The 115,343-nt window shown below is 67.8% G+C and carries 91 protein-coding genes, 1 tRNA gene and 1 pseudogene (1 of these 93 running past the window's edge); 51 read left to right on the top strand and 42 right to left on the bottom strand.

Annotated features, from left to right (window positions below; all coding sequences use genetic code 11):
- The 3 genes from ACTQ49_RS07290 to ACTQ49_RS07280 all read left to right on the top strand — a co-directional run.
- A protein-coding gene (locus ACTQ49_RS07290; protein WP_441827186.1) for a threonine/serine ThrE exporter family protein crosses the window boundary here: on the top strand, nucleotides 1-1,199 show its 3' portion. It extends 250 nt beyond the left edge of the window; 1,199 of the gene's 1,449 nt are visible here — the last part of the coding sequence; its start codon lies beyond the left edge, outside the window; its stop codon occupies nucleotides 1,197-1,199.
- Nucleotides 1,192-2,589, top strand: a complete 1,398-nt coding sequence (locus ACTQ49_RS07285) for a threonine/serine ThrE exporter family protein (protein WP_441827185.1) — start codon at nucleotides 1,192-1,194, stop codon at nucleotides 2,587-2,589. The genes ACTQ49_RS07290 and ACTQ49_RS07285 overlap by 8 nt, the downstream gene beginning before the upstream one ends.
- Nucleotides 2,590-2,709: 120 nt before the next feature.
- On the top strand, nucleotides 2,710-3,456 hold the full coding sequence (locus tag ACTQ49_RS07280; RefSeq protein ID WP_441827184.1) for a hypothetical protein: 747 nt from the start codon (nucleotides 2,710-2,712) through the stop codon (nucleotides 3,454-3,456).
- A 134-nt stretch (nucleotides 3,457-3,590) separates the two neighbouring features.
- On the opposite strand, the gene ACTQ49_RS07275 is transcribed toward ACTQ49_RS07280, so the two are convergent.
- Nucleotides 3,591-4,334 carry a YaaA family protein gene (locus tag ACTQ49_RS07275; RefSeq protein ID WP_441827183.1) on the bottom strand — a complete coding sequence of 248 codons (744 nt, stop codon included), beginning with the start codon at nucleotides 4,332-4,334 and terminating at the stop codon, nucleotides 3,591-3,593.
- 86 nt (nucleotides 4,335-4,420) lie between these two features.
- Here ACTQ49_RS07275 and ACTQ49_RS07270 point away from each other — a divergent pair, with 86 nt between their 5' ends.
- The 3 genes from ACTQ49_RS07270 to ACTQ49_RS07260 all read left to right on the top strand — a co-directional run bounded on the left by ACTQ49_RS07270 (nucleotide 4,421) and on the right by ACTQ49_RS07260 (nucleotide 7,198).
- Complete coding sequence (locus tag ACTQ49_RS07270; RefSeq protein ID WP_441827182.1) at nucleotides 4,421-4,876, top strand: DoxX family protein; 456 nt, start codon at nucleotides 4,421-4,423, stop codon at nucleotides 4,874-4,876.
- 110 nt (nucleotides 4,877-4,986) lie between these two features.
- Entirely contained in the window at nucleotides 4,987-5,724 is a 738-nt protein-coding gene (locus ACTQ49_RS07265; protein ID WP_441827181.1) for a response regulator transcription factor, read from the top strand.
- A gap of 7 nt (nucleotides 5,725-5,731) precedes the next feature.
- Nucleotides 5,732-7,198 carry a sensor histidine kinase gene (locus ACTQ49_RS07260; RefSeq protein ID WP_441827180.1) on the top strand — a complete coding sequence of 489 codons (1,467 nt, stop codon included), beginning with the start codon at nucleotides 5,732-5,734 and terminating at the stop codon, nucleotides 7,196-7,198.
- 117 nt (nucleotides 7,199-7,315) lie between these two features.
- Here ACTQ49_RS07260 and ACTQ49_RS07255 read toward each other — a convergent pair whose 3' ends face one another.
- Nucleotides 7,316-8,599, bottom strand: a complete 1,284-nt coding sequence (locus tag ACTQ49_RS07255; protein ID WP_441827179.1) for a hypothetical protein — start codon at nucleotides 8,597-8,599, stop codon at nucleotides 7,316-7,318.
- A 609-nt stretch (nucleotides 8,600-9,208) separates the two neighbouring features.
- On the opposite strand from ACTQ49_RS07255, the gene deoC reads away from it, so the two are divergent.
- Nucleotides 9,209-9,874 carry a deoxyribose-phosphate aldolase gene (gene deoC / locus ACTQ49_RS07250; protein WP_441827178.1) on the top strand — a complete coding sequence of 222 codons (666 nt, stop codon included), beginning with the start codon at nucleotides 9,209-9,211 and terminating at the stop codon, nucleotides 9,872-9,874.
- Between the two features lie 145 nt (nucleotides 9,875-10,019).
- Here deoC and ACTQ49_RS07245 read toward each other — a convergent pair whose 3' ends face one another.
- Nucleotides 10,020-10,187, bottom strand: a complete 168-nt coding sequence (locus ACTQ49_RS07245) for a hypothetical protein (protein ID WP_441827177.1) — start codon at nucleotides 10,185-10,187, stop codon at nucleotides 10,020-10,022.
- Nucleotides 10,188-10,483: 296 nt separating this feature from the next.
- Between ACTQ49_RS07245 and ACTQ49_RS07240 the strand changes: the two genes are divergently transcribed.
- Nucleotides 10,484-12,328 (top strand): glycoside hydrolase family 127 protein, encoded by a 1,845-nt coding sequence (locus ACTQ49_RS07240; RefSeq protein ID WP_441827176.1) that lies wholly within the window; start codon nucleotides 10,484-10,486, stop codon nucleotides 12,326-12,328.
- Between the two features lie 9 nt (nucleotides 12,329-12,337).
- Nucleotides 12,338-12,916 (top strand): dCTP deaminase, encoded by a 579-nt coding sequence (gene dcd / locus ACTQ49_RS07235; protein WP_441827175.1) that lies wholly within the window; start codon nucleotides 12,338-12,340, stop codon nucleotides 12,914-12,916.
- A 135-nt stretch (nucleotides 12,917-13,051) separates the two neighbouring features.
- Here dcd and ACTQ49_RS07230 read toward each other — a convergent pair whose 3' ends face one another.
- The 3 genes from ACTQ49_RS07230 to ACTQ49_RS07220 form a co-directional block, all read right to left on the bottom strand.
- Nucleotides 13,052-13,465: a citrate lyase holo-[acyl-carrier protein] synthase gene (locus ACTQ49_RS07230; RefSeq protein ID WP_441827174.1), complete on the bottom strand. Its 414-nt coding sequence runs from the start codon at nucleotides 13,463-13,465 to the stop codon at nucleotides 13,052-13,054.
- A gap of 186 nt (nucleotides 13,466-13,651) precedes the next feature.
- Complete coding sequence (gene ppdK / locus ACTQ49_RS07225; protein ID WP_441827173.1) at nucleotides 13,652-16,300, bottom strand: pyruvate, phosphate dikinase; 2,649 nt, start codon at nucleotides 16,298-16,300, stop codon at nucleotides 13,652-13,654.
- Nucleotides 16,301-16,440: 140 nt separating this feature from the next.
- Nucleotides 16,441-17,331 carry a pyruvate, water dikinase regulatory protein gene (locus ACTQ49_RS07220; protein WP_441827172.1) on the bottom strand — a complete coding sequence of 297 codons (891 nt, stop codon included), beginning with the start codon at nucleotides 17,329-17,331 and terminating at the stop codon, nucleotides 16,441-16,443.
- A 120-nt stretch (nucleotides 17,332-17,451) separates the two neighbouring features.
- On the opposite strand from ACTQ49_RS07220, the gene ACTQ49_RS07215 reads away from it, so the two are divergent.
- The 5 genes from ACTQ49_RS07215 (at nucleotide 17,452) to ACTQ49_RS07195 (ending at nucleotide 23,478) form a co-directional block, all read left to right on the top strand.
- Nucleotides 17,452-18,510, top strand: coding sequence for a class I SAM-dependent methyltransferase (locus ACTQ49_RS07215; protein WP_441827171.1), 1,059 nt, complete (start codon nucleotides 17,452-17,454; stop codon nucleotides 18,508-18,510).
- Nucleotides 18,511-18,555: 45 nt separating this feature from the next.
- On the top strand, nucleotides 18,556-19,371 hold the full coding sequence (locus ACTQ49_RS07210; protein ID WP_441827170.1) for a YwiC-like family protein: 816 nt from the start codon (nucleotides 18,556-18,558) through the stop codon (nucleotides 19,369-19,371).
- A gap of 142 nt (nucleotides 19,372-19,513) precedes the next feature.
- Complete coding sequence (gene serB / locus ACTQ49_RS07205) at nucleotides 19,514-20,389, top strand: phosphoserine phosphatase SerB (protein ID WP_441827169.1); 876 nt, start codon at nucleotides 19,514-19,516, stop codon at nucleotides 20,387-20,389.
- A gap of 177 nt (nucleotides 20,390-20,566) precedes the next feature.
- Nucleotides 20,567-21,646: a hypothetical protein gene (locus tag ACTQ49_RS07200; protein ID WP_441827168.1), complete on the top strand. Its 1,080-nt coding sequence runs from the start codon at nucleotides 20,567-20,569 to the stop codon at nucleotides 21,644-21,646.
- A 317-nt stretch (nucleotides 21,647-21,963) separates the two neighbouring features.
- Nucleotides 21,964-23,478 (top strand): acetyl-CoA hydrolase/transferase family protein, encoded by a 1,515-nt coding sequence (locus tag ACTQ49_RS07195; protein ID WP_441827167.1) that lies wholly within the window; start codon nucleotides 21,964-21,966, stop codon nucleotides 23,476-23,478.
- A gap of 178 nt (nucleotides 23,479-23,656) precedes the next feature.
- Here the strand turns inward: ACTQ49_RS07195 and ACTQ49_RS07190 are convergent, their stop codons facing one another.
- Nucleotides 23,657-24,310 carry an HAD family hydrolase gene (locus ACTQ49_RS07190; RefSeq protein ID WP_441827166.1) on the bottom strand — a complete coding sequence of 218 codons (654 nt, stop codon included), beginning with the start codon at nucleotides 24,308-24,310 and terminating at the stop codon, nucleotides 23,657-23,659.
- A gap of 54 nt (nucleotides 24,311-24,364) precedes the next feature.
- On the opposite strand from ACTQ49_RS07190, the gene ACTQ49_RS07185 reads away from it, so the two are divergent.
- From ACTQ49_RS07185 to ACTQ49_RS07170, 4 genes are all read left to right on the top strand, one after another.
- Nucleotides 24,365-24,913: an NUDIX hydrolase gene (locus tag ACTQ49_RS07185; protein ID WP_441827165.1), complete on the top strand. Its 549-nt coding sequence runs from the start codon at nucleotides 24,365-24,367 to the stop codon at nucleotides 24,911-24,913.
- An 83-nt stretch (nucleotides 24,914-24,996) separates the two neighbouring features.
- Entirely contained in the window at nucleotides 24,997-25,767 is a 771-nt protein-coding gene (locus ACTQ49_RS07180; RefSeq protein WP_441827164.1) for a TetR/AcrR family transcriptional regulator, read from the top strand.
- A 122-nt stretch (nucleotides 25,768-25,889) separates the two neighbouring features.
- On the top strand, nucleotides 25,890-26,480 hold the full coding sequence (locus tag ACTQ49_RS07175; RefSeq protein WP_441827163.1) for a hypothetical protein: 591 nt from the start codon (nucleotides 25,890-25,892) through the stop codon (nucleotides 26,478-26,480).
- A gap of 80 nt (nucleotides 26,481-26,560) precedes the next feature.
- Complete coding sequence (locus ACTQ49_RS07170) at nucleotides 26,561-27,142, top strand: type II toxin-antitoxin system PemK/MazF family toxin (RefSeq protein ID WP_441827162.1); 582 nt, start codon at nucleotides 26,561-26,563, stop codon at nucleotides 27,140-27,142.
- Nucleotides 27,143-27,147: 5 nt separating this feature from the next.
- Here ACTQ49_RS07170 and ACTQ49_RS07165 read toward each other — a convergent pair whose 3' ends face one another.
- A complete protein-coding gene (locus tag ACTQ49_RS07165) occupies nucleotides 27,148-27,993 on the bottom strand; it encodes a glycerophosphodiester phosphodiesterase (protein ID WP_441827161.1) in 846 nt (281 codons plus the stop codon).
- Nucleotides 27,994-28,138: 145 nt separating this feature from the next.
- Here ACTQ49_RS07165 and ACTQ49_RS07160 point away from each other — a divergent pair.
- The 6 genes and pseudogenes from ACTQ49_RS07160 to ACTQ49_RS07135 all read left to right on the top strand — a co-directional run bounded on the left by ACTQ49_RS07160 (nucleotide 28,139) and on the right by ACTQ49_RS07135 (nucleotide 32,168).
- Nucleotides 28,139-28,212 (top strand) — tRNA-Gly (locus ACTQ49_RS07160).
- A gap of 130 nt (nucleotides 28,213-28,342) precedes the next feature.
- Nucleotides 28,343-28,552, top strand: a pseudogene (locus tag ACTQ49_RS07155) (type II toxin-antitoxin system RelE/ParE family toxin); the annotation flags it as partial.
- 115 nt (nucleotides 28,553-28,667) lie between these two features.
- Nucleotides 28,668-28,964, top strand: a complete 297-nt coding sequence (locus ACTQ49_RS07150) for an addiction module antidote protein (RefSeq protein ID WP_441827160.1) — start codon at nucleotides 28,668-28,670, stop codon at nucleotides 28,962-28,964.
- A gap of 408 nt (nucleotides 28,965-29,372) precedes the next feature.
- Nucleotides 29,373-30,017, top strand: a complete 645-nt coding sequence (locus ACTQ49_RS07145; RefSeq protein ID WP_441827159.1) for a DUF1707 SHOCT-like domain-containing protein — start codon at nucleotides 29,373-29,375, stop codon at nucleotides 30,015-30,017.
- A 76-nt stretch (nucleotides 30,018-30,093) separates the two neighbouring features.
- On the top strand, nucleotides 30,094-30,579 hold the full coding sequence (locus tag ACTQ49_RS07140; RefSeq protein ID WP_441827158.1) for a PH domain-containing protein: 486 nt from the start codon (nucleotides 30,094-30,096) through the stop codon (nucleotides 30,577-30,579).
- Nucleotides 30,576-32,168 (top strand): PH domain-containing protein, encoded by a 1,593-nt coding sequence (locus ACTQ49_RS07135; RefSeq protein WP_441827157.1) that lies wholly within the window; start codon nucleotides 30,576-30,578, stop codon nucleotides 32,166-32,168. Before ACTQ49_RS07140 ends, ACTQ49_RS07135 begins: the two co-directional genes overlap by 4 nt.
- A gap of 20 nt (nucleotides 32,169-32,188) precedes the next feature.
- On the opposite strand, the gene ACTQ49_RS07130 is transcribed toward ACTQ49_RS07135, so the two are convergent.
- The gene (locus ACTQ49_RS07130) at nucleotides 32,189-33,295 is read right to left on the bottom strand and encodes a glycosyltransferase (protein ID WP_441827156.1); all 1,107 of its coding nucleotides are present in this window, start codon (nucleotides 33,293-33,295) and stop codon (nucleotides 32,189-32,191) included.
- A gap of 349 nt (nucleotides 33,296-33,644) precedes the next feature.
- Here ACTQ49_RS07130 and ACTQ49_RS07125 point away from each other — a divergent pair, with 349 nt between their 5' ends.
- The 3 genes from ACTQ49_RS07125 (at nucleotide 33,645) to ACTQ49_RS07115 (ending at nucleotide 37,200) form a co-directional block, all read left to right on the top strand.
- The gene (locus tag ACTQ49_RS07125) at nucleotides 33,645-34,664 is read left to right on the top strand and encodes a glycosyltransferase family 2 protein (RefSeq protein ID WP_441827155.1); all 1,020 of its coding nucleotides are present in this window, start codon (nucleotides 33,645-33,647) and stop codon (nucleotides 34,662-34,664) included.
- Nucleotide 34,665: 1 nt separating this feature from the next.
- The gene (locus tag ACTQ49_RS07120) at nucleotides 34,666-35,514 is read left to right on the top strand and encodes a glycosyltransferase (RefSeq protein WP_441827154.1); all 849 of its coding nucleotides are present in this window, start codon (nucleotides 34,666-34,668) and stop codon (nucleotides 35,512-35,514) included.
- 126 nt (nucleotides 35,515-35,640) lie between these two features.
- On the top strand, nucleotides 35,641-37,200 hold the full coding sequence (locus tag ACTQ49_RS07115) for a hypothetical protein (RefSeq protein WP_441827153.1): 1,560 nt from the start codon (nucleotides 35,641-35,643) through the stop codon (nucleotides 37,198-37,200).
- A gap of 120 nt (nucleotides 37,201-37,320) precedes the next feature.
- On the opposite strand, the gene ACTQ49_RS07110 is transcribed toward ACTQ49_RS07115, so the two are convergent.
- On the bottom strand, nucleotides 37,321-38,226 hold the full coding sequence (locus tag ACTQ49_RS07110) for a glycosyltransferase (RefSeq protein WP_441827152.1): 906 nt from the start codon (nucleotides 38,224-38,226) through the stop codon (nucleotides 37,321-37,323).
- A gap of 97 nt (nucleotides 38,227-38,323) precedes the next feature.
- Nucleotides 38,324-38,971, bottom strand: a complete 648-nt coding sequence (locus ACTQ49_RS07105; protein WP_441827151.1) for a hypothetical protein — start codon at nucleotides 38,969-38,971, stop codon at nucleotides 38,324-38,326.
- Between the two features lie 150 nt (nucleotides 38,972-39,121).
- On the opposite strand from ACTQ49_RS07105, the gene ACTQ49_RS07100 reads away from it, so the two are divergent.
- Together ACTQ49_RS07100 and ACTQ49_RS07095 are read left to right on the top strand one after the other, a co-directional pair.
- Nucleotides 39,122-39,859 (top strand): hypothetical protein, encoded by a 738-nt coding sequence (locus tag ACTQ49_RS07100; protein ID WP_441827150.1) that lies wholly within the window; start codon nucleotides 39,122-39,124, stop codon nucleotides 39,857-39,859.
- Nucleotides 39,856-41,199, top strand: a complete 1,344-nt coding sequence (locus ACTQ49_RS07095; protein ID WP_441827149.1) for an O-antigen ligase family protein — start codon at nucleotides 39,856-39,858, stop codon at nucleotides 41,197-41,199. Before ACTQ49_RS07100 ends, ACTQ49_RS07095 begins: the two co-directional genes overlap by 4 nt.
- Before the next feature lie 89 nt (nucleotides 41,200-41,288).
- Here the strand turns inward: ACTQ49_RS07095 and ACTQ49_RS07090 are convergent, their stop codons facing one another.
- The 7 genes from ACTQ49_RS07090 to ACTQ49_RS07060 all read right to left on the bottom strand — a co-directional run bounded on the left by ACTQ49_RS07090 (nucleotide 41,289) and on the right by ACTQ49_RS07060 (nucleotide 49,275).
- Nucleotides 41,289-42,380: a cellulase family glycosylhydrolase gene (locus ACTQ49_RS07090; protein WP_441827148.1), complete on the bottom strand. Its 1,092-nt coding sequence runs from the start codon at nucleotides 42,378-42,380 to the stop codon at nucleotides 41,289-41,291.
- 258 nt (nucleotides 42,381-42,638) lie between these two features.
- Complete coding sequence (locus ACTQ49_RS07085; RefSeq protein ID WP_441827147.1) at nucleotides 42,639-43,610, bottom strand: GDP-L-fucose synthase family protein; 972 nt, start codon at nucleotides 43,608-43,610, stop codon at nucleotides 42,639-42,641.
- Nucleotides 43,611-43,755: 145 nt separating this feature from the next.
- The gene (gmd, locus tag ACTQ49_RS07080; protein WP_441827146.1) at nucleotides 43,756-44,802 is read right to left on the bottom strand and encodes a GDP-mannose 4,6-dehydratase; all 1,047 of its coding nucleotides are present in this window, start codon (nucleotides 44,800-44,802) and stop codon (nucleotides 43,756-43,758) included.
- Nucleotides 44,803-44,805: 3 nt separating this feature from the next.
- Complete coding sequence (locus ACTQ49_RS07075; RefSeq protein ID WP_441827145.1) at nucleotides 44,806-46,068, bottom strand: glycosyltransferase family 4 protein; 1,263 nt, start codon at nucleotides 46,066-46,068, stop codon at nucleotides 44,806-44,808.
- A 193-nt stretch (nucleotides 46,069-46,261) separates the two neighbouring features.
- Complete coding sequence (locus tag ACTQ49_RS07070; protein WP_441827144.1) at nucleotides 46,262-47,551, bottom strand: glycosyltransferase 87 family protein; 1,290 nt, start codon at nucleotides 47,549-47,551, stop codon at nucleotides 46,262-46,264.
- Between the two features lie 48 nt (nucleotides 47,552-47,599).
- Nucleotides 47,600-48,715, bottom strand: a complete 1,116-nt coding sequence (locus ACTQ49_RS07065) for a glycosyltransferase (RefSeq protein WP_441827143.1) — start codon at nucleotides 48,713-48,715, stop codon at nucleotides 47,600-47,602.
- Nucleotides 48,712-49,275: a DapH/DapD/GlmU-related protein gene (locus ACTQ49_RS07060; RefSeq protein WP_441827142.1), complete on the bottom strand. Its 564-nt coding sequence runs from the start codon at nucleotides 49,273-49,275 to the stop codon at nucleotides 48,712-48,714. Before ACTQ49_RS07060 ends, ACTQ49_RS07065 begins: the two co-directional genes overlap by 4 nt.
- Nucleotides 49,276-49,582: 307 nt before the next feature.
- On the opposite strand from ACTQ49_RS07060, the gene ACTQ49_RS07055 reads away from it, so the two are divergent.
- The 3 genes from ACTQ49_RS07055 to ACTQ49_RS07045 are packed head-to-tail and all read left to right on the top strand — an operon-like array spanning nucleotide 49,583 to nucleotide 52,233.
- Complete coding sequence (locus tag ACTQ49_RS07055) at nucleotides 49,583-50,086, top strand: serine O-acetyltransferase (protein WP_441827141.1); 504 nt, start codon at nucleotides 49,583-49,585, stop codon at nucleotides 50,084-50,086.
- A 9-nt stretch (nucleotides 50,087-50,095) separates the two neighbouring features.
- Nucleotides 50,096-50,935: a glycosyltransferase gene (locus tag ACTQ49_RS07050; protein ID WP_441827140.1), complete on the top strand. Its 840-nt coding sequence runs from the start codon at nucleotides 50,096-50,098 to the stop codon at nucleotides 50,933-50,935.
- A 32-nt stretch (nucleotides 50,936-50,967) separates the two neighbouring features.
- Nucleotides 50,968-52,233 (top strand): lipopolysaccharide biosynthesis protein, encoded by a 1,266-nt coding sequence (locus ACTQ49_RS07045; RefSeq protein WP_441827139.1) that lies wholly within the window; start codon nucleotides 50,968-50,970, stop codon nucleotides 52,231-52,233.
- Between the two features lie 140 nt (nucleotides 52,234-52,373).
- Here ACTQ49_RS07045 and ACTQ49_RS07040 read toward each other — a convergent pair whose 3' ends face one another.
- Both ACTQ49_RS07040 and ACTQ49_RS07035 read right to left on the bottom strand, forming a co-directional pair.
- A complete protein-coding gene (locus ACTQ49_RS07040; RefSeq protein ID WP_441827138.1) occupies nucleotides 52,374-53,744 on the bottom strand; it encodes a hypothetical protein in 1,371 nt (456 codons plus the stop codon).
- A gap of 30 nt (nucleotides 53,745-53,774) precedes the next feature.
- On the bottom strand, nucleotides 53,775-55,079 hold the full coding sequence (locus tag ACTQ49_RS07035; RefSeq protein WP_441827137.1) for a hypothetical protein: 1,305 nt from the start codon (nucleotides 55,077-55,079) through the stop codon (nucleotides 53,775-53,777).
- A gap of 375 nt (nucleotides 55,080-55,454) precedes the next feature.
- On the opposite strand from ACTQ49_RS07035, the gene ACTQ49_RS07030 reads away from it, so the two are divergent.
- Nucleotides 55,455-56,501: a cellulase family glycosylhydrolase gene (locus ACTQ49_RS07030; RefSeq protein WP_441827136.1), complete on the top strand. Its 1,047-nt coding sequence runs from the start codon at nucleotides 55,455-55,457 to the stop codon at nucleotides 56,499-56,501.
- 105 nt (nucleotides 56,502-56,606) lie between these two features.
- Nucleotides 56,607-58,754 carry a cellulase family glycosylhydrolase gene (locus tag ACTQ49_RS07025; protein WP_441827135.1) on the top strand — a complete coding sequence of 716 codons (2,148 nt, stop codon included), beginning with the start codon at nucleotides 56,607-56,609 and terminating at the stop codon, nucleotides 58,752-58,754.
- A gap of 103 nt (nucleotides 58,755-58,857) precedes the next feature.
- Here the strand turns inward: ACTQ49_RS07025 and ACTQ49_RS07020 are convergent, their stop codons facing one another.
- Nucleotides 58,858-59,727 (bottom strand): glycosyltransferase family 2 protein, encoded by an 870-nt coding sequence (locus ACTQ49_RS07020; RefSeq protein ID WP_441827134.1) that lies wholly within the window; start codon nucleotides 59,725-59,727, stop codon nucleotides 58,858-58,860.
- A gap of 191 nt (nucleotides 59,728-59,918) precedes the next feature.
- On the opposite strand from ACTQ49_RS07020, the gene ACTQ49_RS07015 reads away from it, so the two are divergent.
- From ACTQ49_RS07015 to ppgK, 8 genes are all read left to right on the top strand, one after another.
- Nucleotides 59,919-61,235, top strand: a complete 1,317-nt coding sequence (locus tag ACTQ49_RS07015; protein ID WP_441827133.1) for an FAD-dependent oxidoreductase — start codon at nucleotides 59,919-59,921, stop codon at nucleotides 61,233-61,235.
- Nucleotides 61,236-61,991: 756 nt separating this feature from the next.
- Nucleotides 61,992-62,537 carry a hypothetical protein gene (locus ACTQ49_RS07010; RefSeq protein ID WP_441827132.1) on the top strand — a complete coding sequence of 182 codons (546 nt, stop codon included), beginning with the start codon at nucleotides 61,992-61,994 and terminating at the stop codon, nucleotides 62,535-62,537.
- A gap of 109 nt (nucleotides 62,538-62,646) precedes the next feature.
- The gene (locus ACTQ49_RS07005) at nucleotides 62,647-63,681 is read left to right on the top strand and encodes a polysaccharide deacetylase family protein (RefSeq protein ID WP_441827131.1); all 1,035 of its coding nucleotides are present in this window, start codon (nucleotides 62,647-62,649) and stop codon (nucleotides 63,679-63,681) included.
- On the top strand, nucleotides 63,678-64,790 hold the full coding sequence (gene wecB, locus ACTQ49_RS07000; protein ID WP_441827130.1) for a non-hydrolyzing UDP-N-acetylglucosamine 2-epimerase: 1,113 nt from the start codon (nucleotides 63,678-63,680) through the stop codon (nucleotides 64,788-64,790). Before ACTQ49_RS07005 ends, wecB begins: the two co-directional genes overlap by 4 nt.
- Nucleotides 64,787-65,596: a hypothetical protein gene (locus ACTQ49_RS06995; protein WP_441827129.1), complete on the top strand. Its 810-nt coding sequence runs from the start codon at nucleotides 64,787-64,789 to the stop codon at nucleotides 65,594-65,596. The genes wecB and ACTQ49_RS06995 overlap by 4 nt, the downstream gene beginning before the upstream one ends.
- A 154-nt stretch (nucleotides 65,597-65,750) precedes the next feature.
- Nucleotides 65,751-66,620: a class I SAM-dependent methyltransferase gene (locus tag ACTQ49_RS06990; protein ID WP_441827128.1), complete on the top strand. Its 870-nt coding sequence runs from the start codon at nucleotides 65,751-65,753 to the stop codon at nucleotides 66,618-66,620.
- Between the two features lie 132 nt (nucleotides 66,621-66,752).
- Complete coding sequence (locus tag ACTQ49_RS06985; protein ID WP_441827127.1) at nucleotides 66,753-67,865, top strand: glycosyltransferase family 2 protein; 1,113 nt, start codon at nucleotides 66,753-66,755, stop codon at nucleotides 67,863-67,865.
- A 187-nt stretch (nucleotides 67,866-68,052) separates the two neighbouring features.
- Nucleotides 68,053-68,808: a polyphosphate--glucose phosphotransferase gene (gene ppgK / locus ACTQ49_RS06980; RefSeq protein ID WP_441827126.1), complete on the top strand. Its 756-nt coding sequence runs from the start codon at nucleotides 68,053-68,055 to the stop codon at nucleotides 68,806-68,808.
- Nucleotides 68,809-68,879: 71 nt separating this feature from the next.
- Here ppgK and ACTQ49_RS06975 read toward each other — a convergent pair whose 3' ends face one another.
- Nucleotides 68,880-69,473 (bottom strand): YdcF family protein, encoded by a 594-nt coding sequence (locus tag ACTQ49_RS06975; RefSeq protein ID WP_441827125.1) that lies wholly within the window; start codon nucleotides 69,471-69,473, stop codon nucleotides 68,880-68,882.
- A gap of 227 nt (nucleotides 69,474-69,700) precedes the next feature.
- On the opposite strand from ACTQ49_RS06975, the gene ACTQ49_RS06970 reads away from it, so the two are divergent.
- Entirely contained in the window at nucleotides 69,701-71,047 is a 1,347-nt protein-coding gene (locus tag ACTQ49_RS06970; RefSeq protein WP_441827124.1) for a lipopolysaccharide biosynthesis protein, read from the top strand.
- Nucleotides 71,048-71,107: 60 nt separating this feature from the next.
- Here the strand turns inward: ACTQ49_RS06970 and ACTQ49_RS06965 are convergent, their stop codons facing one another.
- The 11 genes from ACTQ49_RS06965 to ACTQ49_RS06915 all read right to left on the bottom strand — a co-directional run bounded on the left by ACTQ49_RS06965 (nucleotide 71,108) and on the right by ACTQ49_RS06915 (nucleotide 89,411).
- Nucleotides 71,108-72,415 (bottom strand): hypothetical protein, encoded by a 1,308-nt coding sequence (locus ACTQ49_RS06965; protein ID WP_441827123.1) that lies wholly within the window; start codon nucleotides 72,413-72,415, stop codon nucleotides 71,108-71,110.
- A gap of 1 nt (nucleotide 72,416) precedes the next feature.
- The gene (locus ACTQ49_RS06960; protein ID WP_441827122.1) at nucleotides 72,417-73,760 is read right to left on the bottom strand and encodes a polysaccharide biosynthesis tyrosine autokinase; all 1,344 of its coding nucleotides are present in this window, start codon (nucleotides 73,758-73,760) and stop codon (nucleotides 72,417-72,419) included.
- A 171-nt stretch (nucleotides 73,761-73,931) separates the two neighbouring features.
- Nucleotides 73,932-74,906 (bottom strand): glycosyltransferase family 2 protein, encoded by a 975-nt coding sequence (locus ACTQ49_RS06955; RefSeq protein WP_441827121.1) that lies wholly within the window; start codon nucleotides 74,904-74,906, stop codon nucleotides 73,932-73,934.
- Nucleotides 74,903-75,631, bottom strand: a complete 729-nt coding sequence (locus ACTQ49_RS06950) for a hypothetical protein (protein ID WP_441827120.1) — start codon at nucleotides 75,629-75,631, stop codon at nucleotides 74,903-74,905. Before ACTQ49_RS06950 ends, ACTQ49_RS06955 begins: the two co-directional genes overlap by 4 nt.
- A 2-nt stretch (nucleotides 75,632-75,633) precedes the next feature.
- Nucleotides 75,634-80,586, bottom strand: a complete 4,953-nt coding sequence (locus ACTQ49_RS06945; protein ID WP_441827119.1) for a PKD domain-containing protein — start codon at nucleotides 80,584-80,586, stop codon at nucleotides 75,634-75,636.
- Between the two features lie 264 nt (nucleotides 80,587-80,850).
- Nucleotides 80,851-84,147 carry a PKD domain-containing protein gene (locus ACTQ49_RS06940; protein WP_441827118.1) on the bottom strand — a complete coding sequence of 1,099 codons (3,297 nt, stop codon included), beginning with the start codon at nucleotides 84,145-84,147 and terminating at the stop codon, nucleotides 80,851-80,853.
- Between the two features lie 304 nt (nucleotides 84,148-84,451).
- Entirely contained in the window at nucleotides 84,452-86,662 is a 2,211-nt protein-coding gene (locus tag ACTQ49_RS06935) for a glycosyltransferase (protein ID WP_441827117.1), read from the bottom strand.
- Complete coding sequence (locus ACTQ49_RS06930; RefSeq protein ID WP_441827116.1) at nucleotides 86,584-87,729, bottom strand: DUF1972 domain-containing protein; 1,146 nt, start codon at nucleotides 87,727-87,729, stop codon at nucleotides 86,584-86,586. The genes ACTQ49_RS06935 and ACTQ49_RS06930 overlap by 79 nt, the downstream gene beginning before the upstream one ends.
- A gap of 19 nt (nucleotides 87,730-87,748) precedes the next feature.
- Nucleotides 87,749-88,237, bottom strand: coding sequence for an adenylyltransferase/cytidyltransferase family protein (locus ACTQ49_RS06925; RefSeq protein ID WP_441827115.1), 489 nt, complete (start codon nucleotides 88,235-88,237; stop codon nucleotides 87,749-87,751).
- Nucleotides 88,237-89,031: a CDP-alcohol phosphatidyltransferase family protein gene (locus ACTQ49_RS06920; RefSeq protein ID WP_441827114.1), complete on the bottom strand. Its 795-nt coding sequence runs from the start codon at nucleotides 89,029-89,031 to the stop codon at nucleotides 88,237-88,239. Before ACTQ49_RS06920 ends, ACTQ49_RS06925 begins: the two co-directional genes overlap by 1 nt.
- Nucleotides 89,028-89,411, bottom strand: coding sequence for a hypothetical protein (locus tag ACTQ49_RS06915; RefSeq protein WP_441827113.1), 384 nt, complete (start codon nucleotides 89,409-89,411; stop codon nucleotides 89,028-89,030). The genes ACTQ49_RS06920 and ACTQ49_RS06915 overlap by 4 nt, the downstream gene beginning before the upstream one ends.
- 269 nt (nucleotides 89,412-89,680) lie before the next feature.
- Between ACTQ49_RS06915 and ACTQ49_RS06910 the strand changes: the two genes are divergently transcribed.
- Complete coding sequence (locus ACTQ49_RS06910; RefSeq protein WP_441827112.1) at nucleotides 89,681-92,263, top strand: right-handed parallel beta-helix repeat-containing protein; 2,583 nt, start codon at nucleotides 89,681-89,683, stop codon at nucleotides 92,261-92,263.
- A gap of 476 nt (nucleotides 92,264-92,739) precedes the next feature.
- On the opposite strand, the gene argS is transcribed toward ACTQ49_RS06910, so the two are convergent.
- Both argS and ACTQ49_RS06900 read right to left on the bottom strand, forming a co-directional pair.
- Complete coding sequence (gene argS, locus ACTQ49_RS06905; protein WP_441827111.1) at nucleotides 92,740-94,377, bottom strand: arginine--tRNA ligase; 1,638 nt, start codon at nucleotides 94,375-94,377, stop codon at nucleotides 92,740-92,742.
- A gap of 5 nt (nucleotides 94,378-94,382) precedes the next feature.
- Entirely contained in the window at nucleotides 94,383-96,188 is a 1,806-nt protein-coding gene (locus tag ACTQ49_RS06900) for a hypothetical protein (protein WP_441827110.1), read from the bottom strand.
- Between the two features lie 342 nt (nucleotides 96,189-96,530).
- Between ACTQ49_RS06900 and ACTQ49_RS06895 the strand changes: the two genes are divergently transcribed.
- From ACTQ49_RS06895 to ACTQ49_RS06875, 5 genes are all read left to right on the top strand, one after another.
- Nucleotides 96,531-97,376, top strand: a complete 846-nt coding sequence (locus ACTQ49_RS06895; RefSeq protein WP_441827109.1) for an ABC transporter ATP-binding protein — start codon at nucleotides 96,531-96,533, stop codon at nucleotides 97,374-97,376.
- Entirely contained in the window at nucleotides 97,373-98,032 is a 660-nt protein-coding gene (locus tag ACTQ49_RS06890; protein ID WP_441827108.1) for an ABC transporter permease, read from the top strand. The genes ACTQ49_RS06895 and ACTQ49_RS06890 overlap by 4 nt, the downstream gene beginning before the upstream one ends.
- Nucleotides 98,029-98,709 carry an ABC transporter permease gene (locus ACTQ49_RS06885; RefSeq protein ID WP_441827107.1) on the top strand — a complete coding sequence of 227 codons (681 nt, stop codon included), beginning with the start codon at nucleotides 98,029-98,031 and terminating at the stop codon, nucleotides 98,707-98,709. The genes ACTQ49_RS06890 and ACTQ49_RS06885 overlap by 4 nt, the downstream gene beginning before the upstream one ends.
- Nucleotides 98,706-99,611, top strand: a complete 906-nt coding sequence (locus tag ACTQ49_RS06880) for an ABC transporter substrate-binding protein (protein ID WP_441827106.1) — start codon at nucleotides 98,706-98,708, stop codon at nucleotides 99,609-99,611. Before ACTQ49_RS06885 ends, ACTQ49_RS06880 begins: the two co-directional genes overlap by 4 nt.
- A gap of 154 nt (nucleotides 99,612-99,765) precedes the next feature.
- Nucleotides 99,766-100,587, top strand: coding sequence for an aldo/keto reductase (locus tag ACTQ49_RS06875; protein WP_441827105.1), 822 nt, complete (start codon nucleotides 99,766-99,768; stop codon nucleotides 100,585-100,587).
- A 63-nt stretch (nucleotides 100,588-100,650) separates the two neighbouring features.
- On the opposite strand, the gene ACTQ49_RS06870 is transcribed toward ACTQ49_RS06875, so the two are convergent.
- Nucleotides 100,651-101,859, bottom strand: a complete 1,209-nt coding sequence (locus tag ACTQ49_RS06870; protein ID WP_441827104.1) for a hypothetical protein — start codon at nucleotides 101,857-101,859, stop codon at nucleotides 100,651-100,653.
- Nucleotides 101,852-102,514, bottom strand: coding sequence for a hypothetical protein (locus ACTQ49_RS06865; protein ID WP_441827103.1), 663 nt, complete (start codon nucleotides 102,512-102,514; stop codon nucleotides 101,852-101,854). The genes ACTQ49_RS06870 and ACTQ49_RS06865 overlap by 8 nt, the downstream gene beginning before the upstream one ends.
- A 171-nt stretch (nucleotides 102,515-102,685) precedes the next feature.
- Here ACTQ49_RS06865 and ACTQ49_RS06860 point away from each other — a divergent pair, with 171 nt between their 5' ends.
- Both ACTQ49_RS06860 and ACTQ49_RS06855 read left to right on the top strand, forming a co-directional pair.
- Entirely contained in the window at nucleotides 102,686-104,026 is a 1,341-nt protein-coding gene (locus ACTQ49_RS06860) for a UDP-glucose dehydrogenase family protein (protein WP_441827102.1), read from the top strand.
- Nucleotides 104,027-104,435: 409 nt separating this feature from the next.
- Nucleotides 104,436-105,842, top strand: a complete 1,407-nt coding sequence (locus ACTQ49_RS06855) for a sugar transferase (protein WP_441827101.1) — start codon at nucleotides 104,436-104,438, stop codon at nucleotides 105,840-105,842.
- A gap of 524 nt (nucleotides 105,843-106,366) precedes the next feature.
- Here the strand turns inward: ACTQ49_RS06855 and ACTQ49_RS06850 are convergent.
- From ACTQ49_RS06850 to ACTQ49_RS06830, 5 genes are all read right to left on the bottom strand, one after another.
- The gene (locus tag ACTQ49_RS06850; RefSeq protein ID WP_441827100.1) at nucleotides 106,367-107,302 is read right to left on the bottom strand and encodes a hypothetical protein; all 936 of its coding nucleotides are present in this window, start codon (nucleotides 107,300-107,302) and stop codon (nucleotides 106,367-106,369) included.
- Between the two features lie 814 nt (nucleotides 107,303-108,116).
- Nucleotides 108,117-108,791: a SanA/YdcF family protein gene (locus ACTQ49_RS06845; protein WP_441827201.1), complete on the bottom strand. Its 675-nt coding sequence runs from the start codon at nucleotides 108,789-108,791 to the stop codon at nucleotides 108,117-108,119.
- Nucleotides 108,792-108,811: 20 nt separating this feature from the next.
- On the bottom strand, nucleotides 108,812-111,418 hold the full coding sequence (locus tag ACTQ49_RS06840) for a sucrose phosphorylase (RefSeq protein ID WP_441827099.1): 2,607 nt from the start codon (nucleotides 111,416-111,418) through the stop codon (nucleotides 108,812-108,814).
- A 276-nt stretch (nucleotides 111,419-111,694) separates the two neighbouring features.
- Entirely contained in the window at nucleotides 111,695-113,368 is a 1,674-nt protein-coding gene (gene pgi / locus ACTQ49_RS06835; RefSeq protein ID WP_441827098.1) for a glucose-6-phosphate isomerase, read from the bottom strand.
- A 180-nt stretch (nucleotides 113,369-113,548) separates the two neighbouring features.
- The gene (locus ACTQ49_RS06830; protein WP_441827097.1) at nucleotides 113,549-115,015 is read right to left on the bottom strand and encodes an MFS transporter; all 1,467 of its coding nucleotides are present in this window, start codon (nucleotides 115,013-115,015) and stop codon (nucleotides 113,549-113,551) included.
- Nucleotides 115,016-115,343 lie beyond the last annotated feature (328 nt).

The following is a 115,343-nucleotide window of genomic DNA, read 5'->3' as shown; positions in this document are numbered from 1 at the left end:
CGCGCATCACCATCAGCTATGAACCGTCGTCCGCCAGCGATCCGATCACCGTGATGCGGATGGTCAAGCCCGGCTCGATCGACTACGACCAGCTGACCCGGGTGGAGAACCTGATCCAGACGATGACCCGGGAAGAGCTGGAGATCGAGGTGATGTACACGCGGCTGCACAACATCCGACGCGAACCGCGCACCTACCGCGGCTGGGTGATGCAGGCCGCCGCGGCCCTGATGGGTGGCGGGGTGGCGATGCTGCTGGGCGGCAACCAGTCCGATGTCATCATCGCCATGATCACCACCTTCCTGGTGGAGCTGGTGCGCAGCAACATGGACCGGCGCGGGATGAACACCTTCTTCACTCAGGCCAGCGCCGCCGCGATGGCCGCAATGGTGGGGCTCCTGGTCATGTACGGCCGCGCCTACCTGCCCGACGGGCTGCAGATGGCTTCGCCTGGTCTGGTGGTGGCCGCCGGCATGGTGCCGCTCCTGGCCGGGCTGGGCATCGTCACCGCTGCCGGAGATGCCATCGACGCCTACTACATGAGCGCTGGCAGCCGGGCCGTGGAGGTCTTCGTGCTGACCTCCGGCATCGTGCTGGGGCTGGTCGCCACCCTCTCCCTGGGGCTGTGGCTGGGCGTGCCCAGCTATCTGGCTCCGATTGGCGGGTTCAGTGCAACGCCCCTGGCGCAGCTGGTCTCCGCCGGCGTCATTGCCGCCAGCTTCGGGATCCTGTGCAACATGGGGCCGCGTTCGGCCCTGGCTGCGACGGCGATGGGGGTGGTGGCCCAGCTGGCCTACATGGGTGCAGCTGCCCTGACCACATCGGCCCCGGGCCGTGCGGGTCTGGCTGCCCTGATGATCGGACTGCTGGCCCGCCTGGTGACCACGCCGCTGCGCATCCCCTTGGTGGCGCTGGTCAGCACCGGCATCGCCCCGCTGATGCCCGGCCTGCTGCTGTACCGCGGCATCTTTGCCCTGGTCTCGGACATCCCCGAGGTTCCCGGCAGCATCCCCACACCTGGTGAGGACGCCCAGACGCTGCTGCTGAAGTGCCTCATGACCGGTGCCTGCCTGGCGGTGGGCACCAGCTTCGGTTCGGCATTGAGCAATACCGGCCTGCGTCTGGCCACCAAGGGAACGGTGCAGCGACCGATCAGGGCCAATGGCGACGGGTCGAATGTCAGGCGTCGACGTGGCTGACGGGACCGACGAGGTCCGTCCCGGGCCGGTGTCGAATCGCCTGGAGACCGCCTCCTCGGAGTTGGATCTCGTGGATGACGGCGAGGTCAACCCGCCCCGGGCCCGCGCCATCACGGAGCTGGCGGTGCGGGTGGGAGAGCTGGCCCTCTCATCAGGCTCCAGCGCTGCCCGGACGGAGTCCCTGGTGCGACGAGTGGCCTCCTCCTTCAGCTTGCCCGTGCACCTCGACGTCACCTATTCACGCATCCTGCTCAGCTATGAGCCGGCTGCCCTGACCACGCCCATCACGATCATCCGATCGGTGGCGCCGGACCAGACCGACTATGACCGTCTGGCACGGGTGGAGGGTCTGGTTCGGGAGGTCCAGGGCGGCAGCCTTGACCTTGAGACGGCCACAGCCCGGCTGAACCACATTGCCGCGGCCCCCTTCGAGCATCCGCGGTGGTTCCGACTGCTGGCGGCGGGCGTCCTGGGCGCAGCAATCGGCTTGCTGCTGGGTGGCAGCCCGATGGACCTGCTGGTCTCGGCGGGCTCCACCATCCTGGTGGACGTGGCCCGACGCCGGCTGGAGCAGTGGACGCTGGGGGTCTTCTTCACGACGGCGGTGTGTGCCGCGATCCCAACCACCCTGGCGCTGGTGGTGCTGGCGCTGCCGCACTGGGCGCCCTGGAATCTGCCGCCGATGGACCCGTCGCTGGTGATTGCCGCCGGGATGGTCTCCCTGCTGGCGGGCATGGGCACCGTGGCCGCCGCCGGTGACGCCATCGACGGGAGTTTCCTGGGCGCTGGTGCGCGGTCCGTGGAGGTGCTCGTGACCACCGGCGGGATCGTCCTGGGGCTGGTCACCACGCTGTGGCTGGGCCGCAGTCTGGGGGTGACGGCACAGCTGGAGCCGAGCGCCAGTCAGAACCCGAATGTCTGGGCGCAGCTGGTCTGTTCCGGTCTGGTCGCGCTGGCCTTCGGGGTGCGGTTCATGATGCGCGCCCGTGCCCTGGCCACCACCACGGCGCTGGGGGTGCTCCTGTGGGTCACCTACCTGGCGGCCGGCTGGATCACCCCGTCGCATCCGGCCAGGGTGGGCATCGCGGCCCTGGTGGTGGGGTTCACTGCCCGCATCCTGGTGCACTGGCTGCACCTGCCTCTGCTGGCGCTGACCACGACGGCCGTCGCTCCCCTGATGCCCGGCATGATGCTGTACCGCGGCGTCTTCGCCATCACGGAGGAGGATCCGACGAGTGCCACCTGGTTGCTGCTGGGTTCCGCCTATGTGGCGGTTGGCCTGGCGGCAGGCACCAGCTTTGGCGCGATGCTGGCGGCGCTGGCGCTGTATCGTCGCCGGGCCGGTGACTCGTCGCAGCGCTTTGCCCTGGTGGAGCAGGCGCACGGTTGAGGCCGGCTCGAAGCGAGATTCACAGGGTCCTGACAAGTTCGCGACAGCGATGCCCCAGACTGCGCGAGCAGAGTTCTTGGTGTCCGGTGGAGAGCCCACCGCAGACAACAGGAGGAACCAATGACTGACACGAAGAATGCCGTCCGGCTCGCCAGCGCCGCGGTCGCCGGCCTGGTGATCGGCGGTGGGGCCATGCTGGGCCTGAGCGCCAATGCCGACAGCACCACCGCGTCGCCCACCCCCAGCGCCAGCACCGGCAGCCAGGGCACCGACCAGGGCACGGATCGTGAGGGGTGCGAGCGCGGTGGCGGCCCGATGCGCGGCACCGAGGTGACCGGCGACGAGCTGACGAAGGTCAGCGAGGCCGTGACCGCCAAGGACGCCGACTTCACCGTCGAGCGCGTGATGAAGGATGACCAGGGCGCCTACCACGTGATGGGCACCAAGGACGGCGACCGTGCTGGCTATGAGGTGAGCAAGGACCTCAAGACCGTCACCGAGCACACCCCCGGCGACCGCGGTGGACGCGGCGGCAAGGGTGGCCCCGGCGGGCACGAGCACACCGATGCGACCGATGCCGAGACGACCCAGGTGACCGAGGCCGTCAAGGCCAAGGATTCGACCGTGACCGTGGAGAGCGTCCAGAAGGATCCCGACGGTTCCTTCGACGTCAGGGGCACCAAGGACGGCTCCCCCGTCATGGTCGAGGTCAGCAAGGATCTCAAGACCGTCGACGTGCGCACCGGCGGCGATCGCGGCATGGGAGGCCGGAACCAGCAGGGCAAGGGCCAGCAGAACCAGGGCCAGCAGGATCAGGGCTCCACGGACACGCAGCCCAGCGCCTCGTCCAGCGAGACGCCTGCCTGAGCCTTCGCCACGAGACACCACGGCATGCACCTCTCCCCTTTCGCGGCCGCGGTTGGCCGGCCGGGTTCCCCACCCGGCCGGCCCTTGTCACGAGCCGGTCAGGTGTCACGAGCCGGTCAGCTGTCACGAGCCGGTCAGCGGGCCGTGACCAGCGCCGTCCAGGGACGTCCGGCGCGTTCCGGCATGACCAGCTCCACGGCGAAGCCGCTGCCCAGCGCCTCGGGCAGCTGGCTGGGGCGCTTCACCACGTCGGTCTGGCAGAGACGACGGGCCACCAGTCCGCGGGTGTGCTTGGCCCAGTGGGAGGCGCCGGGAACATCCACCACCACCCAACGCTCGGCCAGCTCGGGGGTCGGCTTCCACGCGCTGCGATAACTGGCAGAGCGGCAGTCGACGACGATGCCGGCTCCGACCTCACCGGGCAGCGCCTGCGCCAGCAGGGGCGCCCAGAACCGGGCCAGCGGGCCCACACCCGGCAGGTCCACGTCCATCGCCAACCGGTAGGGGCTCACCCGATCATTGAGCCGCAGGGCACCGTGGGCAGCACTGACCACCAGCAGCCGGTGGGTGGCACGCCGCGAGTCCGCCGAGGAGAGGGAGGGAAGGTCCAGCGCGTCGTACAGCACGCCGGTGTACAGGTCGCGGGCGCGCAGGGCCGGCGCCGTCATCACCCGGGTGTTCGCCGCCACCTCCTCGGTCAGACTGGCCCCCACCTTCAGCACCTGCAGCGCGTCCTCACGTCCGCTCACGGCTGCCAGGGCCTGGAGTACCTGGTGCCGCGCCGGATTCAGCTGGGCAAGGCCCAACGCGTCGAGGTCCATTGGGCGGCCGCGACGTGCCGTCGCCTTGCCCTCGCTGGGTGGCAGGAGGATGAGCATGGGGTCCATCTCACCAGATCCGCGTCGGGGGCCGCAGGGCGAGCGCGCCGCGCCCGGATCGCAGCCGTCGGCCCTAGAGTTGCGACATGAGGTCGTTCATCAGTTTCCTGCAGTCGATGAGCCTGTTGGCCGTGCGGATCGGCTTCGGTCTGCTGCTCATCGCCCACGCCTGGCATCGCTGGCACACCGTGGGCATGCATGCGGAGATCGCGCACCTGCAGGCCTTCGACGTTCCCCAGCCATACCTGCTGGCCTGGGGCACCCTCGCGCTGGAGGCGCTGGGGGGCGTGATGCTGGTCTTCGGCCTGCTGGTGCCGCTGGTGGCGCTCACCCTGTTGGTGATGAACATCCTCATCATCGTCTGGATCAAGTGGGGCAATGGTCTCTACATCCACCACGACGGCTGGGAGTTCAACGCCGTCCAGGCCGGACTCGCCCTGCTGCTGACCACCTTCGGATCCGGCCGGGCCGGCCTCGATGCCCTGGTCTTCGGGCGTCACACCGAGGACAACGAGCGGATCGCGGTCCGCGACATCCCCTGACAGTCGCCCGTCGCCAGCAGCCGTGAGAACTCTCCACCGCTGACACACTTCACAGGTTCCACACAGTGAGCCCACAGGACAAACCACGGCGCCGATAGCAAGCTGTAGCCATGGCACGATTCGACGCACACGACGAGCAGCTCACCCGCCCCGACGGCTCCCCCATCCGCATCCTGAGCGTCGACGACGAGCCCAGCATCACCGAGTTGTTGGGCATGGCGATGCGCTACGAGGGCTGGGAGGTCAGCACCGCGGCCTCGGGCACCGAGGCGGTGCGCACGGCACGTGAGGTCCGCCCCGATGCCGTCGTCCTGGACATGATGCTGCCGGACTTCGACGGGCTGGAGGTGATGCGTCGCATCCGCGCCGAACAGCCTGACGTCCCGGTCATCTTCCTCACCGCCAAGGACGCCGTCGCAGACCGGATCCACGGCCTCACCGTGGGCGGCGACGACTATGTCACCAAGCCCTTCAGCCTGGAGGAACTGATTGCCCGGCTGCGCGCCCTGCTGCGGCGCAGCGGTGCCACTGCCCCGCAGAATGACTCCCTGCTCGTGGTGGGAGACCTCACCCTGGACGAGGACTCGCACGAGGTCACCCGAGGCGGCGACGAGATCATGCTGACGGCCACGGAGTTCGAGCTGCTGCGCTACCTGATGCGCAATCCCCGTCGGGTGCTGAGCAAGGCGCAGATCCTGGATCGAGTGTGGAACTACGACTTCGGCGGGCAGGCCAATGTGGTGGAGCTCTACATCAGTTACCTGCGCAAGAAGATCGACCATGGCCGCGCCCCGATGATCCACACGATGCGCGGGGCCGGCTATGTGCTGCGGCCCACGGCCGAGTGAGCCATCCGTGAGCACCGCCTGGCCGGAACCGACCGGAGACCCCGTGGCCCTGGCTCCCCTGCCACAGTTGGGACGGGGAACTCTCGCCCGAAAGCTCGTCGTGCGCGTGGCGGCGCTGGTGATGCTGCTCTCCCTGCTGTTGGGAGCGGCGTCGACGCTCGCCGTGCGCCACCAGCTGGTCGCCACCGTCGACCAGAAATTGGCGGTGGCGCTCCAGCGCCCCGAGCGCTTCTTCGACGATGACCGCAAGACCTTCGGCGGCCGCACCCCGCCCGGCACCGAGGTGGGGCAGATCGTCCTGATGGTCTCCTCCTCTGGCCGCGAGGGGCGAATCCTGGCCGAGGACTCCCAGGAGCTCGCCACGGCGATCGTCCAACAGCTGGGCGCGGTGCGCAGCGAGACGCCGGTGACGATGCACATCGACGAGCTGGGCCAGGACTATCGCGTCGCCAGCCGCGCGACGACCTATGGCACGCAGGTGGTCGCACTGCCGCTGGGCGTCGTGAACCGCTCGCTGCGGCAGCTGGTGGTGACCGAGCTGGCCCTGACGGCCGCCGCCCTGCTGGCCGCGGTGGTGCTGGCCAAGAAGCTGGTCACCAGCGCTCTGCGGCCGCTGAACCGGCTGGCAACGACAGCCACCGAGGTCTCCGGTCTGGCGCTGGATCGGGGCGAGGTCGCCCTGCCGGTGCGAGTCTCCCCCGCCGACGCCGACCCCACCCATGAGGTTGGCCGCGTGGGATTCGCCCTGAACCACATGCTGGAGAATGTCGAGGGTGCGCTGGCCAGCCGGCAACGGTCGGAGACGAAGGTGCGTCGCTTCGTCGCGGATGCCAGCCATGAGCTGCGCAACCCACTGGCGTCGATCCGTGGCTATTCCGAGCTGACCCGTCGAGGACGGGACGACTTGCCGCCCGACACGCGATTCGCGATGGGCCGGATCGAGGCGGAGAGCGAACGGATGAGCCGGCTCGTCGAGGACATGCTGCTCCTGGCCCGGCTGGACGATGACCCGACGCTGGAGCTGGCACCCGTCGACGTGGTGGACCTGGTGGTGAATGCCGTCAGCGACGCCCAGGTGTCCGGCCCGACGCACGAGTGGAGTGTCAGCCTGCCGGATGAGGCGGTGGTGGCACGCGCCGACCAGCAGAAGCTGCACCAGGTGGTGGCGAACCTGCTGGCCAATGCCCGCAAGCACACCCCGGCAGGAACCCACGTGGAAACGAGCGTCCGCATCGACGGGCAGGCCGCGCTGATCAGCGTGGTCGACGACGGCCCCGGCGTCGACGAGTCGGTGCGGGACGTGGTCTTCGAACGCTTCGCGCGCGCCGACACCGCGCGCGCCCACAGCATGGAGGGGTCAACCGGACTGGGCCTGGCGATCGTGGCCGCCGTGATGGAGGCCCACGGCGGATCGGTGACACTGGACTCGCGGCCCGGCCACACCGCCTTCATCCTCCGCCTGCCCCTGGCCTGACAGCGTCGAGGTGAGCACTCGGGTCGTCGCCGGGCCGGTGGCATCCCGGACAGCACGATGCCCGCCCCACGACTGTGGAGGCGGGCATCGTCGCGGAAGGCGTTCACGGATTGCCGGTCAGCACGACTCCACGGTGTCGGTCCAGCAGGACTGCCGCAGGTAGAAGACCGCCGCGGCCCCTCCCTGCGAGGAGCCCGGGTACCAGTCCAGGGCCATTCCGTCCTGGAATCCGGTGGCGCCGGCAGTGCTCTTCTCGTGGTTGTCCAGCCACTTCTGCAGGGCCTTGCCCTGCTGGAAGAGGCCGGTGACGGCCCTCACCTCACCGGCGGCGGCATTGACCACCGAGGCGCCGCTGTCGGAGGCGGTCTTGACCTTCAGGTAGGACACCTCGGTCCCCTCTGTGCGGTAGTCGACGGTGTAGGTGAAGCCCTTCTCGCTGCGTGTGCAGGTCACCTGGTCTCCGGGGTCTCCGCATTCGTAGCCGAGGTCCTTGAAGCCCTGCTCCAGCGGCTTGGCCGGCAGGAGGTAGACAGGGGCCGCCCGGTCCGGCACCCACCCGTTGACGAACAGCACCAAGGAGCCGTCGGCGCTGCCGCGGGCCACCACCGGGCCCTGCTGGGTTTCGGCATAACGTTCCTCATTGCCCTTGCGCACGGCGGCCAACAGGTCCTTCTGCTGGCCGTCCTTGGCCACCACCTGGGAGGCGAGCCATTCCTGCAGCGCCAGCGCCTTGGGATTACTGCCGCCCGGACCATCCTGGACATTGAGGCCGACGCGGCCAACCCGCTTGCCGTGGGCGCCGCCCACATAGGCCATCATCGCCGGGTTCCTGGTGTAATGGGTGCACAGCCAGGAGTCGATGCCGGGCTGCCCCTCGGATTCGCAGGTGAAACCCTCGTCCTGCAGGTGCTTGCGGACGGACTCGACCGTGCCGGGCCCGGGCACCTCCAGCACCGAGGGAACCTTCTCCTCCTTGGCCGCCTGCGAGGGCGAGGCCGAGGCAGAGCCAGTACCGGGCGCCATCGGAACAGCCGGCTCTTCGTCCCGTCCGGAGAGCCACCAGCCACCCCCGGCGAGTGCCAGCACCAGCAGGCCCACCAGCCAGGGCCAGCGGCGCGTGGCGCCCTTCGACTTCTCGTTGGGATCCCACGGACCACCCTCGTCGACGGTGGTGGCCTCGTCGAAATGGCTCGGGTCGCCGAAGACCTGCCGCAGCGACGGTGATCCCGCCGACGCGGAACGGCTGCGCGAGGCCGCGGCCGGCGGCACGGGCGTCGTCGGGGCAGGTGTCCGCGGGGCAGGCTCGTGCTCCCGGGCCTGCCGCGCTGCTGCTGCACCGGCAGCGGCGGCCGGTGCAATGTCCTCGGTCACCCCACGGGAGGGACGTCGGAAGAGGTCCATGCCGTCGCCCTGGGTCTCGCGCCGACCGCTCGTGGCACCGCCAGGAGCAGCCGAGGCACTGGGACTGGACGGCGAAACAGAGCTGTCCGCGCCGCGGGACGGGGCGGACAATTCGTCGCCTGAAACGTCCACACCTCGCGTCGGGCCAGCGGCCCGGCCCGCAGGATCATCCGCAGGGCGGGTGCGTTTGCTGGTGCCACGCCAGTCGCGGGCAGGAGGCAGGGAGATCCGGCCCGAGCGGTTCGGCGGGGAGACGGGATCGGCAGTGTCGCTGGGCGAGCTCCACGCGCCTGGCGGCGCGACGGGAGATTCCTCATTCGGGTCCAAGGCGGCGCGGCGCGGCCTCGCAGGACGCGCCTGCGCAGGCTCGGCCGGCTGGCCGTGGTCACTCAGCGTGTCATCGCCAGAACGTCCCCCCGGAACCCGCTCAGGATCGACGCCACGCGGGCGGCCGAACCTCTCATGAGCAGTACGTTCTTGGTCAGTCACGCTACCCAGACTAGTGGGCTCCCGGAGTACATGGTGGCAGGTCCCCGGTCCACCACAGCGCACGGTCAGGCAGAGGCAAGGCACGAGCCCGCTCCACCCGATGGCCCGTAGGCTGGACACATGACAGACCTGACCCGCGCCAGCATGGCGAAGATGATGGACCACACGCTGCTCAAGACGGACGCGACGGCCGAGGAGGTCAACGCCCTGGCTGCCGAGGCTCGCGAGCTCGGCACCTACTCCATCTGCATCTCGCCCAACATGGTTCCGACCGTGCAGGATCTCGGTGAGGTGAAGCTGGCGACGGTATGCGGTTTCCCGTCGGGCAAGCACAGCGCCGCCATCAAGGCCGCCGAGGCCCGCGAGGCCGTGGCCAGTGGCGCGGACGAGGTGGACATGGTGATTGACATCGGCCTGCTGAAGGCTGGCCTGGCAGACCAGGTCCGCGAGGAGATCGCGGCGGTCAAGGCCGAGGTGCCGAGCCCGCGGGTACTGAAGGTGATCATCGAGTCGGGCGCGCTCACCGACGACGAGATCGTCGCCGCATGCGAGGCCGCCGAGGCCGCCGGCGCCGACTATGTGAAGACGTCGACGGGATTCCACCCGACGGGCGGGGCCACCGTGCACGCCGTCGAGCTGATGGCCCGCACGGTGGGCGGCCGACTGGGCGTGAAGGCCTCTGGGGGCATCCGCGACTGGGAGACGGCGGTCGCCATGGTGGAGGCGGGAGCAACCCGCCTCGGTGTCTCGGCCAGTGCGGCGATCCTTGCGGGTGCGCCCGACTGATCTGCCCCTGCAACATGTTCAGCCTGCCACATGTCCAGCCGACCGAAGCCGGCGTGCACAGATGAGCAGGCGGGGTCGCGGCTGCTGCCGCGGCCCCGCCTGATTTCGGGCTGCTGTTCCGGGCGCTTGCCCGGTGTGGTCGGCCTCAGGCGACTGCCTGGGCGTCACGTGCCGCATCGCGCTGGGGCGTGCGGACGATCGTCTCGTCAGAGCTGAGCGCACGCGCGATGTCGGGCTTGGGCGCGTCCGCGCCGGCCACCACCACAAGTGCCGTCAACCACAGTGCGGCCAGGAGGGCCATCATCACCATCATCGGGGGTCTCCACTCGTTGTTCCCGTCGGCCACGGGGGAGTGTCCGACGGGACAATTGTTCGACCGTCCAACTCAGATTGCGACTCGAGTGGCACCTGCTCAGCCGGGCTTCAGGGCGCCACGCCTGTGGCGCGCGCACCGACAAAGCTCCCCTTCAGCTTCCGTCCAGACGATCAGCCGGAAGCATGGTCCAAGTGGCACGAGCCGCCAGCACACGCACCGCGCTTCTCATAGGCTGGGCCCTGACAGTTCGAATCCCAGCGATCAGGCGTCACCACGCCATGGAGGTAGCACCCATGCCGCACCAAGCAACCCCGGCCATGTTCAGTGGAGCCCAGACTCCCATCGCCCTCACGAGCGTTCACCCGAGCGAGACGGGCTGGTTGGGTCGCCTGCAGGCGCGCAACACCTCCGCCACCCTGCCCCACGTCATCGGCAAGCTGCAGGAGACGTCGGTGCAGAACCTGCGCAACCTCCGCGACGGCGTCGAGGCGCAGCACATCGGCAATCCCAACAGCGACGCCGAGATCCACATGACCCTGGAGGCGATCGCCTGGGAGATCGCCCGTACCGGGACGCAGGAATTCGACGGCTTCGTCGACGAGTGCATCGACCTCCTCGAGGCCGTCCAGGAGGAGGACGGCTACCTGAACTCCTGGGGTCAGCAGCTGGGCGGCTACGAGCACTTCAGCGATGCCGCCATGGGGATGGAACTGTTCACCGGCGGCCACCTGCTCAAGACCGCCGTCGCCTTCAACCGCATCGGCCGCGGCGAGCGCCTGATGGCCATCGCACGCAAGTGGGCAGACCTCGTGGTGCGGGAGTTCGGCCCCGACAAGGACGGCTACGACGGCCACGCCGGCGTCGAGGGCGCCCTGGTGGAGTTCTACCGCGAGACCGAGGAGAAGTCCTACCTGGAGACCGCCCGCGCACTGCTCGACCGCCGGGGCCAGAACACCATGCGCAGTGGCGTCCTGGGGCCGATCTTCTTCCAGGACCACGAGCCGGTCCGTGAGGCCGTGGAGGCCCTGGGCCACGCAGTGCGCCAGCAGTACCTGGACGCGTCGGTGGCCGACGTCGTGGCCCACACCCCGGAGGACGCCGAGCTGCGCAAGGCGCTCGTCGCCCGCTGGGAGAGCGCACACCTGACCAAGCTGTACGTCACAGGCGGCCTGGGTTCGCGTCACTTCGACGAGTCCTTCGGAGCCCCCTACGAACTGCCGGCCTCGCGCGCCTACGCCGAGACCTCCGCGAGCGTCGCCGACGTCTACGTCAACCAACGCCTGCTGCAGCTGACCGGCAATGTCCGCTACGCCGACGCGATCGAGAAGGTGCTGTACAACGCCCTGCCGGCCGCCGTCAGCACCGAGGGCACCAAGTTCTTCAGCTCCAACCCGCTGCAGGTCCGCTCGCGCCAGCGCGACGAGGACAACAACCGCATCGAGCGCGCCGAATGGCTGAACCACTCCACCGGCCCCACCAGCCTCACCCGCCTGATCGCCAGCATCGGCGCCTACGCCGCTACCGTCAGCGGCAAGACGCTGTCCATCCAGCAGTGGTTCGACGGCAGCATCGACCTCCCGTCCGAGATCGGTGAGGGCCGCCTGGTCATCGAGACCGACTACCCGAACAGCGGCCGGATCAAGATCCGCCTTGAGGGCACCCCGGTGCACGGGGCGCGGCTGCGCATGCGCGTCCCGTCGTGGTGCGAGAAGCACCAGTACAACGGTCGTTCGGCCCTGGTGGTCGACGGCTACTACGACCAGCCGCTGGTGGAGGGTTTCGACGTCACGATCGACTTCCAGATGCCGGCCCGCTTCGTCTACGCACACCCGCGTGTCGACGCCGTGCGTGGCTGCCGCGCCCTGCTGCGCGGCCCGGTGGTCTACTGCGCCGAGGGTGTCGACAACCCGCAGATCGAGAACCTGGTCTTCCAGACCGAGGCCGAGGTGCTGCCCGCAGAGGACGGCCAGCTGCCCGTGATCAAGGTGCCGGCCAACTTCCGCCGCAAGCCGCAGGCGTTGTACTCGCACACGATGATCGCCGTCGACGCCGAGGTCCGCGAGACCACCCTGGTTCCCTACAGCACCTGGGGCAATCGCGGCACCAGCCCGATGCGCGTCTGGCTGCCGACGATCTGACCAGCGCCCATGCTGCTGAGTGATCGCGACATCCGTTCCGGGGTCGAGTCGGGCCGCATCCGGCTCGACCCCTGGGACGGGGCGATGGTGCAACCGTCCAGCGTCGACGTGCGTCTGGACAAGGTCTTCCGAGTCTTCGAGAACCACCGCTACCCGGTGATCGATCCGGCGGCCGAGCAGGCTGAGCTCACCCGCGAGGTGGTCGTGGCGGGTGACGAACCCTTCGTCCTGCACCCCGGCGAGTTCGTCCTGGGCGCCACCTGGGAGCGCGTGGCGCTGGGTGATGACATCGCTGCAAGACTGGAGGGGAAGAGTTCTCTGGGGCGTCTGGGCCTGCTCACACATTCGACGGCGGGCTTCATTGACCCGGGTTTCGACGGCCATGTCACCCTGGAGCTGTCCAACATGGCGACGCTCCCGATCCTGCTGTATCCCGGGATGAAGATTGGCCAGCTGTGCTTCTTCCAGCTCAGTTCCCCGGCCGAACACCCCTATGGCTCATCCGCCGCCGGCTCCCACTACCAGGGCCAGCGGGGCCCGACGCCGTCCCGCTCCCACGAGCGCTTCCACCGCACGCCCCTGGACTGAGCAGCCCCCGCACACCCCTCGCCCAAGCTCCGTCCGCACACCCCGGGATTGATCTGGTCACTCGTCCTGGTCCGACTTTCGCTCGTCTCGCGACAACAAGTCGGACCAGGACGGGCGACCAGCCCGCGGAGACCGTCAGGAGTCGGTTTCCAGAGCGGCCAGCGCCTCTTGCAGCGCCTCTGGGGAGGGCGCCCTGCGCGGCTCCGGGCGCATCGGCGAACGGTGCCACTCCCCCACCTCGCCGTCGGGCAGCACGGTGACGAGGTCCAGATTCCACCACTGCCCCAAGGGGTGACTCTCCTCCAGATCCACCAGGGCCTGCTTGACCTCCATGGCCAGACCGTCCAGAACCACCACCGAGCCGTGCTCGTCCTGCTCCAACCACCAGACGGGCCACCCCTCGGACTCGGCCATCGCCTGCACTTCCTGGGTGGCCTCAGCCAGCAACCGCTGCAGATGCTCGGTTTCCAGTCCCCCTTCCACCAGCACCACCACGGCATGCATGCCGTGTTCCTCGGCCAGGTCCAGACCTGCTCGACGTACGTCCACGCCTCTGCCTCCTTGGGGTTGGGACTGCTGGTTTTGGGGACTGCTGGGGTTGGGGAACTGCGGGGTTGGGCTCGCCGCTTCCACCCTGCCACACGCCCTGCACCCGGACACGACGATGGCCCCGCCCTCCCAAGGGGAGAACGGGGCCATGCCGTCGGGCCCCTTCACAAGCTCAGGGGCCGGGAATCACTTCTGCTGCGCCATCGCTGCCTTGGCCGCGGCGAAGCGGGCGATCGGCACGCGGAAGGGCGAGCAGGAGACGTAGTTAAGGCCCACCGACTGGAAGAAGTCGATCGAGTCCGGGTCACCACCGTGCTCACCGCAGACGCCGCACTTCAGGTCGGCCTTGGCGGAACGGCCCTTCTCCACGCCCGTACGCACCACGGCGCCGACTCCGTCGACGTCGATGGACTCGAACGGATTCTTCGGCAGCACACCGTCCACCACGTAGTCGGTGAGGAAGCCGTTCTCGGCATCGTCACGGCTGATTCCGATGGTGGTCTGTGTGAGGTCATTGGTGCCGAAGGAGTAGAAGTCGGCATGCTCGGCGATCTGGTCGGCCACCATCGCGGCGCGCGGCAGCTCGATCATCGTGCCGATCGTGTACGGCAGATCCTTGCCGGCCTTCTCGAACTCCTCCTTGACCGCCGCGTCGACGATGGCGCGCTGCTTCTTGAGCTCGGCCGGCAGCGCAACCAGCGGGATCATGATCTCGATGCCGATGGTCTCGCCCTCACGTTCCAGGACGGCCAGGGCTGCGCGGATGATGGCGCGTGCCTGCATGTCCGGGATCTCCGGGTACAGCATGGCCAGACGGCAGCCACGGGTGCCCAGCATGGGGTTCTGCTCGTGCAGCTTCTTCACCTGGCCGAGCACCTTGCGGGCCTCCTCCAGCTCCGCAGCGGGTGCTCCGGTGAGCTCCAGCTTCTGCACCAGGAGGCTCTGCTCCACCAGGTTCGGCAGGAATTCGTGGAGCGGCGGGTCCAGCAGGCGGACGGTGACCGGCAGGCCCTTCATGGCCGTGAAGACCGCTTCGAAGTCCGCCTGCTGCATGGGCAGGATCTTCTCCAGGGCGGCGGCTCGCTGCTCGGAATTGTCGGCGGTGATCATCTCGCGCACCGCAGGCAGACGGTCGGCGCCGAAGAACATGTGCTCGGTGCGGCACAGCCCGATGCCCTCGGCGCCCAGCTCGCGGGCCTTGCTGGCGTCCTCGAAGGTCTCGGCGTTGGCGCGCACACCCATGGTGCGCACCTCGTCGGCCCACCCGACGACCTTCTGAAAGTCTTCGTTGATCTGCGGCGGGATCAGTTCGAGGGCCTCACCGAAGACCTCACCAGTGGAGCCATTGAGGGTGATCACGTCGCCCTCGTTGAAGACCGTCTCACCGATCGTGAGCGTCTTGGCGACGGGGTCGATCTTGATGCCCGCGGCGCCGGCGACGCAGGGCTTGCCCATGCCACGCGCCACGACCGCGGCGTGCGAGGTCATGCCACCGTGGGCCGTGAGGATGCCCTGGCAGACGATAACGCCGGCGATGTCATCCGGGGTGGTCTCGAACCGCACCAGGACGATGGGCTCGCCCCTGCCACCGCGCTCGGCGGCCACCTCGGCGTCGAAGACGATCTCACCGACCGCGGCGCCGGGGCTGGCGGGCAGGCCCTTCGCAATGGCCGTGCGGCCATGGTTCGGGTCGATGGCCGGGTGCAGCAACTGGTCGAGCTGGGCGGGTTCGATGCGGTTGAGCGCCTCGGTCTTGTCGATGACCCCCTCGTCGACGAGGTCACTGGCCACCTTCAGCGCGGCGGCGGCGGTGCGCTTGCCGTTGCGGGTCTGCAGCAGGTAGAGCTTGCCATTCTCGATGGTGAACTCCATGTCCTGCATGTCCCTGTAGTGCAGCTCCATCTTCTTCATCGTGTCGATGAGTTGCTGGTAGGCCTCGGGCAGGACTTCCTGCATTTCGGCCAGCGGGCGCGGAGTACGGATACCCGCGACCACGTCCTCGCCCTGGGCATTGACCAGGAACTCACCGTAGAGCTCATTGGCACCAGTGGACGGGTTGCGGGTGAAGCACACACCGGTGGCCGACGTCTCACCTCGGTTGCCGAAGACCATCTGCATCACATTGACGGCGGTGCCGTAGTCAGCCGAGATGCCGTTGGCCTTGCGGTAGACGTCGGCGCGCGGGTTGAGCCAGCTCTTGAAGACGGCATTGATGGCGCGGTTCAGCTGCTCGACGGGGTCGGTGGTCCACTCGCCGCCCAGGGCGTCATTGCTGATCTGCTTGAACTCCTCAACCAGCTCCTTGAGGTCGTCGGCGCTCAGCTCGGTGTCCTGCTGGACCCCCTTGCGGTCCTTCATGTTGGTCAGCGCGTCCTCGTAGGCGTGGGCATCGACGCCCTCCACCACCTCGCCGTACATCTGGATGAAGCGGCGGTAGCAGTCCCACGCGAAGCGCTCGTTGCCGGACTCCTCCACGATGGCCGGGACCGTCTCGTCGCTGATGCCCAGGTTGAGGATGGTGTCCATCATGCCGGGCATGGAGACCACGGCTCCCGAACGGACGCTCAGCAGCAGCGGCTTGTCCTTGCCGCCCAGCACGCGGCCCGTGCGCTCCTCGAGACGCTTGAGGGCCTCTGCCACCTGACCAGCCAGCTCCTCGGGCCACTGGCCGCCGCGCTTCATCGTCTCGACGCTGGCCGTGGTGGTCACGGTGAAGGCATCGGGGACGGGCACGCCAACCTTGGCCATCTCGGCCACGCCTGCACCCTTGCCGCCCAGCAGGTTGCGCATGGTGGCGTCGCCCTCGTGCAGGTCGTAGATGTACTTCTCGGTCACGTGGAATCTCCTTTGGTTCCGTGCTCCGGATGGCCCGCGGCCACCCTGTGGGTCATTACCCGAGGTCATGTTCAGTTGTGCCCCACCCACAGGCGGGGAGGTTCTTGCCGTCGCCCTGGCCGCTCGTCGACGACCCGGCCTCAGGGCCTCACCATCAGACTCCCTGCCGGGCGCCGCAGCGCGGAGCCTGCCTTGCGGGCACGATCGTCGACGATGTCGATCACCCGCACCGCGGCCTCCTCCAGCGCCAGGCCGGTGGTGTCGATCACAGGGCACCCCAGACGGCGCTGGATCCTGCCGACCTCGTCGAGCTCGTCGTAGATCTGCACCAGGTCTGCATACCCGTCCTTGGTACCAAAGCCGCCCAGACCCTTGACCCGTCGGTTGCGGATGGCGAGCAACCGTTCCGGGTCGATCGTGAGCCCGACGATCCGCCAGCGGGTGAGGCCGAAGAGTTCCTCGGGCGGCGCGATGCCCGGCACCAGGGGCACATTGACCGTCTTGTATCCCAAGTAGCCCAAGTAGATGCTCAGCGGGGTCTTGCCTGATCGGGAGGCGCCGACCAGGCAGATGTCACAGTCGCGCAGGGCTTCGGGGATGGCACCGTCATCATTGCGCACGGCGAACTCCATCGCCGAGATGCGCTCGAAGTAGTCGGCCTCCACACCAACGGGACGACGCGCCACCTCGTCGGCCTCGGCACCCGTGGCGGCCTCGAAGGCGGCAAGGGTGCCGCCCAGGATGTCTGCGCAGGGCAGCGACAGCTCCTGGCAGGCGGTGGTGACCAGCGTGCGCATGTGTTCATTGACCAGCGTGAACAGCACCACCCGGCGAATGTGGGGCTCATCAGTCTGGGACCCGCGCAGCCCGTCGAAGATGGCGAACAGTGCCTCCGGGGTGCTCACGCGAGGATGCCGGACGATGGTCGCGGAGATGTTGGTGAACTGCGCCTGGGCGGCGCGCGCCAGCCGTGCCGCCGTCTCCCCGGTGGAATCGGCGATCACGTGGATCTGCAGCGGCTCCATTGCCATGGCGACAACCTACAACGTCGCACTGACGAGGCTGCGCCGGGGCCCGCCCTGCAGCACCGCGCGCGGGCCCGCGGCGGCGTCGATGCGGGTTTTCCGCCGCTCGACTGGGAGACTGGGAGCGTGCTTGAGACTGACCCTGTTGACCTGCTGATCGCCGACGAATCCCTGGACATCACCGAGGGGGCCCGTGCCCGTCGCCTCGTCCTGCTCGACGCCCCTGCGCTGGTGGAGCGTGCCCGTGACGTGGCCGATGAGGTTCTGGTGTGGAGCGACGACCTGCGCGAGCGTCAGGAGCTCCCCCCGGAGCTGCTGGCCGAGTCCCTGGTCGACGCGCTGACGGGGGCAGATCTGGTCTGGATGCGGCTGCCCAAGAGCCTCGCGGGTCTGGACGAGTACGCGGAGCTGGTGGCCAATCTGGCCGATCCCGAGGTGCGTGTCGTGGCCGGCGGCCGGGTCAAGCACATGACCCTGAGCATGAATGAGGTGCTGCTGACCCACTTCGGCTCGGTCAATGCCTCACTGGGGCGGCAGAAGTCACGCGTGCTGCACGCGCGCCTGCCCTACCCGTCGGAGGCCACGTGGCCCCGTTCGAAGAAGCATGCCGACCTCGATCTGGAACTGTGGGCCCACGGCAACACCTTCGCCGGAGCCAAGGTGGATGCGGGCACCCGCCTGCTCACCGACAATCTGGGCAGGATCGGCAAGCAGGTGGGGGGCAGCCCGTCGCAGGCCGCAGGCAATGAGGGTGGCGCCTTGCAGGTGCTTGACCTGGGATGCGGAAACGGCGTGTTGGCCACGCTGCTCTCCCGCCGTTTCCGCACGGCCCACGTGATGGCCAGCGACGTGTCCTGGGCGGCCGTCGAGGCCACCCGGCTGACCGCCGAGGCGAATGATGTCCGCGTGGACGTGCTGTGGCGCGACGGCCTGGCGGACTTCGAGACCGATTCCCTGGACATCCTGGTGACCAATCCGCCCTTCCACATTGGCCACGCCAAGGAGTCCGGCCCGGCTCTGGAGATGTTCGCACAGGCCGCGCGGGTGCTTCGTCCCGGGGGCGAATTCTGGTGTGTGTACAACTCGCACCTGCCGTGGCGCGCCCGTCTCAACGAGGTGCTGGGGCGCACCGTCGTGGTGCAGCAGAACCCGAAGTACACGGTGACCCACACCGAGGTCCGCTGACCCACCCATCAATTACTCCGGATTGATCCGGGGTAATATGGCGCCATGCCAGCACGGGTCATGCCAGCACGGGTCACGCCAGCACGAGCCAAAGGGGCCTGGATCCCCCAGCAGCACGGGGCATGGGCCATGCTCTTCGTCCCACTCGTCGTCGGGCTGACGCTGCGCAGCCACGTCGGCCTGCCGGCCTGGGCCTGGCCCCTGGCTGCCACCTGGCTGGTGGGCTACTTCTGTTTCAATGCGACGGGCCTGTGGCTCAAGGCCGCCCCGCGCCGACGGGGGCAGTACCTTCCCGCGGTGCTCACCTACGGCTTGGTCTCGGCAGCGACGGGAGTCGCCACGCTGGCGCTGGGTGGATTGCCACTGCTGTGGTGGCTGCCGGTCTACCTGCCCCTGCTGGGCACGGCCCTGTGGCTGACGAGTCGGCGCCATGACCGGGCCCTGCTCTCGGGTCTGTGCACGGTGTTGGCCGCCAGCCTGCTGGCCTGGATCCTGCCCTTCACCACCCCGCAGGCCGTGGCCAGCCATGGCCTCGACGCCCGCACCTGGCTCGCCCCTGCACTGTTCGGCTACTTCTTCGGGACCGTCTTCGTCGTCAAGACCCTCATCCGGGAGCGCAACAAGCCTGGCTGGGTGTGGGCCTCGATGGCTTGGCACTTCGCGTGGACGTTGATCGCCACGACCATGGCCGTGCTGGATGTGACCAGCTGGGGCTGGGCGGCCTTCTTCGCGGTGGGGACGCTGCGCGCCTGGGCACTGCCCTGGTTCGGACCCCAACGCGGCCGGACCATCCGCCCAGCCCAGGTGGGGGCCCTCGAGGTCGTGCTGAGCCTGGTGGCCCTGGCCCTCTGCCTGACCTGAGCACCCAACGGCCCTGAACCCCCAACGGCCCTGAACCCCCAACGGCCCTGAACCCCCAACTGGCTTGAACGGTCCTGTTGCCCAACCCCCGCAGTGGACCACCAATTGCCCGGGCGCGTGCCGCATTGCCTAATCTGTTCCCGTGCCCCAGACCGTACGCATTGTCCTGACCTCAGCCTCCGAGGTGCCCGAGTCCTTGGCCACCCTCGCCCTGGAGCAGCTGTCCAGCCCTCGTGAGGAGCGCCGAGAGTGCACGCCTTGGGGCCATGTGGCCAGTGCACTGGGCGAGCTCGATGACCTGGTCCGCACCCGGTCCCTCATCCGGGGGGCTGCCGGACGCCTCGGCATCGATGCCGCCGTCGTCGAGGAGCCACTGGCCAGCATGCCGCCCCGCCTGCTGATGATGGACGTCGACTCCACCCTGATCACCTCCGAGGTGATCGACGAAGTGGCGCACCGCGCGGGGACGGGTGAGCAGGTGGCCGCCATCACGGAGAGCGCCATGCGGGGCGAGCTGGACTTCGCGGCCTCCCTGCGGGCGCGGGTGGCCACCCTGGCTGGTCTGGATGTCTCCGTCCTGGACGAGGTGCGTCGGGAGCTGGAGTTCAGCCCCGGGGCGCTGGAGCTGATCCGCTCGGTCAAGCAGGCAGGTGGTCAGGTCGGACTGGTCTCGGGCGGTTTCACAGAGGTGGTCGAGCCCCTCGTCGAGGGGCTGGGCATCGACCACATCACCGCCAATCGGTTCGAGGTGCGCGACGGCCGTCTCACCGGACTCACTCGCGGGGAGGTCGTCGACCGGGCCGCGAAGCGCCGTCACCTGTTGCGCTGCGCCGAGCTGGCAGGCTGCACGGCCGCCCAGACCGTCGCCGTCGGCGACGGTGCCAATGATCTGGACATGCTGGGCGAGGCCGGGCTCGGCGTTGCCTATTGCGCCAAGCCGGTTGCCGCCACCCAGGCGGATGCGACGATCAGCTTCCCCCGACTGGACGCAGTGCGCGCCTTCCTGCAACTGCCGTGACGTCAGGGCCGCACGAACAGGCCGGACGTCACGGTGGAACAAACCCAGACCTGCGGTGACATCGTCGAGGCTGTACGTTTCCTGAAGGCACCCGAGCCGCCTGACCACTCATTGGTCAAGGTTCTACGCTGAGTCCGATCGGGACAGATCCTGCACCGACTGAACGCAAGGGCACCCATGAAGAGAACAGTCGCCGGCGTCATGTGCGCCGCCGCCCTGACCGCGTCGTTCGCGGTCGCCAGTCCCGCCTCCGCTGCGGGCACCACCGTCACCTCGCCGAGCTGCGGCGTGCTCAAGGTGACCAACACCACCTCGTCGGCCTGGATCACGTTGGTGGACAGCGGCGACTACGTCGAGGTGCCCGCCGGGACCACCCGCACCCTGACCGGACTGCCCGGTGGCAGCTATGTGTGGCTGGGCGCCCCCGCCACGGCCGACTACCCCAGCACCAGCGGCAGCACCCTCGTGAAGCCCTGCACCGGCTCCCCGTCGCGCCCCGTCGACGGCGACCAGAACCGCGACGGAAAGGCCGACGTGCTGGGCATCCAGGCCGGCACCGGGGACTTGTACTACTACCGCATGACGGCCACCACCCTGGCCACCGGCATCAAGGCCGGCACTGGCTGGAACAGCATGGTCTTCATGCAGCAGGTCAATGAGATCGAGGGCGAGGGCACGGGCAACTACTTGCTCGCCGTCCGCAATGACGGCACGCTGTGGCGTTACGACAACAAGGGTGCCGGACGATTCTCCAATGGAACTCGGATCGCCAGCGGCCTCGACGGGTACACGAACTTCACCATCACGGGCACCAACTCGCCGTTGAGCTTCGGCTCCCATGCACTGATCGCCAGCAAGGGCGATGTCCTGTACATGTTCGACATCATGGTCGATGGTCTGGGCGACCCGATCGAGATCGCTACCGGCTGGGGCACGACGGTGAAGACCATTGCCACGCGTGACTTCAACAAGGACCAGCTGGGAGACCTGGTCACCATCCGCGAGGACGGGACCATGTGGGCCCACACGGTCTCCCTGAGCACCGACGAGACCTTCACGACCCCGCGCCGGGTGGGTCACGGCTGGGGTGCGATGCAGACCGTGAGCTCGCCCGGCTCGCTCAACGGCGACAGCCTCAGCGATCTGATCGCCCGCCGCAGCGACGGCAACCTGTACAAGTACATCAACCAGGGCGGTGTGTGGGCCCCGGCGCAGCAGATCGGCTGGAACTGGCAGGGCATTCGCCTGCTCGCCTGACCGCAGCCCCGGCTTCGTCCGATGGCGACAGGGGTCCGATGGCGATACGGCTCTGACGGCAACTGGTGGGCTCTACCCTGGATCAGGGTGGAGCCCACCGCCATGTCCACGGGAGATCAGGTTCACGCAGGCCGGCAGGGCTGGCGAATGACCAATCCCGACCGCACCCGACGCACGTCCGATCCGGTCCCTGACAGGGGCTCCCGCCACGGTGGCCGGACATGTAACCTTTGTCCCACCAGCCCGGTACCGCCAGCGACGGCGGAGCTCGTCGGTCACCCGACGGTACACAAGGGCCCATTCTTCAAGGAGGAAAGATGGCAGGACGGATTGCCAACGAGCAGTTCCGCAGCAAGGTCATGTCGGCCGCCGACGCCGCTGCCCTGATCGAGCCCGGCAGCAAGATCGGCTTCGCCGGCTTCACCGGCTCCGGCTACCCCAAGGAATTCCCGGTTGCGCTGGCCGCCCGCATCAAGGAGGAGCGCGCCAAGGGCAGCGACTTCCGCATCGACTCGTTCACCGGCGCCTCGACCGCTCCCGAGCTCGACGGTGAGCTGGCCGGCGTCGACGGCCTGAACTTCCGCACCCCCTACCAGTCCGACCCGGTGTTGCGGAACAAGATCAACGAGGGCTCCACCTACTACTCGGACATCCACCTGAGCCACCTGGCCAACCAGATGGCCTACGGCTTCTTCGGTGACCTGGACTACGCCGTCATCGAGGCCTCCTCGATCCTGGCCGACGGCTCGGTCGTCCCCTCCTCCTCGGTGGGCATGAACCGCACCTACCTGACGCTGGCCAAGAAGATCATCATCGAGGTCAACGAGTGGCAGTCCGAGGGCCTCTACGGCATGCACGACATCTACTACGACATCGCCGAGCTGCCGCCGAACCGCAAGCCGCTGCCCATCACCAAGCCGAGCGACCGCATCGGTGACAAGGTCTACACGATCGACCCGTCGAAGGTCGTCGCAGTCATCGAGACCAGCGGCCCTGACCGCAACTCGCCCTTCAAGCCCCTGGACGAGGACTCGAAGAAGATCGCCGGCTACCTGCTGGACTTCTTCGACCAGGAGGTCAAGGCCGGCCGTCTGAACGAGCACCTGAACCCGCTGCAGTCGGGCGTGGGCAACATCGCCAATGCCGTGCTCGCCGGCCTGCTCGAGAGCGACTACGAGAACCTGACCTCCTACACCGAGGTCATCCAGGACGGCATGGTCGACCTGCTCGACTCGGGCAAGCTGACCGTCGCCTCCGCCACGGCCTTCTCGCTGTCGCCGGAGTACGCCGAGAAGATGAACGACAACGCCTCGGAGTACGCCAAGAAGATCATCCTGCGCCCCCAGGACGTCTCGAACCACCCGGAGGCCATCCGCCGCATGGGTGTCATCGCCACCAACGGCATGATCGAGGCCGACATCTACGGCAACGTGAACTCCACCCACGTGATGGGCTCGCGGATGATGAACGGCATCGGCGGTTCGGGCGACTTCACGCGCAATGCCGCGTTCAGCGTCTTCGTCTCGCCGTCGACGGCCAAGGGTGGTGACATCTCGGCCATCGTCCCGATGGTCAACCACGTCGACCACACCGAGCACGACGTCTCGGTCATCATCACCGAGCAGGGTCTGGCCGACCTGCGTGGTCTGGCTCCCCGCCAGCGCGCGAAGAAGATCATCGAGAACTGCGCCCACCCGGACTACAAGGACGCACTGCTCGACTACTTCGAGCACGCGCAGAAGGTGGCCAACGGCCAGCACACCCCGCACGACCTCACCAAGTCGCTGTCGTGGCACTCGAAGTTCCTGGCCGAGGGAACCATGAAGCCCTGACCTCCAGCGGCACCCCCGTCCCCGTGAGCTGACGGCTCGACGGCGGCGGGCACGGGAGCCCCGGATCCACCAGGATCCGGGGCTCCCGTGCGTCTGTGGTCTGGTGCGGGCGCTCCAGAAGGACCGTTGTCTGGAAACGGTTGGCTGAACGCTGTGGCTGGGACGCCCGCGCGGGGTGTCAGTCGCTGGTGAGCAACCAGCGGGCCAGCTCGTCGACGCTGTCCACCACGGCGGTGGGATTCTCCAGCATCAGGTCCGTCCGGTCGCCGGCACCCCACGTGACGGCGATCTGCGCAAGTCCCGCGGCCCTGGCCGCCTGGACGTCCACCACGGCGTCGCCGACGTAGACCGCATCCTCCGGCACCCCACCCAGCACCTCGACGGCCCGGCGGATCGGTTCCGGGTCAGGCTTGTGTGCGGTGGTGTCCTCCATCCCGACGGCCAGCGGGATGATGCCCGTCAATCCGGCCGCCGCCAGACTGCGCTCGGCCGAGGAGCGACGCTTGCTGGTGGCCACTGCGATGGCCAGTCCCGCGTCCCGGAGGTCCTGCACCAGGCCAACGACGCCGTCGTAGCTGGTCTGCAGGGCTTCCAGATTGGCCAGGTTGAACTCCATGTAGGCGTCGTGGAGCATCTGGGCGCGCTCGCCGTACGGCTCGTAGATGTCAACCAGGGTCCGCCCGATCCAGGAACGCGCCTCCCCCTCGTCGAGCTCGACTCCCAGGACCGCGGTGTGTGCATGTCTGAAGGAGGCGAGGATCAGATCGATGGTGTTGCACAGGGTGCCGTCGAGGTCGAAGACCACGGTGTGCCAGCCTGGAACGGAGTTCATGCGGCCAGCCTAGCCATCTCCACTTGCTTCACCCTTTGGGGTAGATTTCTCGTCATGCTGGAGAGCCTGCACGCGAGTGCGCACCGGACCCTGCGGGAGTGGACTGCTCCCACCGCGGGGCAACGCGCCTTGCGCGAGGCGACGCTGGGCCTGCTCGACGCGCGCGAGGACGCCTGCGAGCGGTCCTGCCTGCCCGGCCACCTCACCGCGTCCGCTCTGGTCCTCACCCCCGACGGGTTGCAGACCTGCCTGGTCCACCACCGGATCGTGCAGGCCTGGCTCCAACCGGGCGGGCACCTGGAGGCGTCGGACAGCAGTCTGGCGGGGGCTGCGCTGCGTGAAGCCCGCGAGGAGACGGGCCTGCCGGACCTGCGGATCGATCCGGTGCCGCTGCACATCGACGTGCATCCCATCACCTGCCGGGGCTCGCGCCCCACGCGCCACTTCGACGTCCGCTTCCTCGCCCTGGCAAGCCCTACACTTCCATCAATTACTGAGGAATCGAGCGATGTGCGCTGGTGGTCAACCACGAACCTCCCAGAACTCTTCGACGAAGTGCGCGAACTGGTGTCACTCGGGACCTCGAGAACCCTTGGCCACTGAACGTCCGTCCATCCAGCCCCAGCCAACCAATCCACCGGTTCCCAGCACCCCGCAGTGGAACCCCTGAAGAAGACGCAGAACCCATGTTGAACAACTCCTCCACCGCCCAGCCGGACCCCGTGCCCGAGACACCGGTGCTCGACACGCCAGTCCCCGAACCTGCCCTCCCCGCCTCCGCGTTGAGCGCGGCCCACGATCCCGGCTTCGGGGCGACGGCCGAGACGCCCACGAGTCCGGACACACCGTCGCGCCGCCGTCGCGGCCGTCGCCCCGCTGGCGCGGACACCCGCACCCAGATCCTGAACAGCGCACGTCGCCTCTTCGCCGCGAACGGCTACACCAAGGTTTCCCTGCGCGCCATCGCCCGCGATGCCGACGTGGATCCCGCCCTGGTGCACCACTACTTCCACGGCAAGCCGGCGGTCTTCTTCGCCACCATCGCGGATTCGGGGGTCAACCCCGTGGAACGCCTCGGGGCCCTGGAACTGTGCCCCCGCTCCGAATTGGGCCGCGAACTGGTGCTCACCTTCCTGGGCATCTGGGATGACGCGGCCGCCCGCGGCTCCCTGCAAACCCTCCTGCACTCCGCCGAGGTTCCCGAACAGGCGGTTCGTCCCCTGCGCGAGTTCTTCACCCAGGAGGTGCTGGCCCGCATCCCGGCGCTCGACGCCGACGGGGAGCGCGACGAGCGCGGCGCGGAACTGGCCGCGAGCCAGATCCTGGGCATGGCCATGATGCGCTACGTCTTCCAGTTGGACCACTACACCAAGGCCTCCCCCGAGGAACTGGCCGACTGGATCGGCGCCTGCGTGCAGCAGTGCCTCGACGGTCTGGCTCCCGCGACGCTGTCCTGAGCACGCTCGGCCATCCACGCTGCGACGGGCGCGCGGGGCGCCCCGTCCAGACTGCACCTCGCAGGTAGGGTGGACGCCGACGACGGCCACCGTGGCCCGACCGGCCGAACCAGGAGGTGGACGTGGACAACGCAGCAACCGCGCAGGGCGATGAACCGATCGCGACGCTGCCCCCCAACCCCCTCGTGCACCCGGACCTGCCGATCAGCGCCAACACCGGTCAGCCCCGCAGGGCCAAGCTGATGGTGGCCGCCAATGTCCTCCTGCACGGAGCCTCACTCGTCTCGGCCGCTGCCCTGGCCTGGTCCTGGTGGCGGGCGATCCACATGCACACCTTTGCCCACTCGTCGACGCTGGTGGAGCTGTGGCAACCCCGGCCGGGCGGTTGGCGCTCCGTGGTGGCCGTCACATTGGTCTTCGCCATCGGGGGCATCACGACGGCTGCGCCGGCGATCGCGGCGTTCAACTCGTGGAATGGGCACCGCTGGTCCCGCATCGCGGCCATCGTCGCCGTTGTCGTGGGGTGTCTGGGTTGGCTCATCTCCCCGTGGGCGCTGCTGGCGCCAGCTCTGGCGGCGCTCGCCACCATCCTGCTGTGGCTGCCTCCGGTGACCCGCTACTTCGGGCACTGGGAGCGCTTCCGCGCGGGCACCCCGGCGCCCCTGGCCCCTGCGGAGCGCGTGGTCTACGGACCACTGCCCCGCTACCGATGACCACGTTCAGATGACCGGCACCGGCGACATGCGCCGTGGCCGGGGCCAGCCCACTGGCCACCCTTCGATCCCGTGAGGCGATGATGGCATTCAACTTTCGAGCCCTGCTGACCGATGTGGCCAGCGCCCTGGTCAAGGAGGGGCTGCGCTCGCTCGACCGCTCCGGCCGCAGCCGGCCCACCAGCAACCGGCCTGCCGACGGAGGCCAGCAGACCCGCAGTTCGCGAGGCTCCCGTGGCCAGAGCCAGCCCACGATCGCCTACCCCGGTGACTTCACCGGCGAGCCACCCATCAGCTACCACCCCGAGCCCGGCGACCATCCCGATCCCGGTGAGGTCGTCTGGGGCTGGGTTCCCTATGAGGAGGACCACTCGCAGGGCAAGGATCGTCCCGTGCTGTTGATCGGCGAGGCCGACGGATGGCTGCTGGCCCTGCCGCTCACCAGCCAGGACCATGACCGGGATGCGGCCCAGGAGGCCAGCCAGGGCAGGTTCTGGGTCGACATCGGCAGCGGTGCGTGGGACCGCAAGGGGCGTCCGAGCGAGGCGCGGGTGGATCGGGTGGTCCGCATCGCTCCCTCATCGGTGCGCCGGACCGGGGCCGCGCTGGGCGAGGAGATCTTCCGGCAGGTCGCCAACGAGGTTCGTCGGCACGCCCGCTGAAGCCGTCAGTCCGGCATCGGCGCCGCAACCAGGTCGCGCACATTCGACGCCATCAGACCGCGGCAGCCCAGGTGGAGGGCTCGATCCCGTTCGTCGAGGGTGTTCAGTGGCCACATGACGGTGCGGCTGCCGTAGGTGCCAGCGATCCCGACCACCTCGCGCACCCGCTCGTCGCTGGCCGAGGCCTGCACTCCCACCATGTCCATCCACTTCGACGGCGCGACGTCCTTGAGGTAACCGGTCTGCTGTTCGCCGTCGAGGACATAGCCGAAGGTTCCCCAGCCCTGCATCTTGGCCTCCTCGAAGCCGGGGGCATTGATCGGGCGTTTCCACACGACCCTCAGGTCCGGCAGTCGGGAAAGCGTCTGGAAGAGTGGATCGACGGCATCGAGGGCCTTGGGCTCGGCCCACATGGTCATCTGCTCGGGCCAGGCCTCCAACAGCTCCTCGAAGCGGGTGATCGGCTGGGTGGGCTGGTCCGGGTCGTCGGTCTCCCGGGGCGTGATCCGCACCTGACGCAGCTCATCCCAGGTGCTCTGGGCGATCACCAGGCGACGATCCCCCACCCGGGAGGTGTCGACGTCGTGATGGCAGACCAGCACGCCGTCTCGCGTGCGGTGCACCGAGACCTCCATGGCGGTCAGCCGTGGCAGCCGGGCCGCGTTCTGGTAGGCGAACAGCGTCATCTCCGGCCAGTTGCGCCCGCCACCGCGATGCGCGATGACCACCGCATCCGAGTAGGGGTCCACGGTTCCGTCGCGATCTGGTGTGCAACCCGGGAGCGCAGCGATCGCCCCCAGCCCCAGGGCGGAGGTGAGCAGTGTGCGACGGGACAGATGCGTGCAGGCCATGGTCTTCCCAGCATGCCGCGGGCAGGGGCGAGGTGCGAGCCGCAGCCAGCCGGGGTGGGGGTGCGTCGAAGTCCGTGTCCACTGGGAGCGCGACCCTCCACGGGTGCGCTACACTGGCGGATGCCTCAAGGGATTCCTCAGGCATGCGGGCGTAGCTCAATGGTAGAGCGCCAGCTTCCCAAGCTGGACACGCGGGTTCGATTCCCGTCGCCCGCTCCACACTGAAGGGCCTTGCCAACGAATTGGCGAGGCCCTTCAAACAACCCAGGACACAGAGCCCAAGCCACTTCGCGCTCAATCTCTCCCGAACCACCCTCCGTCAGCGGCTCACCCCCAAGGTTCGTATCCAGTGGGATACACTCCTCGCGTGGAGATCTTCACGACGGATGCCTACGACAAGTGGTTCCGCAAACTCAAGGACACCCAAGCGAGAGCGCGCATCAGCATCGCCCTGCGCCGTTGCCAGCTACTGGGTGAGATGGTGGGCGACCTCAAACCCGTCGGAGACCAGGTCCTCGAGATGCGCTTCCACTTCGGCCCCGGATATCGCGTCTACTACACCCCCACAGGGGCGACGCCATCGTCCTGCTGCTCATCGGCGGCGACAAGACCACCCAACAAGCCGACATCGACAAGGCCAAGACTCTGGCCACCCACCTGCGAAAGGACCAGCAATGACCATCACCGTCCGCCGCTGGGACGCCAGCGACTACCTCGAGACCACCGACGACATGCTCGCCTACCTCGACGAGGCCGCCCGCACCGGCGACCCCCAGCTCCTCCAGGCCGCCCTCGGCGACATCGCCAAGGCCAAAGGCATGACCGACATCGCACGCACCGCCGGCGTCGGCCGCGAGTCCCTTTACAAGTCCCTCAGCACCACCGGCAACCCGTCCTTCCAGACCATCGCCAAGGTCATCGAAGCCCTGGGCGGCCAGATCACCATCACGCCCAAACACCAAGCCGCCTGACCCGCTCCGCGGAGTTCTCACGAAATCGAACACCGGCCGCGCGGCCCTGCCCAATCGTGCCCAATCACTCGGCAACGAACGGTCATCCACGGTCACTATCGAGTCCGTCCCACGCCTGCCACGACGCCCAGAACGACCGCTCGCCCGGATTCCCAAGCTGGACACGCGGGTTCGATTCCCGTCGCCCGCTCCACAACGAAGGGCCTTGCCAACACACAGTTGGCGAGGCCCGTCGTCATTCCCAGATCGACTGCGCGGCTCGAGTGGGTCCCACGACGGAAAGGTGTCCTTCCCGAATCCCTGGCCGGCATGAACAGCCCCTGAACCGACCGGACCAACCCCTGAATCCCCCGGAGGGCACCCGGATTGCGGTTCACAAGACCCCCCGGCATGGCCTAGGTTCGTGGCATGAGCACTCCTTCTCCCGAGATCCGTTGCGCCGACGCCGACCGCAATCTGGTGGCCGAGCTGCTCAACACCGCCTATGCCGATGGCCGCATCACCCACGAGGAACTCGAGGAGCGGCTCGATGCCACCTGGCGGGCCCGAACCTTCGGTGACCTGACGCCCCTCACCGAGGACCTCATGCCCGCACCGGGGCAGACCCTCCGGCTGCCCGCCCCCGCCCCTATGGCGGCGGGAGCTGGCGGTGTGGTGGTCGATCCCTCCGGCGCGAGCGACCAGCCGGACAACCTGGTGGGCGTCCTCAGCACGGCCCGACGTGAGGGCTCCTGGCGCCTGCGGCGCCGCACCACCGGTTTCATCATGCTCGGTGACGCGAAGATCGATCTCACCCAGGCGGTCTTCGACGCCCACGAGTGCATCGTCACCGTCCCCGTCGTGATGGGTGACATCAAGATCAAGGTTCCCCAAGGTGTTCACGTGCGTGACGAGACCACCTGCGTCATGGGTGAGGTGACCATGAAGGGCATGGTGCCGACTCCACCCCACGCCCCCACCGTCGTGCTGCGTGGCCTGGTCCTGCTGGGCGAGATCAAGGTGCTGGGTCCCCAGCACCAAGGGCTCGGCCAGCGCCTCGGCCTGACCCGCTGATCCGCCCCCTCCCTCGGTCTGATGAATCCGACGACAGGGTGAGGACATCGGGCTGGGCGCCCCCTACATTTGGGGCGTGGAGACCTTCGACGCCCCCGTGGACAGCTGGCACCCTCTTTCACCGCGCTACCTGACCATGAAGCGGTTGATGATCCTCATCGTCTGGCCCATCCTGCTGCTGCCGGCCTGTGCAGCCCTGGGTTGGTTCCACGAGTGGTGGTCTGGTGCGGTTCTGGCGGCTCTCTGCGCCGGGTGGATCTTCTACCGTTGGCACCGGATGGGACGGGTGTACCGCCAGTGGGGCTATGCCGAGCGCGAGACGGACCTCTACATCCGTGAGGGCCTGATGTGGCGTCGCCTGACCGTCGTGCCGTACGGCCGGATGCAGGTGGTCACCGTGAACTCGGGGCCGATCGAGCGGCACTTCGGTCTGGCCACCGTGACCCTGGAGACCGCGTCCGCGGGTACCGACGCGACGATTCCGGGACTCCCCCAGGCTGACGCGGACATGCTGCGAGACCGCCTCAGCCAGCTCGGCGAGCAGCAGGCGGTGGGCCTGTGACCGAGCCCGAACGTCTGAGCCCCGTACCTGCCACCCCAGAGGCCACGGAAGCTGCCCCGCCCGACGCCATGGCGCCGCCTGCCGATCCCCCGGCCGCGCCGCTGATGGAACGTCCGCACCCGGCCACGCCGATCATCAAGGGTTGGATGGCGCTCGTGGGTCTGGCCTTCGTCGTCGGACAGGACGTGGTGGAGAACCTGGGCAAGAGCGGCGGCGCGCAGGCCTTGAGCCTGCGCGACCTGGGATTCCTGGGGGCTCTCCTGGCGGCCTACGTGGTGCTGACCGGCATCGTCGGCTATTTCAGCTGGCGTTTCACCCGATTCGTCGTCGATGACCACCAGCTTCGGATCGAGCACAACTTCATCCAGCACAATTCAGACCAGGTTCCCTTCACCAAGATCCAGTCGGTCGACGTCGTGCAGCCCCTGGCCGCCCGCCTGCTGGGCCTGGCGCAGCTGCGCATCGACGTCGGATCCGGCGCCGGCAAGACCATCGAGTACTTGGGCCGAGCCCGGGCCTACCAGATGCGGGACTACCTGGTGGCCCGAGCGCACGGCCACCAGGTGACGGTAGAACAGTCGGCCGCCAGCCGCGGCACCGCCGACATCCTGCACGATCTGGCGCCGGACGAGCGGGTCTTGCTCCGGGTGCCTCCGCAGCGGCTGGTGCTCGCTGCCGTCCTGTCGTCGGGCTTCCTCATCACCCTGGTGCTGAGCGCCGTGGCGATCGCCAGCATGGTCTGGTTCCGGCAGTTCGGCGCCCTGGTCGGCGTCATCCCGCTGGTCTCAGGGCTGGTCACCATCATTGGCAATGACGTCATCAAGCAGTGGAACTACTCCTTGGTCCGGTCCGGGCAGGCGCTCAAGGTGAGCCGGGGCATGACCAGCCTGGTCAGCCAGACGCTGCCGACCAGTCGCATCCAGGGCCTGCAGATCACCCAGCACCAGTTGTGGCGCCCCTTCGGCCTCTACCGCGTGAAGATGGACGTCCTGGGCTACGGCGGTGGGGATGCCGAGAAGGAGGCCAGCGACGTGCTGCTCCCGGCCGGCACCTGGCAGGAGGTGGAACTGGCCATCGACGCCGTCTGGCCCGGCTTCCGGCTCTCGTCGATCGAGATGCACGGTGTGGACCGGCGGGTGCGCACGATCCACCCCTTCATCTGGAAGAGCTTCCAGTGGGGCCTGGACGACGATGTGATCGTGGCCCGCAATGGTGGCCTGGTGCACGAGACGAAGATCGTCCACCACGCCCGAGTGCAGTCCGTCCACCTGAAAGCCGGTCCGGTCCAGCGCCGGATGGGTCTGGCCGACGTCCAGGTGGACACCACGGCCGGCATCTTCGGCACCTGCACACTGCAGGAACTGGATGCACCGCTGGCCCGCACCCTCGTCCTGGACGAGATGGACCGCTGCCGCGAAGCCCGGCGACGCGATGCTCAACGAGCAGCCCTGGATGCGCTGCCAGCACCGCAGCCGCCTGATCCGGCCGAGCAACCGACGTCCCCGGTGCCCGAGCCGGATGCCCTGCCACCGGCGGACCCCGGTCCGTACCCACCACCCGACTCCCCGTGGGCGAGGCCAAAGGTCTGATCACCCCTACGGGGGACGGGTCAGGAGGCTTCGACCTTCTCGATGGCGTCCAACAGGGTCTCCGCCCTGGCCCGCCAGGAGTGCTGGTCCGCGAAGTCCCGGCGGCGCAGCTCCAGCTGGGCGTCACGGGGCTCATCCACCCGCTGCAAGACCTTGGCCGCGAAGGCCTCGGGTCCGGCCGCCTCGTCCACCAGATCGGTGTCCAGCAGTCGGAGCGAGTCCAGTGGGGTCGAAACCACCGGCAATCCGATGGCCAGATATTCGAGCGTCTTCAGCGGGAAGCTCGCCCGGTTGAAGTCATTGGTGGCATAGGGCGTGATGCCCACGGAGGCGCTGGCCAGCAACCCGACCACCTCGTGGTGCGGAACCGGGCCACGCCAGTCGACGTCCGGGCGGGCCAGGAGGGCATCCAGTCGGCGCCCCACCTCCGGGTCACGATCGCTGCGCGGCCCGAGGATGCGGAGCGTGACGCCGGCATTGACGACGGCCTCGAGCAGGTTGATGTCCAGACGTTCGTTGAGCTGGCCCACGAGGACTGCGCAGCGGTCCCGATCCACCTCGGGAAGCACGTCCGGCACCGTCGCGGCATTGGGCACCAGCACCACCGAACGGCGCGGCGCGAGCGGGGTGAGCTGGTCCACCAGATCCGTGGAAACGGCGCTGACCACGTCGGCCACGGCGATGTTCTGGTTCAGCAGGCGCTCCATCCACGCGGCGTCGAGCCCCATCATGGGTGCACCCGCCACCCAGTCGTCGGTGACGTGCAGCACGCGGACCCCGCCCCAGTGCCGCGGCAGGCTCACCCTGGAGGAGGCGGACATCGTCGCCCAGACCGGGCCGAGCTTCTGGAGCATTGCCCTGACGGCCAGGTGCTGGTGCAGCTCGGCGATCTTTCGCAGGCCGGGGCGAGTCAGCCCTGGGACCGTGGAGACCTTGAGGACGCGGACGCCCTGCTCGACGTGCTCGATGGAGGGCACTGGCTGCCGCGAGCGGTGCACCGAGACAGTGGGATCCACCCAGCACACGTCCACATACTCGGCCAGGGCTCGTGCCAGGTGGTGGTCTGTGGCGGGCAACCCGTCCCAGAAGTTCCCGGACCAGAGCACCAACAGCTTTCGCTTGGACATCTTCCCCCTCGGTTGCTGCCGGTCCGTTCCCCGTATGGCTTCCCGGCCTTCTTCACACTAGACGGCACTTTTCGGCGAGGTGCATGTGGCTCGTACTACCAAGAATCACTTCAGCCCTAGTCAGCCCCCGCTCAAGGCCCTGGATTCGCTGGGAGCGAAATGTCGGATTTCCTTCCAGAGAAGACTTTCAGCCAGTCAGACGAGTTCTGGGCGGCGGCCCCAGAGCAGCTTGGGCGCTAGGCTGGGCGCGACCTATCGGGGAGGTCCGCGGCGGGGTGACGCAGGTCATCGCCGGCGCACGGGACCGCCCCCTTGAGACCGCCCGCCAGCTCCGGACCAGGATGGATCGATGGACACCTCGCAGCCCCAGTCAGCCGCCAGCCGCCGCCCCGTGGTGACCGCGGTGGTCGTCACCTACAACTCATCCGACGAGATCGAGAACCTGCTCGACTCCCTGCCGGCCGGGGCCACGGATGCCCTCGACCTGCGGGTCCTCGTGGTGGACAATTCCTCCAGCGATGACACGGTGGAGAAGGTCCGTCGGCGAGGCGATGCCAGGCTCGTCCCCTCCGGCGGAAATGTCGGCTACGCCGCAGGCATCAATGTGGCGCGCGAGCACCTCGACGACGAAGCTGACGCGATCGCAATCCTGAACCCTGACCTGGTGGTGGAGCCCGGGTCCCTGCTGGCCCTGGTGGAGCCGCTGCTGCAGGACGCCTCGATCGGCGTCACGGTGCCCTTCGTCTCCAATTCGGACGGCACCCCCTTCCACTCGCTGCGGCGCGATCCGTCGATCCTGTCCCAGGTGGGCGAAGCGGCCTTCGGCGCCCAGTGGGCCAGCCGGCCGGTGGTGCTCGGCGACACCCTGCGCACGGCCGAGCAGTACAGCTCGGAACGCGACGTCGACTGGGCCAGCGGCGCTGCCCTGATGATCAGCCGAGCCTGCAACCAGGCCGTCGGCGAATGGCGCGAGGACTTCTTCCTGTACTCCGAGGAGACGGACTTCGCCCGACGCGCCCGACGTCTCGGCTTCCGGATCCGTTACATCCCCAGCGCCCGCTGCGAGCACATCGGTGGCGCGTCGGGCTCCTCACCCCAGCTCGAAGCCCTGATGGAGGTCAACAAGCTGCGCGACTACGAGAGCAACCACGGGCCGCTCTCCAGCGCGCTCTTCCGGGCGGTGCTCACGGCGCAGCACGCCGTGCGGGCCCCTCGCAAGCCCGGCTCCCGGGCCGCCGTCGGATACCTGGCTCGACGAGGAACCTGGAACCAGCTGCCCAAGGGTGAGCCCCGCCCCGGCGGCAACCAGATTCGTCCCGCCGCCAGCGGTGCCGACCAGACTTCGCAGACCACCCGCACGGGGCGCTGACATGGCATCGATCGTCATCCCGGCCCACAACGAGGCCATGGTCATCGGCCGCACCCTCGAGTCCTTGGCTGACGGCAATCTGCACGAGGGCATCCGAGTCCTCGTCGCGTGCAATGGCTGCACCGATGACACCATCCAGATCGCCAACAGCTTCGCCGACCGCTTGCCGATCGAGGTGATCGACCTCCCGGTCGCCTCCAAGCAGGCCGCCCTGAACGGTGCCGACGAGCACCTGGGTGACTCGGAGGATGCCTTTCCCCGCATCTACCTGGACGCAGACATCGCAGCCCCGTCCAGCGCCATCAATGCCGTGGTGGACGCCCTCAGCGAAACGAACCTCTTGGCTGCGCGACCGCCGTTGGAGTACCGCACCGCCAGCGCCGACCGCCTGGTCCAAGCCTACTACCGCGCCCGCTCGCGCACACCCGGGGTCCTCCGCTCCCTGTGGGGGGCTGGTATCTATGCCGTCTCCCGAGCAGGCCGCTCCCGGTGGGGCGAGTTCCCGCTGCAGGCACCCGACGACCTGTTCGTGGACTCCCGCTTCACCGACGACGAGAAGGCCGTGCTGGACTGCGCCCCCGTTCCCGTTGAGGTGCCCCGCACGTCCAAGGCCCTGCTCAAGACCCTGCAGCGGGTGCACCGGCCGTCCCAGGACGTGGTGGAGGAGGCCCATGACGCTCCTTCATCGTCGGGCGGGACCCTGGTGCAGCTCCTCAAGGGCAATCGCCGCGCCCCGCTGGATGCCGCAACCTATGTGGGCTTCTCTGTGGGCGCTCGCGTGGCCAATCTGGTGCAGCAGCGCAAGGGACATTCCGGGGCCAGCTGGGAACGCGACGAGACCAGCCGGTGAACTCTTGAAGGCGACTGGGACGGATGTGCCGATCCATCCCTGAAGCAATTGTGAAGATTTACTGAGGATCGCTATGCTCCTCTCAGTTTGGGCTGATCCAGACCACTTTCCTGACACGGAGCACGCATGACCTCGAAATCTCGTCGGCCGCGCACTGGCGCTCTGGCACTCACTGCACTCGTCGCAACCACCCTCACGAGCGGCTGCTACCCGGTGGTGACCCCACCCCAGCCGATGGAGAGCCACTCGACGGCTCCCGAACCCGCCCCCAGCACCCTGCCGGAGGAGGAGACCGCCGCACGCCCCGTCGCTACCCCGTCGCAGACCGCCTCGACGTCCGCCAGCCCGAGCGTGACCCCCACGCCCAGCACGACGCCCACGCCCACCGCCTCCCCAAGCGCGAGCACCACTCCCACCGCCTCGGCGCTCCCCAGCTCGAGCCCGAGCCGCGCTCAGGAGATGGTCGCTGCAGACGCGGAGCCCGCCACCCCCAGCCGGCGTCCCGCAGCCACCGGCGCCATCGGGGACCTTGGGCTGCCCATGGTCCCGTGGGAGGGCGGCCCCCAGTACTGGGCCAAGTACCCGAATGCCAATGCATCCGGTTGGTCGAAGGACGACCACTTCCCGATCGCCATCTGGTGGGGCGGGGTCAGCACCGACGAGGAGGTGCAGCACGACAAGGCCCTGGGCATCAACACCTATGTGGAGATGGACCCCAGCACCAAGTACGAGCTCTTCGAGCGCAATGACGTGTACTGGATCGGACCCAAGCTGAACTCGAGCTTCACCGACCAGTCCACCCACTGGGTGGGCAACTTCATGGACGACGAGGTGGACGGCCGCTTCGAGCCCGCCGAGGGCCTCGCTCGCATGCGCGCCTCGCGCGAGGCCGGCAAGAAGACCCCGCGATTCAACTATGCCAACTTCACCGGCATGGTGGTCAGCAGTCACTTCGACTACGGCGACGACTACCTCGCCCTGACCGACGCGGCCAGCATGGACATGTACTGGTACACCGTGCCCTACTGCGACTGGGACAACCACCGCGAGGACTACTACATCTTCCCGGTGAAGAAGGCCCACTGCCGCACGTCGTCGAGCTACGGCCAGGTGATGAACGGCATGCGTGAGCAGGACGCGAAGGACGGCCATCTGCAGCCGCTGTGGAACTTCATCGAGATGGCTGACCCGACGCTTCCCGACACTGCCTCGCGCGGCCCAATCCGCCCCGAGCAGCTCAAGGGCGCGGCCATGAGTTCCGTGATCAACGAGGCCCGTGGCCTCATCTACTACAACCAGGACTACAAGGCCTGCCACAACGGCAACCTGATCCGACGTGCCCAGCTGGACCGGAACTTCTGCGCGAAGGAGCAGGTCAAGGCCATGGGCGAGGTGAACAACTTCATCCAGTCCCTGGCGCCGGTGCTGAACACCCAGTCGCACGAGTGGGACTTCGGCAAGGGTCTGGACACGATGCTGAAGACCAAGGACGGCTCCGCCTATGTCTTCGCCATGGTGGACGGCACCGACCATGCCGGCAGCCGCACCTTCACGCTGCCGGAGCAGCTGAAGGGCCACCGCATCGAGGTGGTTGGAGAGAACCGGACCATCACCCCGAATGCCGACGGCACCTTCACCGACCACTTCGCCGCCGAGTACACCTACCACGTGTACAAGATCGGCTGATCGCCGGACCGGTGGTCGCAGGTCATGAGCGAAGGGGTCCCTGCTCCCGTTGGGAGCAGGGACCCCTTCGCTTTTTCGACGGCCGAGCGTGTCGACGACCGTCTGGGGGCGGCCAGGCGGTCAGCCCCTGCCGACGCGCTGCGCGAGACGACGCGCTCCGGAGATCGTCCCACGCGCCAGACGCCCGCCGCGGTACTTGACCTCGTCGAAGCGTTCCTTGCCCAGGGCCCGGACCAGACCCGCCCGCACGCCGGAGCGGGCCGAGTCCCGCGCCCTGCGAAGCGGTGCCTCGACCAGGGTGTCGCGGGCGCGCTCGGCCATCGTCGGGGCCTGCACGCCGTCCAGGAGCCCGGGGAAGGTAGTCAGGAAGGGCCCCGGCTCCACCATCCGACCGCGGACCCGATTGCTGACATTCGCCCCGTGGATCACCTGGAGCCACCCTGGAGCACCCTCTACCTCCACCACCGGCATGTGCAGGTTCAATCTGTTGTGCCAGTCGACCCAACAGGTCACCAGGTCCGAGAGATCCTCCCGCACGGCGCAGAAGGCATTGACCCGGTCCTCGCGCGCGTAGATCCGACTGCCATTGGTGATCAAGCCGTTGACGAGGTAGATGGCTTGCCGCTCGGCCACCACATCGGCCGTGCGCAGGCGCAGCACGAAGTCATTGGACAGACCGTCGTCATTGTCGAGATTCGAGGTCACCACGGCCCCCGAGTCCCGGCCGACGACGCGGCGGATGTCGTCAGCCCTCTCCTGCCCCGAGACCGATTCCCGCAGGATCGGAGTGAGCAGCCCCTCGCGCTCCCAGACATCCATCCGGTCCAACAGCCACTGGGGGCTCTGGGTGTCCAGGTAGACGATCCAGTGCACGTCATCGGTCAGCTGGGAACGAACCGACGGCACGGTGTACTTGTCGAAGAGTTCGATGCGTTCGCGGAGCCATCCCTCACGAGCGCGGATGAGGCTCTCCACCCCTTCCGTGGGGAGGTTGAACCGAGTCAGGAAGACATGGGCGGTGGACATGGTGCTCCCAAGGTTTCGTGTCGGGTGGATGGTGTTCCGTGACCGATGCGTGGGGCGTCCCTGCCCCGCTGCAATGGTGAACGGGACAGGTGACACATCAGTGGCTGGCGGCGGATCGGCGGCTGCGCAGGGCGCGGTCAACGAGCACGACGCTGAGCAGCGTGAGGCCCACGCCGAACAGTCCGTAGCCCAGGATGGCACGCGGCTTGTGAGTACTGACCTTGACCACCGCAGGTTCCTCCGGCGTCAGGGTCAGTTCCATGTTCTGCCCCTTGGGAACCTTCAGCTCCGATTCGAACGTGGCCAGCTCGGAGTGCACCTCCGCGATCTGGACGTCCAGCTCCTTCGCGACCTGCTCGGGGTCCGAACCGACCGACTTGATGTCGATCACCGGCTCGTCGATCCGGCTCATCCACTGACTGCCCTCATTTCGCACTTGGGCATGGGTTCCCTCAAGAATTCCAATGGCCTGGAGAGAAACATCCGGATTGGCCGCGAGTGGGGTCTTGACTCCCCCATTCACCCTGGCGGCAAGAATGTTGGCAACGGCGATGGAATCAGGAGAATGGAAGCCAACAATTCTGGTCTTCCCGCCATCCGGATCGAGGATGTTGACGGTCGCCTGGGTGGCGTAGACCGTGGTGGGACCGGCGGCGAGCGCAGTCAGACCGAACGTGGCCAGAAGGCCCAGCAACAGCACATACCAGCGCCGGCCGCACAGCTTCAGAAATTCCACAGAAGTCATCTGGTCCCCAGTCCATCAGCTTTGGGTCAAGTACCCGAGTCCAAGGCTATTCACCGTTCCCTGAGAGAGCGCTTTGACCCAATTATGGCATGCCCCCACCCCCCTGCGATGATTGGAGCTCGGGGAAGAACACATCGGAAAGGCACGCACGTGGACCTGCGCGACTTCACATCCACTCTGGCTCGTTGGTGGTACCTGAGCCTTGCCACACTCCTGCTGGCGATCGGGGCGGGCTTCGGGCTCTACAAGTCCACCGGCCCCAGCTACACCGCAGAGAGCACCGTCCTACTGCTGCCCCCCAAGGCCGTGTTGCTGGACGCCCAGCGCGACAAGACCAACTACGCGCCGGACAACCCGCTGCTGTACCTCTCGTCGCTGACGGATGCGCGCGACGTCCTGATCCGCAACCTCGACGGCGCCGACGCGGCCAAGGAGCTGGACACGAAGGCACCCGGCGCCGATCTCACCGTGAAGGGTGACATCACCTCCGGCTCGCCGCTGATCCTGGTCACCTCCGACGCCGCGACCGAGGAGGCCGCGCTCAAGGGCACCAAGGCCGTCAACGAGATGGTTCCGGCCATCCTCGCCAAGATGCAGGACGACATCGACATCAAGCCCCTGCAGCGGATCAACTCGATCACGGTGACCTCGGACAGTGAGGCGACGCCCGACAACAAGAACCAGATCGTCATGGCCATCGCTGGTTTCGGTGGGACCCTGGCGCTCGGTCTGGCTGCCATCGCGCTGCTGGACCAGGCACGCACCCGTCGCCAGCGCAAGGACGAGAGTGCTGCGGTGACCACGGGCGCCAGGCAGGGAGCCGTGGCCGCTGACGCCGGGAAGACCACGCTGTCCGAAACCCCCGACGCCAAGGACGCCAAGGCGTGAGCACCGCCGTCGAGCCCCAGGAGCGCCTCGCGTCGCCGGAGCGCAAGGCCTCCGGCTGGGGCAGCCGCGCCGGACTCGACGTCACGGCCGTCTTCACCGGATATCTCGTCTTCCTCTTCGCGATCCCCTCGACGATGATCGTGGAGTCGCTGGGAACGCTCGGCCACCCGGCGACGATCCTGAGCCTGGTTTCGCTCCTGTGGTACGCGTGGTTCCACCTGCACCGCTCGGAGCACATCCAGGGCGGCCGCTCACCGGTGCGTGCGGCCGGCATCGCCTTCGCCCTGGTCATGTTCTTGGTCTACGGACATGCGATGACCACCTTCATCCCCAGCTCGGAGGTGACCAACGCGGACTCGTCGATGTTCCGGATGATCGGCCTGATCGGCGTCATGCTCATCCTCAACGACGGCATCAACAGCGTCGAACGGTGTCGCACCCTCCTGCGCCGGATGGTCATCGCCGGCATGCTGATCGCCATCCTGGCCATCGTCCAGTTCTTCACCGGCGACGTGTGGATCGACCGCATGTCGCTGCCCGGCCTCACCCCGCCAGACCTGCTGGGCATCGGCCAGCGCAACGGCTTCTTCCGCCCCAATGCGACGGCCACCAATGCCATCGAGTTCGGTGCAGTGATGGCCATGCTGCTGCCGATCGCCTTCACCAATGCGCAGACGGCCACCAAGCACAAGGTCCTGGTCTGGGTGCCGGTGGTCATCCTGGCCTTCGCCTCGCTGGTGGCACTGTCCCGCACGGCCATCCTGTGCGCCGGTATCGCCATGGCCATCCTCGTGCCGGCCTGGTCGCGCCGCGCCCAGATCCAGACCATGATCGCCGCCCCCTTCCTGCTGGTCGGGGCGGGCCTGGCGGTCCCGGGCCTGCTGGGCACCCTGAAGGGCATGTTCCTGGGGGCCGGCGAGGACTCGAGCGTGGCCTCCCGCACGGAGAGCTACGGAGTTGCCTGGGAGTACATCCAGCGCCACTGGCTGCTGGGCCGTGGCTACAACACCTTCCTGCCGCAGTACTGGATCCTGGACAATGCCTACCTGCAGTTCGTGATCGGCACCGGCATCGTCGGCACCACTGCGCTGCTCGCGCTGATCTGGAGTGCGGTGCGCAGCGCTGGCCAGGCCCAGCGGACCTTCACCCAGACGCGGGACCAGCTGATGGCCCGATCGCTGATGGCCGCCGTGGTGGCCGGTGCGGTCTCGCTGCTCTTCTTCGACGCCTTCAGCTTCCCGCAGTCCGCAGGGATGACCATGATGGTGCTCGGCCTGGCGGGGGCGTCGCTGCGGCTGGCACGCACGACCACAACGACCAGCCAGACACTCACCCGCTGACCCGTCAGCCCAGCCCAGCCCAGCCCAGCCCACAAGAATGATGGCCGCAGCCCCCAGGGGGCTGCGGCCATCGCCGTCCTGTGACAGGCTCAGCGCCTGATGGCGGCCTGCTTGCGGGCGACGGGATTGGTACTGATCCCTTGGAGGCTGCGGTAGGCCGGCTTCGCCTTCCCTGCGGCCGTGACCAGACCGAACGTGTTCTCCGCACCATCAGGGCGGTCACGCAGCATGTAGTAGAAGATCGGGCCGCGTCCCTTGACCTTCAACCAGTTGGTGTGGGCGAGCTTCACCGCATCCGACTGCTGCTTGGTGGTCAGGGCACCACTTCCGGTCGCTCCGCCCGTCTCCGTCAACCACAGCGGCTTGATGGCATCGCCATGCGCGTCGAGCACCGCACGGTACTGCTGGAAGATCGCCAGCTCGCCGGCGCTGCCGTCGCGCATGTTCGGGTATGCGTGGAAACCGACGGCGTCGAAGGCGGACCTACTGGTGTTCTGGTACATCCCCTTCAGCCAGGTCTGCGCGGGGATGTCGTGGGCAGCACCCGCTCCTCCGGTACCGCCCGTGACGATGGTCGCGCGCGGATCGGCCTGGCGGATCGCAGCGCTCGTCGCGGTCAACATCTGCGAGTAGTGGGACACATTGGGACGTGGGCTCCAGAAGGTCTGGAGATTGGACTCGTTCCAGATCTCATAGGCGGCAATGCGCCCTTGGTAGCGCTGGGCCACCGTCTTGCCAAAGCGCGCAAAGGCGGCGCGTTCGGCGCTGGTGGCAGGGCCGTGGTTGGCGGGCGTACCCGCCGGGCGCGCGTAGACGGGAACCTGGTGCAGGATTCCCAGGACCTGGATGTTGCGGGCCTCGGCCAGAGCCATCACATGGTCCAAGTGGGCCCAGTGGTACTGGGTCGGGTTGTCCCAGGTGAAGTGGGACGCGGCAATGTCGACGCGCAGCCAGCGGGCACCCGAGGCCGCCAGCAGGTCCATCTGGGCAATTCGGTCCTGACGGCTGGACCACAACAGGTCTGTGCCAGTGATGCACACGCCAATGTCCTTGCCCTGCGTGACCACGCGGGACTTGGGAGGACGACGGGTGGCTGCATCGGCATCCATGGCAGGAAGGATCATCTGGACCAGAGGGAGAAGGAACAGGAAGAGGCCAATGAGGCGCTTGCGGGGGAACATCTGGTGACTCCGGGGGTGGGGATCAGGGGGTGTTCGGCCCCCCGCCGCCGATGTGCATTCGTCATCCCCCCGCTTCCGAAGCAGTCCCCAACGCTACGGGCCAGCTGCTCAAGAAGAGTCACGACAGCGCCCCCGATGGCAAAGCCTTCAGGGATTCTTAAACTGGACGGTACATAAAGTGTGGGGGGGGGGGGGGCCCCCCCCCCCCACACCCAGGGGATCGGCCGGAGCTCCCTTCGAGCCCGGCCGAGCCCTGAATCACTCCCGAATGTCGTCCTTGTTCTCGTGGAACCACTGGATGGTGTGCTCCAGGCCGGAGCGCAGGTCGTACTGCGGCTCCCACCCCTCGCCCTTCAGCTTGCTGACGTCCAGCAGCTTCTGCGGGGTGCCGTCGGGCTTGCTGGTGTCCCACTCGACCGTGCCGGTGTAGCCCACGATCTCGGCGATCGTCTCGGCCACCTCCTTGATGGTGCAGTCGGTGCCCGTACCAACGTTCACCTGCTGCGGTCCGTCGTAGTGCTCCATCAGGTGCAGACAGGCCGAGGCCATGTCGTCCACGTGCAGGAATTCACGACGCGGGCTACCGGTGCCCCAGTTTGTGACGACCTCCGTGCCGTTCTGCACCGCCTCGTCATAGCGACGGATGAGAGCTGGAAGCACGTGCGAACCCTTCGGCGAGAAGTTGTCGCCCGGGCCGTAGAGGTTGGTCGGCATGGCGCTGATCCAGTGCACGCCGTGCTGACGACGCGCGGCCTGCACCTGCAGGATGCCCGCGATCTTGGCGATCGCGTACGCGTCATTGGTCTCCTCCAGGTAGCCGGTCAGCAGGGCATCTTCGGTGATCGGCTGATCGGCCAGCTTGGGGTAGATGCAGGAGCTGCCCAGGAAGAAGAGCCGGTCGACGCCCTGTTCCAGTGCAGCGTCCATCACGTTGACCTGGATCTGCAGGTTCTGGCTGATGAAGTCATACGGGTAGGTGTTGTTCGCCAGGATGCCGCCCACCTTCGCCGCCGCCAGGAAGACGTAGACCGGCTTGGTCTCGGCAAAGAAGTCCAGCACGGCCTGACGATCGGTCAGGTCCAGCTCGGCATGGGGGCGCGTGACGATGTCGGTGAAGCCCTCGGCCTGCAGCTTGCGCAGGATGGCGCCACCCACCAGGCCACGGTGACCCGCGACATAGACGGTTGCGCTGCGGTCGAGCGGAGTGGGGGTGTACGTGGTCTCGGTCATGGTGTGATCCCCTGGGTCAGAACGGTGATGGCTGGGTCAGAACGGTGATGGCTGGGTCGAACGGTGAGAGTCCGGTTCGAGGATGTCGGTACCCGATGGAACCAGAGACGGCGCCGGAGAATTCCGGCGCCGTCATCAGGTCAGATCAGTTCTTCTTGGACCAGTCGACGGCCCAGTCGGTCTTCGGCACGTCCACGTCATGCGCCCGGCCCTCGGCCAGCGCCTTCACGTCGGACTCCACCATGATCTTCGCCAGCTCGGGGGTGTGCACCTTGGCCTCCCACCCCAGCTTCTCCTTGGCCTTGCTCGGGTCACCGATCAGCGCGTCGACCTCGGTGGGACGCAGGTAGCGCTCGTCGAACTCGACGTACTTCTCCCACTCCAGGTTCACCGCCTCGAAGGCGAACTTCAAGAAGTCACGCACGGTGTAGTCCACGCCGGTGGCCAGCACGAAGTCCTCAGGCTCGTCCACCTGCAGCATCCGCCACATGCCCTCGACGTACTCCGGGGCGTAACCCCAGTCACGAATCGAGTCGATATTGCCCATGTACAGCTTGTCCTGCTGACCAGCGGCGATCGCGGCCACTGCACGGGTGATCTTGCGGGTCACGAAGGTCTCGCCGCGGCGCGGCGACTCGTGGTTGAACAGGATGCCGTTCACGGCGTGCAGGTCGTAGGCCTCGCGGTAGTTCTTGGTGATCCAGTACGAGTACATCTTCGCGGCGCCGTACGGCGAACGCGGGTACATCGGGGTCTCCTCATTCTGCGGCGGCGGGGTGGCGCCGAACAGCTCCGAGGTGGAGGCCTGGTAGAAACGCGGGCTGATGCCGGCCTGACGCACGGCCTCCAGCAGACGAACGGTACCGGTACCGGTGGTGTCGGCGGTGTGCTCCGGCTCGTCGAACGAGACGCGCACGTGCGACTGCGCGGCCAGGTTGTACACCTCGTCGGGACGGATCGTGTCCATCAAGGTCACCAGACGCGCGCCATCGGAGAGGTCACCGTAGTGCAGCGTCAGCTTGGTGTCCGTCTTGTCGTGCGGATCGACGTAGATGTGGTCGATGCGGTGCGTGTTGAAGGTGGACGCACGACGGATCAACCCGTGCACCTCATAGCCCTTGGACAGCAGCAGCTCGGCCAGGTAGGAACCGTCCTGCCCGGTGATACCGGTGATGAAGGCCTTCTTGGCCATGGATTACTCCGTTTCCTTGGTGTTGTCGCCTGAACGCAGCCCCCGACGGGTCCGCGGGGAGGTGGCCAGTTGGGTGAGCCAGGTCGAGACCCGCTCGACGGCCGATTCGGCAGCCAGGTTCTCCTCGGCGAAGCGCCGAGCACTGGCCCCGTACTGCTCGGCTCGGTCCGCGGACCGGGCCAGGTCTTCGACGGCATCCAGCAGGGCAGCCGGATCGCCGGGGGTGATCACGGGACCAGCACCGGCGGCACGCACCTCGTCGGAGGTGGCGCTGTCGGTCTCCGTGGCTGCGACGACGGGCTTGCCCTGGATGAAGTAGCTGGTCAACTTGCTCGGGACTGCAGATTCGCGCAGTCCGGGCTTCTCGTTCACCAGCAGCACGTCGGCGCACTGCAACATGGCGGCGTACTCCGCGTCATCGAGCGAGGGGACGAAGACCAGATTCTTCACACCCTGACCAAGCTCCTCCAGAGCCTCCCGACGGGAACCATTGCCAACCAGACCGAAGACGACGTCGGAACCGCGCTGCTCCGCCACGCGGGCCGCCTCCACGATGTTCTCGAGGTACTGCTTGGCCCCCATGTTGCCGGTGTGGATCGCGACCACTGGGGCATCACCGAAGTACTTCGCACGGACGGCGACGGGATCTGCCGCGAGGCTGATGTCGATGTGACTCCAGTTGCGCGAGACGCACACCTTCTCGGGATCCACGCCCAGGTCGTCGACCACATGCCGACGGAAACGGTCGTGGATGACGAGCACCCCGCTGGAAGCCTTCAGGATCGAACCCTCGATCCGCTGCAGGATCCGGCCCTTGACATTGCTGCCGCCGATCTCGCGCGCACCGTTGCTGTAGAGGTCCTGCACCCAGACCTGCACCGGCGGCTGCCCTGGGATGAGTCCGCGCAGGACCTGGATCCCAGTGCTGATCAGGGCCGGGCTCACACACAGGACGACGTCAGGCTTGTGCCAAGGGCTGACTGCAGCGCCAAGGCCAAAGGTGACTTCCTGCAGGATCCGGCTCAGCCCCATACCGCCGGAACCGATCAGATGACGCACGCGACGAACGCGAACGCCATTGATCACGTCGACGCGGGTGAGCCCCGAGAAGTTCGTGTAGTTGCTCCACTGCGGGTAGTGCGGAATGCCGGTGATCACGTTCACCTGGTGGCCCTGCGCCACGAGGCCCTCGGCCATCGCCGTGGTGTAGGGCGCGATGCCCGAGATCTCGGGTGCATAGTTCACCCCGATGATCAAGATCTTCATATGCAAAGACTCCTCATGGTCAGGATCGCGCAGATCCGACCATCCCCCGATGGCAGCGGCCCGAGTCTCCCCGGGCCACTCGTAAGGAACACACAGCGCCGCGACGATACTCGATTCCGTAGCAGCATAGACCCCGCCCCGTTGACCGATCGGCTCAACAGGATCCGATCCTCAGCCGCCGCACAGGGCATCGTCAGGATTCGGCGGCGCTTCGTCGCGCCCGGATGGCCCGCGGTACACCCAGGGCGGGTACGTGCCGGGAGAAGGCGCCCCGAACCAGGACTGCGATGCAGACCAGCACCACGACGCCTCCGAGGCGGCTGACGGGGAACTGCTCGGGAAGGAGATGGTCGGACGCCAGCCCCACTGGCACCAGCAGGACGGTCAGCCACAGACCGGGGTCGCGCACGATCCCACGGCCACGTGCCTGCCACGCCTCCCACAGGCACCATGGCACGAGCGGCGCCAGCATCGGGAGGTCGTAGTGCAGGTGCGGGAAGCCAACCATCAGCGCGCAGCTCACCAGCAGGATCGCGAGCGCGGGCCGGTCGATTACCTCGTAGCGGCTGCTCAGGAAGGCGGCGACACCCACCAGGACGGCCCCGAGCAGCATCGGGACCATGGAGCCGATGCCCAGCCCGACCGCTTCGAGCAGCCCGGCCAGGTCCACCCGGCCCATGAAGGGCTCCCCACCCTCACGCACACCAACCCAGGTGGTCGCCCGAATCACGCTGGCCACCAGCTCGGGAAAGCCACCGGCAATCTCGCTGAGCCGCACCACCATGGGAAGGCTGAGCACGGCCGCGAGCAGCGTCCCTGCGACAGCCTGGCGCCACCGCTTGCGCACCAGCAGGATGATGACCAGCGGAATACCGAACTGCGGCTTCACCCACGCGATGGCCAACCACAGCGAGGCCCAGCCCCACTGGCGGGTCAGCAGCGCCAGGAGCGCCGCCAGTGCGGCGAAGGCACCCACATTGCCCAGCCCCTGACCAATGCTGGTGGGCCGCCAAATCCATACCCAGACCACCATCGCGGCGGCCACCACCCACGGGGAGAGCGGGGTGGCGGTGGGCATGCTCTCGCGCAGTCGCCGAGCCACCAGCACACCCGCCACGGCCGCCAGCAGGCTGGTCCCGACGCCGAGCGCCACGGAGTAGACCAGCGTCGCGCGCTCCCAGCCAAGTGGTTCGAGGGGCCCGGTCAAACCGAGCCACCACGGCATGTAGGGATTGAACTCCTGCGAGTAGGTGAAGACCTTCACATAGGACTCGATGTCATACGGATTCATCCCCCGGGCGATGGCCTGCGCCGGCAGGATCACCGTGTCCCTGAAATCCGTCATCATCGAGTTGGCGTAGGGATAGGCAGCCATCTCGTCAGCCCTTCCCCGCCACGGTGTCAGGCAGTAGTGCACGGTGGCCAGGACGGCCAGCACCGCTGACAGCAGGCCCACCCCCCGTTGGACCACGGGTCGTGGCACGGGCAGATGGTCCTTCGTGGTCTCGGGAAGGGTCGACGACAAGTCAGATCAGCTCCCCTGGTAGGCGCGCAGCAACTGCTCGACGATGGGCCGCATGGAGAACTCCTCACGGATCAGGCGCTGGGCCCGCTCCGCCGTGGCACTGCGCAGCTGCTCGTCAGCCAGGTATGCACGGATCGCCGGGGCGATCTCCGCCGGGTCATTGGTGGTCACGGTGCCGGCACCGCCCCGTTCCACCGCGGGCGCCAGACCACAGGTGTCGGTCAGCACCACGGGCAGCCGGGCCGCGAGCGCCTCCAGCACGGACATCGGATACGGCTCGTCGACGGACGGGAGCACGTAGACATCGGCGGTGGCCATGGCATCCTGGCAACCGGCCCGGTCGGCGGGGCCGTCCCACACCAGACGGTCACCCAGACCTGACTCGGCAATGGCGCGTGCCACCTCATCGCCCTGACCCTCGTCGGGGCCCACCATGCGGAATCGGACATCGGGGAACTCGGGCGCGAGCTCACGGGCCGCCTGGACGAAGACCAGCGGCCGCTTGCGCGCCTGGAGCCGAGCCAGGTAGAGCACGGTGACATGGTCGTGGGGCCGTGGGCTCGGCATGGAGTCGGCGTCGAGGCCGTTGTGCAGCTCCTCGATGCGCAGGTCCTTGCCTGCCACCTCCAGCACACCCTGACGCTCCACCTCGGTGAGGTGGAAGACACGATGAGCCGCACGCAGCACGCGGCGGGTCAGGGCGGCGTCCAGGGGCTTGGCCAGCAGCTTGTCCGAAGGATCGATCATGCCGTGGGTCTGCACGCAGGTGAGCACTCCCAGGTTCTGGACCAGGGAGGCGGCCGGAAGCGTGACGAAGTCGCGGGCCAGGTGCACGTGCACCGCGTCGGCCGTGCGGGCGTTGTGCCACAGCCAGTTGAGCATGGCCGGGCAGGCCATCCCGGCGAAGCCTGCACCGGGCAAGGCCTGGACCACGGGGAAGAGCTTCACCGGGACGCCCTGGAAGGTCTCGGGCAGCGCACCCTCGAAGCCCTGCGCACCGGCGACGAGGGTCACGTCGTGCCCCGCGTCGATCAGGCCACGGCAGTGGTTGAGCGCCACGGTGGTGGGACCGCCATAGGCATTCTCCGGGGTGATGACGGTGGCAATCTGCAGGATCTTCACAGCGCTGGCTCCTTGGTCTGGGCGGCGGGGGCCAGGACACGCGCACCGGCCGGTACGTCGCGAGTGACCAGGGAAGTGGCCCCCACCACTGCGTCCCGGCCGATCGTCACGCCGCGCAGGACGGTGGCCCGCGCGGCAACCCAGGCGCCGTCCTCGACGACGATGGGCGCATTGTCGTACTCGAATGCCTGGTCATTGGCCTGATGGCTGCCAGTGCACAGGAAGGCCTGCTGCGAGACGCACACGTCGTCGCCGATCGTGATCGGCTCCAGGTTGAGCAGGTAGCTGCCCACCCCGATCCACGAGTTGTCGCCGACGGTCAGCTTCCACGGCCAGTGGATGCGCACGTCATTGCGAATGTTCACGTTCTCGCCGATCGTGGCCCCGAAAGCCCTGAGGACCTTGGCACGGACCGACGGCGGGCACAGGATCGAGCGGGTCAACGGCTCGGCCACCATGGCCCAGACCGCGCAGACCGCCAACGGGCGGCCCTTGTCATAGCCCGCGCCCGTGAACTTCGCCAGCCTCCTGAAATGAGCGCCCCCGAGCGCTTCGTTCATGAACGTCTCCTTGGTCTGATGGACTTGCCGGATCGACGTGCCAAGCCTACGCATGCCCGGCCCATGGCAACGGCGGATGCCCGGCCGATCCCCTTGAAGTCTGTCTGAAGACATTCCCGTCGACGCACCTGTGGAAACGCTTTCAGCGCCATGAGGGGCCGCATCCCCATGGGGTAGCCTGCAGACGTCCCGACGCGGCGCTGGAAGCAGCTGCCCCGCGGACTGTACGAACGGGGGAACGTGCAGTCGAGGGCCACCGGCCTGGCGCGGTGTCCGCCCCCCCCGTGACTTCGATCAGGGGATCCACATGTTGAAGCTAGTCAAGACGGCTGTCGACGGCTGCAGCCGCGACCAGCAGTTCCTTCGTCGCCAGGTGGGCGATCGATTCACCGCCCACTGGTCGCCCGCGGTGCTCGCCCGCAATGTGAACCTGCGAGCCGGCGCCTGGATGCGTATCGCCGCCCAGGGCGGCCCGGCCGGCATGGTCGCCCGCGAGATGCTCATCAAGGCCTACGGCTGCGACGTGACACCCGGCGTGGTCTTCGAGGGGGCCTTCCACCTGCCCCACCCCGTCGGCATCGTGATCGGCGAGGGTGCCGTGATCGGAGACGGGGTGACCATCTACCAGAACGTGACCATCGGGGCGAACCGCAAGGGCCAGTACCCGCGGCTGGGCCGAGACGTGACGATCTACCCGTCGAGCGTGGTCGTCGGCAACATCGAGGTGGGCGAAGGTTCCGTCATCGGCGCCGAGCTCTTCGTCGGCCGTTCCGTGCCCGCGGGCACCACCGTCACCGAGTCCCTTCGCTGAGGAGCTGAGATGCCTCTCCTGACCGTGATCATGTCGGGCTACCGCTCCGGCGACACGATCGCCGCGGCAACCCGATCCACCCTGCGGGCCATGCCCAAGGACTCCGAGCTGATCATCACCATCGACGGACCCGACGAACCCACCCTCGCCGGCCTGGACGGGATCGAGGACCGCCGGCTCAAGGTGCGCCCCGATCCCGTGAACAAGGGGCTCGCCCGGCAACTGATCAACATGACCGATACCACCGACAGCCGCTATCTGGCGCGGATGGACTCCGACGACATCTGCCTCCCGTGGCGCTTCGCTGTCTCACTGCCCAGCCTGCGTCGGGATGACTTCGTCTTCACCAGCGCCATCCGGTTTGGCGAGGGGATGAAGCCACGTGCGTCCTATCCCGGCCCGCTGAACGCCTACGAGACCGGGCTGTCGCTGCTCTTCTTCAACCCGCTCTTCCACCCGTCGATGGTCTGCCGCCGCGACGCCCTGGAGGAGGTTGGCGGCTACCGGCCCATCCGCTACGGCGAGGACAACGAGCTGTGGCTGCGTGCGGCCGCGGCTGGCAAGCGTCTGAGCAAGGTTCCCGTCCCGTCCATCTGCTACCGGCTCAGCCCTGGCCAGATGTCGGCCGCCGCCGGCGTCGACGAGCGCATGATGGCCGAGCCTGCCTTCCGTACCGGCTACCAGGGGCTCGCGGACCGCCTGGGCATGGGCGACCGGGTCCAGTCTGACTGCCGCCTCGCGCTGCGCCCGGGAGACCAGGAGCGACTCCTGGCGCCGGTGCGTCCCGCCAACAAGTCCTACCTGCGACGTCAGATGGACTGCTCAACCATGGTGCACCGCCAGGGCTGACCCCTTCTCTTTCCTTTCCTGGAGTACCAACAGTGCGAACACAGATCCCTGCCTTCCTCGAACGCATGCTGCCGAGGGCCTTCTCAGCCCTGCTCATGCTGATGCTCGCGGGGTACACCGGCACCGAGACCGTCGGCATCTACGCGATGGTCACGCTGATGTACACGGCGGTGATGGCGGGTACCGACTCTGCTGTTCGTCAGGTCATCATCCGGGCGGTGACGGAACCGGAAGGGCGTCGCTTCCTGCAGGTCTACCGCCTCGCTGCCCCACTGGTGGGCGTTGTCCTGATCGGGGGCCTGATTCTGGTCCTGCGCCTGAACGGCACGATCGGCAGCTGGACGATGGCGCTCGAACTCATGCCGATCGCACTGGCGCCGATCGCCAGCGCGGCGGGAATCGCGGCCGTTGGTCGCATGCAGCTCAATGGTCAGTGGCGCATGCTGGCGCGCGGCCAGTTCCTGGCATCGGCGATCAGCGTCGGTATCGCCATTCCACTGCTGATGGTGCAACGCTCCATCTTCGGCCCGGCGCTGCAGACCCTCCTGGCTGAGGGCATCATGGCGATCTTCTGCATCCGGATGGCCGGTGCGATGCCCCGTCGTGGCGACTATGAGGTTGCCGCCACCCCGGAACAGAAGTCGATCCGCTCCGACTGGACCAGCATGGCCGCCTACTCAGTGTTGGCCTGGTTGCAGGGACAGGCGGAAAGGGTACTGCTGGGCGGTTTCGCCGGCCCGTCGGTGCTGGGCACCTACAGCATGGCCAGCAATGTTGGCCGCTCGGCAGGCGACGCCCTGGCGGCCTCGACGGCCAATGTGACCCGCGCCGCCGTCGCTTCCCATGGCGATCCGAAGGAGATCCAGCGGGTCACCGAACACACCATGCGCCGCACGATCGCCCTGGCCCTCATGGCCTTCGCGGCGTCGGTGGTGCTGGCCGCCATCCTGCGCCCGATCCTGGGTGAGGACTGGAATGAAGCGCTCTCGATCGTGCCGGTCCTGGCCATCTCGGCGGTTCCGTCGGTTCTGGCCTGGACCGGATCCGTGCTGCAGTTGCGGGCGGGACGTGGGTGGACCACCCTCTATGCGCCGCTGGCTGGTGTGGCCCTGGCCATCATCATCGCTGTCGCTGCGAGCCACAGTCTGTTGCTGGCCGCCTACTTCGTCGTGCTGCGTGACCTCGTGGTGGTGACGATCGCCTTCCTGATGGTGAAGGACTACGCCCCGTGGAAGGCCTACGGCCTGTGCTGGGCGGCCGTTCTGGTCCTCTCCCCCATCGCCTACTGGCTGGCCTGAGCCCGACGGGCCGGCCCGGGACTGGCGCCGCTCGCCACTCACCCCAATCGTCGCCCGCCGCACTGTCCACGGCGCGGAGGGCCCATGACGGCAAGGATCCCCGCACCCAGTGGGTGCGGGGATCCTTGCCGTGGTGACTGTCAGTGGCCGCGCTGGAGAAGAGCAGCCTCCTCGGAACGGGGCGCCGAATCGCTCGCCAGGGTGCGGCGGGCCTCCCATCGCTCCCAGATGGCCAGCGCCACCAGCGGCAGGCCGTCCATGAACAGGGTGAGGAAGAAGGCCTCGGCGGCCGCGACGATGGTGGAGAAGCAGACCACCGTCGCGATGAAGACGATCAGTACCCGTTCCATCTCGAAGACCGAGTACCGGAAACGGTCGGCGAGCATGGCGGCCAGCCGGCCCAGGAGGTAGTAACCGACGAAGACGCCCACCAGCCCGAAGTTCAGGATCAACTCGGCGGTCAGCCCCGGAACGATGAAGATCATCTCGTTGGAGCCGCGCAGAGAGGCACCCGTGATCTCCACCATGCTGCGAATGTTCTCCAGCGGCAGGGCGATGCCGACGAAGTGGAGCAGGGCGTCGGGCAGTGCCAGCAGGGAGGAGAGGAAGGTCTCCCCCTGCACGGAACCGTGCTCCTCCACATAGCGCGCGGCCCATGCTCCCATGGAGAACCGACCCCACTGCCAGTCCACCAGACCCCACATGTCGGTCGAGCCGGCGGACTGCTCGGCCCGCTGCAGGGTCAGCAACCAGATGATCGCGCCCAGTGCGCCACCACCGATACCCAGCATGGGCCACTTCACCTTGCCGGTGAAGGGCAACACGATGGCAAGGAGGGGAAGCACTGCGAAGAGCAGGGTTGACCGGCCGCCGCTCCAGGCCTGGGTGATGACGATCAGCGCGAGAGAGAAGAGCATGACGAACGCATTCCAGATGTGGTTGCGCGTGGACTTCTGACGAGCCAGAAGGGTCAGCACCAACAACGTCACTGCCCACTGCAGCCAGCCGGCGAGAGTCACGAAGCGGGCATTGCCGCCCCCCACGGCGATGATGCGGCCATTGACGTCGGCCGTGACCGAGCGGACCTTTATCCAGGACAGGCCACAGACAGCCAGCATCAGCATCGAGAGTGCCAGCGCCGAACCACGGCGGTGGGAGGGCCACGACACGAGTTTCGACTCCGGGACCAGGTCACGCTGGACGCCCCGACGGTGGGCCAGGGTGCCCAGGAACAGACCCGTCAGGCCCAGCAGCGCAGCCCAGGAGGCCGTCATCAAGCCGCTGCCCGCGCCGGGTGGATTCCCCGACAGTGCCTCATAGAAGCCGCGATCCTCGGACAGGCCAAGGACGTGCACGAGCCCGGAGATCACGTTGTCAACCATGTAGTTGAGCAGGATGAGCAGACGGATCCGGAAGCCGTCGTCCCCGCGTCGGGCGATGTATCCGATGGCGAGCAGGTTGAAGGCCAGCGTGGAGACCAGCAGCAGGGTGGACTGGTGCACCAGGGTCATGACGCCTCCTCGGCAGCGGGGCTGCCCCGATCAGGCATCAGGCCTGCCGGCCCCATTGGCCAGCACGACGATGCCACTCGGATTCGCGGTCGCCATCCGGTTGACGGCAGACCGGACGTCGCTCGTCCGCAGCCGGCCGAGGTCGACCGACAGCACGACCCCGTCGCACAGCCGGGCGATCGCCTCTGCGTCGGCGCTGTCATCCATGACCGGAGTGTTCACGACCACGAGTTCGTAACCGTTCGAGAGCCGGTCCAGCAGGGTGGCGAAGTCACGCCCGCCAACGATCGCACCGGCATCTCGGCCCTCGGGATTGCCGGCCGGAAGAACCGTCAGGCCCGGCTGGGTGTTCTTCTGCAGGACCGTATCGACGGCAGCGCGGCCGGAGAGCACCTCGGCCAGCCCTCGCTGGCCGTCAGCGCTCGCGCGCAGATCGGCATCCACGTACAGCACATTGCGTCCGGTCTCCGCCAGGGCGCTGGCGATGCCGGCCGACATCCCGTGGGGTGCGCCTCCGCGCGGGGTGCTGACGGCAATCCGGAACTCGTGTCCGTCCTGGCCCAGGACGAGGGCGGGCCAGGCCGACTGGAGGGAGGAGCGCACCCGACGGAAGTCCTCGTCGATGGGCTGGGCGCCCGTCAGCAGGGCACGGGGCTCGCCCGTTCCGTGCATCTGCGAACGACCGGCGAGCACCGGAACGCGCTGCGCGATGCGACGCAGGTCCTCGCTGCGGTGCAGGCGACGGTCAAGGGCATGCAGCAGGGCGACGATGGCGGCCGAGAGGACGAGTCCCAGCAGGGTTCCCATCACGATCCGGGGCACGAGTCCCATGCCACCGGCCACTTCCGGAACCTCGGCAGGCGCGATGACCGTGGCCTTGACGCTCTCACCGGAATCCTTGGGCGCCGGGGAGAGGTCTCCGACGACGGTGGCGGTGCTGTTGGCGATCTCGTTGGCCAGCTGGGCGGCTCGCGCCGGGTCATCAGCCGTGACGGTCACATCGAGCAGGGTCGTGCTCGTGGGCACCTCGGTGTCCACCATCCCGGCCAGGGTGCTCGCATCGATCCCGCCGCCAAGCCGTTGGATGGCCGGATCGAGGACGACCGGCGTCTGCACCAGACGTGCGTAGGAGGTCATCTGGCGGTCCAGATAGGTGGATGCCTGATTCAGGTCCGTGGCCGAGTTTCCACCATTGACGGAGAACAGCAGTTCTGCCGTGGCCTGGTACTTCGGCTTGCCCACCTGGCCAAGCGCCACCGCGCCAGCGATGGACAGCAGCATGACCAAGATGATCGGCAGCCGGTAGCGCTTGGCCACCACAAGGTAGTCGTTCATGCGCATCTGGTGTGAGCCCTTCCCCCGTTACGCAACCCAAGCTGGGAAGCGATTTGAATGATACCCAGACCGGGTGGATGAAGGGCCTTGTCGGGAGCGGGCTCGTCCGCGGCCCACCGGGCTGGGGAGGACTCCCGAGGGGACGAGATCCCTGTCTGGCAAGCGTCATCCCGTACCTGAGAGGATCATGAGCACACTAAGTTGATCCACAGGCACCTGCTGGAAAGAGCGCGTGGGCGAGCTCGTCGACAGATCGTCCCCGCCCGGCCGTCCACCGTCGTCCTCATCCCGAAGTTGGAGCGAGGCCCTAGGATGACCGCGACCCACTGCCCGTCCACGGTGTGCGGCAGTGGCATGCTCAGGAAAGGCGGAACGATGCCCACTCGCCGGATGCTCCTCGGGCTGGGTGCCCTCACCCTTGCCGCCACCGCCTGCGGATCGAATTCGACGACCGACGAGCAGCCCCGAGCCGGCCGCGACGTCGTCGGGATGGCGCTTCCCGCCCACGAGCTCATGGCCGCGACGGATCGCGACCTGCGCGCGACCTTGGAGCTCGTCCGGGACATGGGGTGCGGCTGGGTGCGCTTCGACTTCTACTGGGACGGACTGGAGCCCGAACGCGACCGTTTCGACTGGAGCGCGAGCGACCGTTTGGTGAACATGTGCAGGAACCTTGGCCTGCGGGTGCTCGGACTTCTGCACACGACACCGGTCTGGCTGCGCCCGCCCGGTTCGAGCCACGTCTTCGCGCCCACCACCGACGAGGAATTGGCCCGGTGGACGAACTTCTGCCGGCGGACCGCCGAACACTTCCGTGGCCGAGTCGACGCCTGGGAAGTGTGGAATGAACCCAACCTGATCGCGTTCTGGGCCCCTCGGCCTGATCCAACGCAGTATGCGCGCCTGGTGATCGCCAGCTGGCCGGCCATCCGGGAGGCCGACCCCGATGCCCTGGTGGTGACCGGTGGTCCGGGCGGGCCAACCCAGCCAGGGGAGCTCGACCCCCTCAGCTTCCTGCGCGGGGTGCTGGACGCAGGCGCTGCTGGTCACTTCCACGCCATCGCCCTGCATCCCTACACGAACCTGACGGGCCAGCCGGACGGCGCCCTGGGACAAGCCCGGGAGGTGGCACAGCTGGCCAAGGAACGCGGCTTGGGCGAGATTCCACTGTGGGGAACCGAGACCGGGGCGCCAACCAAGGGCAATGACGGGCCGGTGATGAGCGAGGCCGAACAAGCAGAATTAGTTCGCATGACGTTCACCTATTGGCAAGAGGAAGTACCCGGTGCGGGGCCGCTGTTCTGGTACACCTTGAGGGACTCGGGAGCAGCCAGCCGCTACGAGACCTACGGCTTGGTTCGCGAGGATGGTGACCCAAAGCCGGGACTTGACATATTCCGAATTTCTGCCGGTGGGCAATAAGAGCTTCCTGATTTTTCTCTGAGGGTTTCTTCGCTTAACGTGTACCCGGCGCGTTCGTCACTGGCGAACACGCGGATGCTCACACCACCCCTTTTGGAGCTCTCGATGTCCGACCTGACCCCTGCGCGCCGCAAGAGTGCCCGCGCTCGTCTGATTCCTCTGGTTGGTGGCCTCGCCGCTGCCCTCTGCCTGCCCGCCGCCGTTGTGATGGCCCCGCAGGCCTCTGCCCAGACCGCACCCGCCAATCTTCCGCAGGCCGACGCCTCCACCCGCGACGCGTCCGTCGGCATCGCCATGACCGGCACCAGCCTCCTGTATGCGTCTCCCAGCGAGCGCGCCCGCAACTTCGACCGGATCGCCGAGTCCGGTGCCGGCTGGATCCGCGTCGACGTGGCCGCCAGCCAGATGACGTGGGCCCGTGGCCAGTACAACTGGCAGGCCCTGGACACCGTCGTCGCCGAGGCCCAGCGCCGCGGCATCAAGGTGCTCGGTGGACTCTCCGGTCTGCCCGTCTGGGCCCGTCCGCAGGGCTCGCCCGCCAGCCACGGCCCCAGCAATGACGCCGAGATCGAGGCCTTCGCCAGCTTCGCTCGCACCGTTGCCGAGCGCTACTCCGCAACCGTGGCCGCCTGGGAGATCTGGGGCGAGGCGAACCGCACCGACACCTGGCACCCCGCACCCGATGCCGGCAACTACGCCCGCACCGTCAAGGCCGCGCGCGCTGCGATCGACCAGGTTGCCCCGCACACCACCGTCATCCTGGGTGGCGCCGGCGGTGCCACCCAGCCCGGGGACATCTCCTCGAATGACTGGCTGTCCAAGCTCTACGCAGCCGGCGCCAAGGACGGTTTCGAAGCCATCGGTGCCCATGCCTGGCTGAGCTCGGAGAAGGACCCGGCCCTGAACCTCACCTCCCGTCTGCGCCAGGTGGCCCAGGCCAATGGTGACGGCTGGAAGCAGGTCTGGTGGACGCAGGTGGGCATCCCCTCCGGCGGCACCGGCACCGCCACCGAGGAGCAGGCGGCCATCGCCGTCACCACCACCACCGAGCGCACCACCGGAGCCGCCTTCGGCCCCACCTTCTTCCACACGCTCGACGACCTGCCGCAGGACACCCCGGGGGCCCGTCTGGGATTCTTCCGACACACGGGAACCCCGAAAGCCTCCTGGGGAAGCCTGAAGACCGTCACGGGCAGCACCGCCCAGACTCTCTCGGCTCCCGCTCCCGCTCCCGCTCCCGCCCCGGCCCCGGCTCCGGCACCCGCTCCCACCAGCAGTGCCCCGGCTCCCCAGAGCACCAGCACGACGTCCACTGCGGAGAAGACGGGTGTCTCGGTGACGGGCACCAGCCTGCTCTTTGCCCCCCAGTGGCAGCGTGACCGTGACCTGGACCGCATCGCCGCCGCTGGTGGCAAGTGGCTGCGTCTCGACTTCGCCGCCAGCCACATCACCTGGGTCAATGAGGGCCAGTACGACTGGAGCAAGATGGATGCGGTCATCGAGGGTGCGAACCGTCGCGGCCTGAAGGTGCTCGGCGTCGTGAGCGGCCTGCCGTCCTACGCCCGCCCGGCCGGCACCCCGCTGACCTACGCCCCGCAGAATGACAACGAGCGCGCTGCCTTTGCCCGCTTCGCCCAGCGTTCCGCCGAGCGCTACAAGGGCCGCGTGCAGGCCTGGGAGGTCTGGAACGAGCCCAACCTCACCAAGTACTGGACCCCGGCCCCCAATGCCGGCAGCTACATGGCCCTGATGCGCACCACGCGCAATGCCATCAAGTCGGTCGACTCGTCGGCGATCGTCGTGAGTGGTGGTACCGGTGGCGCCAGTGGCGGCACCGACGTCGACATGTTCGTCTGGCTGCAGCAGATGTACGACAACGGCCTGGCGGCCAACAGCGACGCCGTCGGCGTGCACCTGTACACCCACCCCTTCAACAAGAACCTGGGTGAGTTCCTGCGCCTGGACGCCTACCGCAATGTGCTCGATCGCAATGGCGACTCGGGCAAGCAGCTGTGGGCCACCGAGGCCGGCGGCAGCAATGGCGGCGCCTCGCCGATCGACGAGAACATGGGCGCCGATTTCCTGGAGCAGTCCCTGGAGCGCTGGAAGGCCATGCCGAACCACGGCCCGATGATGTACTACACGCTCTACGACGAGGGCGGCAGCAACTTCATGGGCTACCTGGGCCTGATGCGTCAGGACGGCAGCGCCAAGCCGATCTACCACCGCATGCAGCAGGTGACCTCCCGCTGAGGCACCGCACACGGCGAGGGCCGGTGACCAGTCTGACTGGTCACCGGCCCTCGCCGTGTCCCACCTCCTCGGTCCGGGCGGTGGATGCTCGCCCGCAGCGGGGTCAGAGGCTCTCGATGCGTTCCGGGGTCACGCGGCCACGCAGCACGTCGCCCGTGGCCATCGCCATGCCCGCGAGCCGCTCCCGCCGCTCGGGCTTCTCCCCACCCCGCACCGAGCCGAGCAGCGAGGCCAGGACCGGACGCCCGATCAGGCGGATCTCGTCGCGGACCGTGATCGATCCCTTGCGCCGCAGGTGGACCACATTGGAGACCTGACTGTAGCCAAGACGGCGGTGCTGCTTGCGGCCACCCGACGCGCTGCCCTGGTGCACGCACACCGCCTGTGGCACCTGCACCAAACGCCCCTCGCGAAGCAACTGCCGGGAGAAGTCCAGGTCCTCCAACCAGCTGTACAGCGCAAGGCGCTCGTCGAACCCGACCCGTTGTGCCGGTTCCGCGCGGACCACCATGTTGCAGCCGTAGAGCCCGGTGACGGTGCTCACCCCAGCGGTCGGACGGGTCCGACTGGCATTCAAGGCGGCGGTCATCTCGGCCGGCGACAGTTCTCTCTTCTCCTGCGCCCCGTCGCGAACCACCTCACCCGTCGCGCCGATGACACTCGCATCCTCGAAGACGAGCGACATCTTCTCGAGATAGTCAACCCGCGGCACCGCATCGTCATCGAAGAAGGCCACCAGGTCCAGCCCGTCCGGCAGGGCGGCCAGCGCCAGATTGCGTTGGGCCGAGGCGCCCCGAACGCCATCGACCACGGTCACGAAGTCGTCTGTCAGCACCTCGGCCGGAAGCTTGGTCCGGTCCGGTGGGCTCACCACGACGGCCTCGGGCTCCAGCGTCTGCCCCTTGAGCGCATCGAGCACCCTCATCAGCGCATCCGCACGGTCGACGGTGGGAACCACCACGCCGATCTTCATCACTCGTCCTCCTGCAAAGTCGTCTCCCCCGCGAAGCTCGCAGTGCCTCCAGCCTATTCATCCCCATGCCACCGGCGCCCGGCGACCGACCGCCGCGATCAGGCCCGTGGCCCATGCCTCAGCGACCCTCCCATGCACCCTGAGCCGGACTGGCATAGCATCCAAGGGCAGCCGAGACCGAGGGGACGGGCATGAGCACAGAACGTTGGATCGTCGTTGGAGGCGGGGCCACCGGGGCCCATCTGGCCCACCAGGGAGCAAAGGAGGGACACCAGGTGACCCTCCTGGACCGGGATCCGGGACTGGGCGGACTCACCGCCACGGAGACCTTCACGGTCAACGACCAGACCTTCGAGGTGGACCGCTTCTACCACGTGATCCTCGAGTCCGACGAGCGGGTGCTGGCCCTGCTGGAGGAACTCGATCTTCAGGACACCGTCCGCTGGACCAGCGCCCCGGCGGAGATCATCGAGGAGGGGCGGCAGTACCCCGCGAGCAGCCTGGGGCAGATGGCGACGCTGCCCATGCTCAAGCTCACCGACCGTGTCCGGATCGGCGCCTCCATTGCCGCATCACTGGCCCTGCCGATGAAGATCGCTGACCGCATGACGGCCGTTGACTGGCTGGGCCGGACAGCCGGCAAGAGCGCCCTCGACGCCTTCTGGTGGCCCATCCTGCGAGCCAAGCTGGGCACCCAGGCGGACAAGGTCTCCGCCAGTTTCATGGTCAGCACCTTCCGTCGGCTGGTGCAGGCCCGCCTGAAGGGAGCTGGCGACCGTTTCGGCGTCCTGCCAGAGGGCTACGGACCGGTCTTCGCCGCCCTGTTGGAGCGGATCGAGAAGCTGGGTGGCACCATCCGGACCGGCGCCGACGTCAGCCGCGTCGAGTCGGACGAGGCCGGTGTGCACGTCACGCTCGCGACCGGCGAGGAATTGGTGGCGGACCGTGTCTTCATCACCACCCCCGCACCGATTGCCTCACGACTGCTGCCGCAGCTGACCAGCGTCGAACGTCGTCGACTCACCGACGCCCCCTACCTGGGCGTGGTCTGTGGCACCTTCGTGCTGGACCATGCCCCGAATGACTCCTACATCACGTACCTGATCGATGACGTTGGCCTGACCGGCGTGATCGGCATGCACGCTCTGATGGCGCCGGATGCCCATGGCGGCGGCAAGCTGGTCTATCTGCCGCACTACTGCGCCAGCGACGACGAGTGGTTCGACGAGAGTGACGACCAGCTGCGCGAACGCCTGCTCTCCGGCCTGCAGCAGTGTTTCCCGCAGCAGACCTTCCAGGTGCTGGCCAGCAGCATCAACCGAGCACGACATGTTGTCCCGCTTCCCCTGCCCGGTGCCGATGACCCGTTGGGCTTCACGACCTCCATTCCGGGCGTGCACGTGGTGGGTACTGCCCAGAACACCACGGGCACCCTGAATGTCGAGTCCTCGCTGGAGTTGGTGGACCGGGCCCTGGCCGAAGTGAGAGCAGACTCATCAACTGAATGAAAGGACAGGATTGTCTCCCGTTCGGGTGACATTGCCACTCTTGCCACAGTTGCCGTGAATTAGCACGGTTAGCAATCATCGGTCGCTTGATCGATCGGGGGAATGCATCCATGCAAGGGAATCCTGGGCTCAGGGAACGAGATCTGGCCGTGATGGTGGGAGCGGGCCTGGTGGCCTTCGAACAGGGCTGCGGGAGCCTGCGTCGGCGAGATGTGCGGACCCTGTGGGTGGGCTATCCGTACTCACTGGTGCGCCGGCTTCGTACCCGGATCCTCACGCCGACGACCACCGCGGCGAACCCACAGCAATTGCGGGCAGTCCTCCTCACGGCAGCGCCCGAACGCCTGCTCGACGTGTGGGCCTCCGAATTCGTCCTCCCCGACGTGCTGGAGGCGATCGACCCCCTGCCGATCCACCCAACCCTGCGCCGGGTGCTCGACAACCGCCGCAAGTGGATGGACAAGCTCGTCGCCATGCGGACGCTGCACGCGGCAGGAGTGCGGGTGCCGCGGATGGTCGAGGGCACGGCCCAGGAGGCCGTCGCAGAACTGGGACTGCCCCTCGTGGTCAAGGGCCGCATCGCCAATGGCGGTGTCTCGGTGCGCATCTGCGAATCGGTGGCCGAAGCAGCCCAGGCGCTGGCGGAGTTCGACAAGGACGGCGGAAGTTACGCCGAGGAGTTCTGCCCGGGCGGCGAGAGCCTGTGCTACGTCGCCACTTTTGACGCCGAAGGCGGCATCGTCCAGGAGGGGGCCTATGCGGGCACCCGCAGCGCCGGCGACCTGGCAGAACTGGGCGAGCTCGGCCCCCCTGGACGCGCTGGAGACGCTGGACGAACCCACCGTCCTGCAGGTGGGACGGCAGGTGGTCGCCGCCATCGGTGGCCCCGGAACCATGAACATGGACCTGATGCGGACGCCCGATGGACTGGTGGTCGTCGACGTGAACCTGCGCCCCTGGGGTTCCTTCGTCGCCCTCCGACAGACCGGTGTCGACTTCGTCGGGGGCTGGCTCGACGTCCTGGAGGGCCGCGAACGCAGCTACGAGCTGGTGCCGGGCGGAAGGACCGTGGGCGTCTTCTCGACGACCGCCATCAACCGTGGCCTGATGGATCCATTCAGGGGCCTGACCTCCTTCATCTCCACCTCACGCACGTACCTGCCCTGGGTGGGGCCCCGCTACCTGGCGGCTGAATGGATCCGCGCGAGCGCTGTGGTCGGACGTCACTGGCTGCGGCGAGGTCTAGCAGAGCTGCAGCGCCGCCGAGCAGCTGCCTGGGCGCACGTCGAGGCCGAAGCCTGAGGATTGCCTGTCCCCCACCCGGCGTGTCGCTGCCCGCGCCGGGGCCGAGTCCTTCCCGGACCCCACCGGTGCATAGGCTGAGTGCCGATACAGGGGGAAGGGGATTTTCATGACCACTGCCGCGAACAAGCCGCTGGCAAGCGTCGGACTCGACGCGGACAACTTCTGGAGCTACAAGCGCACCCATGGCGATGCCGACTGGGTGGAACGGCCCAGCTATCTGCCGATCCTGACCGAGCGCATGATCGAGAGCTTCAGCAAGCACCAGGTGAAGCCGTCGGTCTTCGTCGTGGGCGCCGACGCGGCGGCAGCAGACGGCCCGGACTTCGTCCAGGCCCTCACGGAATACGGCTGCGAGATCGGCAGCCACTCCTACGAGCACGAGCCCTGGTTGCACCTCTACTCGCCGCAGCAGCTCCGCGACGAGCTCAAGCGCACCGAGGATGCCCTGCAGGCGGCGGGCGCCCCGAAGCCCCGTGGCTTCCGCGCGCCCGGCTTCGCGATGAGCCCCGATCTGATGCGCGCCCTCGTCGAGCTCGACTACGACTACGACTGCTCGGTGCTGGCCACCTGGATCGGCCCGCTGGCCCGCCAGTACTACCTGCGCACCAACAAGGACCTGTCCAAGAGCGAGCGCGAGGACCGCAAGGCCCTGTTCGGCTCCCTGTGGGATGCCGGGCTGCCCAACAAGCCCTTCACCTGGAAGGCCCCGTGCTGCGAGGTGGACGGCAAGACATCGCCGGCCGTGCAGCTCACCGAGGTCCCGGTGACCGTCTTCCCGATGGCTCGCGTGCCGATCCACGCCTCCTACGTCATCTATCTCTCGGGCTACTCCATGCCTGTCGCCAAGGCCTACATCAAGGCCGCGCTGGCCTTCTGCAAGGCAACCGGCACCCAGCCCTCGCTCCTGCTGCACCCCCTGGACCTCCTGGACGGCAAGGATGCGCCCGGCCTGGAATTCTTCCCCGGCATGAACATGCCGCTCGGCAAGAAGATGGAGATGCTGGACTTCATCATGGAGGCCTTCGGCAAGCAGTACCGCCTGGTCAACCTGGCCGAGCACGCGGAAAGCATCAAGGGCATCCCGGTGCAGGAACGCAGCATCGACCTGCTGACCCGCGGCCGCGAGGTGGACGGCAAGTGAACCACATCAGCGAGAAGGTGCTGGTGGTCCTGGGCACCCGCCCGGAGGCCATCAAGCTGGCCGGCATCATCCGAGCGCTCGGCGACGACGGCGCCGTGATCCACACGGGCCAGCACTACGACGAGAACATGTGGGGCCGGGTGCTCAATGACCTGGCGGGTGTGCGGGTCACGGACCACATCGCGATTGGCGGCCGCACCCGCGGCGAGCAGGTAGGCCTGGCCACCCAGGAGCTGACCCGCTACCTGGTGCAGCATCCGGCCCGCGCCGTCGTCGTGCAGGGCGACACCAACTCCACGCTGGCCGGCGCCCTGGCCGCCAACATGCTCGGCATCCCCGTGGTGCACGTCGAGGCCGGACTTCGCAGCCATGACCGCATCATGCCGGAGGAGATCAACCGCATCCTCGTCGACCAGGTGGCGGAACTGTGCTGTGCCCCGGTGGAGGCGAATGCCGCGCAGCTTCGCTCCGAGGGCGTCGAGGACGAGCGGATTGCCCTCACCGGCAACACGCTGGCCGATGCGCTGGCCGTGCTGCGCGTCGACGATGAGGAGCGTGCGCTGATCCTGCGCAAGTACGGGGTCGAGACCGACGGCTTCGTCCTGTCCACCATCCACCGTGCCGGCACCGTCGACGACCGGGAGAAGCTCACCCGACTGCTCAAGGGGCTGGCCGCCGTGGCCGAGCGCACCACGGTACTGCTCCCACTGCACCCCCACACCCGCAAGAACATCGCGAACTGGGGCATCGAGGAGGAGCTGGGCAGCATCCAGGTGATCGAGCCCCTGCCGCCGCGCGAGTTCATGGCACTGGAGGAGACCGCAGGTCTGATCATCAGCGATTCCGGCGGCGTGCAGGAAGAGGCCTGCCTCTTCCGTCGCCCGCTGCTGGTGGTGCGTGACTCCACCGAACGTCCCGAACTGTTGGACGGCTGGTGCCGCCTGCTCGGCGACGACGACCCGGTCACCACCATGGTGCAGGCCTGGGATGCCTCCGCCGGCTGGCGCGAGCAGCTCGCACACCGCGACTTCCCGTACCGCACGGACGAGGTGAGCGCGAGGATCGTCGAGGAGATCAACCGACGCTGGCCCATGCACGGGCACGCATGATCCTGCTCAGCATCGCCGCGCTGCTGCTCGGCGTCCTGGCCTACGGCTTCGCCGGGGCCCAACTGCACAGCGGATCACGTGCTGAGGGAGGTGCCCTGCGTTCCGCCGAATGGTGGACGGGCACCTTCCTCCAGGCCGTGGGCTTCCTCGCGACGCTGGCCGCCCGCCACAGCCTGCCCCTGCTGATCGTCCAGAGCACGGCAACCCTGGGGCTGGCCATCACGGCACTGCTGCAACACCTCAGTGGCGTGCGCCGGATGCATGCCCGCGACTGGACCGCCCTGGCGGCCCTGCTCGTGGGGCTTGGTCTGCTGGCCAGCGCCACCCTGCCGGGACACTCGGTGGCAACCAGCGCCACCCACCTGTGGCTGATGACGGGTCTGGCCGTGCTGGGACTCCTGGGTCTGGCCCTGCCCGTGAGGCCACTCGGATCAGGCCTGCTGGCAGGCATGTGCTTCTCCTTCGGAGCCATCGGCGCCCGACTGCTGATGGGGGACCCTGCCCATCCGCTCTGGATCTTCTGGCACCTGCCACTGACCAGTTGGATCACTGGGATCCTGACCGGCGTCGGAATCGTCCTGGGCCAGATCCACATGACTCGCGGGCTCGCCCGACACGGGGCCACCCAGGTCCTGGGGCCGATGTACGTGCTGGAGACGCTGCTGCCGGGAGCGGTGGGCCTCTGGCTGATGAACGAGCTGCCGCGCCCCGGCTATGCCGGCTTCGCCCTGGTGGGCCTCGCGCTGGCCCTGCTGGCCACCGCGCAGATGGTACGCAGTGCCGTGCCCGAGCCGGAAGTCACCTGAACCGGGTACTTGGGCACGCCTCGGATCGAGGATCGACTGGCCTTGGGCATTCCGCGGCGACCACCCGCCACCGGCATCTGTTTGCCCACCAGTGATCCCACCCCGGACCATCCCCCGCCTCCCAGCACGTCGTCAACGACAGTGAGGAAGCACGATGTCCGTCTGCCCATTCTGCTCCAATGACACTGCCCGCCGGGTCAGCCCAGCGGCCCACCCGAACCACTCCTACCTGGTGTGCCGCCGCTGCCGCGCCGGCCGGCTGGACCCCATGCCTCCGGAGCCGGAGACCTTCTACGACGCCGACTACTTCATCGACGGCGGCGCCAAGGCCGGCTACCCGGACTACGAGGCCGACGAACCGTGGCACCGCCGCACGGCCCGCGCTCGGCTTGCCCGCCTGGAGGCCACCGCCGGCCCCCAGGGGTGGCCCGAGGACCGAGTGCTGTGCGATGTGGGTGCCGCCACTGGCTTCCTGCTGGACGAAGCCCGGCTCGCGGGCTGGCGCGGAATCGGCGTCGAACCCTCATCCTGGGCCGCCGCGGCCTGCAGCCGCCGAGGTTTGCCCGTGGTGCCCAGCTTGGCGGAGGTGCCGGAGCCCGTCGACGCCATCACCTTCTTCCAGTCGCTCGAACACATGCCCGACCCGCTGGACGCGCTCGCCCAGGCCGCCCACCTCTTGCGCCCGGGTGGCTCACTGGTGTGCGAGACCTGGGATGCCAGTTCCGTGACGGCCAAGGCCTCCGGCAACCACTGGCAGCAGCTCAGCCCGCCTTCCGTCCTGTGGCTGCTCACCCGACCAGCCGTGGAGAAGGCGCTCGCCGAGGCCGGACTGGTGCTGACCAGCTGGCGTGCCACCCCCAAGGTGGTGAGCCTGAGCACCGTCGTCGGGCAGAGCGTGGAACGCGGTGGGCGGCGCAGCATTCCGCATCAGGCCCTGCGTGCCGTCACAGCCCGGGTTCCAGTGCCCTACTTCCTGGACGATCTGGTGACTTTCACGGCGCGACACGCTGACGCCGAAGTCTGACGATCAGCTGATCACCCGACCAACATTGAACGTTCCAGTCGCCACCACAAGGCCCCGCTGGCCCCATGGGATGGCTAGGGTTTGTGGGGCAAGAGTCCGGGGGGGCTCGTCGAAACTCTGGGGGATTTCGTCATGACGACAGTGCAAGGCACTGGCGCGCAGCTGGCCCGTCCGACGGGCACTTTCGTGCTGCCCTGCTTCCGTGAGGAGGGCACTGTGGGCAAGACCCTGCAGGCCCTCGACCAACTCGCCCAACAGAAGGACCACTTCCAGTGGGAGATCATCGTCGTGAACGACGGTTCCGATGATGACACCCTGGGAGAGGCCACCCGTATCGCCGCCACGATCACCACGCCGGTGCGCATCCTCTCGCACCGGCGCAATGCCGGTCTGGGCGCGGGCATGCGCACGGGCATCCAGGCCAGCCGCGGTGACGTAGTGCTGGCCGTGGACTGCGACCTGAGCTACTCGATCGACGACATCAGCCGTCTGATCGACACCTGGGCCGAGACCCATCCGCACATCGTGATCGCCTCGCCGTACATGGAGGGCGGCGCTTCGGTCCGCGTACCGAGGCCGCTCGCGATGCGCAGCCAGGCCGCCAACAAGTTCCTGAACTTCACCTCGTACCACGACATCAAGACCCTCACGGGCATGGTGCGTGCCTACGACGGCCCCTTCATCCGTTCGATGTCACTCAAGGCCGAGGGCCCGGACATCATGGTGGAGATCATCTACAAGGCGCAGATCCTGCGTGCGCGGATCGTCGAGATCCCGGCGACATTGAGCTGGGCAGGCCTGGAACAGCGGGTCAGCCGGTCCGCGCTCACCAGCACGACGAGCCGGATGACCACCTACCGTCAGCTGATCAATGGATACCTGTGGCGCCCCTTCTGGGTGCCACTCATCCCGGCGCTGCTCTTCGGACTGGTCGGCTTCGTCCTCACCCTGACCGGGCACCTGGGTTGGCACGGAGTGGCCGTCGCCTCGTCGGTGCTCTTCTTCGTCCTGCTGGTGCAGTCCCTGATGAGCCTGCAGAGCAAGCGCTACTTCGAGGAGCTGTACAACCTGGGCTACAGCCTGAAGGCGGTCTCGCCCACCGAACCGATCCGCACTCCCTCCGTGGAGTACGTGCTCGATGAGAAGAACCGGCCCACCCCGGCCACGATCGACGAGGTGGACGCAGCCTTCGCCACGGCCAGCACGCCGGTCGAGGTCGTCGAAGTGGCCGTGCAGCAGGGCTGACACCACCGGGCTGCCGGCCAGGAGCAAGCGGTCCGAACCGGCATCCGGCCCCCATGACCAGTGACGATCCAGTCGCCATCCCCCACTGGAGGACGGCCGCCGCCCGCAACGGGCGGCGGCCGTCGCCGTGCTCTGCCACAGCAGTACCGGCTTTCGTGGGAAGCGGGCATGCCCCTACGCTGGACCAATGAGCACAGTGCTGGGCATCGACATCGGTGGATCGGGCGTCAAGGGCGCGCCGGTGGACCTCTCCGCGGGCGACTTCGCCGCTGACCGGCACCGGATCGAGACGCCGGCGCACTCCACCCCGGCCAATGTCGCCGAGGTGGTGGCCCGCGTGGTGGACCACTTTGCCGACCAGCTGGCCCCGGACTCCCCGATCGGGATCACCGTGCCGGCTCCGGTGCGCCACGGCCGAATCCCGATGATGGCGAACCTGCACGAGGACTGGGAGGGGCTCGAGGCCGAGAGCTTCTTCTCCGACCGCTTGGGACGCGCCGTCACGATCGTCAACGATGCCGACGCCGCGGGGCTGGCAGAGGTCCAGTTCGGCGCAGCCAGGGGCACCGAGGGCGTGGTCATCCTCACCACTCTGGGAACCGGGATCGGCACCGCCATCATCAACGATGGCGTGCTGCTGCCCAATACCGAGCTGGGCCACATCGAGGTGGACGGGCATGACGCAGAGACTCGGGCAGCGATGAGCGTCAAGGAGAACGAGGATCTGTCCTGGAAGGCCTGGGCGGTACGGCTGCAGCGCTACTACGAGACCATGCAGATGCTCTTCTGGCCCGATCTCTTCGTCGTCGGTGGCGGGGTCAGCAAGAAGCACGAGAAGTTCCTGCCGCTGCTGGAGCTGGAGACCCCCATCGTGCCTGCCGAGCTCAAGAACAAGGCGGGCATCATCGGAGCTGCCTGGCTGGCCGCGGAGCGGGCCAGCTGACGACGAGGGGGCTGGCCGCGGAGCGGGCCAGCTGACGACGAGGGGGCTGGCCGCGGGGCGGGCCAGCTGATTCAGACCTCGCAGCGACCGAGCCAGATCTCCTTGGCATAGCCACCCAGCTGGTAGGCGACGTGGTAGAGCTTCAGCTCCGACGGGACCCATTGCAGGCGACCCACCACCGGGATGTCCTGCCCCATGCACCGCTCGATGATGAAGCGTGACCGTGCGGCGTGGAACTCGATGGTGAGCACGGCGAAGGAGCTCCAGTCATGCTCGTCGGCCAGCCTCTTCAGGCCGATCGCCTCGCCACGAGTGGTGGAGGGGTCCGGCGGGAAGCAGTACGAGGGCCAGTCGTGCTCGCGGTCGCAGTACATCGCATCCCACGGCATGTTCGGTGTGGACAGCACGAGGTTGCGGGCACGCCCGTCGCGCATCAGCTGTTCGGCCTGCTCCATCCGCCACGGTTCCAGCGGCCCCAGGACGAACAGTGCGTCGACGGGCTCCTCCGGGTAGGGGTCGTAGTGCGGGCGGTAGACCACCTTCCAGGCGAAGACGACCAGAAAGGCAACGGCCAGCACGAAGATGGTCGAGACCACCCGGGCCAGGATGTGCTCGGGAGGTGTCCTGCGTCGGCCGGTCTCGGTGGGCTGCGTCTGATCCGTCACGGCCCGAAGGGTACCCGCCCCACGTGACGGTCTGGTTTCGTGAAGGTGCGCTGAAAGTGCCTGCCCGGCCGGCACCGCGACAGCTCGGTCCAGGGGGTGTGGGAGTAGGCTCGTCCATCGGGCCGAGCCCGCCGGGATCGTGGATCTTCTCGTCCACCAGGTCCGTGCCCTGCGGGCAGCGGCGCCAGCAGCATGGCCCGACCATCAGGTCAGACGGGGGTAGGACCATGTCCAGCAAGAACACATCGGCACCGGCCAGGAGCCGCAGCATCTGGATGACGATCGGCTCCACGGCTGGTCTCAAGGTGCTCGTGATGGGCGTCGGCGGCGTCCTGGGCATGGTGAACACCAAGCTCATCATCAGTCACTTCGGCAAGGCGGCCTATGCCCAGTACGGGTTGTTGGCGAGCCTGCCGTCGCTGTTGCCCTTCGCCAGCCTGGGCATGGCCGCCGTCGTGATGAATGCGGTCAGCGAGTCCGATGACCCCAGCGATGACCCGCGGATGAATCGCACCCTGACCACCGCGCTGCGCTATCTGCTGGTCTCGTCGGCCATCATCATCCTGCTGGGGCTGTTGCCCACGCTGTTCGGGAAGTGGCCGGTGCTGCTGGGCGACGGTCTGATGCCCGGTGGCAACATGACCACCTTCTGGTGCCTGTTCGTCTTCGCCCTCACGCTGCCCATGACGATCTTCCCGCGCATGGTGATCGCGCTGGGGCGCCCCCAGGCGCAGGTGCTCAGCCAGATCGTCGTCGCGCCCTTCATGCTGGCCAGCATCAGTTTCCTGGCCCTGACCCATCTGCCGGCCGGCAATGCCATCGCGGTGCTGACCTATGTGGCCAATTCCCTGGCCGCCTTCATCTGCATGATCCTGGCCTGGCGGCAGCTGGGCCCCGCGATGCGTCGGATCATCGGCGACGTGCCACGCACCAGGGCCGTGCCCAATGCCGCGATCATGGGCCTTGCCTGGCCGCAGCTGGCCCAGATGCTGGCCCTGCCGCTGGCGCTGCAGAGCCACCGCGTGATCCTCAGCCACATGTCCGGCGAGGATGCCCTGGCGCAGTACAACATGGCCAGCCAGTTCTTCCAGATGGTGGTGCAGACCATCACCGCAGCCGGTGTCAGCCTGTGGCCCATGTATGCCAAGGCGCGCAATGAGGGCCGGATCGTGACGCCGTGGAGGATGACCGGCGCCTTCACCGGCATCGGTCTTGCCGGCGGGTTGGTGATGGCCGCCCTGATCCCGTTCATCTCCCGCTGGCTGTCCAATGGCACCATCGTGCTCGACGGGTGGCTGATCGGCGGTTTCGTGCTGTACGTGATGAGCCAGGCCACCAACTACCCGCTGGGCATGTACATGACCGACGAGCGAGGCCTGAAGTTCCAGGTCCTGCCCATCATCATCATGGTGCCGATCAGCCTGGCACTGAGCTTCTGGCTCACGGGCCGCATCGGCGCCGGTGGCCCCATCCTGGGCGCCGCCATCGGCGTCTACCTGTGCCAGGTGGCCACGAATGTCGGTTACATCCGACGAGACATCACCGAGCGCCGCCTGTCCGCTGCCACGGCCTGACGGCAGCGGGAAGCCGCCGCCGGACCGGGGCTTTCGTGCCTGCCTGACGGGGCGGCCGCCTCAGGCCCCGGCGTAGGGGTCGTAGGCGCGCCGCAGCGCTGACGAGGGACGGTCCTCGGTGCGATCCACCAGGCCAAGGCCCAGGGCCAGGACCATGATCGGCACCGAGGCGATCCACGGGCTGAAGGCCAGATTCCACAGCGTCATCAGCGCGGCATAGACCACGATCGCCGAGGCCACCGGGGCGGTGTTCAGAGCGTGGCCGAGCGAGACCAGGATCTGCACCGTGATGACCAACGCCAGCAGCAGGCCGATGACCCCACACCAGGCCCACAGGTCAAAGGTGATCGAGTGCAGCTCGATGCCCCGGCCGAACATGAAGCGTTCCACGTAGCCATTGTCGGGGTCGTAGTTGAGCCCCACCATGCCGTTCTTGGCCACCAGCAGGTCCTGGGTGTTGAGATTGGTGCCCCCGCCAAAACCCCAGGGCCGGTGGGAGACGAGCGCGGTGGAGGCACCGAGCTCCGGACGGCCGCCCAACAGCAGCGAGCCGGAGATGCGCAGTTGCTCCTCCGAGCGGGCTCGGGTGGCCTCACCCAGCGCTCCCTCCAGGATGGCGGCCTGGACGGCATAGTAGGCGGCCACCGCGATGGCCCCCAGAACGGCCAGGGTGCCGGCGACGGAGCGGCGTCGGCGTGGCTCCTGCGTGGGCCGTCGCCACAGGATCAGGACGACGGTGAGCAGCAGGACGGCGAAATTGGACCGCGCGTCGGTGATGGTGCAGACCAACCCGAAGAAGGCGAGCAGTCCCACGGTGGCCCGGGTGCGGTTCTCGGCGGCCACCAGGCCCACGACGAGGATCGTCATCGGGATGGAGTAGCCGAACTTCCACGGGTTCTCCGCGAAGAGGTCCTTGTTGGTGGGGCCCGCGATGAACAAACCGACCGCGAACAGCGCCAGCAGCCAACGCTGCGGCAACCGGTCCCTGGCCCACAGCATCAGGCCCAGGCTGGTGACCATGGAGAGCAGGGTCTTGATGGTGGTGCTGTTCAGCTGCATGCTCACGTGATGGTCCACGGCGGCCTGCCGGGTCAGCACCCAGGAGGCAGCGCAGGCCAGCACCCCCAGTGCTGCAATGCTGCTGGCGCCCTTGTAGCGGCGCAGCGCCGGCAACCACAGGGGCAGCAGCACCCAGCCCAGCGGATCGGCGAGCACCAGATTGCCACCGATCGGGATGCGCGCGGCCACCATCAGCACCGCCAGGCCGGCCAGCAGGCCCTCCCCCAGCAGCCAGCGGTCATCCCGCTCGATCCTGATCCGGCTCGGTGCGCCCGCGGAACGGGCGATGCCAGAAGACGACGTCGCCATGTCAGTTGGACTTGCCGAACACCTTGCCGAGGACGGACCCAGCACCGGTGCGGTTCATCACGACGCCCAGCACCCGCGCGCGGACCGCGTCCAGTGCGGAACGCGCGGACTCGAGCTCTCCGGCGGTGGTGCTGCCGTCGCGCATCACGAGCACGACGCCATCGCTGATGCCGGCCACCACGGCCGCGTCGGCGAAGGGAAGCAGGGCCGGGGAGTCCAGGATGACGCGGTCATAGCGGCCACGCAGCTCCTCGATGGTGCTCGCGAAGCGCTCGGCGCCCAGCAGGGCAGCCGGATTGGGCGGAAGCTCACCGGCGGTGACCAGGTCGATGCTCGGCTCGCCACGCCAGTGGGTGATGACGGAGTCCAGGGTGGCCTCGCCGGCCAGCACATTGGACAGCCCCTTGCCGCCCAGGCCGGTGTCGAAGGCCTCGCGGGCGCTCGGGTGGCGCAGGTCAGCCTCCACGAAGCACACTCGTTCGCCCGTCTCGGCAAAGCTGATTGCGGTGTTGGCGGCCACGGTGGAGGCTCCGTCGCCGTCCTCCGGCGCGGTGAAGAGCACCACCTGGGTGCGATCCGTCGCCCCCAGGAAGGCCAGGCTGGTGCGCAGCTTGCGGTGCGCCTCGGCGCGGGCGCTGTCATTGTCCACTCCCCGCAGCAGGGGTGCGACTCGGGCCGACGAGTCGTCGGGGATCTCACCGATCACGGGGGCACCGGCCAGGTCTCGCGCCGCGTCGGCGGAGCGCACCGAGTTGTCCAGCAGCTCACGGAGCAACGCGATGGCCAGTGCCAGCGCCAGGCCCGCGCCCAGGCCCAGCAGCAAGCTCATCCGGGGCTTGGGCGCCACCGGTGCGGCGTGCAGCTGCGGTGCGGAGACGGTGCTGATCTGGACGATCGGCACCTTGCGGCCCGAATTGTCGAGCTGGTCCACCATCGGGCCGAAGACCTTGGCGATCCCCTTGGCGATCGTGAAGGCGCGCGTGGGGTCGGTGTCGGTGACGACGGCGGTGACCAGCACCGAGTCGACGGTGTTCTCCGCCTTGATCCGCTTGGCCACCTGGTCTGACGTCAGCTGGACACCCGTTGCCTTGACGACACGGTCACCGAGCTCCTGGCTGCCCAGCAGCTCGACATAGGAGGTCATGCGGCCCGTCGCGAACTGACCTCCCGCCTGGGCACTTCCACCATCGGGCACCGGCGTGCCGACGTAGAACTGCACATCTGCGGCGTACTGCTTCGGCGTCGTCTTGTAGGACGCGAAGCCGGCCAGCAGACCGATCAACCCGCAGATCAGGATGAAGGGCAAGTACTTTCGGATGATCGCGACATAGCTGCGCAGATCCATGGAACCTCCTGGTGACGAGGCACCCAGACCGTCCTGCTGCCCGTCCTCACACTCGGGGACCGACCACCGTCCCGTCTCGGACAGGCGTCCGACCCCGAGGGTGCCAAGGATCCAGTATGCCTTCGCCGTCCGCCCAGAACCCCCTGTGCACAGGGGGTTCTCAGCGCTCCGTCAGGCTGCTCCAGGGGCCGGAACCCGCACCAGATGGCTCCCCTCGCGGGCATACTCGCTCCACGCCAGACCACATCCACCCAGGGCCATGCCAACGCCCCGCATGGCGGTGCGCAGCCCCTGCGCCTGGCCAAAGACGTCCCGACGCCCGGTGGCGACCAGTGCTCGCCCGAGACCACCCACGAGCCGGGCCCCGCCGCGGCCCACCAGAGAGAGCCGCACCCGCACCGAGCTGCCCTCGGTGAGCTGCACCAGCGCCGCGGCATTGCCATAGCTCAGTGCCCGTTGCAGTACCCAGCGACGAGTGGCGCGGTTGGCCGGGACGGGTTCCTCCACCGTCGCCTCGGCGCACCACATGAGACGCCCGCCGTTCGCGGCCAGCGCCCGGGTGAACAGGGAGTCCTCTCCCCCGGTGAGACCCAGGTGGCGGGCAAAGTCCAGGCCGTGCTCGCGCACGAAGTTCATGTCCACCAGGAGATTGTTGGTGGCGGCCTCGGTGATCGGGGCGCCGGATTCCAGTCCCCAACGGTGCCGACGGTCGAAGAAGCCCCCCTGGACGATCCACTCGTCGGTACCGGGCGGCAGGATCGAACGGACCGGCCCGGCGACGCCCGTCGCACCAGAACGGCGGGCGGTGGAGACCAGCGCCTGCAGCCAACCGTCAACCGGGCGTTCGTCGTCATCGATGAAGACCAGCCAGTCATCGTCTGCAGCCTCGGCGAGGCAGCGCGAGCGTGCCGCCGAGATGCCGGGCACGGGCTCGTGGGCCAGGGTCACCCGGTCCAGCCCCAGCTCGTCGATGACCGGCCGGGCGCTGGCATCGGGATCGTTGTCCACCACCTGCACCCGTGCCGTCATCCCCAACGACGCGTCGGCCTCCAACTGCTCGCACTGCTGCACCAGCAGCGGAAGCGCCTCCGCGAGGTCCTCGGGACGCCGATAGGTGCACATGGCCACCACCAGACGTTCGCTCACTTCACCGCCCCGGTGAAGTTGGCAACGGGCAGGGCGGGATCCACGCTGACCTCGATGGTGACGGGATTTCGCTTGGCCGCAGGCAGCCGGAAGACATAGGTGCCGGTGGCCTTGGCGCCGGCTGCCACCGAGGCCTCCAGCGGATCACTCGGCGGGCTGAAGACCATCACAGCCGGCGACTTGTCCGAACCGAGGACGTTGACCACCGCATTGGCTGTGCTGACCGGCGCGTCGGACTGGTTGTCCACCACGACGTCGAACTGCACCGCTGGCCCGCTGACGTCACCCGGCAGCTTCGCCTCCGCCGTGATCGCCTTGACGCCGGTGATCCGCACATCCACCTTGGGGGCCAGCTCCACCGGACGGTCCAGGGCCACCGGGGCCTTGGCCGTGGCCGCCGGAGCCGTGCTGGCCGCGCTCGGCGCCGGCACCGGGGTGGTGGCCACCGGGCTGGGCTTGCTGGACGGCCGGGCCGATTCCCCGGCAGACGGGTCCGTACTGGCGGCAGACGGGTCCGTGCTGGCGGCAGACGGGTCCGGAGTGGCGGCCGATGCGGTCGCACTGGCTCGCGTGCTGGCCTCCTGGCTCGCCACCGGGCTGGCCGACGGGGATGCGTCGGTTCCCGGGGAGTCCTGGCTGCAGCCCGCGAGTCCGCCCAGGGCCAGGGAAAGGCCCAGGCCAATCGCGATGCCGCGCAGCGGTGTCCGCTGGGTGGTGTTGTTCATCTTCAGTCCTTCGTGACGACGAGGTCGTCCATGCTCAGGGTGACGGGCCCGTTCGTGGCGGACCCCGAAAGGTAGGTGTTGATGCCCGGTGCGCCTGCCCGCTGCAGCGCCGGAGTGCTGTCGACGAGAGAGATCTGGGGCTCGGCGGGCGCGCTCTGGCCCTTGGCCCAGATCATGCCAGACAGGTGACTGGTGCCCTGCCCGCGCACGTCGAAACGCACTCGCAGCTGGGTCCCCGCCTCATAGGTCAGACCGCTGACGGCCGTCTCCTTCAGGGCGACGGCACTGCCGTTGACGGTGCGGTACAGGATCAGGTTCACCTGGCCGGTGGGCAACCAGCGCACGCCCAGGCCGTAGTGGCCGTCGGCTCCGTGGCGGGAGACCAGCTGGCTGTAGAGGCCGGATCCGGTGGTGCGACGGTCCACGGCGAGCGTGGCCTCCAGCGTGCTGTCCAGCACCTGTGCGTCGGTCAGCACGGCGCGGGCGGTGCCTCCGGCCGGAACCTGGACCAGGCCGGTCTGTCCGTCGGTGCGGAACAGGGTGGGCGCAATCGGGTAGCTCCAGGCTCCTCCGACGTCGGCGGTGCCCCAGCGGGTCTCCACCTGGCCGAAGGCATCCTGCGCCACGGGCAGGCCGGCAGCCGCCTGGGCCGTGGTGGTGACGGTGGCGGTGCTGGTGGCCTTGGCCCCCGCATCGTCGGTGACGGTGAGGGTCACGGTGTGCTCGCCCACCTGTGCGTAGACGTGCTGCACGCTGCGGCCGGTGGCCGTCTGACCGTCGCCGAAGTCCCAGGCGTAGGTCGCGATGCTGCCGTCCGGATCAGTGGAGGTGCTCGCGTCGACCTGGGCCGTCAACTGGTCCACGGTGTGCGTGAAGGCAGCCGTCGGGGCCTGGTTGGGCTTGTCCGCCACGAGCACGGCGCGACTGCTCGTGCTGGTCTCACCCTTGTCATCGGTCACCGTCAGCGTCACCGTGTAGCTGCCGGCAGCACCATAGTCGTGCGTCGTGATGGCACCGGTGCCCGTGGTCCCGTCGCCGAAATTCCACTGGTGGCTGACGATGCGGCCGTCCGGATCGTTCGAGGTGGAGGCGTCGAGTGCCACCTGCCGATCGGTCACCACAGCCTCGAAGGCGGCCTTCGGGGGCTGGTTGGTGGCGGCGGCAACGGTGACCTGCTCGGTCCGGGTGGCGCGAGCGCCCTTGTCGTCGGTCACGGTGAGGACGACGGCATAGGTGCCTGCCTCGGTGTAGGTGTGGGTCGCGGCCGCCCCGGTGCCCCTCGTTCCGTCTCCGAAGTCCCACTCGTGGCGGGCAATCGTGCCGTCGGAGTCCGTCGAGGTGCTCGCGTCGAAACGCACCTGCAGGTCCTGCACCGTGCTGGTGAAGGCCGCGGTGGGCATCGCATTCTGGGCGTCGACGGTCACCACCTGGGTGGTTCGGGCCGATGCCCCGCGATCATCGACGACCGTCAACGTCACGGTGTGGCTGCCGGCAGCGGCATAGGTGTGCTCGGGGGCCGCGGCGGTGCTGGTGGCACCGTCGCCGAAGTCCCAGGTGGTGCTGACGATCGTGCCGTCGGCGTCAGTCGATCCAGCGGAGTCGAAGGTGCAGGTCAGACCGTCGCAGGTGGCGGCGATGTCAGCCACCGGGGCCTTGTTCTGCACGGCGACGTCGACGGTCTGCGTGGTGCTGGCAGTGGCCTGCTGGTCGTCCGTCACGGTCAAGGTGACCTGCTGGGGCTGCTGCGCAGTGAAGGTGCGAGTGGCAGTCCGGCCCTGTGCCCTGGTCCCGTCGCCGAAGTCCCAGGTCCAGGAGCCGACGACGCCATCGGGATCGGTGCTGCCGCTGGCATCGAAGGTGCAGGTGTCGCCCTCGCAGCTCACGGTGAAGGCCGCCACCGGCTTCTGGTTCTGGGCCGCTGCGGAAGCGCGGTAGTGGGCGCGCACCTGGTCCGCAGAGAGCACGCCGTGGTAGACCGCCGTCTCGTCCAGCTGACCGGTGAACCACGGGGAGCCGCTCCAGGAGGAGTCACCGCCCACGCGCCAGAATCCGCTGAAGTCCTCCGCCCGGGTGTTCCCATTGCTTCCCACCAGCTCGCCGTCCAGGAAGAGCTGCATGCCGTTGGGGCCCATCGAGCCGACGACGTGGTGCCACTGCCCGTCGTTGTAGGGGCGGCTGCTGGAGACGCTCTGCATGCCCTGGTTGTAGGCACCGAAGCGCACCTGGCCACTCGGGTCCATCCAGACGTGACGGTCGTACTGGGTGGACAGGCCGCTGTGCTGGTTGCCGAAACCGATGATCTTGCCCCCGGTGGTGCTGCTGGTGCGGAACCAGCTCTCGACGGAGAAGACCTGGGGGCCGGCGACGCGGGCGTCCTGGGCGATGCCTGCGGCCGATCCGTCCAGGCTCACGCCGGTGCCATTCGTGCCGGTGACCGGGCTGGGCACACGCAGCGTCGGACTGCCGAACCAGGTGCCATTGTTCAGGTTGGTGGTGGCGTCCACGACGGTGGGCGTGCGGGTCTCGTCGAGACGCCAGAGGAATTGCGGCTCGTCGGCGATGACCACCTTGCCGTAGGCATCGCTTGGTTGGGCAGGAAGTGCCAGGGTGCGGCCCGCGGCGGTGTAGTGGGCGCGCACCGCATCCGTGGTCAGCGCGGCGGGATAGATGGCCACCTCGTCGATGACGCCCTGGAAGTTTCCGGTGGCACCGGCATTCGGCCAGCCGGAGAGGTTGTCCCCACCCACGTGCCAGTAGCCGCGCAGGTCCTGCTGACCACGGGTGGTGGTGGCGTCCGCGGCCACCACGCGGCCATCCACCCAGAGCACCATGCCGGCCGGCGACAGGCTTGCCACCACGTGGTGGAAACGGCCGTCGTTGTAGGCGGCGGACGTGCTCACCACCTTGGCGGAACCGTCCCAGACGCCGAAGTGCAGTCGGCCGTCGGTGCCCATGTACAGATTGCGGTCGTGGTACAGGCTGTCGCCGGTGTCCGAGGCGCCGAAGCCGAGCAGCTTGCCACCCGCGGTGCTGGTGGTGTTGAACCACAGTTCGGCGGAGAAGGTGTCAGGAGCCAGTTCGGCGGTGCCCATCACGCCCCGGCCCGCATCCGTGCCGTCGAAGGCCGCGGCGCTGTCCACGCTGCCGTCACCGACGGCACCCGGCTCGCCCAGCGTCACGCCGCTGCCCAGCCGCAGGTCATTGCCCTCACGCCAATCGATGGACGTGGCCGACCCCGGGTTCTCCAGCAGGCGCCAGTAGTGCTCGGCGCCATCTGCCTCCACCATTTGGCTGTAGGCCGTGGCCGGAATCGCATTGTCGCCCGCCGTCACCGTGACACGTTGGCTGGAGGCGACATTGCCGTCGGGATCGGTGGCGGTCACCCAGTAGGAATAGGTCCGACCCTCCACCAGGGTGCCGTCCAGATGCCCCAGCACCGGCCGGTCGAACCAGCTCGACGAGCCGGTACGGGTCATCAGCGGGGTGCCGGGCCGGTCGTCGCGGTACAGCCGGTAGGTGAGCTCCAGGTCATCGCGGTCCACATTCGACGGCCAGGTGACCTTGGCCGTGGTGCCGATCACGGTGGCGGTGGGATTCCAGTTCCACGTGTACTTGGGCCCCGACGTGTTGGGGGCCAGGGCGGGCACGGCGAAACGCACCAGCCCCTGCTGGGCCTGCCCGTTCACGCGCGGGAACTCACCACCGAGCACCACATAACGGTCGTCGGACTCGATGGTCCAGGCGGCCTGCCAGGAGCCGGAGACATTGCCGGCGTCCAGATCCGGCGCCCAGCCCACCCGGCTGGGCGAGGGCTGACCATGGAAGTCGAAGTAGCCCTGCTTGTCGTGCAGCGTGGTTCCGGTCGCGCGGTCGGTGAAGGCCTGGGCCCGCTCGAAGTAGCGCGGATTCTGCTCCTCGAAGGAGCCCATGTTGCCGCAGTAGTGGTGGTGGCTGACGGTGTAGGTGGTACCGCCCAGAGTGGTGGCATCGTAGGAGTCGCCGTGGCAGTCGGCCATCCAACGGATCGACCCGTCGGAGGGACTGGCGCTCAGGATGCCTTCGAAATTGCCCTGACCCGCGTACCACCAGCCAGTGGCCAGGATGTTCTTGCCGTCATTCTTCACCGAGTAGATGCCCGAACTGGGGCCGTGGTTCTGCACCACCTGGTTGGCGGCGAAGGGCAGCAGAGCACCGGAAACCGAGTCGACGAAGGCGAGTCCGGGCGCGAAGGAGCCGTTGATGGCACTGAAGGAGCCGCCGACCGCCAGCTTGCTGGCGTCGGGGGTCAGCGCGATGCTGTTGACGTAGAGGTCCGCCGCGGGGGCCCAGGCCATCAGGCGCCCAGACCGCGAGGCTGCGGCCAGGCGGCTGCGCGGCACACCGTTCACCGCGGAGAAGACGCCGCCGATGTAGACGGTGGTGTCCGTGGCCACGATGCTGCTGACCTCGGAATTGACCGAGGGCTTGAAGCCGGTGTCCAGACTGCCGTCGGACAGGTTGAAGGCGGCCACCCGGTTGCGGGTCTGGCCGTTGACCTTGGTGAAGTTGCCGCCGATGTAGAGCTTCGTGCGATCGGGCGAGACCGCGACGGTGCGGACCTTGCCGTTCACCACCGGGGCGAAGGTGGTCTTCAGCACGCCGGTGGTGACGTCGTAGGCCAGCAGATTGGAGCGGGGCGTCAACCGCGTGCCCGGGGCCGCCCCCGCCGGGCGGGCATTGGCGAACTCGCCACCGACATAGACGGTGTTGCCGACGATCACCTGGTCCCAGGCGATCCCGTCGATCTGGGTGGTCGGAAGGGCGTCGGCCGTGACATCTGCGGCGGTATGGGGCACGACGTTGTAGCCGTTCACCGCCGCGGAGGCGGGGGTGCCGGGAAGCGCGAAGGTCACCAGGGTGGCCATGGCCAGGGCCGTCAGGCGACGCGGGAGTGGGGGGTTCGTGCGATTCTTCATCTGGTCCTCACAGGAGTGGCGACGGGTGTGCGTCGCGCCGGAATGCTCACGGCCGGCACCCGGGTGCCGGTCAGTCACATGCGCCGGAAATTCAATGTGGCCGGGAAATACCCGGGACCGTAGCCGAGCTTCTGGGAGCGCTCGCGCCCAGCGCCACCCCGAGGGGTGCACGCTGGGCGCGAACGGCAACCATGCCCTTCAGCTGTTCTTCAAGCAGCGGCCCTTCAAGGAGCTGCGATCGAAGTTCGTTGCGGGCAGACGCTCTCAGCCCTGACGCGTGGCCGTGAAGTTGTCGAAGGAGACGGCGAAGGGCGCATTCGTCGCCGAGCCCGAGGCATAGCCCAGGACCCCCACCGCACCGGCGGTCTGCAGGGCAGCCGTGGTGTCGGTGACCGTGACGGTCGGGGTGGCGGGCTCGGTCTCGTTCGCGCCCCAGGCCTTGCCCGAGACAGTGGTGCCGTTGACCTCGAGCTGCAGGTGGACCACCTGTCCCGGGGTGTACTGCTCGGCAGCGACGACCTCACGAAGCACCGTCTCCTGTCCGTTCAGCACGCGGCTGATCGCCAGGTTGGCGGAGCCATTCGACAGCAGGCGCAGCTTGACGCGGTACTCACCGGCGGTGGTGCGACGGGCCGCCAGGAAGACATTCACGCCGCCACCGGTGGTCTGCTTGTCGATGGTCACGTCGCTGGAGACGACGACGTCCTGGGCGCTGACATCGGCCAGGCTGGCCCCGGCCGTGGCGCCGGCACCCAGGGTCATCCGTCCGGCACCGTCGACGGTGCTGAAGGAGCTCGCACCCACCGGGTAGGTCCAGGAACCGCCCTGGTCCGCGCTGCCCCACCGGGTGCGGGTGCCGGTGAAGGTGTCCTTGGCCAGGGTGGCGGCCACCGGATCGGTGCCGGGATCGGTCACCGGATCGGTTCCGGGGTCGGTCACCGGATCAGTGACGACCGGTGCGGGCACCGTCACCTCGACGCTCTTGGTGATGCTGTGGGTGGTGCCCTTGTCGTCGGTCACCGTCAGCTTGACCTGGTAGGTGCCGGCCTCGGCATAGGCGTGCTGGGCCGTGCGCCCGGTGCCAGTGCTTCCGTCGCCGAAGGTCCACTCGTACTTCGCGATGCTGCCGTCGGCATCCTTGCTCGCGCTCGCGTCGAAGGTGCAGACGGCATCGGCGCAGGTGGAGGTGAAGGCCGCCACCGGGGCGGTGTTCGGCACGGAGATGCCGCCCTTGCCCGCGTGGATCCGGATCTGGTCGGCGGTCAGGGCCGTCGGGTAGATGGCAACCTCGTCGATGGTCGCGCGGATCTGCGACGAGGTGGGCGCGTAGGCCAGGTTGTACTGCGCGTCGCCACCGACCCGCCAGTAGGCGGTCCGCGTGGTGCCCGTGGTGTAGAGGCTGTTGCGCGCCACCAGGTTGCCGTCGACGAAGAGCTTCATGCCCTCACTGGACAGGGTTGTGGCGATGTGGTGCCAGCGCCCGTCGTTGTACCGAGAGGACGAGACGATCGCGCGACGCGCTCCATTGCTGTAGACGCTGTAGGCGATCTGTCCGGTATTGGTCATGTAGACCTCACGGTCGGTGATCGAGGACAGTCCGGTCTGGGCGCTGCCCTGGTTGAGGATCACGCCACCGGTGGTGGTCGTGGTCTTCACCCAGGCCTCCGAGGTGTAGCTGGCCGGGGCAGCCTCGGCGCCGGCGGTGGTGCCCCAGCTGCTGCTGTAGCCGCTGAACCAGGACGACGCGTCACCGCTCAGGATGCCCGGGTCATTGCGGTAGACGCCGGTGCCCAGGTGCAGCGTGTTGTTGCCGACGACGTCGGCAGAGGTGCTTCCCGAGGGCTCGCCCAGGCGCCACAGGTGGCTGGGCTGGTCCTTGAGCACGGCACCGAGGTAGGCATCGGAGGCCACCGGCTGGCCGGCAGTCACGGAGACATTGTCGCTGCGGACGCGGTTCCCGTCGGCGTCGACGGCGAAGAGCCAGTAGTCATAGCTCTTGCCGGCCTCCATCGTCGAATCGGTCCAGCTGAGCGACGGCCGGTCCCACCACAGCGAGTCGGCCTTGATGGTGTCGATCGGCGTGGTCGGGTTGTCACTGCGGTAGATCTGGTAGCTGAGATTCTTGTTGTCGTAGTCCCAGCTGCTGGTCCACTTCAGGGTTGCGGTGGTGCCGCTCACCGTCGCAGTGGGCTTGAGGTAGGCGCCGCCGACGACGGCACCGGACTTGGCACCGGAGACGGACGGGACGGCGAAGCGGACCAGGCCCTGCTGGGCCTTGCCGTTCACCTTCGGGAACTCGCCGCCCAGCACCAGGTACTGGTCATTGCCCTCGGCCGTCCAGGCCGCCTGGGCCTGGCCCGTGTAGCTTCCGGCAGCCAGGTCCGGGAACCAGTTGACCTGGCTCGGGGCGGGATTGCCGCCGAAGTTGGTGTAGCCGTACTGGCGGTTGGTGCGCACGGTGCCGGTCGCCTCCGCGGTGAAGGCATTGGCGCGCTGGAAGGTCACGTCGTCGATCTGCGGGAAGGAGCCGATGTTCTCGCAGTTGTGGTGGTGGCTGACGCTGTAGACCACGTCACCCACCTGCGTGGCGTCGTAGGAGTCGCCGTGGCAGTCTGCCAACCACTTGATCCCGCCAGTCATCGCGTCGGCCCGGACGATGCCCTCGTACTTGCCCTCGCCATAGTTGTAGGCGGTGCCCAGCACGTCGCTCCCAGCGCTTTGCAGGCTGAAGATGCCGGTGTTGGCGGTGCCATTGGTGATCGTGCGGTTCATGGCGAACGGGTACAGCGTGCCATTCGTGTCGATCGACGCGCTGCCCGGGGCATATGACCCATTGATGTAGCTGAACAGACCGCCGACGATGATGCGGCTGTTGTCGGGCGACATGGTCATGGCGCGCACGATCCGGTTGGCGGTGGGGGCCCACGGCAGCAGCGCACCGGTCTTCGGGTCGAAGGCGGCCAACCGCTGACGAGCCTGGTTGTTCGCTCGACTGAAGCCACCGCCCACGTAGACGGCGTCATTGGTGACGGCCAACGAGTAGACCGCGGCATCCAGGGTGGGCGCAAAGCCCGGCACCAGGCTGCCGTCGGCGGTGTTGATGGCCGCCAGGCGGTAACGGTTCTGCCCGCCGACCGTGGTGAAGGAGCCGCCGACGTAGAGGCGCGAACCGTCCGGGGAGGCCGCGAGCACGTTCACGCTGCCATTGGTGTCCTGCTTGAAGCCCTGGTTGAGGTCACCGGTGGTCAGGTTGTAGGACAACAGGTTGCTGCGGGGCGTCGTGTTCACGCCCGCTGCGGCACCCGCCGGGCGGGCATTGGTGAACTCGCCACCGGCGTAGACCGTGTTGCCGACGATCTCCTGGTCCCAGGCGACGCCATCGATCTGCGTGGTGGGCAGTGCGTCCGCCGTGACACCGGAGGTGCGCTCCTGGACGATGTAGTCGCTGGGCGCTGCCGCTGCGATGGGCGCGGCTGCCAGCAGCGAACCGGTGCTGAGCACTGCGGCCATGGCCAGTCCAGTGCAGCCGCGCATGACGGCACGGCGAGACGTTGTTGACATGTATTTCCCCCGAAATATCCATTTGCATCGACGCCCCCGAATGGCTGTCAATGCGTTCCTGACTCTATGACAGGTGACTTGCGTCGCCCGTCGTGGATCTGCGCCCGCCCGCTGACGGACAGCCGCCGCCGCGCGCGATCACGGTGACGATTTCCGTTGTGCTGAATGAATCCGCCCGTCGTCTGGGCGGACATCGCCTGGCGCCCAAGCCCCAGCGGCGACACAGGGCCATCAGGCGAAGCTCAGCATTGGGTCCAGCCAGTGGACGCCCCTGACAACCGGCGACCAGGACCCGGCGCTCACGTCACCGCAAGGTGGAGCGCAGTGCGGCCAGCAATCGCTGGGCATAGACCTGGGGCGCATGGCGCCGCAGCGCCTCATCCCGGTCCCGCAGGGCGGCCCGGGACGCCCCCGCATGGTCGGCCAGCAGTTCCGCCACGACCGTGGCGATGGCCTCTGGGGCACCGGCGGGTACGGGGCGCACGGCCTCATACCCAGCGGTGGCCTCGGCCAGCCCCGAGTGGTCACTGACCACCAGCGGGCGGGCCGCCAGCAGCGCCTCCACGGCCGTGTTCCCGAAGGATTCCTCCAGGACTGACGGCACCAGCACCACGTCGGCATCCGCCAGGTGGCTCCAGACCTGCTGGTCGAAGCCCAGGAAGTCGACGTGTTCGTCGAGCCCCAGCTCGGTGACCAGCTGGCGCAGCTCCTGTTCGAACCACTCGTAACCCGGGAAGACGGCGCCCAGCAGCCGCAGGCGCGCATCCACCCCGTGCCCACGCACGCTGGCCAGGGCCCGCACCGCCACGTCCGGCCCCTTGCGCGGCGAGAGACGCCCGACGAACAGGAGGTGGGCCGGCTGGTGGAGACGGGCAGGCTGCACCTGGCCCGGTCCGGCAACTCCGTTGTGCACGACGGTGCAACGCCTGCGCAGCAGCGGATGGGTGGCCGTGACCACGTCGCGGGTGTGTGCGCTGTTGGCCACCACCCGATCAGCCAGCACCAGCGGCGCATAGAGCACGGTGTTGACCACCCGCGAGGCCTTCGCCTCCGCCTCGTGGACGTGCACCACCGACGGGATGCGCGCCAACCGGGCAGCGAGCGGCCAAACCGGCAAGGTGATGGTGTTCACCAGCAGCAGGTCTGCGCCGCAGGAGCGAGCCAGACGGACCTGTGCAGGCAGGCTGCGCGCCACGGTGGCCATGAAGCCGGCCAGGCCAGCCGGGGTCAGGATGCTCTTGCGCAGCACGGGCATCTCGACGAAGCGCACCTCGGCGTCTCGAGCACGCAGCTCGGCCGCCAACGGACCGTCCTGGGGCAGGGCCACGACGGCGCGCACCCCGGCGGACGTCAGGGCGGCGACGCTCTCCAGCAGCACCCGGTCGGAGCCGTACAGGTCCGGGCTCGGGTGCGCCAGCAGCACGGTCTCCAGGTCTGGTCCGGCAGCTCGTCGCGGGCCTGCGGCAGACTGCTTGCGCTGGGCGGGGCGCACCAGGGCGGGCACGGCGAGCCGCAGGCCGTCGACGGCACCCCGCAGCGTCGAGGTGAGCGGTGTCGCCGAGTGCAGCAGCTGGCGGCGCCCGCCGCGCAGCAGGATCTGGCGGCTCTCGGCCGGCGTGCGCAGGATCCACTCCAGCAGCTCACGCCGTTCCAGGTGCTCGGAGGCGAAGAGCAGGCGATTGCGGGTGTTCCAGTAGTAGTAGGTGCCGGACAGCGGCTGGGCACCCTTGTCCTGGGTGCCACCCTCGTCGTGGGTGGCCACCAGGTCCTGGCGCATCACGAGCCGCAGGCCGGCATCGGCCGCCCGACGGGAGATGTCGACGTCCTCCCAGTAGAGGAAGTAGCCGCCGCGGAAGCCACCCAGCAGGTCCCAGGCCTCCTGGTGCATGGCCAGGCAGGCGCCGGTCAGCCAGGGCCGCCAGGAGTGGCGACCTTCCTGCAGGTCCTCGCCGTCCGTCCAGCCACCGCGGGTGCGGCCGGAGGCATAGTCGAGCATGGATCCGCGGAAGTAGTGTCGGCCGTCGGAGCGGTTCATCCGCGGGCAGACCAGGGATCGCCGGTCCGTGCACACGCTGCGGTGCAGTTCCTCCAGGACGGGCACGGAGACCACCGCATCCGGATTGAGCATCACGAAGGCATCGCAGCCCAGCTCCTTGGCCCGCGCCACACCGGCATTGACGCCGTCGCCGAAGCCCACATTGGTCGGGCTGGCCACCACATCCCAGCCGCGCTCCGCGGCCAGGGCCTGCAGCGCTGCCAGTTCCTCGTCGGTGGTGTGGTTGTCCACCACGACCACCTGGATGCCGGCGGCCTGTAGTCCGGCGTCGAGATTGGCCTGGAGCAGTGCGTGCGAGCCGTAGTTCACCAGCACCACGGCCAGGCGCGAGCCGTCGGTGCCCCGTCCAGCGGGCTGGCTGGTCTCCCCCGAGACCGCCATCATCGGCTCCAGCGGCTGGGGTGTCGACGCCCGCTGGGCCGACGACGCGGGAAATTGCGCTCCATCAGGTCGACGCACAGTTCTTCGTAGTCACGGGCAACCTGGTCCCAGTCGTAGCGGTGCATCGAGTTCTGCAGCTCGTAGCCGCGACGCTGCGCGCGCTCCGGCTCGGTCTCCACCTGCTCCAGGATGGCCGCCAGCTGTTCCGGCGTGGAGAAGTATTCGCCGGCCTCCTGGACCACCTCGCGGTTGAAGTCCACATCCCAGGCGACGGTGAAGGCGGCCGCGCCGCCGGCCCGAAGCAGGGAGGGGTTGGTGCCGCCGACGGAGTGACCGTGCAGATAGGTGAGGCTGTTGGCGTACAGCTGGTCCAGCTGGTCCTGGTCCCACAGGCCGCCGACGAGCTTGACGCGCGGATCCGCAGCCTCGCGGATGGCCGCGGTGTACTCGTCGGAGTAGGGGGCCGATCCGACGACCACCAGCGGGTGCTCGGCCTTGCTCTTCACATAGCCCTGGACGATCTCGAGCACGTGATTCTCCGGCTCGAAGCGCGCGACCACCAGGTGGTACTTGCCGCTCTCCACGCCCAACGGGGTGAGCTTTTCCGCCTGGGGATCCTTGAGGATCGGTGCGCCATAGGCGATCAGCTGCGTCGGCGCATGGAATTCCTCGCGGTAGTAGTCGGCGATGCCCTGGGCGTCGGCGATCAGTGCATCACTCCAGCGCACGGCCAGCTGCTCACTGATCCGGTAGTACTGTTGGCCGGTGCCGCTCCATTTGCCGCGACGCCATTCCAGCCCGTCCACGTGCGTGGCGACGGGAATCCGACGGGCGCGGATGACGGGCAGCAGGGGCGCATTGGCCGCATTGAAGACCACGGCGCAATCGACGTCCTTGAGATGACGGTCTATCACGGTCAGGGCCGTGTGGGAGAGGGTCTCCAGGGCCCGCTTGTGCAGCGACGGCAGGTGCACCAGGTGCATGCCCTTGTAGGTCTCGAGCTGCTCCTCACCCTCCGGTGTACGGCAGAAGACGATCACGTGGTGGCCGGCGTCGGCCAGCCTGGATCCGATCTCCTCGATGGCGGTCTCGAAACCTCCGTAGCGGGCGGGGACCCCGCGGGTACCGATCAGCGCGATGCGCATCGTGTCATTCCTTCGTGTGTCAGCGATCTGCGATGAGCAAACGCAGTGCGGTGCTGGATGTGTGGGCCGTGTAGGGGAAGTAGTGGACGTGGACGCCGACGCTGGCCATGTCGGCCTCCAGACGGTCGCCCTTGGGGGTCCCCCTCCAGTCGTCGCCCTTGAACAGGACGTCGAAGGGATGGCGGTGCCAGACGTCCACCTTGCTGCCCTCGTCGACGACGACCTCGTCGACGATGCCGATGGCCTGCAGGATCTCGATCCGTTCCGCCAGGTTGACGATGGGACGCTTGCCCTTGGTGCGTTCCAGCGCCTCGTCGGTGACGCAGCCGACGATCAGGTGGTCGCAGTGCGGCCTGGCGCGGCGCAGGATGTTCAGGTGGCCGATGTGGAACATGTCCCAGGCCCCCGGCACGTAGCCGATGACGCCCTTGGCCGGATCGACGCGCGCAACCACCTGCTGCGGCACCAGTGCGTCCGCGGGGAGCTGCTCCTCGAAGTTGGCCGACATCACGGCTGCCCCGGCTTCTGCTCGAGCGCAGCTTCCCGGTCAAGGGCGGAGATGCCGCGCGCCCAACGAGGCAGGACCAGAGCCGTGTAGCCGGCCGTGCACACGAACATGAAGGTGTAGAGCCACTGGAAGACGACGGGCGCACCCAGGGTGAAGAAGATGACCGCCAGGAAGCCGTAGTCGGTGGGCAGCTTGGCCACCGAGAGCAGCATCGACGGGATGCCCTTGGCAGGCATGGCCTGGCCCCGCTTGGCGTGGTGCACCCGGGCCAGCAGGTCCGTCAGCAGCATGCCGAAGAAGTGGATCACGTAGACGGCGGCGAATCCGAGAGGCACGAGCAGCCAGCGTTCAGAGCCGAAGTGGCGGAAGGCCATCACCAGCACGGCCAGGTGCAGGGTGGCGATCTTGAAGGAATCGATGACGTGGTCGAGCCACTCGCCCAGCAGGCTGCCACCGCCGCGCAGGCGGGCCAGCTGACCGTCTGCGGCGTCCAGGGCGTAGCCAATCACCAGGCACAGGCCGACGGCGATGCCCAGCGGCCAGCTCGGCGGCATGGTGGCCACCAGGCCAATTCCGGTGAAGGTGAACAGGGCACTGACCGCGGTGACGCCATTGGGCGTCATCCCCAGCTGGTGCGCGAGTGCGGCGAAGACCCGCCCCAGCGGACGGTTCACCAGGACCGAATACAGCGGGGCACCCTTGTTGCTCTTCTGGGCATTCTTCAACTGTCGCAGGGAATCACTGAAGGACTTCGAACTGCCGGGTGCGGAGCCGGTGGGCGCAGACGTGCTCATGCGATCGCCTCGGGCGCGTGCGCCAGGGCGGCCCGCAGCTGGGGGCTCGCGGAGCGTCGCTGGGGAATGAGGATGACATCGGCCAGATCGGCCAGCCCCTCCTCGTCGGTGAGCAGGACCTGGTCACCGCCCTTGACGGGCAGCTCGGTGATGCTGCGGCACATGACGACCTCCTTGGTGATACGAAGGGCCTGAACCAGGCCCAGGCGCTCCTGCTCGGGAACGACAGGGGCACGGCCGTGCAGCCGCTCCGCCTCCGCATCCCCCAGGACCGCCACCGTCACGTCATCGCTGACCTCGCGGGCCTGCCTCAGCAGGTCCAGGTCAGCAACGTTCACCATGTCGAATGTCGACACGAACCAAGCGCTGCTCACAGCCATTTCCCCCGATACTTCGTTTCTTCTCATTGGCTGAACCCAAGATCCGCCAACCCCGTGACGATATCCACGAAGACCCCAAAATGCCGCATTGATTTCAGCTTCTGTAAAGGTTCAAAACACCTTTCACACAACGAGATCGGACACACTTCGCCAGCCAGACTCACGGCCACGGGTGAAATCCTGCGGGAGATGACGCTAGCCTTAGGATTGGCTGAAGGCCCTCTCATAATCCCTAGCCACCCACCCACCGATCGCAAGGAGACGAGCCCATGGCGGCTTCCCACTCTCGTCGCGCCCTGGGCGCGAGCATGGCCACAGTCGTGGCCCTCCCTCTGCTCTTCAGCACCGCCAGCCAGAGCCAAGCATCCGCATCGCCGCTGGTCAACGATGGTTTCGATCGGACGACCTCCGGGCTGGGCAGCACCCCCGAGGGGGCCAACTGGCACGTGGGGCTGGGTGAACAGTCAGTGACCGTGGACGGCGGCCAGGCCCATTTCGACGGTCACGAAGGTTCGGTACTTGACGCCCAGCTGCATTCTGTGTCAGCACTGAACACCACCATTCAGCAGACCGTCAGTCTGCCGACGGAAATCTCGGACCAGGTCGCAATGGCCGCTATGACAGCGCGCGTAGATAATTCGAATGGACGCAGCTACCGCATGTGGTTCAACCTGAATGCCTCTGGGCGAGTGGACCTGCATGCCGATCGAACGCAATGGGGCCGACCCGACACAGGGATCGGCGTGGGTGTCTCCGCACCGTCACTGGTCAAGCCCGGTGCGCGCCTGGTCCTGAAGATGACAGTCAGTGGCAGCAGCCCCACCACCGTCACGGGCACCGTGTGGGCCGAGGGAAGCCCGGAGCCCGCCGCCCAGTTCTCCGCGACCGATTCCTCCCCGGACCAGGTGGACACCGCTGGCGGGGTCGGCATGGTGCTGATCGGAGCACAGGGGACCATGCCGTTGGGCGTGGACCAGTTCACGGTCACCAACGACTCGGCCACCGCTCCTGCTCCCCTCCCACCCGCACCGACGGCCAGCAGCCCGGCGGCCACGCCCACCACGGCACCCACCACCACGCCGCCCACCGCACCGGCACCCACGGCACCGGCCCCGCCAACGGCGAGCAGCTCACCCACTGCCACGGCCGCGCCCACCAGCAGCGCCCCGGCACCGACGGCGCCTGGCGATCCCGCGCGCGGATCCCTGCCCGTGGGGCAGGCCAGCTACCCCGTTCCCGCCAATGCCGTCTACGTCGCCCCGGCGGGCAGTGATGCCAACCCGGGCACCAAGGAGGCCCCCAAGGCAACCGTCGCCGAGGCGGTCAAGGCTGCTCCCAGCGGCGGCACCGTGGTGCTGCGCGCAGGTGTCTACCACCAGCCCGAGGTGCTGATCCAGAAGCCCGTGACAGTCCAGAACCATCCCGGCGAGGCCGTCTGGTTCGACGGCTCCGTGCCGGTGACCGGCTGGCAGCAGGAGGGGTCCGTCTGGAAGGCCCCCTGGACCAAGCGGTGGGACAGCTCCACCTCCTTCACCACCGGCGGCAGCAATTCCGACTTCGTCGATCCGGCCCACCCGATGGCCGCCTGGCCCGACCAGCTCTACTTGGACGGCCAGCAGCTCAAGCAGGTACCCAAGGGCGGCCCCATCGCGGCTGGCCAGTTCGCCGTCGACTACGACGCGCAGCAGCTGATCACCGGAACCGACCCCAATGGCCACGAGATGCGCGCCAGCGATCTGGACCGCGTCTTCACCGTCGGCTCCCCCGACGTGACGCTGCGCGGCTTCGGCATCCGACGCTATGCCAACTCCCTGCCCCGCCTGGGGGTCATCTTCACGGCGCGGGAGCGCAACCTGGTGGAGAACGTGACGATCGAGGACATCGCCACCACCGGCATCCACATGACCTCCGACCGCAAGAGCGGCTCTGGCCATGTGAACCGGGTGACCATCCGTCGCACGGGCCTCGCCGGTGTCAGCGGCCAGTATTTCGACGGCGGCAAGGTGACCAACTCGATCATCAGCCAGAACAACACGGAGAAGTTCACCCCCTTCCCCGCCACCGCCGGGGTGAAGGTGACCGCCTCGCGCGAGGTCACCTTCGACAACAACCTTCTGGAGGACAACTACAACACCACCGGCCTGTGGACCGACGAGTCGGTGATCGGCGTCACGGCCACCCGAAACCGGATCACGAATGCCCAGCAGGATGCCTTTGCCGGCATCCAGTTGGAGCTCACCAGCCATGCGGTGGTGGCCGACAATGTGATCTCCGGCACCAAGCGCGGCCTCTACCTGTTCGACTCACACGACCTGCGGGTGCGCAACAACACGATCTGGAACAGCGTGGTGGGTGACATCTCCGTGGACCAGGACTTCCGTCGGCAGTCGAACCCCAACCACAACGGCCACGACTCCCGCAATCCCATCCCGGACCCCGAGAACACCTGGGTCTCGAAGAATGTCTCGATCCAGAACAATGTCTTCGGCTCGGACTCGAAGTTCTCCAACTTCCAGCTCTATGTGCTGGACAAGGACCGCGCCATCCCGGCGGGCGACATGGTGAGCAGCGCCACCGGCAATGCCTTCGAGGCCCCCGGCACCGACGCCCCCATCGCGGTGGGCTGGGGCAAGCTCGATGCCACGGTCACCCAGTACAAGGACATCGATGCCTGGGCTGCCGCCGTGGGGCGCGGTTGGGTGAACAAGTCCTACCCGACGGGAATCAGCCCGCAGGAGGCGCAGCAGCACGCCGCGGGCATGACCCACGGCACCCCGCTGGAGGCCGACATCGCCCAGAAGATCGGTCAGGCAGAGGGCAGCCGCCACATCGGCAGCTTCCAGCAGCCCTGACCCCTCCCCGGGTGGGCCTGGCCCAGAGCCATCGAAGGGGCCCGACCACGCGCTGTGGTCGGGCCCCTTCGTCTGCGTTCGCCCGTCGGCCAGGGGCCACTCCCCCCGCGGCCAGGCGCCACTCCCCACACAGCCAGGGGCCACTCCGCACGCCCAACACCCCCGGGCACGCGCTGCACCACGTGCCCCACGAAGCACCACGTGCCCACACGACCCGGCGCCCACCCCGCACACCCGTCGCCCACTCCCCCGCGGCCAGGCACCACTCCGCACGCCCAACACCCCCGGGCACGCGCTGCACCACGTGCCCCACGAAGCACCACGTGCCCACACGACCCGGCGCCCACTCCTCCACGGCCGGCGCACGCCCGGCGCCCATCCCGCACGCCCACCCCGCACCAGAAGACGACCAAGGGGCGCCACCCTCGGGTCGAAGAGAACTCCCGGCGGTGGCGCCCCTTGTCAGGCCCCTGAGGTCACATGCGCTGAGGTGCGTCCATCCCCAGCAGGTCCAGCCCCTTGGCCAGCACGCTGCGGGTGGCCTGGCACAGGGCCAGACGCGAGGCCCGCACCTCCCCCTCGCTCTTCATCACCGGGCAGTGCTCGTAGAAGGTCGAGTAGGCACCGGCCACCTCGTAGAGGTAGCCGCACAGCTTGTGGGGCTGCAGGGTCTCGGCCACATCGGCCACGACCTCCCCGAAGCGGCTCAGCAACAGGGCCAGCTGCTGCTCCGCCGGCTCGTCGAGGACGGTGATCTGCTCGGGCACCTCGATCTCCTCGGCTTGCGCCTTGCGCATGATCTGGCAGATCCGGGCATGCGCGTACTGCAGGTAGGGGCCGGTGTCGCCGGTGGTCGCCGTCATCCGCTCTGCGTCAAAGGTGTAGTCCTTCTGCAGGCCGGAGCTGAGGTCGGCGTACTTGATGGCGGCCAGCGCGATGTTCGGGGCTGCCTGCGCCTCAGCCTCGTCCAGCAGGTCGTCCAGGTGGACGGCGGTCCCCTCACGGGTGGAGAACTTCTTGCCATCGGTGCCCAGCACCATGCCGTAGCCGACGTGCTCCGCGCGGACCTCGTCGGGCAGGTAACCGGCCTTGCGGCAGACGCCGAAGATCAGCTTGAAGTGGTACGACTGCTCGGAACCGACGACATAGATCAGCCGGTTGGCGTGCAGCTCGCCGACGCGGTAGCGCAGGGCCGCGACGTCGGTGACGTCATAGCCATAGCCTCCCTGGCGGTTGCGCATGATGGCCGGCGCCTCGTGCCCTTCGACGAAGACTGCCAGGGCGCCGTCGTCCACCTTGGCGATGCCGCGGGCCTCCAGGTCGTCGCAGACCTTGGGCAGCATCGCGTTGTACATGCTCTCGCCCGCGTAGTCCTTGGGCTGGAGCAGGACATTCATCCGCTTGTAGGTGGCGTCGAAGCCCAACTTGCTGATGTCCACCAGCGTCTTCCAGATCTTGAGGGTCTCCTCGTCGCCAGCCTGCAGCTTGACCACCCGGTCACGGGCACGGTCCGCGAAGGCCTCGTCCTCCTTGAGGTGGGCATTGGCGCGCTTGTAGAGCTCCTCCGCCCCAGCCAGATCGAGCTCCGCCGGGTCAAGCCCCTCGTCGAGCGTCTGCTCCACGAGCATGCCGAACTGCCGGCCCCAGTCACCGATGTGGTTCTGGGGGATGACCTTGTGACCCTGGGCTTGCAGGACCCGGTTGAAGCAGTCCCCGATGATCGTCGAACGCAGGTGGCCGACGTGCATCTGCTTGGCCGCATTGGGCGCGGAGTAGTCGATCACGATCGTCTGCGGCTTGGCTGCCTGCACGATGCCGGTGTGCGGATCGGCCATCAGCTCGGTGGCCGTGCGGGCCAGGACGTCGGACTTGATCCGGAAGTTGATGAACCCGGGGCCTGCGATCTCCAGGGGTTCGCACAGGTCATCCAGCTCGAGCTTCTCCACGATCTGCGCCGCAACCTCCCGCGGCGGCTTGCCCTCGGTCTTGGCCAGGCGCAGGGCCACATTCGACTGGAAGTGGCCGAACTGCGGCTTGGTGGCGGGACGCATCTCCGGGTCGATGCCGGCGACGGCCTGGACCCGTTCGGTGAGCTGAGAGGGCAGTGAAGACATGGCGCTCATTCTTCCACGCCGGAGCACGCGCCCGCTGCACGATCCCTGCGGGCCCCGGGCCACGCGATGATGCGTTGGGACTCGCCAGGCAGCGCGCAGCGTCCGCGATCGGGGCCACTGGCCGGACGGATCCCGGGGTACGGGACCACGGTGCGCACCACCGGAGCCATCTCCCCGCGGATCTGCTGCACCACGGCCCGGCGCCCCCGCTGGGAGAACAGGGCGTGGTCCTCGAAGTCCTGGGCGATGACGCGGATGAAGGCGCCGTCCGCCATGCGGCGGGCGGCGGCCTGCGGCCCCCTGCACCGCTCCCACAGCCGGTGGTCGTCGGGGCTCAGGTAGATCGAAAGCGGGGTCCCAACCGGGATGCACGCGAGCAGTTCCGTGGGGTCCATCACCACGCCCCGGCGCCCCAGGGCCTGCCAGATGGGGTCGGGCAGGTTGCGTCGGACGAGATCCTGGAGGTGGCAGGCCAGGAATCGGGCAGCCGCCTGGGCGGCGGCCCGTGCTGCGACGAGCTGGTGGGCAACGCGACGAAGAAGTCCGCGAGCTGCCCCGACGTCGGACCCCGTGGTGGGCTCCATGGTGGGCTCCGAAGGATTCTCCCCGACCAGGGGGACCGCACCGACAGCGCCGCCCCCTCGCAGCAGCTGGCGCAGGGGGTTCGGCCGGAAGAGGTTCGCGTACCGTGTGGACTCCTTGTGCCAACCCACGCTCGAGAACATCAGCAGGCCGTCCAGCGGCGCTGATTCGCAGGCCCGGGCAAGGGTCCAGCAGCCGGCCGAGAGACCGATCCCGATGATGGGCAGGGACCAGTACCCACGGGCCCAGGTCGTCGCCTCCACCATGTCCTGGATGCCACGGTCGTCGTAGGGATTGGGCGGCCGCACCGCGTCCTCATCGAGCTCCTCCCCGACCCCGCGCCGGTCGCATCGCACCGAGACAACACCATCGGCGGCCAGGGTGCGCGCCGTACGTGCCCACAGCGCGCTGGGGCCATCCTTGGGCTCACCGCCGCCGGAACAGAACAGCGCCACAGCTCCGGCGGGACTGAGGAGCGGCTCGGTGACCACGCCGTGCACCCGCGCCGGCCCGACCTCCACGAAGCGTTCGCGGACGGGAATCCCGGCCACCATGGACTGGCCCACCGTGGTGGGTTCCCAGTCCACCAGGGGACGTACCGGGTGCGTGGGCACACTGGCGACCACCTCCGCGATGCAGGCGACGGGGATGCGCGCCACCACGCTCGACGCGGCATGGAGCTCCAGGGCTTCCTCGCAGTCCACCTCGCGACGGACGATCGGGTCATCGGCAGCGGGCGCCGCCAACCGGGCGATGCTGGCCGCCTGGGCTGGGGTGTAGAACTCCCCGAGCGTCTCGAAACCGTCATTCTCCGCAAGCACGGGATCCGCGCCCCGTTCGGTCCGCAGGGCATGCTGCCGATCCAGGAAGTCCTTGCCAGAGACTGGTTCCCAGGCCAGGCGGTAGTCCACTTCGGGGAGATCGCAGGCCGCCACCAGGCTGGCCCCGATCCGGAGCCCCACCAGGCTCACCGGCACCTCGGGCAGGATCCTTCGGGCGAGCCCCACGGCTGCCCGGATGTCCTCCAGCCACTGCTCCACCACGTCACCGTCGGCCAGGTCGCTCGAGTCTCCGTCACCCCGCAGGGCGATCCGCACCACGACGAAGCCCGCCCGGGCGAGTTGGCGCGCCAGCACATGCCAGGCGCGGTAGCTGACCACGGACTCCCGGTCGACGGCGGGGACGAGCACCACCGATCCGCGGGCCATGCCGTCCGGCGGGCGATGCACCCAGGCCACCACGTGCCCGTCCGCAACCCTGATCCAACTCGGACATCCCCTGTCGCCACTGCGCATGCGCGCCCCCATGCCTCATGACGCCTCCCCTGAGGCATCGACTTCTCCCCCGAGACACCGACGGCGAAACTGTAGACTTCCTGAATGTCCAGTTGTTGAACAAAACCCTCTCGTGGGAGACGCCGGCACCCCGTGAGATCGACGCAGTAGGCGGGCATCTGGGCCCGCTTTCACCCCCGTGGGGGAATTTTCGTCAGACCCACACGGTTGGATGGAAATCGGCAACCAACCGGGCACCCCGGCGCCCCCGCGTCGGCTGGCAGCACAGGGAGCGGCATGGGTATCGAGTTCGACGACGTCTCCAAGCAGTACCCCGACGGCACCATGGCGGTCGACCATTTCAGCCTGGTGATCCCCACTGGGCGCACGACGGTGCTGGTCGGTTCCTCTGGATCCGGCAAGACCACGCTCCTGCGCATGGTGAACCGGATGGTCACCCCCACGTCGGGCCGCGTCCTGATCGACGAAGAGGACATCGCGGACACCGACGCGGTGAAACTGCGTCGACGGATCGGCTATGTGATGCAGAACTCGGGCCTGCTCCCGCACCGACGCGTGGTGGACAACATCGCCACCGTCCCACGGCTCAACGGGGTCGCCCGTCGCACGGCCCATGCCGACGCCCTCGAGCTGATGGACCTCGTTGGGCTGGACCGCTCGATGGCCCGACGCTGGCCCTCACAGCTGTCCGGCGGTCAGCAACAACGAGTGGGCGTGGCCCGTGCCCTGGCCAGCAATCCGAACATCCTGTTGATGGACGAGCCCTTCGGCGCGGTCGATCCCCTCGTGCGCTCCGAACTCCAGCAGTGGATGCGCCGGATCCAGGACGAGCTGCACAAGACGGTCCTGTTCGTCACCCACGACATCTCCGAGGCCATCGCGCTGGGTGACCAGATCGTCCTGCTGAAGAAGGGTGGCCAGGTGGCGCAGGTGGGCACCCCCGCCGAGCTGGTGGCCAATCCGGCCGACGACTTCGTGGCCTCCTTCCTGGGTCTGGACCGGGGCGAGCTGGATCTGCATCTGGTGGAGGGCCCCCACGGCACACTCGTCGTGGACCAGCTGGGGCGCCCGGCTGGCCGCCTGACAGGCAACCGGCCGGACCAGCAGGGGCCCGACGCATGAGCTGGCTCGCAGAGAACCTGGCCCTCGTGGGCCGGCTGGCATGGGACCACCTCATGATGACCATCCCGGCGGTACTCCTCAGCCTCCTGCTGGCCCTGCCGGTCGCATGGCTGGCCCACCGGTGGCGTCCGGGCCGGGCCCTCCTGGTGGCGCTGAGCGGACTCATCTATGCCATTCCCTCCCTGCCCCTGTTCGTCGTGCTCCCGATGGTGATCGGCACCACCGTCCGGGACCGGTGGAATGTGGTGGCAGCGCTGACCCTCTACGGCTTTGCGCTGATGGTCCGCTCGGCCACCGACGGCCTTGACTCCGTCGGCGAGGGGCCACGCCTCTCCGCCACGGCAATGGGCTACGGCGGTCTGAGACGCTTCTTGACCGTCGAGCTGCCTCTCGCCGGGCCGGCACTGCTGGCGGGCCTGCGGGTTGTGGCGGTCAGCACCGTCAGCCTGGTGACGGTCAGCGCGCTGCTCGGCGTGGCGAGCCTTGGCCAACTCTTCACCGAAGGATTCCAGCGCGGAATCCAGGCGCAGGTGGTGACCGGAATCGTCGCGACGGCACTGCTGGCGTGGCTCCTCGATCTTGCGCTGCAGGGTGCCGGTGGGCTGCTGCTGCCCTGGACCCGTCGCACCCGCGGAACGGTGGGGAGGGCGTCATGAACTTCGTCCGTGAAGCCCTCGCCTGGATCGTCGACCCCGCCAATCTCACGGGCTCCGAGAGCTGGCCGGTCCACATGGCCCAGCACCTGGGTTATTCCCTCCTGGCCGTCCTGATCGCCTCCATCATCGCCATCCCCATCGGCTATCTCGTGGGACACACGGGCCGCGGGCGCAATCTGGCCGTCGGGCTCTCGGGCGGTGCGCGCGCGTTGCCCAGTCTCGGTCTGGTCACACTGTTCGGGCTGTGGCTCGGGGTGGGGCTGACCGCCCCGTTGATCGCCCTGGTGCTGTTGGCCATTCCCTCGGTCCTGGCAGGGGCCTATGCCGGTGTCGAATCCGTCAACCCCGTCACCGTGGACGCTGCTCGGGCGCAGGGCATGACGGAGTGGCAGGTGCTCGGGCAGGTGGAGGCGCCCCTGGGGCTGCCCCTGTTGCTGGGCGGTGTGCGCTCGGCCATGCTCCAGGTGGTCTCGACGGCCACACTGGCCGCCTATGTGGGGGCGGGCGGCCTGGGGCGCGACCTCTTCCTGGGCCTCAAGACGCAGGACTATCCGCAGATGCTGGCGGCCTCGTTGTTGGTCCTCGCTCTGGCCGTCGTCCTCGAGGTGCTCTTCGAACTCGTCGAACGGGTGATGGAGCGCCGCTCCTCCACCCTCAACCCCAGGGAGGTCCAGTGACCAAGAAATTCCTCACCCTGCTGATGACGCTTGCACTGCTCACGGGCTGCGCAAGCAGCGACCCCCTGGGAACCGCCAGTGGCGGCGACGCTGGCCCGGCGTCGAAGAACCTGGTGATCGGCTCCCAGCAGTACTACTCGAACGAGGTCATCGCCGAGCTCTACGCCCAGGCGCTGGAGTCGCGGGGCTGGACCATCGAACGCAGCTACCAGATCGGGCAGCGCGAGATCTACCTGCCCGAGCTCCAGTCCGGCCGGATCGACCTGATGCCGGAATATGCCGGTTCCCTGCTGCAGTACTACGACAAGGCGTCCACCGCCGGCACCACCGAGGAGATCATGACCGGCCTGCGCAGCTCCCTGCCTGCGGGTCTGATGGCGCTGGAGCCCTCACAGGCCACGGACCAGGACTCGTTCACCGTGACCGCGGAGTCTGCGAAGAAGCACGGGCTGCGCACCGTCGCGGACCTCGCCAAGCTGGGGCCGGTCAAGCTGGCCGCCAATTCGGAGATCAGCAAGCGCCCCTACGGTCCGGCCGCGCTCAAGAAGGTCTACGGAGTGGACGTCTCCGTGACGCCGGTGGAGGACTCGGGTGGTCCGCTGACGGTGAAGGCCCTCACCGACGGGAAGGTACAGGTGGCAGACATCTACTCCGCGAGTCCGGCCATCAAGGCGAACAACCTGGTGACGCTGGAGGACCCGGAGTCGCTCGTCCTGCCCCAGAATGTCGTCCCCGTGGCCAGCACCAGGGTCGGGGCCGACGCCGCATCCGTGATTGCCCTCGTGACGGCCAGCCTGACCACCGACGAGTTGATCGAACTCAATAGGCTGAGCGTGGAGGAGCAGAAGAGTTCCACGACCATCGCACAGCAGTGGCTGGCAGCCCACGAGATCGTGGGATGAGGTGCGCCGGCGGACGAACCGCCTGCCCGACGCCCATCTGGGCCTGCAGAACCAGACCGGTCGGGTCCGGATCAGTCGGGTCGAACCAGTCGGGCCGCGCGCATGATCCAGCACTCAGGATCCAGCAAGACGACGACAATCACGAAGGAGAAGCATGAGCGTCCCCCAGACCACTTTCCACGACGGCAAGTCCATCCCCCAGCTCGGTTTCGGGGTCTGGCAGGTGGAGAACGAGCAGGCCACCCCGGCCGTCGCGAAGGCCCTCGAGGTGGGCTACCGCCACATCGACACCGCCGCCATCTACGGCAACGAGGAGGGTGTCGGCAAGGCCATCGCCGAGTCCGGCATCGCCCGCGACGAGCTGTTCATCACCACCAAGCTGTGGAATGACGCGCACAAGGCTGCTGATGCGCGCCAGGCAATCGAGACGAGCCTGGAGAAGCTCGGACTGGACCACGTCGACCTCTACCTGATCCACTGGCCCGCCACCGTCAAGTACGGCGACGCCTACATCGAGGCCTGGAATGCCATGCAGGAGTTCAAGGCCGAGGGCCTGGCCACCAGCATCGGCGTCAGCAACTTCCACGAGATGCACCTGGCCCGGTTGGAGGGTGAGACGCCCGTCATCGACCAGGTGGAGCTGCACCCCACCTTCCAGCAGCAGGAGCTGCGCCGCGTGCTGGATGACCGGGACATCGTCACCGAGGCCTGGAGCCCATTGGGCCAGAACAAGGACCTGGGCCATGAGGTCATCTCCCGGATCGCTGCCGAGCACGGGGTCACCCCTGCCCAGGTCATCATCCGTTGGCACCTGCAGCTGGGCAATGTGGTCATTCCCAAGTCCGTCACCCCGGAGCGCATCGCCAGCAACTTCGATGTCTTCGGATTCGAGCTGACCGGTGACCAGATGGCGGCCATCGCCGGCGTCGACGAGGGCAATCGTCTGGGCGGCAACCCGGAGACCGCTGACTTCTGATCCAGATCGCCACCTCCACGGCTGCGGGGGGGGGCCCCGCGGTGGGTGCCCGGCCCGCAGCCGTCAGGCGAGGGTCCTCACGGAGGAGGGGAGCCGCAGGGTGATCCAGTGCTGCAGTCCTCGGGTCAGGACGTCGAGCACCATGAGCAGCAGCATCATGTCGAGCATCCGGAAGACATTGCGCGTGTTGTACTGCGTCATCTGGGTCATTCCCAGCATGGCCAGTGCCAGCTGGGCTGCCGCAACGAGCAGCATCGCGGGTGTCCGGTTGGTGGCGGCCACCACGACGCACCATCTGGTGAAGAGCGTCCACCCCAGGCACAGGAGCAGCAAGGCGGCGCCACCGAAGTGGGCGAATTCCCCGATCATGGAGTACGGGATGAAGTAGTGCACCCGCATGCTGGGCATCAGGTCATTCCACCCGGCCAGCTGGGCTGGCATCGGATTCATCTGGACCCGCATCGCCTCCGCCGTGATGTTGCGCATCTGCACCGTGTGCTGCAGCAGCGGAACGGTGAAGCCCAGGTTCTCCGTGATGGTGAGCGGGGCACGGGCGAAGATGGCATCCGGCCCGGCAGTCATCAGGGCCTCGGTGTAGGGCAGCAGCCCGTGGCGCTGCTGGTTGCGACACATCAGGGGAATGGGCAGCAGGAGGAAGGCCGACGCCAGAGAACCGATCCAGACGGCGATGCCGTCCCGCTTGCCACCCAGCACCCGTCCCGCGACGTAGAGCACCAAGGAGGCGGCGAACAGTCTGGTTGCCCCAGCAAAGAGGACCACCGCCATCAGGCAGCCCAGCAGCGCCCCCAACCGGGGAGAGCGCACCGACACCACGCCGCTGGCCAGCATCCCGAAGGGCAGGAGCAACCCCGCCAGGGATGACAGCGCCAGCGGACCGATGCTGGCCAGGTAACGGGGCGCGTCGAGCATGTAGTAGCCCTTGGTGGCCACCGACAGCGCCAGGGCGAGGAGCACCCCGAAGGTCCACAGCCCTCCCAGGGAGCCAGCGAGCCGACTGGCACGTCGCAGGAAGTCAGCGATCGGCACGCTGCCCCCGACGGGCAGCAAGAGTCCCACCCCGATCCCGACGAAGGCCCATGCCAGCAGCCGGGCGGCCCCCTGCCTGTCGTACGCAGTCCACACCGGGGTGAAGGGTGAGGGCGTGGAGATGACGGCGTGGTGGGTGTAGTAGTCAGCGCACGCCCAGCCGAGCCCCAGCATCACCGCCAGCCCCAGCCCCGGAAGCCGATCAACTGTCAGGAATCTACGCACGACGCGCGTCCTCCGCCGCCGGGGCCAGCGCGTGCGCCCCGGCCGGGGACCATGCGGCCTGCTCCTTCTCCTCACGCCCGCGCGTGCGCAGACTCGACACGGCACCGGTGGCAGCCAGACCAGCCAGCGCTCCGCCCACTGCGCCCCGTCGCGAAGGATTCGTCGTCTCGCTCCAGCGCACGTCCTTGGCGGTTTGCGCCGAGACGACGGCAATGCTGGGCTCGCCGCCTGTCTGCTTGGGCGTGGTGCGCATGATCTCGCGGGAGAGGGACGCGGCAGCGGCATCCGCCAGCGCTATGGCTTCCTCTTCGGATTCCCCCGACGCATTCAGCACGAGCATGGTAGAGCCGGCCGGAACCTGCACGTCCAGTCGCGACATCACCGTCGGCACATCCTCCTGGAGTGCCAGGGACTCGAGCACCGGGTTGATCACCGAGGCACTGTCCGCCAGCGCCGCCCAGGATTCCATGCGCGACTGGACGAAACCCGACATCTCCGTGAGATTGCGTCCCTTCTCTGGCGTGCCCGGAGACACCAGAAGTTGGGCAGCAGCGTGGTGCGTCGTGGTGACCGGCAGGCCGGTCCACGCCCCCAAACCGAGACCCACCAGTACTGATGCCGGAACGGCAGCCCAGATCCACGGCTTCTTGGTCATCATCAATTCCTCCGAACAGTTCGTTGCAGCCGAGTTCAGCATTCCATCCGGAGGGGTTCAGAGCAGTCAGTGCGTGCCGCCGTGACCACCTGGGTGACGGCTCGGTGAACAAGCTGGGCAGCCGGTCCACTTCTTCATCTTCGCTTCATTCCCGGCTACTACTGTGTCACCATGCGTATCTCCACGATTGGTTGCGGTTACCTTGGTGCCGTGCATGCCGCTTGCATGGCCGAGCTCGGTCATGAGGTCATCGGACTCGACGTCGACGCGGCGAAGGTCGAAAAGCTCTCCCGTGGCGAGAGCCCCTTCCACGAGCCGGGTTTCCCCGAGGTACTGCAACGCGCCGTTGACTCGGGCCGTCTGCGCTTCACCACCGACGCATCCGAGATCGCCGATTGCGAGATCCACTTCATCGGCGTCGGCACCCCGCAGATGCAAGGCCGCTACGCAGCGGACATGAGCTATGTCGACGCCGCCGTCGACTCGATCCTCACGCACGCGAACACCAGCCCCGATCGCCCCGTGCTGATCGCAGGAAAGTCCACGGTTCCCGTGGGGACGGCGCAGGCCATCGCCGAACGCGCCGCCGGTTCCGGCAAGAACATCCTCGTCGCGTGGAATCCCGAATTCCTGCGCGAGGGCTTCGCCGTCCAGGACACCCTCCACCCCGACCGGATCGTCTATGGCCTGCCCGACGACCATGAACAGGGCGAGGTCATCCGCGGCATGCTCGACCAGTGCTACGCCCAGCTGCTCGAAGAGCAGATCCCCCGGTTGCTCACCAACTACCCCACCGCAGAACTGGTGAAGGTGGCCGCCAACTCCTTCCTGGCCACCAAGATCAGCTTCATCAACGCCATGGCGGAACTGTGCGACGCCACCGGTGGCGACGTCACCAAGCTTGCCGAGGCCATCGGTCACGACGACCGGATCGGCAAGAAATTCCTGCGCGCCGGCATCGGCTTCGGCGGCGGCTGCCTGCCCAAGGACATCCGCGCCTTCATGGCTCGCGCCGGTGAGCTCGGCGTCGACCAGGCCCTCACCTTCCTCCGCGAGGTGGACGCCATCAACCTGCGACGCCGGGAGACGGCCGTGGACATGGCGGCCGATCTGTTCGGCGGTCGACTCGTCGGACGCAAGATCGCCGTCCTCGGCGCCGCCTTCAAGCCCAATTCCGACGATCTGCGCGACTCCCCCGCCCTGGACATCGCCACCCGACTCTGGGCCCGCGGCGCCGACGTGGTCATCACCGATCCCGCCGCCGGCGACAATCTCCGCAAGGCCCGCCCCGACCTCCACGTCGTCGACACCGTGGAGCAGGCAGTCAAGAACTGTGACCTGGTGATGGTACTCACCGAGTGGAAGGACTTCACCGAGCTCGACCCGACGGAGCTGCGACCCCGTGTCCGCGAGGCACACGTCATCGACGGCCGCAATGTCCTTGACCCCAAGAAGTGGAGCGACGCCGGATGGGACTACCGCGGCATGGGACGGGGAGTTTCCGCTTGGTGACGAGCAGGACAACTCTTGGATCCTCCTGTGGGAATCCTGAACCGAGAATGAATCGCAACCGGGCCGGGGAGCAGCCTCCCCGGCCCGTTGCATCCTCTGTTGGTTAGGTCTTCTCCTCCTATGTGGGTTGAAATCCCGATAGTTGAGGATCCGCTGGGACGCAATGCACGGCAGGCTCGTTCTGACTACACTCCCCAATGTGTCTCGGGGGAGCACAAGGGCTTGTCCTGAGTGTGTCTCGACAAGATCCGACCAGGGACATCCTGGCCGGGTGGTGAATTTTGTACTCGGGGGAGTCAGAAGACCGACGTACCGAGATCGCGTCTGTTGACTTCCACCCGACTCCAGGGGTGGAGCAATGCTGTTGAAGAACAATGTGAGCCCTAGCCGGCTACGGATCCCGCGACGGATGACCCATCGTTCGCGCGTGGTTGCCCCGTGGCTGCTGGTGGCAACCGACGTCCTGACCGTCCTGCTCGCGACGCTCATCGCGCTCGCCTTCCGCAACACGGTCCCGGGATTCCAGGACCCCACGCAGGTCAACTACAGCGTCTCGACGCTGTGGCCCATCGCCGTGGCCATCTGGATCGCCAGCCTGTGGAGTGCCGGTGCCTACTCTGACAAGAACCTGGGCGCCGGAACCGACGAGTACTCCCGCGTGCTGCACTCGAGCCTGATGGCGGCCGCCTTCATCGGTATCTGCTGCTACCTGACCCGATTCGACCTGTCCCGCGGCTTCTACGTCCTGCTGTTCGCCGTGGGCACCCCGCTGCTCGTGCTCACGCGCTGGATGTGCCGCCGCGTCATCCACATCCTGCGTCGCCGCAACTGGCTGACCCGCCGGGTCGTGCTCGCCGGCAATCCGCAGAACATCGCCGAGATCATGTCGGTGGTGCAGCGTGAGAACTGGCTGGGCTACTACGTCGTTGGAGCGCTGCTGCCCGAGGGCACATCCCGTGGGGACCTGGACATCCCGGTCCTCGGTTCCGTGGATGACGCCCTGGACGTGGTCGACCAGCGCGACATCGACATCGTGCTCTTCGCCGACGGCGCCTTCCCGAGCTCGCGTGGCTTCCGACGGATGGCCTGGGCCCTGGAATCGCACCACTGCCAGATGATCGTGGCGCCGGCCCTGACCGACATCGCCGCGCAGCGCATCCAGGTGCGCCCCGTCGCCGGCATGCCGCTGGTCCTCGTCGAGCCGCCCACCACGCAGCAGGCCGGCCGTTGGATGAAGCGCACCTTCGACTTGGTGATGGCCACCCTGATCCTCATCCTGATCAGCCCCATCATGATCACCACCGCCCTGGCCATCTACTTCAACGACCGTGGCCCGGTGATCTTCAAGCAGGTCCGCGTGGGCAAGAACGGGGAGCACTTCGAGTGCCTCAAGTTCCGGTCCATGGTGACCAATGCCGAGGAGATCCTGAAGTCCCTGCAGAACCAGGGCCCCAATGCGGTGATGTTCAAGATGGAGAATGATCCGCGCATCACCAAGGTGGGTCACTTCATCCGCCGCTACTCGATCGACGAGCTCCCGCAGCTGTGGAATGTGGTTCGCGGCGACATGTCCCTGATCGGCCCACGTCCGGCCCTCCCCAAGGAGGTCGCGATGTATGCCCCGCACGTGAACCGTCGTCTCGAGGTGCGCCCTGGCATGACCGGCCTGTGGCAGGTCTCTGGTCGCTCCAACCTGAGCTGGGATGACACCGTCCGCCTGGACCTCTACTACGTCGACAACTGGTCCATGACCCAGGACCTGACCATCCTCGCGATGACGGTGAAGGCCGTCTTCGCCTCCGACGGCGCCTACTGAGCACCGCCGCAGGCCTCTGACCCGAAGGTCCTCCACGAACCAGCTCCACCCAACTGGACGCGCCGTCACCCTTCGGGGTGGCGGCGTGGTTCGTCTCCGGATGGTTCGTCTCCGGATGGTTCGTCTCCGGATGGTTCGTCTCCGAGCCGGTGCCGATGGCTGCCCGGAGACACGTGGCGGGTCGCCACCCCAGCGCTTCGGAGAACTCGGCGCCACCGGCCAATGCCCTCACCTCCAACGGCCCCTTCCCCCCCACCTCCAACGGCCCCTTCCCTCACCTCTTCATGCCGAAGAAGCCCGGGCACATTCACTCCGCACGCCCAACTTCCCCGGGCACATTCACTCCGCACGCCCAACTTCCCCGGGCACATTCACTCCGCACGCCCAACTTCCCCGGGCACATTCACTCCGCACGCCCGACTTCCCCGGGCACATTCACTCCGCACGCCCAACTTCCCCGGGCACGCGCTGCACCACGTGCCCCAGCACCTTCGACGTGCCGGGTCGGGGACGCGCATCGGCCATCACGACGCCACAGCCAAGCCGCCTGCCAAGGCTCGTCGGATGCGTTCAGCCAGGACGTGAGGGCGGCGCAGATCAGCATCCATCCACCGGACCTGTCGCCACCCCAGATCAGCCAACGAGTTGTCCCGTCTCTTCTCCAGCATCACCACCTCCGCAGCCGTCTGACCAGGCCGGAGCAGTGCACCGTACTTCACGGCCCCGTCGCACTCCCCATAGACCTTCTGGTCCGGCCATGCGAAGTCCAGACGTGCAAGCACGTGGCCCCACTGATCAGCGACGACGTACTGGAGCACAGGCGGCGGCAAGCCCTCCTCATGGATGAGGATTCGGCTCCGGCTCTCCAGCGGACTGCCCGAACGACCGTCGGCGAAGCTCAGGGCATCCCGCGCCATTTTCACCCCCGGCACTCTGCCTGCACGCCCGACGGCCTCCTGGATCAGGGACCGCATGTGTTCGGACTCCTCGCCCGGACGGTCAGGGCTGCGCAGTGCAGCATCGAGAAGGATGACGGCATCTTGGAAATTCATCGTCCGCGCGAGATCCACCACCGTCCGGGCCCTGGACGTCACTCGCATGCCATCCACCACCACGATGTCCCCGGCGTGGAGCTTGCCCACGTGGGTGTGGACCACCCCATTCTTCTGTCCACCACCCTTCGTGCTCCTCCGACGAAGGACATGGACCAGTTCACCGGGGTCCCCGGGAAGCAATAGGCCATGGACAACCGCCGCGGACTGGTGGCTCACGACGACATCACCCAGCCCGCGAATGGTGGCGTCGATGAGCATCCGGTGCCGCTCCACGTCGGTCTGAGGTGTCTCCTTCAGGTAGGCGCCACGTCTGAGCCGCACCAGATCTCCCGCCGCCACCGCAGCCCTGAGATCCCCATGCGTCAACCCCTGCGCCAGCAGGTCCCCCGTTGTCCTCGCCTTCATGCGGGTCAGTCCACGCCAGATGGTCGGACGCCACAAGGGCCATCTGGCTCCGGACAACACGCCGACAACACGATTCGCCGCACCCAGGGGCATCCCCATCGAGCCGTCCCGGCTCCGCACGCCCAACGTCCACGGGCACGCGCTGCACCACGTGCCCCGGCACATTCGACGTGCCCCGGCAAGGGGCTGGCGAACCAGCGAGACCCCACCAGGGCGAGACCCACCAGCGAAACCCCACCAGGGCGCGGCCGGTCAAACAAGCCCCGCCCAACCATCCTCAGATGCCACTCCGCACGCCCAACGTCCACGGGCACGCGCTGCACGACGTGCCCCAGCACATTCGACGTGCCCCGGCAACGGACTGGCCTACACGCGAGGCACCAACAAGGGCGCGGCACACCAACCGGACGCCACAAGGGCCATCTGACCACGGACAACACGCCGACAACACGATTCACCGCACCCAGGGGGCATCCCCCATCGGGCCGTCCCGGCTCCGCACGCCCAACGTCCACGGGCACGCGCTGCACCACGTGCCCCGGCACATTCGACGTGCCCCGGCAACGGACTGGCCTACACGCGAGGCACCAACAAGGGCGCGACCGCTCATACAAGCCCGCCCAACCACCCTCAGATGCCACTCCGCACGCCCAACGTCCACGGGCACGCGCTGCACCACGTGCCCCGGCCCGTCCGACATGCCCCGGCACATTCGACATGCCCCGGCACGTCCGACATGCCCCTGACCGTTCAGCGTGACCGCCAGCTCCCGCATGACCGAGCGCTCCCCATGCTGGGCACCCGAGCAGGTTGGTCAACGCTCCAGGGCGTCGGCAACCCCTGACTCCGGTGCACCCAGCGTCGGCGTGCGTCGCGTCCCAACGTCCCAGAGCATCTTCACATTCGCGGGTAGCTCCCGTAGCGCGAAATTGGTCCACCCCAGCCGCCACAGCACTGGAACCCCGTCAAAGCGCCCCACCCGCTGGACGCTCCAGTCACCAACCCCGACGGCGTCGACGCCGACCAGGCGGCAGGTCGTGACGGCCCGCGGCAGGTGGTAGCCCTGCGAGACCACGACCAACTGCTCGACGCCGAAGACCCGGCGAGCCCGTACGCAGGAGTCATAGGTGTCGAAGCCGGCGTAGTCGATCACGACGTCGGATTCAGGCACCCCCGCCTCCACCAGGTAACGCTTCATGGCGGTTGGCTCGTCGTAGTGGTCGACGCCATTGTCTCCGGAGACCAGCAATACGTCGACAAATCCACTCTTGTAGAGCTGATGTGCCGTGTCCAGACGCCCACGCAGATAGCGCGACGGCCGACCATCCGGATGCACCTGGGCACCCAGCACCAGCGCAACCCGTGGATGATTCGGCTGCTCCCGGAATTCCGCCACATTGAACACGCGATCACGGGAACCGACGGCGGTGACCACCCGCGGCACTCCGAGAAGACCCACCAAGGAGCCCACACCCGCCGCGACCACCAGACGCCAGCCTGGCAGGCGCATCAGACAGGCTCACCATCGGCCGTGATGGTGAAGGCTCTGGTCGCCAGGTCTGCGAGCAGCTGCGCCTCGTGCCCATCCCTGCGCCAGGTGATCTGGAGCTCATGGGCCGCGGTCTCGGCCACCGTGCACTCGGCATCCCAGCCGAAGGCGGCGCACGAATTGCGGAAGCGCAGCAGCTCGAGCTGGCGTTGGACCAGCGATGTGGCGAGCCCCTGACGCACCTGCTCGACGCTCAGGTTGGTGCGATTGATCTCCTTGTGGCCCCCCGCACCAGCTCGCTCCACCGCCGCATGGTCATTGGTGCCGCCGAACAGATCCAGATACCAGACCTGCGGCTTGCCCGGCATGAAGAGCTGGATGGCACGCGCCAGCAGCATCGCTTCGTCGTTCTCCCCCAGCGCCGAGTAGTAGGTGGCATTCACCTGGTAGTACATCTTCTTCTCGCCATGGAGGTCCTTGACGTAACCGCCGCGGCCCTTCACGGTCTCGATCAGCCCGTCGATCTGCTCGTCGGAGAGCAGGCCCTTGAGGTCGAGCAGCGGAATGCCGTCGTGGCATCCGAGCATGTTGACCGTACGGATCTGCTTGGTCAACAGGTCGTCGATCCAGCGCTTGAGGTGGCTGGCGTCCCGATTCTCCAAGGCGTCGATCACGAGGCCTGGCAGGAAGAAGTCGTAGGTCAGGTAGCCCTTGGAGCTGATCAGCTCGTGGATGCCCTCCTCGTAGCGGGAGTGGATCTCGGGCAGCAGCTTGAGGCCGCGGGCAGTGGCCAGTTGGTTCACCTGCTCCAGCAGCTCCCAGGTGCCCGGGTCATTGAGGAAGTTCTTCTCCCCCGGCTCCTTGGGGGCGTAGGCGAAGGCGTCAAGGCGGACGATCTCCGCCCCATATCCCGCCAGCTTGTCCAGCACGTCGGCGTAGAACTCCCAGACCTTCTCGCTCTTGATGTTGAGGTCCATCTGCCCCAGGTAGCGACGCCCGGCCTCCATGTGCTCGGCCACGGCATTCCACTGCGCGACGTCCACACCGAATCCCAGTTCCACGGCCATCTCCGACGGGCTGAGACCCTCGCCGAGGGCCGCCCGGATCGCCTGCTCGAGCCGCACCGCGGCCTGGTACTGGACGCCCGCCACCTGCATGATCGTCTGGGCGTCCGGGGCCGTGTAACGGACTTCCTGGTAGAAGGTGTTCCAGTAGGGCTTCTCGGTGCCGTCGGGCATGCGCACCATCAGGATGGGAAGGCCAGGCTTGCGGAAGAACATGTCCTTGATGAGCTCGGGGTCAGGCTGGATGTAGCCCTCCGGGGTCATCTCGCCATGGCCGGCCCAGAACTGGTTCCAGTCGATGAAGAAGTCGGCGTATTCGCTCCGGGTCCCCTTGGCCAGCAGGTCCTGGAACTGGGGCGAGAGCACGGAGGCGTGGTTGAGGATGAAGTCGAACTTCAACTTCACGTCGGCGGCCCGCAGCGCGTCCAGGTCTCCGGGGCGGGTGTAGACCTCGCTCAGGTTGTAGTCGATCACGGAGAAACCCCGATCGAGGTCCGTGTTGAAGACGCTGGGCAACACATAGGCACTGGTGAAAGCGCCCCGCACTGCAGGGTCGTTGAGGAAGTCCACCTCGTCGCCGAGCGTTCCACCCATGCTGTCCGGGTAGAAGTTGATCATGGCGCCGGGCTCGGGCAGGTCGGCCCCCATCTGACCCAGGTACTCGGCGTGGCTGATCACCTGACCCGCCTTGTTCACGATGATCGCCGCCCGGTGGGCCTGTTCGTGCAGGTGGGTCTGTTCAATCCCCAGCACCATCGTGGTGAAAGGGCTGTCGGTGGCGCCGTCGCGCGCTCGCGAGCGACGATGGGCCAAGGTCTCCTCCGGCGTCGAGTTCAGGAGGATGGCCAGGTCAACACCCGTGAGATTTGCCGAATTTCCATGGGTCCATTCGATGACGAGCACCTGAACAGCGGTCATGTCCACGTCGTCGTACCAGAGCTCGTCGAGCTCGCGGCCCATCCGCTTGAGGCGCAAGCGCTCGGCGCCCTCGTGGAAATCGGCAAGGATCGCACTGACCTCGTCGAAGTCGATTTCCAGGGTGCTGCCGAGGTAGCGCTCCAGGGCCTCCGCGCCGCCCGTCTGATAGGCGCTGAGCCACGGGTGCTCGACGCGCAGCGCGGGATCGGCATCGCGGTCCGATGACTGGAGTCCGGCCAGCGTCGCCTTCACGTCGTCGTCGTACTGACCGCTGGCCACCAGCGCCTTGAGCCCTTCACTACGGAAGGTGCGCAGTCGTTCGACATCATTGTCCCGGGGGATGCGACGCGGGTAGTTGTCACCGCTCATCACATAGGCGCCAAGTCCATTGTGCCGCAGGAAGGCGGCCAGCACCGAGGCCGTCTCGGACTTGCCCACACCAGAGCCTCCGTGCACCGAGATGACCGCGCGACGGTGGGGCGACCCGTCCAGCAGGTCCGACAGGCGGGGCCACAGGTCCTCCATGATCACCTCCGCCTTGGCCACGTGGCCGTCGTCGATCTGCACCTTGTCACCAGGCATGTCGCCGGTCGGGATGGTGCTCGTGTCGCTGATGGTGGGCAGGCTGAAGGCGTCAGTGCTCATGTCATTCCCCGGTGCTCGTCGCACCCTCGTGGTGCGTGTTGCCAGCCTATCCAGCCACGCCAGAGCAACGGGGCGGGCCCCACCCCGGAGCCCACCTCCATGGTTCGCGTGGGATCCACCACCCCGCGTGCGCTCTACCCGTCGCGGATGCACCAAACCCACGCGCCACTGCCCAGCAGCCCCAACCCACGCCACCACCAGAACAGAGCGGTGCCCACGGCCAAGAGACCGTGGGCACCGGGAACGCGTTGGCTCAGCCAGCGGCTGGAGCCGGAATCACTTCTCGCGCTTGTCCAGGTAGTAGTCGATCAGGGCCTGGGTGGAAGCGTCCTGCTGCTTCTTGGCCTCCTCATCGCCCTGGACGGCCGGGGCAATCTTCAGTGCAAGCTGCTTGCCCAGCTCCACACCCCACTGGTCGAAGGAGTCGATGCCCCAGACGATGCCCTGCACGAAGGTGATGTGTTCGTACAGCGCGATCAGCTGACCGACCACCGGCGGGGTCAGGGCCGGGGCCATGATCGACGTGGTGGGCTTGTTGCCGGCGAAGACGCGGGCGGGGACGATGTGCTCGGCCGTGCCCTCGGCGCGCACCTCGTCGGCCGTCTTGCCGAAGGCCAGCGCAGCGGTCTGGGCGAAGAAGTTGCTCAGGAAGAGCTCGTGGACGTCCACGTCGCCGTCCTTCGTCGGGTGCGCCGGGTTGGCGACGGCGATGAAGTCGGCCGGGATGAGCTTGGTGCCCTGATGGATCAGCTGGTAGAAGGCGTGCTGCCCATTGGTGCCGGGCTCGCCCCAGAAGATCTCGCCGGTGCCGGTGGTGACGGGCGTGCCGTCCCACCGGACGCTCTTGCCATTGGACTCCATGGTGAGCTGCTGCAGGTACGCGGCAAAGCGGTGCAGGTACTGCGCGTACGGAAGCACCGCGTGGCTCTCGGCCTTGAAGAAGTTCGTGTACCAGACATTCAGCAGGCCCATCAGCAGCGGGACATTCCGCTCCGCGGGGGTCTCGCGGAAGTGCAGGTCCATGGCGTGCATGCCGGACAGGAAGTCCTGCCAGTTCTCCTTGCCGATGGCGACGATCACCGACGTGCCAACGGCGGAGTCCACCGAGTAGCGGCCGCCCACCCAGTTCCAGAAGCCGAAGGCATTCTGCGGATCGATGCCAAAGGCCTCCACCTTGTCCAGGGCGGTGGAGACGGCGACGAAGTGCTTGGCGATGGCACCCTTGGCCTGCTCCTCGGAGCCGTCGATGGCGCCGGCCTCCTGCAGCTTGGCGAGCAGCCAGTCGCGTGCCATGCGCGCATTGGTGAGGGTCTCCAGCGTTGTGAAGGTCTTCGACGCGACGATGAACAGGGTCTGCTCGGGGTCGAGGTCGGCCACCTTCTCGGCGCAGTCATTGGGGTCGATGTTGCTGATGAAGCGAGCGTCGGGGCCGCTCTTGTAGGGCTTGAGCGCCTCGTAGACCATGACGGGACCCAGGTCCGAGCCACCAATGCCGATGTTGACGACGGTGGTGATCGGCTTGCCGGTCACACCAACCCATTCGCCGGAGCGCACCTTGTCGGCCCAGGTGTAGATCTTGTCGAGCACCTCGTGCACGTCGGCGACGACGTCCTGGCCGTCCACCGTGAGCTCGTCGGCGCGGGGCAGACGAAGGGCGGTGTGCAGGACCGCGCGGTCCTCGGTGACATTGATGTGCTCGCCGGTGAACATGGCCTCGCGCATCTGCGGAAGGTTGACCTCGTCGGCCAGCTTGAGCAGGGCGTCCTTGACCTCGTCGGTGAGGAAGTTCTTGGAGAGGTCGACGTGCAGGTCTGCTGCGTCGAAGGTGAAGCGACTGGCGCGATCGGGATCTGCGGCGAATGCTCCCTTGAGGTCGGGAGTGAACTCGTCATGGAGCTTGGACAGTTCGGCCCAGGCGGCCGTGGACGTGGGATCAACCGGAGTCTGCATGCCCCCAGCCTAGTGACGCCGCAGGGCGATCGGCAGGGCTTGCCATGCTTTCCCGGTCAAGCTTCCAACCTGAACCTGACACCTCACCGGCCGCCTACTGCCCCACGATGACCAGACATGACGAGGTCCCGGCACAAGGCTGTGCCGGGACCTCGATCAGGATGCAGTCGCGAGCTCGCCTCAGCGCACCGCGGCGGCTTCGGCAGCCTCGCGCTTGGCCTTGAGGGTGGCGACGTTCTGGTCGACGACCTTCTTGCTCAGCGGGTACAGGAATTGCAGGGCAAAGGCCACCAGAAGGATCAGGATGCCAGGGACCAGGGTGGAGTACATCCAGATGCCATCCAGGGTCTCCTGGGTCTGGGTGATGTTGGTCCCCTTCGACGACTGGTAGCCGATCCAGCCCAGCGCCCAGCCCGACAGGCCACCGGCCAGTGCCTGACCCATCTTGCGGGCCCAGGAGTAGATGGCGTAGATGGTGCCGTCATTGCGCTCACCGGTGCGGATCTCCTCGGCGTCGATGACGTCGGTGATGAAGGCCCAGACCAGGAAGTTGAAGATGGCGATGCAGAACTGGCTGATGGCGTAGAGCACCACCCAGAGGGTCGGGTTGCCCTGCAGGTGCAGGAACCAGGTGCCGATCAGCACGAGGCCGCCGATGGCCATCGCGGCCACGCCCGTCTCACGCTTGCCGAACTTGCCGCCCAGCCAGGGTGCGATGAAGATCAGCAGGAAGGTGGGCAGCAGCGCTGCCATCTGCGCGATGGACTGCAGCTTGCCGTCATTGAAGTAGTCCAGGATCAGGTAGCCCAGCATGCCGGAGAGCAGGAAGTTTCCGACCAGCAGCAGCAGGGCGGCGACGACGATGCCGATCAGGGCGCGGCTCTTGAACAGCGAACCGAGCAGGCTGCCCAGCCCCATGCGCTCGCCCGATTCCAGCACCGGGGGCTCGACACGCTCGGTGACCAGGAGGTAGCACAGCGCATACATGATCACTGCGAGCACCGAGCAGGTGATGGCGGCCATGGTCATGCGGGAACCACTCAGGGTGGCCTGTCCGTCCACCTTCACGTAGACGATCGCCGGCATCACGACGCTGAGAAGCAGGATGGCCAGGTTGGCGCCGGTGGAGCGCCACACGGAAAGTTCGGCACGCTCCTTGGGATCGGCCGAGATGACAGAGGCCATCGAGCCATAGGGGATGTTGATCATGGTGTAGGTGATGGAGCCCCACAGGAAGTAGGTGATGCACATCCACGCCAGGCGGGCACCGTAGGAGTCCCAGCCGGCGACGAAGCTCTGGTACATCAAGGCAGAGGCCAAGGCCACGGGGACGGCGCCACGGGCAATCCAGGGACGGAACTTGCCGGCCTTGGTGGGCTTCGACGTGTCGACGATGCGGCCCATGCCGACGTCGGTGAAGGCATCGATCAGTCGGGCAGCAAAGAACAACGTTCCGACGTGTGCCGGGTTGATCCCCACGACCTTGGTGTAGAAGAGCATGAAGAAGAGCATCTGCAGGATGAAGGTGAAGTCGTTGCCGAAGTCACCGAACATGTAGCCGATGCGGTCCTTCATGCCGAAGGGGCGCTTGGTCCTCGTCTGGTCAAGCCCCCCTGGCTGGGGAGAGCTGGTCGTACTGGTTGACATGTGCACACCTCACTGTGGGCTCGGGTCCTGGCCGACGCTCGAGCTTTCGCCCGACTGCGCTGATAGCAGCTACAGCATCATGAATTGGAGGTGAACTCCCGTTGTTGCCGCGGATTGCCCGGGAAGTCCAGCGATGACGACCGACCGGCCCGCAGCCCCCCACCCCATCAGTCGCTGGGGCACCAGCGGGCATGATGGGTGCATGCGAACCCCGATGACCCGTTACCTTGCTGGTGACCCCGTAGGGCGGGGTTACGGTCGCCGGGCCCGGCATGACTCAGTGCCCCTGTCGTTTGCATGATCCGGGGGGTGTTGTCACCGGGCCTGG

This window comes from Luteococcus sp. Sow4_B9, assembly GCF_052116585.1.
GTDB lineage: Bacteria > Actinomycetota > Actinomycetes > Propionibacteriales > Propionibacteriaceae > Luteococcus.
This window is presented reverse-complemented; position numbering and strand designations above follow the sequence as displayed.

Coding starts and splice junctions, on each gene's coding strand:
- ACTQ49_RS07280 (WP_441827184.1), top strand. CDS start 2,710: ATGACTGACACGAAGAATGCCGTCCGGCTCGCCAGCGCCGCGGTCGCC.
- ACTQ49_RS07275 (WP_441827183.1), bottom strand. CDS start 4,334: ATGCTCATCCTCCTGCCACCCAGCGAGGGCAAGGCGACGGCACGTCGC.
- ACTQ49_RS07270 (WP_441827182.1), top strand. CDS start 4,421: ATGAGGTCGTTCATCAGTTTCCTGCAGTCGATGAGCCTGTTGGCCGTG.
- ACTQ49_RS07265 (WP_441827181.1), top strand. CDS start 4,987: ATGGCACGATTCGACGCACACGACGAGCAGCTCACCCGCCCCGACGGC.
- ACTQ49_RS07255 (WP_441827179.1), bottom strand. CDS start 8,599: ATGGACCTCTTCCGACGTCCCTCCCGTGGGGTGACCGAGGACATTGCA.
- deoC (WP_441827178.1), top strand. CDS start 9,209: ATGACAGACCTGACCCGCGCCAGCATGGCGAAGATGATGGACCACACG.
- ACTQ49_RS07245 (WP_441827177.1), bottom strand. CDS start 10,187: ATGATGGTGATGATGGCCCTCCTGGCCGCACTGTGGTTGACGGCACTT.
- ACTQ49_RS07240 (WP_441827176.1), top strand. CDS start 10,484: ATGCCGCACCAAGCAACCCCGGCCATGTTCAGTGGAGCCCAGACTCCC.
- dcd (WP_441827175.1), top strand. CDS start 12,338: ATGCTGCTGAGTGATCGCGACATCCGTTCCGGGGTCGAGTCGGGCCGC.
- ACTQ49_RS07220 (WP_441827172.1), bottom strand. CDS start 17,331: ATGGCAATGGAGCCGCTGCAGATCCACGTGATCGCCGATTCCACCGGG.
- ACTQ49_RS07210 (WP_441827170.1), top strand. CDS start 18,556: ATGCCAGCACGGGTCATGCCAGCACGGGTCACGCCAGCACGAGCCAAA.
- ACTQ49_RS07200 (WP_441827168.1), top strand. CDS start 20,567: ATGAAGAGAACAGTCGCCGGCGTCATGTGCGCCGCCGCCCTGACCGCG.
- ACTQ49_RS07195 (WP_441827167.1), top strand. CDS start 21,964: ATGGCAGGACGGATTGCCAACGAGCAGTTCCGCAGCAAGGTCATGTCG.
- ACTQ49_RS07190 (WP_441827166.1), bottom strand. CDS start 24,310: ATGAACTCCGTTCCAGGCTGGCACACCGTGGTCTTCGACCTCGACGGC.
- ACTQ49_RS07185 (WP_441827165.1), top strand. CDS start 24,365: ATGCTGGAGAGCCTGCACGCGAGTGCGCACCGGACCCTGCGGGAGTGG.
- ACTQ49_RS07180 (WP_441827164.1), top strand. CDS start 24,997: ATGTTGAACAACTCCTCCACCGCCCAGCCGGACCCCGTGCCCGAGACA.
- ACTQ49_RS07170 (WP_441827162.1), top strand. CDS start 26,561: ATGATGGCATTCAACTTTCGAGCCCTGCTGACCGATGTGGCCAGCGCC.
- ACTQ49_RS07165 (WP_441827161.1), bottom strand. CDS start 27,993: ATGGCCTGCACGCATCTGTCCCGTCGCACACTGCTCACCTCCGCCCTG.
- ACTQ49_RS07150 (WP_441827160.1), top strand. CDS start 28,668: ATGACCATCACCGTCCGCCGCTGGGACGCCAGCGACTACCTCGAGACC.
- ACTQ49_RS07145 (WP_441827159.1), top strand. CDS start 29,373: ATGAGCACTCCTTCTCCCGAGATCCGTTGCGCCGACGCCGACCGCAAT.
- ACTQ49_RS07130 (WP_441827156.1), bottom strand. CDS start 33,295: ATGTCCAAGCGAAAGCTGTTGGTGCTCTGGTCCGGGAACTTCTGGGAC.
- ACTQ49_RS07125 (WP_441827155.1), top strand. CDS start 33,645: ATGGACACCTCGCAGCCCCAGTCAGCCGCCAGCCGCCGCCCCGTGGTG.
- ACTQ49_RS07120 (WP_441827154.1), top strand. CDS start 34,666: ATGGCATCGATCGTCATCCCGGCCCACAACGAGGCCATGGTCATCGGC.
- ACTQ49_RS07115 (WP_441827153.1), top strand. CDS start 35,641: ATGACCTCGAAATCTCGTCGGCCGCGCACTGGCGCTCTGGCACTCACT.
- ACTQ49_RS07110 (WP_441827152.1), bottom strand. CDS start 38,226: ATGTCCACCGCCCATGTCTTCCTGACTCGGTTCAACCTCCCCACGGAA.
- ACTQ49_RS07105 (WP_441827151.1), bottom strand. CDS start 38,971: ATGACTTCTGTGGAATTTCTGAAGCTGTGCGGCCGGCGCTGGTATGTG.
- ACTQ49_RS07090 (WP_441827148.1), bottom strand. CDS start 42,380: ATGTTCCCCCGCAAGCGCCTCATTGGCCTCTTCCTGTTCCTTCTCCCT.
- ACTQ49_RS07085 (WP_441827147.1), bottom strand. CDS start 43,610: ATGACCGAGACCACGTACACCCCCACTCCGCTCGACCGCAGCGCAACC.
- gmd (WP_441827146.1), bottom strand. CDS start 44,802: ATGGCCAAGAAGGCCTTCATCACCGGTATCACCGGGCAGGACGGTTCC.
- ACTQ49_RS07075 (WP_441827145.1), bottom strand. CDS start 46,068: ATGAAGATCTTGATCATCGGGGTGAACTATGCACCCGAGATCTCGGGC.
- ACTQ49_RS07060 (WP_441827142.1), bottom strand. CDS start 49,275: ATGAACGAAGCGCTCGGGGGCGCTCATTTCAGGAGGCTGGCGAAGTTC.
- ACTQ49_RS07055 (WP_441827141.1), top strand. CDS start 49,583: ATGTTGAAGCTAGTCAAGACGGCTGTCGACGGCTGCAGCCGCGACCAG.
- ACTQ49_RS07050 (WP_441827140.1), top strand. CDS start 50,096: ATGCCTCTCCTGACCGTGATCATGTCGGGCTACCGCTCCGGCGACACG.
- ACTQ49_RS07040 (WP_441827138.1), bottom strand. CDS start 53,744: ATGACCCTGGTGCACCAGTCCACCCTGCTGCTGGTCTCCACGCTGGCC.
- ACTQ49_RS07035 (WP_441827137.1), bottom strand. CDS start 55,079: ATGAACGACTACCTTGTGGTGGCCAAGCGCTACCGGCTGCCGATCATC.
- ACTQ49_RS07030 (WP_441827136.1), top strand. CDS start 55,455: ATGCCCACTCGCCGGATGCTCCTCGGGCTGGGTGCCCTCACCCTTGCC.
- ACTQ49_RS07025 (WP_441827135.1), top strand. CDS start 56,607: ATGTCCGACCTGACCCCTGCGCGCCGCAAGAGTGCCCGCGCTCGTCTG.
- ACTQ49_RS07020 (WP_441827134.1), bottom strand. CDS start 59,727: ATGAAGATCGGCGTGGTGGTTCCCACCGTCGACCGTGCGGATGCGCTG.
- ACTQ49_RS07015 (WP_441827133.1), top strand. CDS start 59,919: ATGAGCACAGAACGTTGGATCGTCGTTGGAGGCGGGGCCACCGGGGCC.
- ACTQ49_RS07010 (WP_441827132.1), top strand. CDS start 61,992: ATGCGGGCACCCGCAGCGCCGGCGACCTGGCAGAACTGGGCGAGCTCG.
- ACTQ49_RS07005 (WP_441827131.1), top strand. CDS start 62,647: ATGACCACTGCCGCGAACAAGCCGCTGGCAAGCGTCGGACTCGACGCG.
- ACTQ49_RS06995 (WP_441827129.1), top strand. CDS start 64,787: ATGATCCTGCTCAGCATCGCCGCGCTGCTGCTCGGCGTCCTGGCCTAC.
- ACTQ49_RS06990 (WP_441827128.1), top strand. CDS start 65,751: ATGTCCGTCTGCCCATTCTGCTCCAATGACACTGCCCGCCGGGTCAGC.
- ACTQ49_RS06985 (WP_441827127.1), top strand. CDS start 66,753: ATGACGACAGTGCAAGGCACTGGCGCGCAGCTGGCCCGTCCGACGGGC.
- ppgK (WP_441827126.1), top strand. CDS start 68,053: ATGAGCACAGTGCTGGGCATCGACATCGGTGGATCGGGCGTCAAGGGC.
- ACTQ49_RS06970 (WP_441827124.1), top strand. CDS start 69,701: ATGTCCAGCAAGAACACATCGGCACCGGCCAGGAGCCGCAGCATCTGG.
- ACTQ49_RS06965 (WP_441827123.1), bottom strand. CDS start 72,415: ATGGCGACGTCGTCTTCTGGCATCGCCCGTTCCGCGGGCGCACCGAGC.
- ACTQ49_RS06960 (WP_441827122.1), bottom strand. CDS start 73,760: ATGGATCTGCGCAGCTATGTCGCGATCATCCGAAAGTACTTGCCCTTC.
- ACTQ49_RS06950 (WP_441827120.1), bottom strand. CDS start 75,631: ATGAACAACACCACCCAGCGGACACCGCTGCGCGGCATCGCGATTGGC.
- ACTQ49_RS06945 (WP_441827119.1), bottom strand. CDS start 80,586: ATGAAGAATCGCACGAACCCCCCACTCCCGCGTCGCCTGACGGCCCTG.
- ACTQ49_RS06940 (WP_441827118.1), bottom strand. CDS start 84,147: ATGTCAACAACGTCTCGCCGTGCCGTCATGCGCGGCTGCACTGGACTG.
- ACTQ49_RS06930 (WP_441827116.1), bottom strand. CDS start 87,729: ATGCGCATCGCGCTGATCGGTACCCGCGGGGTCCCCGCCCGCTACGGA.
- ACTQ49_RS06925 (WP_441827115.1), bottom strand. CDS start 88,237: ATGTCGGCCAACTTCGAGGAGCAGCTCCCCGCGGACGCACTGGTGCCG.
- ACTQ49_RS06920 (WP_441827114.1), bottom strand. CDS start 89,031: ATGAGCACGTCTGCGCCCACCGGCTCCGCACCCGGCAGTTCGAAGTCC.
- ACTQ49_RS06915 (WP_441827113.1), bottom strand. CDS start 89,411: ATGGCTGTGAGCAGCGCTTGGTTCGTGTCGACATTCGACATGGTGAAC.
- ACTQ49_RS06910 (WP_441827112.1), top strand. CDS start 89,681: ATGGCGGCTTCCCACTCTCGTCGCGCCCTGGGCGCGAGCATGGCCACA.
- argS (WP_441827111.1), bottom strand. CDS start 94,377: ATGTCTTCACTGCCCTCTCAGCTCACCGAACGGGTCCAGGCCGTCGCC.
- ACTQ49_RS06895 (WP_441827109.1), top strand. CDS start 96,531: ATGGGTATCGAGTTCGACGACGTCTCCAAGCAGTACCCCGACGGCACC.
- ACTQ49_RS06890 (WP_441827108.1), top strand. CDS start 97,373: ATGAGCTGGCTCGCAGAGAACCTGGCCCTCGTGGGCCGGCTGGCATGG.
- ACTQ49_RS06885 (WP_441827107.1), top strand. CDS start 98,029: ATGAACTTCGTCCGTGAAGCCCTCGCCTGGATCGTCGACCCCGCCAAT.
- ACTQ49_RS06875 (WP_441827105.1), top strand. CDS start 99,766: ATGAGCGTCCCCCAGACCACTTTCCACGACGGCAAGTCCATCCCCCAG.
- ACTQ49_RS06865 (WP_441827103.1), bottom strand. CDS start 102,514: ATGACCAAGAAGCCGTGGATCTGGGCTGCCGTTCCGGCATCAGTACTG.
- ACTQ49_RS06860 (WP_441827102.1), top strand. CDS start 102,686: ATGCGTATCTCCACGATTGGTTGCGGTTACCTTGGTGCCGTGCATGCC.
- ACTQ49_RS06855 (WP_441827101.1), top strand. CDS start 104,436: ATGACCCATCGTTCGCGCGTGGTTGCCCCGTGGCTGCTGGTGGCAACC.
- ACTQ49_RS06850 (WP_441827100.1), bottom strand. CDS start 107,302: ATGAAGGCGAGGACAACGGGGGACCTGCTGGCGCAGGGGTTGACGCAT.
- ACTQ49_RS06840 (WP_441827099.1), bottom strand. CDS start 111,418: ATGAGCACTGACGCCTTCAGCCTGCCCACCATCAGCGACACGAGCACC.
- pgi (WP_441827098.1), bottom strand. CDS start 113,368: ATGCAGACTCCGGTTGATCCCACGTCCACGGCCGCCTGGGCCGAACTG.
- ACTQ49_RS06830 (WP_441827097.1), bottom strand. CDS start 115,015: ATGTCAACCAGTACGACCAGCTCTCCCCAGCCAGGGGGGCTTGACCAG.